98 protein-coding genes, 1 other RNA gene and 5 pseudogenes (1 of these 104 running past the window's edge) are annotated in these 115,343 nt (G+C 62.0%); 31 read left to right on the plus strand and 73 right to left on the minus strand.

Annotation, left to right across the window (positions count from 1 at the left end):
- Window positions 1-154 precede the first annotated feature (154 nt).
- A pseudogene (locus tag KPG66_RS10890) lies at window positions 155-490 on the plus strand (IS21 family transposase); the annotation flags it as partial.
- A 14-nt stretch (window positions 491-504) separates the two neighbouring features.
- Here the strand turns inward: KPG66_RS10890 and KPG66_RS10895 are convergent.
- The 24 genes from KPG66_RS10895 to KPG66_RS11010 form a co-directional block, all read right to left on the minus strand.
- Window positions 505-2,061, minus strand: a complete 1,557-nt coding sequence (locus KPG66_RS10895; RefSeq protein ID WP_237070887.1) for a hypothetical protein — start codon at window positions 2,059-2,061, stop codon at window positions 505-507.
- A 326-nt stretch (window positions 2,062-2,387) separates the two neighbouring features.
- Window positions 2,388-3,314 carry a DUF4255 domain-containing protein gene (locus KPG66_RS10900; RefSeq protein ID WP_237070888.1) on the minus strand — a complete coding sequence of 309 codons (927 nt, stop codon included), beginning with the start codon at window positions 3,312-3,314 and terminating at the stop codon, window positions 2,388-2,390.
- Window positions 3,315-3,368: 54 nt separating this feature from the next.
- On the minus strand, window positions 3,369-5,525 hold the full coding sequence (locus KPG66_RS10905; RefSeq protein ID WP_237070889.1) for an ATP-binding protein: 2,157 nt from the start codon (window positions 5,523-5,525) through the stop codon (window positions 3,369-3,371).
- Window positions 5,522-7,192 (minus strand): contractile injection system tape measure protein, encoded by a 1,671-nt coding sequence (locus tag KPG66_RS10910; RefSeq protein ID WP_237070890.1) that lies wholly within the window; start codon window positions 7,190-7,192, stop codon window positions 5,522-5,524. Before KPG66_RS10910 ends, KPG66_RS10905 begins: the two co-directional genes overlap by 4 nt.
- A gap of 975 nt (window positions 7,193-8,167) precedes the next feature.
- Window positions 8,168-9,838 (minus strand): hypothetical protein, encoded by a 1,671-nt coding sequence (locus tag KPG66_RS10915; protein ID WP_237070891.1) that lies wholly within the window; start codon window positions 9,836-9,838, stop codon window positions 8,168-8,170.
- A 75-nt stretch (window positions 9,839-9,913) separates the two neighbouring features.
- Complete coding sequence (locus tag KPG66_RS10920; RefSeq protein ID WP_237070892.1) at window positions 9,914-10,447, minus strand: hypothetical protein; 534 nt, start codon at window positions 10,445-10,447, stop codon at window positions 9,914-9,916.
- Between the two features lie 58 nt (window positions 10,448-10,505).
- Window positions 10,506-13,592: a hypothetical protein gene (locus KPG66_RS10925; RefSeq protein WP_237070893.1), complete on the minus strand. Its 3,087-nt coding sequence runs from the start codon at window positions 13,590-13,592 to the stop codon at window positions 10,506-10,508.
- An 8-nt stretch (window positions 13,593-13,600) separates the two neighbouring features.
- Window positions 13,601-17,314, minus strand: a complete 3,714-nt coding sequence (locus tag KPG66_RS10930; RefSeq protein WP_237070894.1) for a hypothetical protein — start codon at window positions 17,312-17,314, stop codon at window positions 13,601-13,603.
- Window positions 17,315-17,355: 41 nt separating this feature from the next.
- Window positions 17,356-17,787, minus strand: a complete 432-nt coding sequence (locus tag KPG66_RS10935) for a hypothetical protein (RefSeq protein ID WP_237070895.1) — start codon at window positions 17,785-17,787, stop codon at window positions 17,356-17,358.
- A complete protein-coding gene (locus KPG66_RS10940; RefSeq protein ID WP_237070896.1) occupies window positions 17,787-18,230 on the minus strand; it encodes a GPW/gp25 family protein in 444 nt (147 codons plus the stop codon). Before KPG66_RS10940 ends, KPG66_RS10935 begins: the two co-directional genes overlap by 1 nt.
- Window positions 18,231-18,263: 33 nt before the next feature.
- A complete protein-coding gene (locus KPG66_RS10945) occupies window positions 18,264-20,540 on the minus strand; it encodes a contractile injection system protein, VgrG/Pvc8 family (RefSeq protein WP_237070897.1) in 2,277 nt (758 codons plus the stop codon).
- A gap of 72 nt (window positions 20,541-20,612) precedes the next feature.
- Window positions 20,613-21,281 carry a CIS tube protein gene (locus KPG66_RS10950; RefSeq protein WP_237071016.1) on the minus strand — a complete coding sequence of 223 codons (669 nt, stop codon included), beginning with the start codon at window positions 21,279-21,281 and terminating at the stop codon, window positions 20,613-20,615.
- The gene (locus KPG66_RS10955; protein ID WP_157864435.1) at window positions 21,281-21,448 is read right to left on the minus strand and encodes a DUF5908 family protein; all 168 of its coding nucleotides are present in this window, start codon (window positions 21,446-21,448) and stop codon (window positions 21,281-21,283) included. The genes KPG66_RS10950 and KPG66_RS10955 overlap by 1 nt, the downstream gene beginning before the upstream one ends.
- On the minus strand, window positions 21,445-21,915 hold the full coding sequence (locus KPG66_RS10960) for a phage tail protein (protein ID WP_013436253.1): 471 nt from the start codon (window positions 21,913-21,915) through the stop codon (window positions 21,445-21,447). The genes KPG66_RS10955 and KPG66_RS10960 overlap by 4 nt, the downstream gene beginning before the upstream one ends.
- A complete protein-coding gene (locus KPG66_RS10965) occupies window positions 21,912-23,231 on the minus strand; it encodes a phage tail sheath family protein (RefSeq protein ID WP_237070898.1) in 1,320 nt (439 codons plus the stop codon). Before KPG66_RS10965 ends, KPG66_RS10960 begins: the two co-directional genes overlap by 4 nt.
- Window positions 23,232-23,484: 253 nt before the next feature.
- The gene (locus tag KPG66_RS10970; RefSeq protein WP_013436256.1) at window positions 23,485-25,155 is read right to left on the minus strand and encodes a phage tail sheath family protein; all 1,671 of its coding nucleotides are present in this window, start codon (window positions 25,153-25,155) and stop codon (window positions 23,485-23,487) included.
- 71 nt (window positions 25,156-25,226) lie between these two features.
- The gene (locus KPG66_RS10975) at window positions 25,227-26,480 is read right to left on the minus strand and encodes a phage tail sheath family protein (RefSeq protein WP_013436257.1); all 1,254 of its coding nucleotides are present in this window, start codon (window positions 26,478-26,480) and stop codon (window positions 25,227-25,229) included.
- Window positions 26,481-26,515: 35 nt separating this feature from the next.
- Window positions 26,516-26,965 (minus strand): phage tail protein, encoded by a 450-nt coding sequence (locus KPG66_RS10980; RefSeq protein WP_013436258.1) that lies wholly within the window; start codon window positions 26,963-26,965, stop codon window positions 26,516-26,518.
- A 141-nt stretch (window positions 26,966-27,106) separates the two neighbouring features.
- Window positions 27,107-27,316, minus strand: coding sequence for a hypothetical protein (locus KPG66_RS10985; protein WP_041753840.1), 210 nt, complete (start codon window positions 27,314-27,316; stop codon window positions 27,107-27,109).
- A 218-nt stretch (window positions 27,317-27,534) separates the two neighbouring features.
- Window positions 27,535-27,939, minus strand: a complete 405-nt coding sequence (locus tag KPG66_RS10990; RefSeq protein WP_157864436.1) for a transposase — start codon at window positions 27,937-27,939, stop codon at window positions 27,535-27,537.
- Window positions 27,940-28,484: 545 nt separating this feature from the next.
- Window positions 28,485-29,345 (minus strand): 16S rRNA (adenine(1518)-N(6)/adenine(1519)-N(6))-dimethyltransferase RsmA, encoded by an 861-nt coding sequence (gene rsmA, locus KPG66_RS10995; RefSeq protein ID WP_013436261.1) that lies wholly within the window; start codon window positions 29,343-29,345, stop codon window positions 28,485-28,487.
- Between the two features lie 96 nt (window positions 29,346-29,441).
- Entirely contained in the window at window positions 29,442-30,449 is a 1,008-nt protein-coding gene (gene pdxA / locus KPG66_RS11000) for a 4-hydroxythreonine-4-phosphate dehydrogenase PdxA (protein ID WP_370645089.1), read from the minus strand.
- A gap of 17 nt (window positions 30,450-30,466) precedes the next feature.
- On the minus strand, window positions 30,467-31,825 hold the full coding sequence (locus tag KPG66_RS11005; RefSeq protein WP_041753842.1) for a peptidylprolyl isomerase: 1,359 nt from the start codon (window positions 31,823-31,825) through the stop codon (window positions 30,467-30,469).
- A gap of 70 nt (window positions 31,826-31,895) precedes the next feature.
- On the minus strand, window positions 31,896-34,271 hold the full coding sequence (locus tag KPG66_RS11010) for an LPS-assembly protein LptD (protein ID WP_237071018.1): 2,376 nt from the start codon (window positions 34,269-34,271) through the stop codon (window positions 31,896-31,898).
- Between the two features lie 388 nt (window positions 34,272-34,659).
- Between KPG66_RS11010 and KPG66_RS11015 the strand changes: the two are divergent.
- The 9 genes and pseudogenes from KPG66_RS11015 to ruvB form a co-directional block, all read left to right on the plus strand.
- Window positions 34,660-34,869, plus strand: a pseudogene (locus KPG66_RS11015) (aminoglycoside phosphotransferase); the annotation flags it as partial.
- A 69-nt stretch (window positions 34,870-34,938) separates the two neighbouring features.
- On the plus strand, window positions 34,939-36,429 hold the full coding sequence (locus KPG66_RS11020; RefSeq protein WP_232509294.1) for an aminopeptidase P N-terminal domain-containing protein: 1,491 nt from the start codon (window positions 34,939-34,941) through the stop codon (window positions 36,427-36,429).
- 39 nt (window positions 36,430-36,468) lie between these two features.
- The gene (locus KPG66_RS11025; RefSeq protein ID WP_237070899.1) at window positions 36,469-37,749 is read left to right on the plus strand and encodes a UbiH/UbiF/VisC/COQ6 family ubiquinone biosynthesis hydroxylase; all 1,281 of its coding nucleotides are present in this window, start codon (window positions 36,469-36,471) and stop codon (window positions 37,747-37,749) included.
- Between the two features lie 147 nt (window positions 37,750-37,896).
- Window positions 37,897-38,961, plus strand: a complete 1,065-nt coding sequence (gene dusB, locus KPG66_RS11030) for a tRNA dihydrouridine synthase DusB (RefSeq protein ID WP_041753844.1) — start codon at window positions 37,897-37,899, stop codon at window positions 38,959-38,961.
- Complete coding sequence (locus KPG66_RS11035) at window positions 38,958-39,191, plus strand: Fis family transcriptional regulator (RefSeq protein WP_013436270.1); 234 nt, start codon at window positions 38,958-38,960, stop codon at window positions 39,189-39,191. The genes dusB and KPG66_RS11035 overlap by 4 nt, the downstream gene beginning before the upstream one ends.
- 69 nt (window positions 39,192-39,260) lie before the next feature.
- Window positions 39,261-40,826, plus strand: coding sequence for a bifunctional phosphoribosylaminoimidazolecarboxamide formyltransferase/IMP cyclohydrolase (purH, locus tag KPG66_RS11040; RefSeq protein WP_237070900.1), 1,566 nt, complete (start codon window positions 39,261-39,263; stop codon window positions 40,824-40,826).
- 105 nt (window positions 40,827-40,931) lie between these two features.
- The gene (ruvC, locus tag KPG66_RS11045; protein WP_041754489.1) at window positions 40,932-41,474 is read left to right on the plus strand and encodes a crossover junction endodeoxyribonuclease RuvC; all 543 of its coding nucleotides are present in this window, start codon (window positions 40,932-40,934) and stop codon (window positions 41,472-41,474) included.
- A 62-nt stretch (window positions 41,475-41,536) separates the two neighbouring features.
- Complete coding sequence (gene ruvA, locus KPG66_RS11050; protein ID WP_237070901.1) at window positions 41,537-42,118, plus strand: Holliday junction branch migration protein RuvA; 582 nt, start codon at window positions 41,537-41,539, stop codon at window positions 42,116-42,118.
- Between the two features lie 64 nt (window positions 42,119-42,182).
- Window positions 42,183-43,244: a Holliday junction branch migration DNA helicase RuvB gene (gene ruvB, locus KPG66_RS11055; protein WP_041754490.1), complete on the plus strand. Its 1,062-nt coding sequence runs from the start codon at window positions 42,183-42,185 to the stop codon at window positions 43,242-43,244.
- A 294-nt stretch (window positions 43,245-43,538) separates the two neighbouring features.
- On the opposite strand, the gene dtd is transcribed toward ruvB, so the two are convergent.
- Together dtd and tyrS are read right to left on the minus strand one after the other, a co-directional pair.
- Window positions 43,539-44,000, minus strand: coding sequence for a D-aminoacyl-tRNA deacylase (gene dtd / locus KPG66_RS11065; protein WP_013436276.1), 462 nt, complete (start codon window positions 43,998-44,000; stop codon window positions 43,539-43,541).
- 46 nt (window positions 44,001-44,046) lie between these two features.
- Window positions 44,047-45,291, minus strand: a complete 1,245-nt coding sequence (gene tyrS, locus KPG66_RS11070; RefSeq protein ID WP_041753845.1) for a tyrosine--tRNA ligase — start codon at window positions 45,289-45,291, stop codon at window positions 44,047-44,049.
- Window positions 45,292-45,429: 138 nt separating this feature from the next.
- On the opposite strand from tyrS, the gene KPG66_RS11075 reads away from it, so the two are divergent.
- A complete protein-coding gene (locus tag KPG66_RS11075) occupies window positions 45,430-46,683 on the plus strand; it encodes a M23 family metallopeptidase (protein WP_237071019.1) in 1,254 nt (417 codons plus the stop codon).
- Window positions 46,684-46,719: 36 nt separating this feature from the next.
- Window positions 46,720-47,445, plus strand: a pseudogene (locus KPG66_RS11080) (anhydro-N-acetylmuramic acid kinase); the annotation flags it as partial.
- A gap of 157 nt (window positions 47,446-47,602) precedes the next feature.
- On the opposite strand, the gene erpA reads toward KPG66_RS11080, so the two are convergent.
- The 3 genes from erpA to rplM all read right to left on the minus strand — a co-directional run bounded on the left by erpA (window position 47,603) and on the right by rplM (window position 49,008).
- Window positions 47,603-47,968, minus strand: a complete 366-nt coding sequence (erpA, locus tag KPG66_RS11085) for an iron-sulfur cluster insertion protein ErpA (protein WP_041753846.1) — start codon at window positions 47,966-47,968, stop codon at window positions 47,603-47,605.
- Window positions 47,969-48,174: 206 nt separating this feature from the next.
- On the minus strand, window positions 48,175-48,567 hold the full coding sequence (rpsI, locus tag KPG66_RS11090) for a 30S ribosomal protein S9 (protein WP_013436282.1): 393 nt from the start codon (window positions 48,565-48,567) through the stop codon (window positions 48,175-48,177).
- A 12-nt stretch (window positions 48,568-48,579) separates the two neighbouring features.
- The gene (gene rplM, locus KPG66_RS11095; RefSeq protein WP_013436283.1) at window positions 48,580-49,008 is read right to left on the minus strand and encodes a 50S ribosomal protein L13; all 429 of its coding nucleotides are present in this window, start codon (window positions 49,006-49,008) and stop codon (window positions 48,580-48,582) included.
- 638 nt (window positions 49,009-49,646) lie between these two features.
- Between rplM and KPG66_RS11100 the strand changes: the two genes are divergently transcribed.
- Window positions 49,647-50,069, plus strand: a complete 423-nt coding sequence (locus tag KPG66_RS11100; protein ID WP_013436284.1) for an OsmC family protein — start codon at window positions 49,647-49,649, stop codon at window positions 50,067-50,069.
- 16 nt (window positions 50,070-50,085) lie between these two features.
- On the opposite strand, the gene rnpB is transcribed toward KPG66_RS11100, so the two are convergent.
- The 3 genes from rnpB to pyrC form a co-directional block, all read right to left on the minus strand.
- An RNA gene (gene rnpB, locus KPG66_RS11105) (RNase P RNA component class A) lies at window positions 50,086-50,493 on the minus strand.
- Between the two features lie 14 nt (window positions 50,494-50,507).
- The gene (locus KPG66_RS11110) at window positions 50,508-51,416 is read right to left on the minus strand and encodes a DUF3025 domain-containing protein (protein ID WP_237070902.1); all 909 of its coding nucleotides are present in this window, start codon (window positions 51,414-51,416) and stop codon (window positions 50,508-50,510) included.
- Window positions 51,417-51,423: 7 nt separating this feature from the next.
- The gene (gene pyrC, locus KPG66_RS11115; RefSeq protein WP_237071020.1) at window positions 51,424-52,530 is read right to left on the minus strand and encodes a dihydroorotase; all 1,107 of its coding nucleotides are present in this window, start codon (window positions 52,528-52,530) and stop codon (window positions 51,424-51,426) included.
- A 184-nt stretch (window positions 52,531-52,714) separates the two neighbouring features.
- On the opposite strand from pyrC, the pseudogene KPG66_RS18015 reads away from it, so the two are divergent.
- A pseudogene (locus KPG66_RS18015) lies at window positions 52,715-52,858 on the plus strand (class II glutamine amidotransferase); the annotation flags it as partial.
- A gap of 494 nt (window positions 52,859-53,352) precedes the next feature.
- Here KPG66_RS18015 and KPG66_RS11125 read toward each other — a convergent pair.
- The 6 genes from KPG66_RS11125 to KPG66_RS11150 form a co-directional block, all read right to left on the minus strand.
- Window positions 53,353-54,078 (minus strand): amino acid ABC transporter ATP-binding protein, encoded by a 726-nt coding sequence (locus tag KPG66_RS11125; RefSeq protein ID WP_237070903.1) that lies wholly within the window; start codon window positions 54,076-54,078, stop codon window positions 53,353-53,355.
- Complete coding sequence (gene gltK, locus KPG66_RS11130) at window positions 54,075-54,752, minus strand: glutamate/aspartate ABC transporter permease GltK (protein WP_237070904.1); 678 nt, start codon at window positions 54,750-54,752, stop codon at window positions 54,075-54,077. Before gltK ends, KPG66_RS11125 begins: the two co-directional genes overlap by 4 nt.
- A complete protein-coding gene (locus KPG66_RS11135) occupies window positions 54,752-55,492 on the minus strand; it encodes an amino acid ABC transporter permease (RefSeq protein WP_237070905.1) in 741 nt (246 codons plus the stop codon). Before KPG66_RS11135 ends, gltK begins: the two co-directional genes overlap by 1 nt.
- 93 nt (window positions 55,493-55,585) lie before the next feature.
- The gene (locus tag KPG66_RS11140) at window positions 55,586-56,479 is read right to left on the minus strand and encodes a glutamate/aspartate ABC transporter substrate-binding protein (protein ID WP_237070906.1); all 894 of its coding nucleotides are present in this window, start codon (window positions 56,477-56,479) and stop codon (window positions 55,586-55,588) included.
- Window positions 56,480-56,729: 250 nt separating this feature from the next.
- Window positions 56,730-58,049: a Glu/Leu/Phe/Val family dehydrogenase gene (locus tag KPG66_RS11145; RefSeq protein ID WP_049786485.1), complete on the minus strand. Its 1,320-nt coding sequence runs from the start codon at window positions 58,047-58,049 to the stop codon at window positions 56,730-56,732.
- Between the two features lie 170 nt (window positions 58,050-58,219).
- A complete protein-coding gene (locus tag KPG66_RS11150) occupies window positions 58,220-59,170 on the minus strand; it encodes a LysR family transcriptional regulator (RefSeq protein ID WP_013436293.1) in 951 nt (316 codons plus the stop codon).
- A gap of 532 nt (window positions 59,171-59,702) precedes the next feature.
- On the opposite strand from KPG66_RS11150, the gene KPG66_RS11155 reads away from it, so the two are divergent.
- Window positions 59,703-60,104 carry an acyl-CoA thioesterase gene (locus tag KPG66_RS11155; protein WP_237070907.1) on the plus strand — a complete coding sequence of 134 codons (402 nt, stop codon included), beginning with the start codon at window positions 59,703-59,705 and terminating at the stop codon, window positions 60,102-60,104.
- On the opposite strand, the gene KPG66_RS11160 is transcribed toward KPG66_RS11155, so the two are convergent.
- Both KPG66_RS11160 and KPG66_RS11165 read right to left on the minus strand, forming a co-directional pair.
- A complete protein-coding gene (locus KPG66_RS11160) occupies window positions 60,050-60,376 on the minus strand; it encodes a hypothetical protein (protein WP_237070908.1) in 327 nt (108 codons plus the stop codon). The genes KPG66_RS11155 and KPG66_RS11160 overlap by 55 nt on opposite strands.
- 230 nt (window positions 60,377-60,606) lie before the next feature.
- Entirely contained in the window at window positions 60,607-61,080 is a 474-nt protein-coding gene (locus KPG66_RS11165; RefSeq protein ID WP_041754496.1) for a nitrate reductase associated protein, read from the minus strand.
- Window positions 61,081-61,218: 138 nt separating this feature from the next.
- On the opposite strand from KPG66_RS11165, the gene fdhD reads away from it, so the two are divergent.
- Window positions 61,219-62,214: a formate dehydrogenase accessory sulfurtransferase FdhD gene (gene fdhD / locus KPG66_RS11170; RefSeq protein ID WP_237070909.1), complete on the plus strand. Its 996-nt coding sequence runs from the start codon at window positions 61,219-61,221 to the stop codon at window positions 62,212-62,214.
- A 67-nt stretch (window positions 62,215-62,281) separates the two neighbouring features.
- On the opposite strand, the gene KPG66_RS11175 is transcribed toward fdhD, so the two are convergent.
- The 19 genes and pseudogenes from KPG66_RS11175 to KPG66_RS11265 form a co-directional block, all read right to left on the minus strand.
- Complete coding sequence (locus KPG66_RS11175; RefSeq protein WP_237070910.1) at window positions 62,282-63,046, minus strand: enoyl-CoA hydratase; 765 nt, start codon at window positions 63,044-63,046, stop codon at window positions 62,282-62,284.
- Window positions 63,047-63,205: 159 nt separating this feature from the next.
- Window positions 63,206-64,405 (minus strand): acetyl-CoA C-acyltransferase, encoded by a 1,200-nt coding sequence (locus KPG66_RS11180; protein ID WP_237070911.1) that lies wholly within the window; start codon window positions 64,403-64,405, stop codon window positions 63,206-63,208.
- Window positions 64,406-64,429: 24 nt separating this feature from the next.
- Complete coding sequence (locus KPG66_RS11185; RefSeq protein ID WP_237070912.1) at window positions 64,430-66,865, minus strand: 3-hydroxyacyl-CoA dehydrogenase/enoyl-CoA hydratase family protein; 2,436 nt, start codon at window positions 66,863-66,865, stop codon at window positions 64,430-64,432.
- A gap of 32 nt (window positions 66,866-66,897) precedes the next feature.
- On the minus strand, window positions 66,898-68,685 hold the full coding sequence (locus KPG66_RS11190; RefSeq protein WP_013436303.1) for an acyl-CoA dehydrogenase C-terminal domain-containing protein: 1,788 nt from the start codon (window positions 68,683-68,685) through the stop codon (window positions 66,898-66,900).
- A 54-nt stretch (window positions 68,686-68,739) separates the two neighbouring features.
- Window positions 68,740-69,342: a TetR/AcrR family transcriptional regulator gene (locus tag KPG66_RS11195; protein WP_041754497.1), complete on the minus strand. Its 603-nt coding sequence runs from the start codon at window positions 69,340-69,342 to the stop codon at window positions 68,740-68,742.
- Window positions 69,343-69,713: 371 nt separating this feature from the next.
- Complete coding sequence (locus KPG66_RS11200; RefSeq protein WP_442929430.1) at window positions 69,714-71,054, minus strand: phospholipase D-like domain-containing protein; 1,341 nt, start codon at window positions 71,052-71,054, stop codon at window positions 69,714-69,716.
- A 13-nt stretch (window positions 71,055-71,067) separates the two neighbouring features.
- Entirely contained in the window at window positions 71,068-71,538 is a 471-nt protein-coding gene (gene nudB, locus KPG66_RS11205; protein WP_041753851.1) for a dihydroneopterin triphosphate diphosphatase, read from the minus strand.
- Window positions 71,539-71,562: 24 nt separating this feature from the next.
- Complete coding sequence (gene aspS / locus KPG66_RS11210; protein ID WP_041754498.1) at window positions 71,563-73,365, minus strand: aspartate--tRNA ligase; 1,803 nt, start codon at window positions 73,363-73,365, stop codon at window positions 71,563-71,565.
- 81 nt (window positions 73,366-73,446) lie between these two features.
- Window positions 73,447-74,115 (minus strand): DUF502 domain-containing protein, encoded by a 669-nt coding sequence (locus KPG66_RS11215; RefSeq protein ID WP_237070913.1) that lies wholly within the window; start codon window positions 74,113-74,115, stop codon window positions 73,447-73,449.
- Between the two features lie 10 nt (window positions 74,116-74,125).
- A complete protein-coding gene (locus KPG66_RS11220; protein WP_237070914.1) occupies window positions 74,126-74,491 on the minus strand; it encodes an FmdB family zinc ribbon protein in 366 nt (121 codons plus the stop codon).
- A 61-nt stretch (window positions 74,492-74,552) separates the two neighbouring features.
- A pseudogene (locus KPG66_RS11225) lies at window positions 74,553-74,831 on the minus strand (hypothetical protein); the annotation flags it as partial.
- A 56-nt stretch (window positions 74,832-74,887) separates the two neighbouring features.
- Window positions 74,888-76,465, minus strand: coding sequence for a ubiquinone biosynthesis regulatory protein kinase UbiB (ubiB, locus tag KPG66_RS11230; protein ID WP_013436311.1), 1,578 nt, complete (start codon window positions 76,463-76,465; stop codon window positions 74,888-74,890).
- A gap of 11 nt (window positions 76,466-76,476) precedes the next feature.
- Window positions 76,477-77,241, minus strand: a complete 765-nt coding sequence (locus KPG66_RS11235) for a ubiquinone biosynthesis accessory factor UbiJ (protein WP_237070915.1) — start codon at window positions 77,239-77,241, stop codon at window positions 76,477-76,479.
- 103 nt (window positions 77,242-77,344) lie between these two features.
- The gene (locus KPG66_RS11240) at window positions 77,345-78,325 is read right to left on the minus strand and encodes a Tim44 domain-containing protein (RefSeq protein ID WP_422393343.1); all 981 of its coding nucleotides are present in this window, start codon (window positions 78,323-78,325) and stop codon (window positions 77,345-77,347) included.
- A 94-nt stretch (window positions 78,326-78,419) separates the two neighbouring features.
- Entirely contained in the window at window positions 78,420-79,151 is a 732-nt protein-coding gene (gene ubiE, locus KPG66_RS11245; RefSeq protein ID WP_237070917.1) for a bifunctional demethylmenaquinone methyltransferase/2-methoxy-6-polyprenyl-1,4-benzoquinol methylase UbiE, read from the minus strand.
- A 59-nt stretch (window positions 79,152-79,210) separates the two neighbouring features.
- Entirely contained in the window at window positions 79,211-79,627 is a 417-nt protein-coding gene (locus tag KPG66_RS11250) for a gamma-butyrobetaine hydroxylase-like domain-containing protein (protein ID WP_237070918.1), read from the minus strand.
- Between the two features lie 18 nt (window positions 79,628-79,645).
- The gene (locus KPG66_RS11255; protein WP_237070919.1) at window positions 79,646-80,125 is read right to left on the minus strand and encodes an HIT family protein; all 480 of its coding nucleotides are present in this window, start codon (window positions 80,123-80,125) and stop codon (window positions 79,646-79,648) included.
- A complete protein-coding gene (locus KPG66_RS11260; protein ID WP_237070920.1) occupies window positions 80,122-84,195 on the minus strand; it encodes a DUF3683 domain-containing protein in 4,074 nt (1,357 codons plus the stop codon). The genes KPG66_RS11255 and KPG66_RS11260 overlap by 4 nt, the downstream gene beginning before the upstream one ends.
- 367 nt (window positions 84,196-84,562) lie before the next feature.
- A complete protein-coding gene (locus KPG66_RS11265) occupies window positions 84,563-86,065 on the minus strand; it encodes a beta-1,3-glucanase family protein (protein ID WP_237070921.1) in 1,503 nt (500 codons plus the stop codon).
- 331 nt (window positions 86,066-86,396) lie between these two features.
- Here KPG66_RS11265 and ilvA point away from each other — a divergent pair, with 331 nt between their 5' ends.
- From ilvA to KPG66_RS11280, 3 genes are all read left to right on the plus strand, one after another.
- Window positions 86,397-87,920 (plus strand): threonine ammonia-lyase, biosynthetic, encoded by a 1,524-nt coding sequence (ilvA, locus tag KPG66_RS11270; RefSeq protein WP_237070922.1) that lies wholly within the window; start codon window positions 86,397-86,399, stop codon window positions 87,918-87,920.
- 14 nt (window positions 87,921-87,934) lie between these two features.
- A complete protein-coding gene (queF, locus tag KPG66_RS11275; protein ID WP_041753857.1) occupies window positions 87,935-88,759 on the plus strand; it encodes an NADPH-dependent 7-cyano-7-deazaguanine reductase QueF in 825 nt (274 codons plus the stop codon).
- A 94-nt stretch (window positions 88,760-88,853) separates the two neighbouring features.
- Window positions 88,854-89,399: a YaeQ family protein gene (locus KPG66_RS11280; RefSeq protein ID WP_013436323.1), complete on the plus strand. Its 546-nt coding sequence runs from the start codon at window positions 88,854-88,856 to the stop codon at window positions 89,397-89,399.
- A gap of 100 nt (window positions 89,400-89,499) precedes the next feature.
- On the opposite strand, the gene KPG66_RS11285 is transcribed toward KPG66_RS11280, so the two are convergent.
- From KPG66_RS11285 to KPG66_RS11295, 3 genes are read right to left on the minus strand one after another with little or no spacing between them, the layout of a single operon-like run.
- Complete coding sequence (locus tag KPG66_RS11285; protein ID WP_013436325.1) at window positions 89,500-89,886, minus strand: RidA family protein; 387 nt, start codon at window positions 89,884-89,886, stop codon at window positions 89,500-89,502.
- Window positions 89,887-89,933: 47 nt separating this feature from the next.
- Window positions 89,934-91,412 carry an N-acyl-D-amino-acid deacylase family protein gene (locus KPG66_RS11290; RefSeq protein WP_237070923.1) on the minus strand — a complete coding sequence of 493 codons (1,479 nt, stop codon included), beginning with the start codon at window positions 91,410-91,412 and terminating at the stop codon, window positions 89,934-89,936.
- A 3-nt stretch (window positions 91,413-91,415) separates the two neighbouring features.
- Window positions 91,416-92,300: a MurR/RpiR family transcriptional regulator gene (locus tag KPG66_RS11295; RefSeq protein WP_237070924.1), complete on the minus strand. Its 885-nt coding sequence runs from the start codon at window positions 92,298-92,300 to the stop codon at window positions 91,416-91,418.
- Between the two features lie 136 nt (window positions 92,301-92,436).
- Here KPG66_RS11295 and KPG66_RS11300 point away from each other — a divergent pair, with 136 nt between their 5' ends.
- A complete protein-coding gene (locus tag KPG66_RS11300; protein WP_237070925.1) occupies window positions 92,437-93,720 on the plus strand; it encodes an amino acid deaminase in 1,284 nt (427 codons plus the stop codon).
- Here KPG66_RS11300 and KPG66_RS11305 read toward each other — a convergent pair whose 3' ends face one another.
- Window positions 93,721-94,248 carry a MarR family winged helix-turn-helix transcriptional regulator gene (locus KPG66_RS11305; protein ID WP_237070926.1) on the minus strand — a complete coding sequence of 176 codons (528 nt, stop codon included), beginning with the start codon at window positions 94,246-94,248 and terminating at the stop codon, window positions 93,721-93,723.
- A 3-nt stretch (window positions 94,249-94,251) separates the two neighbouring features.
- Window positions 94,252-95,850 carry an MDR family MFS transporter gene (locus KPG66_RS11310; RefSeq protein ID WP_237070927.1) on the minus strand — a complete coding sequence of 533 codons (1,599 nt, stop codon included), beginning with the start codon at window positions 95,848-95,850 and terminating at the stop codon, window positions 94,252-94,254.
- A 127-nt stretch (window positions 95,851-95,977) separates the two neighbouring features.
- Here KPG66_RS11310 and KPG66_RS11315 point away from each other — a divergent pair, with 127 nt between their 5' ends.
- Window positions 95,978-96,895, plus strand: coding sequence for an EcsC family protein (locus tag KPG66_RS11315; protein WP_237070928.1), 918 nt, complete (start codon window positions 95,978-95,980; stop codon window positions 96,893-96,895).
- A gap of 20 nt (window positions 96,896-96,915) precedes the next feature.
- Here the strand turns inward: KPG66_RS11315 and KPG66_RS11320 are convergent, their stop codons facing one another.
- From KPG66_RS11320 to KPG66_RS11335, 4 genes are all read right to left on the minus strand, one after another.
- Entirely contained in the window at window positions 96,916-97,830 is a 915-nt protein-coding gene (locus KPG66_RS11320; protein ID WP_237070929.1) for an alpha/beta hydrolase, read from the minus strand.
- A gap of 151 nt (window positions 97,831-97,981) precedes the next feature.
- Entirely contained in the window at window positions 97,982-98,392 is a 411-nt protein-coding gene (locus KPG66_RS11325; RefSeq protein ID WP_237070930.1) for a surface-adhesin E family protein, read from the minus strand.
- Between the two features lie 161 nt (window positions 98,393-98,553).
- Window positions 98,554-99,087 (minus strand): single-stranded DNA-binding protein, encoded by a 534-nt coding sequence (locus KPG66_RS11330; protein ID WP_237070931.1) that lies wholly within the window; start codon window positions 99,085-99,087, stop codon window positions 98,554-98,556.
- Window positions 99,088-99,141: 54 nt separating this feature from the next.
- Entirely contained in the window at window positions 99,142-100,317 is a 1,176-nt protein-coding gene (locus KPG66_RS11335; RefSeq protein WP_237071022.1) for an MFS transporter, read from the minus strand.
- On the opposite strand from KPG66_RS11335, the gene KPG66_RS11340 reads away from it, so the two are divergent.
- The 3 genes from KPG66_RS11340 to KPG66_RS11350 are packed head-to-tail and all read left to right on the plus strand — an operon-like array spanning window position 100,244 to window position 104,531.
- Entirely contained in the window at window positions 100,244-100,438 is a 195-nt protein-coding gene (locus KPG66_RS11340; protein WP_232509380.1) for a hypothetical protein, read from the plus strand. The genes KPG66_RS11335 and KPG66_RS11340 overlap by 74 nt on opposite strands.
- 45 nt (window positions 100,439-100,483) lie before the next feature.
- A complete protein-coding gene (gene uvrA, locus KPG66_RS11345) occupies window positions 100,484-103,357 on the plus strand; it encodes an excinuclease ABC subunit UvrA (RefSeq protein WP_237070932.1) in 2,874 nt (957 codons plus the stop codon).
- A 43-nt stretch (window positions 103,358-103,400) separates the two neighbouring features.
- Entirely contained in the window at window positions 103,401-104,531 is a 1,131-nt protein-coding gene (locus KPG66_RS11350) for an AI-2E family transporter (protein ID WP_442929431.1), read from the plus strand.
- A gap of 117 nt (window positions 104,532-104,648) precedes the next feature.
- Here the strand turns inward: KPG66_RS11350 and purU are convergent, their stop codons facing one another.
- The 5 genes from purU to KPG66_RS11375 form a co-directional block, all read right to left on the minus strand.
- Window positions 104,649-105,518, minus strand: a complete 870-nt coding sequence (gene purU / locus KPG66_RS11355) for a formyltetrahydrofolate deformylase (RefSeq protein WP_013436340.1) — start codon at window positions 105,516-105,518, stop codon at window positions 104,649-104,651.
- Window positions 105,519-105,595: 77 nt separating this feature from the next.
- On the minus strand, window positions 105,596-106,504 hold the full coding sequence (locus KPG66_RS11360; RefSeq protein WP_237070933.1) for an NUDIX hydrolase: 909 nt from the start codon (window positions 106,502-106,504) through the stop codon (window positions 105,596-105,598).
- Entirely contained in the window at window positions 106,485-106,697 is a 213-nt protein-coding gene (locus KPG66_RS18020) for a hypothetical protein (protein ID WP_442929432.1), read from the minus strand. The genes KPG66_RS11360 and KPG66_RS18020 overlap by 20 nt, the downstream gene beginning before the upstream one ends.
- Before the next feature lie 33 nt (window positions 106,698-106,730).
- On the minus strand, window positions 106,731-107,297 hold the full coding sequence (locus KPG66_RS11370) for an adenine phosphoribosyltransferase (protein ID WP_237070934.1): 567 nt from the start codon (window positions 107,295-107,297) through the stop codon (window positions 106,731-106,733).
- Between the two features lie 80 nt (window positions 107,298-107,377).
- On the minus strand, window positions 107,378-109,381 hold the full coding sequence (locus KPG66_RS11375; RefSeq protein ID WP_237070935.1) for a monovalent cation:proton antiporter family protein: 2,004 nt from the start codon (window positions 109,379-109,381) through the stop codon (window positions 107,378-107,380).
- A gap of 154 nt (window positions 109,382-109,535) precedes the next feature.
- On the opposite strand from KPG66_RS11375, the gene KPG66_RS11380 reads away from it, so the two are divergent.
- From KPG66_RS11380 to hpf, 7 genes are all read left to right on the plus strand, one after another.
- A complete protein-coding gene (locus KPG66_RS11380) occupies window positions 109,536-110,519 on the plus strand; it encodes a KpsF/GutQ family sugar-phosphate isomerase (RefSeq protein WP_237070936.1) in 984 nt (327 codons plus the stop codon).
- Between the two features lie 7 nt (window positions 110,520-110,526).
- The gene (locus KPG66_RS11385; RefSeq protein WP_013436347.1) at window positions 110,527-111,057 is read left to right on the plus strand and encodes a KdsC family phosphatase; all 531 of its coding nucleotides are present in this window, start codon (window positions 110,527-110,529) and stop codon (window positions 111,055-111,057) included.
- Window positions 111,058-111,060: 3 nt separating this feature from the next.
- Window positions 111,061-111,666: an LPS export ABC transporter periplasmic protein LptC gene (lptC, locus tag KPG66_RS11390; protein WP_237070937.1), complete on the plus strand. Its 606-nt coding sequence runs from the start codon at window positions 111,061-111,063 to the stop codon at window positions 111,664-111,666.
- A gap of 27 nt (window positions 111,667-111,693) precedes the next feature.
- Entirely contained in the window at window positions 111,694-112,392 is a 699-nt protein-coding gene (gene lptA, locus KPG66_RS11395; RefSeq protein WP_422392612.1) for a lipopolysaccharide transport periplasmic protein LptA, read from the plus strand.
- Window positions 112,389-113,168: an LPS export ABC transporter ATP-binding protein gene (gene lptB, locus KPG66_RS11400; RefSeq protein ID WP_013436350.1), complete on the plus strand. Its 780-nt coding sequence runs from the start codon at window positions 112,389-112,391 to the stop codon at window positions 113,166-113,168. The genes lptA and lptB overlap by 4 nt, the downstream gene beginning before the upstream one ends.
- 170 nt (window positions 113,169-113,338) lie before the next feature.
- Entirely contained in the window at window positions 113,339-114,853 is a 1,515-nt protein-coding gene (locus KPG66_RS11405) for an RNA polymerase factor sigma-54 (RefSeq protein ID WP_237070938.1), read from the plus strand.
- A gap of 186 nt (window positions 114,854-115,039) precedes the next feature.
- Window positions 115,040-115,343, plus strand: partial view of a ribosome hibernation-promoting factor, HPF/YfiA family gene (gene hpf, locus KPG66_RS11410; protein ID WP_041753863.1) — the 5' portion only. The gene runs 47 nt beyond the window's last position; only the first 304 of its 351 coding nucleotides appear in the window; the start codon lies at window positions 115,040-115,042; its stop codon lies off the right edge, out of view.

Consider the following 115,343-nt stretch of genomic DNA (forward strand, 5'->3'; position numbering starts at 1 on the left):
CGCAAATGTAATCTGTTCTTCAGTGTATCTGCTCTTCTTCACGACATGACCTTCTGCTTGTCAAGGTTGCATCATGCCGGATTTTTTCTACTTTTGAATGGACCAGTTTTTTGGGTAGCCTCAAGTGGAAATACGTGTGTTGGCCCGCCAAGGAATGGCAATCAGGGAGATTTCGCGGGAACTGAGACTGTCGAGGAACACTGTGCGCAAGTATTTACGTGGCTGTACCGAACAGGAACGCACTGCGCGGTCAGGGCGCGTACAGAAGCTCGCTCCATTCAAAGCCTATTTGCACGATCGAGTTCGAGGGACACATCCCGCGTGGCTGCCGGCGACGGCGCTGCTGATCGAGATTCGCGCAATGGGCTACGACGGCGGACTAACGAGGCTTCGCGCCTATCTGCGATCATTGAAGTTAGTCAAAGCGCCTGAGCCGCTGGTGCGTTTCGAGATCGATCCGGGCCAGCAGATGCAAGTAATACAACTGGTGCCATATGTGTCCGTTTAAGTAAATTTATTCGCATTTTTTAATGCCTCTTTCGCTTCTTCTAATTTTTTATCTAACTGATACATCTCGGATGTACTATGAGGCCGGCCTGCAAGCTCACGCAATTTTTCTATGTTTTTCAAAATCATATTTTCAGATTCCATTAATTTTCGATCCAAATCCTTTGGCATCCATTCGTTTTTCATTAACAAGGACTTCAGCATAGAATTGAATCGATCCTTGATGTCAGGATCAGCAAGCATCTCCTTAGTTTCCATAGATTCCATAGATTCTATCATGTGAAAAAAACTCTTGTATAAAACAAAATCATCCTCGAATTTTTTAGCAGAAGAAAATTTATACCCCTTTTTTTCATTAAAATAAATAGTCATTTGATTTTTTTCATCAAACCAAAACAAGCGCTCCTTATCACCCAAACCCAAATCTTCAAGAAAATCAGATAGGCGAATAAAAATCCCCCCCTCCATTTCATTATGAAACTTTTTGTCACAAGAAAACCCTATTGTTCTTAGCGATCCAGGCACTGCATGCTTTAATAGGCTTTTTAATAACGGCGATTTATCACCATTTTTTGCTTTAGCGTCGACTCCGAACTGATTTATCTCTTTAATATCTACATTCAACATATAGCGACCGCTTTCCTTTTTGTTTCGTGTTTCTTCTATTTCGATTTCACCTAAGTGATCCCGCAAAAATTTCTTGTTGACAAGAAAACTACGAATCAGCGGATTTCCGTCGTCCAAATGATAGTGCATAAACCAACTCAGTGCCCGATGAGGTGTGCCTAATCCGATCCATAGCTTAGAACTTTGGGTAACCCATTCTCCGTTCTGATCAAGGTAGATGTCCTTGTATTTATCGTTTTTGGATGGAGCATAAATAGCCATATAGGCGCGTACGTATCCAGGAGGCGTTCGGTCGTCTTCCAAACCCGCATATGAAATGGAGGCATGTTTTTGTTGATCCCCAACAGCAGCATTCTTGTCCCCGGCAGCTTTCAGCAAGTCAATTTCCTGGAATATCTCTTGACGCCGATGCCAAGCTGGCGAAAGTTTCTTAAAAGTGCCTCCATCTTGATTTAGAGAAGCTTCCAATGCCTCGGCCTTATCTCTAGGAAGTAATCTGCTGTTATCACTCATATTTAACATATAGGCCAATCCTACAGACATCTCTCCATGCTGCATTTGCCGCAAATACTTCGCCACAAGCCCCGAATACTGATTCCATTTCTCTTCGTCGAATTTTGATGCATTACTGTCATCTCTGGCGATTTCCTGCAAGTATGGACGAATCGCCTGCGCCGAGATACCAAGTGAACTTGGCGACCTTATTTTTGTTGGCAAAGGAAATTGATGAGATGATTGTGGAGATATGATGACATGTGCTGGTGTGTTATTCTGCGCAAGCCCCGCTAAACTTAGCTTGACCAAGCCAGGATCGTAACGCACAACATCACTTCTATGATTCGCATTGCCGGAATCGGATGTATCCGTTAGAGATTTTCTTCGGAGGCACTGTTTTCCATTGGCTGGAATTTTAATATTGTACGGCATGATTCATCCTTAAAGTTAAATAAAAATAATTTCACAACTATGTCAGGGTATTCGTATTTTTTACGCAAAGTCTGGCAATTTATTCATAGAATTCCTATTCATCAATGGTTTGATTAAAATTATTCCGACGAGATGGAACGGTAATACAAAGTCTTTCTGGACAGCATTTGCGAATAGTTAGCTCCAAATTTTTCACCAAAAGAAAAAACACCCCTATTATAAAACAATTTAAATTTCATTTTCTTACTCCATTATTGCGGCTTCAAGTTTGACTCCCAGGGAAAACAATCCGTCATGCGGCAAATAGATAGCTTTTGACCAGCTCATCAACTATTAATCGGGGCTTTTACTTCAGTCAGCCCGTTGATGTCAACCGGTACTTGCACGTTAATTTCCTTCCACTTGTCCTGATTCTCTTTAGCTTCAATCACCGTTGTCACCGCCTCATACAGCATCGTATCGAGCAGCCCTACCACCTGCACCTTCGGGCATTCCTCTGACTTCTCATACACACATGTCACCGCCAGGCGCGCGAGCTGCGCGCGTGCGTCCGGCATTTGATCCACGCTCAGCTGCTGCAGGACACGCGCCACCAGCACGCGCTTGAACGGCAGCGATTTGTCATATTGCTCCCACGATTGCGCTACTGGCGGCTCAAGTTGCGCACTGAGCACCGGCACCTGTTGATCGGCTTCGTCGATCTGCAGCGCCACCGGAATCGTCACCTGGAAATTCAGGCACAACCGCGGCCGGTCACCCAACGATTGCCAAAAATTGCCCAGACTCGCTAAATGCTCAGACGGGGCAATCACGCGGGAGAACGATGGCGGCATCGCCTGATCCAGATCCGCATTGAGCAGCGCGTTGAGCACCGCGTTCATCACCCTCATCGACTGGCTTCTCGGCCCGATGTCTGTATTCGACGGTTTTTCCCAATACGTCACCAGATAGCAGCAGCGCACATGGACCACCCGTGGATTCAGCATGTGGTTGTGCGCCTGATATGAACGGGCTCGCCCGTGTCGCAGCTCCAAATCCTCCTGAATGTCGTAGAGAAACACGCACAGCCTCGGGTCATTCGGCAGCTGGTCCTTATCCGGCATGTCAAACCGGAGAATCAACTTACGATCCCCGATCTCCGGCAGATACCTGTTCAGTGCCTTCATGATCTGCTCATTAAGCTTTAACAACGATTCGTCGCAGATCGTGCATTGCGCAATCTTAATCTTATTGCTCTCTTTTCCGTTCGCCATGATTTGCCCTCGTATGTCATCGTCGTTATACGTCCCTTATGGCCGCACATGCCATCATCTCGACAAGCACGGCATGATGCGCCCCGTCTTGCTGAGCTCGCGGCGCACCGCGCGCTCGATATCAGCCTGGTTGACCGCCCGATCTTGCTCGGCTGCGAGCCAGCTCGCGAGCAGCGCGACGTTGCGAATGCCCGCGCCGGTCAATTCCGCCGCCGACGCGAGCTGCGCAAAATCGACCTCTTCGTCTACCGCCACCTGCTGCGGCCAGATCGCGTGCCACATCCGCTCGCGCAGCGCTGCGTCCGGCGTCTCAAAGCGCGTGATGAACGTCAGCCGTCGTGTGAACGCGTCGTCCAAGTGCGCGCGGTGATTCGTCGTAAGCACCACCAGTCCCGGGTACTGCTCCAGGCGTTGCAGCAAATACGACACCTCGATGTTCGCGTGCCGGTCCTGCGCGTCCTTCACTTCGCTGCGCTTGCCAAACAGTGCATCGGCCTCGTCGAACAGCAAGACACCGGTGTCGGCCCCGGCCAGATCAAAAATCCGCGACAGGTTCTTTTCCGTCTCGCCGATATATTTGTTGACTACCGTCGACAGATCCACTCGGATCAGTTCCGCGCCCAATTCGCCGGCGAGCACTTCGGCGGCCATCGACTTGCCGGTGCCGGACTCGCCGTAGAACAGCGCACTGATGCCCGTCGCGTGGCCGATTTTGTACGCGAACCCGCGCGCAAGCACCGTGTCGCGCTGCCGGATTGCGGCGACGATCTCTTGCAGCTGCTCAGCCACGCTGGTGCTGACAATCAAGTCATTGAACGTGCGCCGTGGTGCCACGCGCTGCGCGAGCGAACCAAAATGTTGCTGGCCGCGTACACGCAGCGCTTGATGCAGATCGGCTGGCGTGAGCGGCGCCTGTGCATCACGCAGCGCCCGATAGCCTTGCGCCTCCTGCAGCGTAGGCTTGAGCGCGTCAGGATTGACCCGCGCGTGACGCAGCAACGCTGTCAGGTCCCACCCGTCGCCGGCCGGGCTCAAACTGGCTCGCAATAACCGCGCATCGTCCTTGCGGGTGCGCGGCGGCAGCGTTACACGCACCTGCGGCAGGGTGGCAAACACGTCGCCCGCGTCCTGCCCGGACCATAGCGCCACCACCGGCTGCCCATGTCGCTCCAGTCGCGACGCCAGCGCGTTAAGCAATCGCCCGTGCCGTGCCACGCCATCGGCGAGCTGTTGCAGCACCAGCACGCTGCCGTGCAAGCGCGCTTCGCGCAGCACCGCGAGCAGCACAGGCCACGCCTCGTCCGATTCGTCCGGCAATGCCGCCAGGTTGACGATTAGCGTGGGGCGGTCCGCATCGTGCGCCAGCTGCGCGATGAACGCCAGGCAGCCGTCGGCTTGGTGCAATAGTAATAACGGAGCACGGTTCGGCTCAGTCTCAAAACAGCACGCTGCGATCTGCTGCGCGCATTCAGCCCACGGGCCGTCACGCAGTACGTCACCGGAGCGCGAAGCGGTCCACCACTGCGCCACCTGTGTGAGGGCCATGGGCAGCGATGTCGCATCTGCGCCGCTTAAGTAGCGATAAACGGTCTCATCCACGCGCAAGTACGACGCGTCGTCGCGCGTGCTCGCGCGACCGTTACGCTCCGCCAAGTAGACAAGGCCGTGGTGCACCAAAGCGCCAGCGTCTGTGCCGAGCAGGTGGCGGTGTGCAATACGCTGCACGGGTGTCGCACTAAAGAGCGTCAACGCAAATTCCACACTGGGCCAACTCGCGCCTTCATCTCCTTGCAAATAGGCAATCAGCACACGATAACGCGGCTCGAATAGCGGCAGCACACACAACACCAGTACCTGCGTCTCGAACAAGGTGAGCCCGAATCGCTCTATCACCTCTGCCAGTCGCCCGTGTGCATCCGGCGCATGTAGCGTTGTCCACGGCGTGGCATCGTCGCTGTTCCAATACGGCATGCCGCTTGGTTGCGCGCATGTGGCCTCGAGCAGTTCTTTCGGCTGGAGTAACCCGGCGAGGTTGAGCCGGTCGTCCTCGTGTTGCTGCTGCCAGATAAGCAATTGCTGCAGCACTTTGTCGACGTACTCAAGCCACGGCCCAAGCGCCTCGAATGCCGTGCTAACAGTCGCCTCGGCCGGCTGGTGCCACTCAGTGCCCGGCGCGAGCGCATCGGGCGATCGAGAAGTAAAGATTTTCATGCGAGCCACTCCACTTCAATGGGGCTTGATAGCCACGGTAGTGTTATCTGCGTCAGCGGCCATGGCACCTGGGACAACAGCACATCGGTTGCATCCCGTTCCACTGTTAAGGTGAGATGCTTCATGCCTGCCACCAGCATGCCTGTGCGTTGCAGGAAAAACGCGCGTACATCGGCTGCGCTTAAGCGCCGCAGGCCCGGCAGCACCGCCAGCGTCATGTTCAGCCAGCGGTCAGCCCCTTCCTGTTGCGATCCGTCCAGCACGGGCCAGTCGATCGGCTGCACGTCGTCGGGCAGCGGTGGCAAGCCGCATAGCAGGCGTGGCACCGGCAAGCGCCAGTCGGCCGGCGGCGTCTGCCCCGACGCCAACCAGTCCAGCAACGCGACGGCGCGCCGTACAGCATCCGGCGTCCAGCCATTGTCGGCATCGACCAGCTCAAAGGTTTGGAACAGGCGCGGCAACACCGGCCATAGCAGCACCAAACCTGCGTTCGCCACGATCAGCGGCTCGATTTCAACGCGCGGGTTCGGGCGGCGTTGCGTGAGAACGCGCGCCTGCTCGCCCCGCATCGCGCGCTCTGCGGTCAGCGCGTCACGTTCCCATGGCGCGTGGCGTGCCGAACTGGACACACGCGACACCGATGCCGTGGCGGGCGACGTCGGGCGCACGTCTGGCAGGTCGAGGGCCACCGCCAGTCGTTCACGTAATTCAGCCGTCAGGTGCGTAAGCCAACGCGCTGAATTCGGCTTGCTGAACTGGGCCGTCAGCAACTCACGCAGCATATGCCGCATCGGCTCGGTCAGTGGATAAGCCAACAGTGCATCGAGGCACGCCTCGAGCAAGGGATCCGGACTCAGCGCAGCCGCCGTCGCGTCGTGCGACAGGTGCTGTGCGCTGACCGGCTTCCGAGCCACAATCGGGTGACGCTGTGCCCCTTCAATTGCCGTCGTTGAGGCGACTTGAGAGCCAGATAATGACAAGGGGCGCGACAAAGGAATGCGCGTGGGGGCAATCAACCAAGCGATTAGCGCGCGCAACGCGGTGCCATCACACCCAGCGATTAGCCGGTGTCGGGCGGATGGTTGCAAGCAGCGCTCGGCCAACAAGAGCCTGGCCTTAGACGTGTCATCACGCGAGTGCGCCTGGCTTATTTGTATTAGACGCATCATGCACGCATGCGGACTGGGTACGGGGCCGCCACTTGGCCCGTCAAACGCGCGGTCGGGCGCCCCCCACACGCCCGTGTCCAGATAACGCAGCAGCGCCGCCCAATCGGATGAAACGGTGTCGGTCTTCGTGGCTACGCGCAGCGTGTCCGAGCGCGTCGCGCGCCATGGCGCCGCTTTATCCTCGGACAATACGGCCCATCGTGTCCCTGCGCTCGCATGCGCCTTCAGGTCGGCCCGCAACGCACGCGCCAACTCGACGAGCGTCCGCTCAAGTAGCGCCGGCTCAAATCTTGCCAGCACAATGTCACCCACGTCGATGACCAGCCGGCCCACCCGATACGGCTCGTCGAGACGGCCATCGTCGCATTGCTCGATCACGCGCGCGATGTGCGGACGCAGCGCATCGTGAAATAGCAGGCTACAACGGCGTTGTAGACGCTCCGCATCATTCAATGACGCACGTAGACGAAAGTGTAACCGGTCAATTTGGTTACGCATCGTCGACACCCTGCTGGCCAAGCCGTGAGCGAACAACGCACACGGTCCTGCTACGCCCGACCGCCCCCGAGGTTATCGCGCATCGTGTCCAATCGACCCGCATACGAGGCCACACGGTGCGAACGCGCTCGCTTTTATCTATCCGCTGCCGGCCGCTCATGCCACCGTGCGCGCATGGCATGGCTTGCCGTTGTGCTTGACCAACATACAACCTGCCGAAAAGGAGGACGATATGGAGCGATCCGATCGGATCGCTCGTTTGGTGCGCCGCACGTGCAAGTGGGCGGATGAAGGCAGCTAATCTCGATCGACTTCTCGCCTTCGAAAATGGTTGAATCCAGTTCATCAAAATCCTCTTATTCAAGCAAGCATTGCCACGGCAACTCCTGTTCACTCTACAGTTGAGTACATCCTTCTCAACGCTACGAGCCCTGTACAGCCACAGCTCCCAAAAACCACGGAAACATTTGTCATTCAGCTCCTCTCCTATGGATGCTTTCCGTCTGTTTTGACGGCCTATTCAAGGCGCACATCACTCGATGGCTGTGCACGCTGCGCCGCCACTCCCCATTCACGCCGATATTTGACATTTGCTTTCTATTGGCAAACTAAACTCACCTGGATCAAGAATGTGCTCGCGTGCGGCTTCCCTTCCTATAGGTCGAACAGCACCCGGACAAAATCTTCATTGGCAAAGCCGAAGGCTTTGACTGGTTGGGCTTTCTTTTTACCGCCAATGGCTACGCCGCCGTGGCCCCGCACGCCTTAGCCAACCATGCAATAAAACTCCGCCGACCTTATGGGCAGGCGCGACGCGGTAACCTCGCCAAGGGTCTACGACGTATTGCGAAATATCGAAAACGGTGGGCATTGTGGGTGAAGCCTGCTGACCATATCGACAGGATGGCTCACTTGACTGCCTTGCAGGGCGGCAGGCGGTGGCGACTCGCCTCGCCCGAGCCCTTCTTACTGCCGTTACGGCGCTGATTTATGGCTTGTGAATTTGAATCCCCACGCCTGGTCGTCGATACTCAGAATTAACTCGTACACCGCCGTTGAACCAGCATCCACCACAAGATTCAATGGCGATCCAAAATGCAATGCTACTAAGAACTGCATATTATCTCCGATACGGCGGGCTCTAATAGAGTCCACCGTAAGCCCGCTTATGGCTTCGACTTCGGAGCCAGTGATGCGGCGCAAAGTCTTGACCTGCACACTCTTCGAGGAGAACTTAGACTGGCTCACTGGTATGCAGAATTTTAATTTAATGCCTTTGAGGCTGTTTCCTTGACCGTCGGGCGGTGGTAACACGAATAGCTCTGCAAGTCGATTTGGCGCTGCCTTCCGTTCGATCGGGGGATTTACGCTCACGGTATTGAATTTTAGCTCCACGTCATTCAATGGCAATATGAGGTATTCTAAAACCGTAACGGCGAATCGGGATAACTCCAGCCGATAGTTGCCTGCGCCACCGTTTAGCACGGTGTATATCGTGATTGTTGCCGTCCCCGGGCTCTCGCCCTTAAGCTCGAGCTTGCTGCCTCTCATGGTTGCGGTCACGACTGTCGAGTCCGTCGTGTCACACAACAGCGACAACCCTTCATCTGTGGTTTCGATTGAGTCCAGTACTTTGCCTGTATTGACCAACAACGTCTGCAAATCGATGCTACGCACGGAAGGGAACAAGGTATTTTGAAGTCTGTCTGCTATCTCGACCACGCAGCCTGAGATGCCCTTTGGAGTCGGTTCGTCGTTTCGCCCCTTCGCATAATTCCGGATGCTTGCCTCCATTACTGCACCGCCGAGCTTATTCGCCAGCGCTGCCGCGACGGCCCACGCGCCTGCGGTGTAAGCGCGAGCAAGCAGCTTCCCTATCGCGTCCGCCAAGCTCCTCTCGCTGGTTTTGATGTCGCGCCCGCTCGATCCTTGATCGGTAAGGTAGACACGTCTGATCGCGTCGACGATGGGCTGCAACTGAGCAGCAAGCGCCGTTTGGTCCTGATTATTCTTTGGATACTCGCCGACATCGCCATCGGTGGAAACGAACATTAACCTACATGCTTTTATAACCTCCTCGGCCAATGCTTTTTTCACCCTTTCGATGTGGTCCTCATTCAGCGATAAATTACCCTTTTGCTCTGTAAAATATGTTTCATCATAGTTAATACTAAGTTGTTGATTGCCTGCCACTTTAAGAGTGTTGGTATCGAACTTTACGTTAAGCATCCCTCCATTCGTCGATAAACCCTTGTCCGTGTCCACATGCAACTTGAGCGAGTTGTCCCCAATTGTCACTCCGTTACCCGTTTTCACGCATAGGCCCCCTTCTGTGCTCAGCGCGCTTTCAGCCTTGACCGCGATGGTGACCTTGTTCTCGGCAAGCTGAACACCAATCCCGGGTTTGACCGCGAGACCTTCGGGATTGACCAACAATCCGCTGGAGTCGGGTTTCAGTTTGACGCTTAATTTGCGATTGCTTGGGTTCCAATCCAGCCCATTGCCTGGCTCTGCCGCTCCCTCTTCCTCAGATAAACCGATCGCTTTGCGACCAATGTCCGCCAACTCGATCAAATCATGATAATGCGTTTCATTGGGCGTCGCGCCCGTCACAAACTCCCGTTTTAGCTTGTTCGCGCTCATCATCTTGGCCCTCCAGATCAAATGTTGTCCCAGCGGCTACGCTATGCCCACACCTCGCATCGATACCATGATGGTGTTTTAAAGCAAAAATTTTTCAATGTTCAGCGTGAGATGGCCCTCCTTAACGATTAATCCACCTTCGGGATCCACCTTCACCTTTAAGAAACCTTGTTCGATGACCAATGTTTGGTTGTCGCAGTCCAGTCCGAGTTGGCCGTTGGCAAAAGACTTTACGCCCGGTCCAGTCGCCACTGACAACGCCCCCTTGCGATCGACGAGCCCTGAGTTGTCCTCGACGTGAAGTTTTAACTCGTCGACATTTGTTTCCTTGTTCCGTTCGCACATGATGCCCGCGCCACACCGGACAGATAACGAGCCATTTTCCGTTGTGAGCCCATCACCGCATTGCACCGCTAATCCCTTATTGTCGGCCACCAAGCCGCCATTAGTCTGGCACTTCACTTTTAGACGTCCACTGGACTCCGCCTCTAGGCCATCGCCCGCCGATAGGGCGACGCTCGCAAAATCGATCAATTTTGCAAATTCCTCCTCGCCAGGTACTTTCCATGCGCTAAAATCCTCTACCAGCTCATCCTTTTTTGACCGTGTCATTTTCAATACTCCTATTTTCTATTTCTATACATTATTCCCTTAGCTCAACGTGTGCCGTTTATGAGAGCGGTTTTAGCAGATGTGGATAATTATCTTCCGAATCCCCAACGTAGACCACCTGCTGCTCAAAGCGAGCCTGCCGTAATTTATTTTTTTCTTCCGGACTGATCTTCTCTTTCGGAATATCTTCTTCTATTTTTATTTTAGTTCCACGATCCGCGATTTGCACGAACCCAATTCCAGCGCGTTCATCCGTGGGCCGATCTCCCACACCAAGCAAATTCAAGAGCCCATATGACTGATCGCCGACTGGTCGCCCCCCTTTTTGCCACTGTTGATATTTATACGCAAAACGCCTAAATTGCAGATCACCTAGCCAGTGCAATTGGATATTCAGGTGACTAGGGGCCTCTTGCCGAACTATTTGCTCGACCCACTGATTTAATTCACTTGGATTACCGTGTTGATCCACCCAGCTTCGATTTAATACTACGCTCAACGTAAATGCGAACGTGTCTTCTTTGTAGGGGACGGACCAACCGTAAAGGGCGGACGTAGCAACATCTGGCCATGCTTGTTCGCTCGAGGAGATGTTGTCTAAATCTACTGGGTGGACTTCGAAGCGACCATTTTTTTTTGTAGTAACGTATTGATTACCTGCGCCTATCCATTGGACAGTTACGGTTCCTTGTATCGGATCGCTATCCGTCACCTGAACAACAATATCTTTACAGCTTCCAACTTCTCTCAGCTCACCGGCCGTCGCCACACTTTGCCATCTCGCTTTAGGCCGCAACGCAAATCGGTCCCCCGTCTTGAGACATATCGGAAACGACGGCTGCACCGTCAGCGTTGCGGTGCCGTCCTTAGGAACGTTATTATCGATGTAGCGAAGGTCGTACACCACGCGCTTTAGCCAATCCGGACTGATTCGCCATTGCCATGCGTAGTCAGATTCCTTCAATAAGCGAACGCTACGTTGCAAACGCCGGTGCTGTTCCAAATCAATTTCGATCTGCGCAGATTTACCATCGTCACCAGTTTTTACCTTGTGAATTACGATGCCAGTGATCGGCTCGAGTGTTATTCCATTATGCTTGGCTTGTAGCTCGATCAACTGCCCAACACGCAGTTGCCCGTTTACATCCCCCAAAGAAAGGCTTAACAGATGCTTGTCATTCTGGTCACGCTTGTCTGCGTTGTAATTGACCTCCTTCCAATTCATGTTGACAAGCTTTGAATTGGGGGCAACCGGCAACAGCTCTTGATGCTCGATCAAATAAAAGGGCAGCGAGTCAGGAAACGAGGCGCCGGCTTGTTGCAGCGTTTCATCGAACAGCGCCTCGCCGATACCGAGGCGCGCTGCAATCTTGCGCTGCAATGCCGAGATGTTACTGATGCTTATTGCCGCGCGCTCGTACGACAGCCGCGTCACCTGCCGCAAAAAGCCTTGCTGCACGTGGCAAAATTCTTCCGGTTTAGGTCCTAACAACGTGCGTGACGCACGGCACTCCCCAAAATAGCCCAGCAAATAGTCAATGATCGCCAACTCTTTGTCATTGTCTTGCGACTGTTGTTCGCTCTGCTCTTTCAGCGTGGCGCGCTCGAGAAGAGCACACGCAGATTGTTCATGAGTAAGCGCATCTTGGTCGGCATTTGGCCAATCAGCGGCGCCCCAAACCGCGGCCTTGGGATCTCGGTCATCGAAGGCCAACAGACGCGGCAGCTTTTCCAACTGATCGGCGCTGTTCGCGACCTGTTGCTCGAATGGACGGAGAAACCGCAGCAGTTGTTTTGCTTTGAAATTCTGCTCGAAATGCTCGGCCCCTTGCTGCAAGCCATACACCGGTGGCAACCAGGACCCAGCGCTGCGGTAATACGCAGGATGCCGGTATTGGCCGTATGGTACCCGCCTCGTCTCATCGCGTTTAGCTTGTGCCACCTGCGTCAGTCGCGCTTTGAGGTACTTGTTGACTGCCCCGGATTCCACCGTGATAGTTTGCCCACGCTTGCGCACTATGATTGCGCTGCCAAGCGAAGAGTCCCCCAACAGGCCACTTACCGGATCGACCCACAATTGCACTTGCGCATTGTCGGCAATCTCAAGTGCCTCTTTTGATGCTTGCCCGTTTTGTTTGTCCCAACACACCCGCTTGATGCCACGCACGGTCATCATCGCAACTATCAGCGACGAATACGACACTAAACGCTTCGTAAGCTTGCCTTGATCATCCATCCCACGTGACGGCGGCAAGTCGGCAATCCAGCCATGTTTTAGATGCGGCCCGGCATAGACTGCTTCCGCCGCCTCGCCTTGCGCCAGACGTACCGCAGCTGATTGACGTATCGGCCACGGCAGTAATGCATCATTGGCCTCCCAGATCGCTAACGCAACGACCTGAGCCGTTTGGTCAGCCGATAGGTCGTCTTCTAACTCGATGACGACCTGCGGCTCTTGCTTCGTGGGCGTTAAAAGGTAAATATCGGTGATTTCCCATTCACACAGGTTTCGGTTGTCCTTTAAACAGATTTGCAGGCGCTTCTTCGCGTCATCTTTCACACCAGGATTCAGGGTCGCCCATAGCCGGTACTGCCCGGGGACCCGGTAGCTCTGCTTATTCTTTTTTTCTTCCCCTACAAACTGGAACGTATAGCGATCGGTGTCATAGACGTAAGCGTAGCTTTGCTCTGGTGACACAGTCGCAATCTGCACATCCCTGAACAGAAAAGTCGAAGATTCGTTATCGGTGTCGGTCAGATCCAAAAGGAGACGCCGGTAATCATTGAGGGTCACTGGGCCACAAGTCAACGCGGTTTCCGGACCGAACTCCGATGCAAAGATGCTGCTATCGTTGACAGTGCCGTGATTCAGGCACGTTGCGCTTTTTTTGGGCACCGATTCTGGCGTCAATAAATCGGCCAGCGGTAGCGTGTGCCGATAGCTCACATCCGACACTGCGAAAGTGAGCGCCTGCAGCAGCGTCACGCCGGGATCGGCGTCACCGCGCGCGCTCCAGCGTTTTGCCGCATAGACCGTGAGCGCATCCTGCGCGGTCGACCACAACGTATCAAAGTGAATTGGATCCTGCGCAGTATCACCTGCTGTTGAATCGGCCTCAGTGGCCGGCCTCGTGGTATCAGCCATCGTTAACCTCATTGTTTTGTTGCCGTAGCGGCATCGCGCGCCCCCGAAAGTTCACTGCTCGACGAGCCGTTATCAGACAATGTCACAGCGTGCACGTTGAGCGTCACGAACTGTCCAGCCTGCGCCGAGTGCAACGTCACATCCGGCACATCTTCTAGCTTGACCACTGCGCCAAGTCGATACACACCGCACGCTCGCTCGCCGGCAACCACATCGAATTGGCGGGTCGTTGCGTTTGGATTCGACGTCAAACACTTGGGCGCCGCATAACGCTGCGTATCCAATGTCGATGCAGCCTCCTTAAGTTGCTTGCCTTGCACCTGCAATCCCGTGTCGTTTTGCTGGCTCGGCAGTATCAGCCCCGTATCCAGGTCTACCAGCTCCACCTCGGCCTTCGTGTTAATCGGCTTATCGCGCAGTCCTAATACCTGCGTGGGCACCGTCACCCGAAGCGTCGCCCGTTTCTGTTCGTTACCCACCATCGTCACGTCGCGGTAGTACGACTGCTGGTCGTTTTGCTCTGGCCTCACCCAAGCGATCGTCAAGCCCTCATATTCGAGCGGCACCCATGTGAGCACTGCGACTTGCCCGGGCGAGACAACGAAATCCTCGTTTTTGCCTCCATTCAGACGCACCGCTTTCACCTCTGCGACCTCTGGCACTGAACGCAGCACGTCTCGCACCGCGCCGTGCGTGATCGCGCGGCCGATCGCTTGCACACCGCCATCGTCACCCGAGCTCGCCCACGGCACGAACGCGGCCTGCAGCGCTGCTTGTACACGCGCGTGGCCGACCGTATGACTCAACCCCGGCTGATAGTCAGCCTCCCAGCTCACGCTGACCACCACATAGTCCGGATTCACGCATTTCAGCGTTAACCACGGCGACGTGCGCCCCTTTAACCACGCTTGCATTTGACTTAAGTGCGCCGCACTTAGACCCGGGCGCAGCCGGTCCTCGCTGTCGCTCAGTGCCGGTTCCGGCATAATGGCGATTGTCTGCTGCAACGCGCCTTTTTCATCGCGCGTGGGCGGCAGCACCGCCAACTCCCGAATCTGCGGATACTGCTCATACAGTAAGGTCTGCAGATCCTGATTATTCAAGCCCCGGTCGCGGTGCCGCAGCCGGCGCGCAATGCGCGCGTCAAACTGTGCCTGCGTCTCCGCTGCTTGCCCGCCCGCTGACGGCCACGGCTGCTGAACCGACTGCAGCCCAGCCGGCGCATCCAGCGCTTGCGTCACACTGCCCGGCTTTAACGCTTGCGTAAAAAGCCCGGTTGCCCGTGTTGCTTGCGCCGCGTTCGTCACCCATCCGCTCAGCCACGGCAGCGCCGGTACCCATGGCTGCTTCCGATCGCGCGCCGGCAGCGTCTGGACGCTTGCCCTCAGCCACATTCGACCTGCCGGCAAGCTCGTTGATGTGCTGCTCGCATCGCTTGGCCAGTCCAACGACCACTGACCGCTCATGCTCAACCCATCGGTGCCGTCGGCCACCGGTAGTCGCTGCCAGCGCTCGCCCGGCGCTAAGTATTGCCACTGCAGCGCGAGCGCGCCTGGGCTGTGTAGTTGCCAGTGCAGCGTCAGCCATTGGCCCGCCTCGATGCCTTTTATCCCCAGATACAGTTGCGCACCTGCGAACAGTGCGCGCTCGTCAGTCGGCGCATACCCAAACGGCGTAATCACTTGCTGCGTCACTTCAGTATCGACGGCGTCATAGTCAACCTGCAGCCCTGACCATTGCGGCACATACGGCGCACGCCATTGGGCCTTGGGCACCATCACTGGCATCGGTGTACGAATGGTTTCGGTGTGGTTTTCCATCGCCGGCATCGGAACCTTACCCGACTCGCCCGGTACGTCAACGGCCACCAGCTTCGGGACTTTCTGTCCTTCGACATCCTGTAAGCAAGGGACCTGCGTCGTGATCGCGTGCTGCGTCTCGAGCACAATCGTTTGCGCCGGTGTCCGCAGGTGCGCGTCATATTCTGCGTGCAGAAACGATTGTTGCAATTCGATCCGCACCCGCCACGGCCAGGCGGCCGGATCGTCGTTGTCGGGGACAAGCGTGTGTGCCGCCACGAGTGGCAAGTTGGCAGCGTCCAGCGCAATCGTCCAAGGCTTGGGTTCTGGTGCCTCGCCTCCGCCAAATAGCGGCAATGCTTCGCCCCGCAACTGCACCTCACCTTGCTGGCATCGTGCAATCGACGCTTGCACAGTAAAGAACGCGTTGCTGGCCGGCTTGTGCGGATAACCTTCGTCCGCCGCAATCTGATTGACCACCTGGGGCCCATTTGTCACGCGCTGCGCGAGACTGCCGCTTGGGTGTGTCGCCAACTGATCCAACGTTTTACCGTTCTTTAAATCGACATGCAGGTTCGCGTCCAACTTAAGCCAGTTTGACGTACTTTGCGTCGAATCCGGCCCATACCAGTCATTCAATGACATTTGCGGCAACCCAACCCATGTCGGCTTGACTGTGATGTGCGTCAATTTCGATCCCAACCGCCACCATTCTGGGGAAATCAAATTGACTGCTCGCCCCTTGTCAGCCCGCTCGCCAAACGGCAAGCCGCCGTTCGAAAGCGCCGTGCCATCGTCCGTCGCACACTGCACGTTGACCGCGCCCTTCACTGACACGGCTAAGCACGTCACCTCTGGCACCGACTTACCTGACTCGCTCGTCAGCCGCAGCAGTGGCGTTGCCGACTGCAAACCGTCTAGATCCGACGCTGGCGTGGGCGCACCCGCCTGAGGCCCTAAACTAAAGGTCTTTTTCTTCTGTTCGTTTTCTGTGCTCTGCTGGCTCACATCGCACTGAAGCTCGACCCACGTCTGCCCAATACTAAGCTCAGCCTTGATCGCCGAGCGCGGCGCCTCTTTGAAGGTCACCGTCCACGAGCGCTGCCCGCCCGCCACCGCCAACACGGGCGAACCCACTACCCGGCCGCTCATTACTGCTTGGTCTGCCTCCAGCTGTGTAGCTTTTCCCGTCTTCACCGACGCCGCCTCAAACAAGCGCACGCCCGCGCTGGGCCACACGATGCTAGCTTCCTCGTCATATACGACGCGCGCCCGACGCCCCGTGCGCACCAGCGGGTCACGCACCACCCACCGCATATCCGTGAGGCGCGCCGCATTCACCGTCATCGGTTGCTCGAGCGCATACTGCACCGCGTTGCCCGCGCTATCGTGTCCTGCATCGAGCCGCAACCCTGCAGGCAGCACCAATTCCCGCACCCCGTCGGCCAACGTAAAATGCACGGTTACTCGATCCACTTGCGCCGCCCGCGGCTTAAGCGCCAGCATCTGCCGGTAATACAGCGCGCGGTACTGCGCCGGCAGTGCATTAAGCAGCGCCCGCGGCGTCTCCAGCAATCCCATCAACGCGAGCAAAAACGCGCGCTCGGCCGGCAGGCGTTGGTCTGCCTGCTGTGGTGACTCGTACAGTTCGGTCAGGCGCTGCCGTTCAACTGACCACGCCCTATCCGCCATCAGACAGTTTGGGGTATCGCTTTCCCAAGTGGCACACCACGCACCCGCCTTATGCCCCAACAGCACTTGCGCCCACGTGCCAATGACCTTTTTTTGCGCGTCTTTATCTTGTGCGTCTTGGAACGGCAGCCGCTGGCAATACGCACGAAAGGCATCCAATCGCGCACCGATCGATCGATCGTCTAGCACGAACGATGTTGCGTCATTATTTGCGCGCTGCTCTGTCGCCATCATTGCTGTCCTTGAATGCATCGTTCCATTTCTTCGGTGCGTCAACCCGCCTTCACGTTGACCTGCGTGACCACAAACCGCCCTTTACCCGGCGTGGGCACGCCCACCGTCGGATCCGGCGTGTTCGGTGGTGCCGGCATCATCGCGGGTGCCGTCGGAATAAACATCGCTTGACATTGCCCCCCCTTAATCAGCACCGGTGCGCCACTGAACACCTGCTTACCGATTTGATCGGGCGCAGCCATTACCAGCTGAATGAGGCCCACGCCTGGCACCGTAAAGTTGCCCGACACATACGGCACACCCGGCACCACCACTTTTGCCAAATCGCTGATCACGCATCCGGGCTTGCCCTTCACCATGAACCGTCCGGTGCCGGCCAGCACCGCTTGGGCCGACGCCATAAGCGTCCGGTTACCAAAATTGGGTTCAAACATCACCACATCACCGGTGGCCACCATCAGCTCGCCCATTAAAAGCCTCCACCCGTGCCGTCTTGCAGGTCCAACGCACCAGAGACGCGCCGCGTCTGCGCCTGTCCCGCCAACCGGTACGTCACCTCGATCCCTAACCATCCCGGTTGGTGCGCATCCTGTTGCATATCGATTTCCACAACTTCGGCGCGCGGCTCCTCCCGCGCTACGCTCTCCAAAATGCGGCGCCGCAAACCCGCCAGCACGCCTTCGGACAGGCTCCCAAACACCGCCGCCTGCAAGTCGCAGCCGTATGTACTACGCATGATCCGTTCGCCCGGTTGGGTTTGAAACAACACTTTTAAACTCTGCTCCACGTTATGCGCACCGGCCGACATCGTCACCCCACCCGACTCCGCATCATCAGGATCTGGCAACGTAAAAGTTGGCGGAAACGCCCAGCCCTGACCGTACACATCCGATTCGGTATCCTCAATTCTCATCAAAGACTCCTATTTGCCGACGTCGCGCCGGCACTAGCCCAGGTTCACCATCGCGCCCTTCACGTTCGTGATCCCGCTGCCGCCCACGTTCGTCGTTGCCTGGCCTTCTACGCTCACCTGTGCGCCCATCACGCTCGTCTGCGCTTGGCCATTGATTGCCACCTTAGCCCCCGCCACGCTCACCTCAGCGTCACCCTTGACGTCAACCTTGATGCCCTTGATCTGAACACCCTCATTGCCACTGAGCTTTGTCGTCATCGTGCCATCAACCGCCACTTCATTGGCCGACACGCTCGCTTTGTCCGGTGTCATCGTCATCCGGCTGCGCTCACTTGACCACGCCACCCCTTGCTTGCCTTGCCCCGATAACTTCATCTGCGCATCCAACTTCACATGCTTTTCGCTTGACACGATCACGCCCGCCTTGCCCTCTAGTGTCACTTGCTCGGTCGCGTTCACCTTAAGGTTTTTCTTTGTCGTGAACGACACATCCCCCACCTCAACTTCCAGCGTCACCTGTCCCTGCTTGGCGGCAAACGCCAGCCCCTTCTCTTCGCTCATCACGAACTGTTGCTCCGGTGTCGTATCTTGCCCCACCATCCACTGCAGCGCGTGCTGCTCCCGATCGAGACTGAACTCCAGCCGCTTGCCTTCGCGCCGTAGCACAATCGCCTTCTTCTCATTTTTCGCGCTCGGCGCGAACGGCGCCACTTGCTTTGGGTTATGCAGCGACGCCACAATCACCGGGTCCTGTCCCACGAACCCTAGGACCACCTCGTCCTCGACTTCTGGGTAAAACGTCACCCCGCTTTGGGTGCTCGCATACGTATGCCCCATGCGCGCCCACAGCACAGTCGGTCCCAACATCGGCACCATCACCGGCACCCGGTTCCATGTCGCCGGTTTCGCATCCGCTTGGTGCTTGGCCACCTTGCCGATCACCAATTCTGCCGGCGCTGGTAGCGACGGCGCCACCGCCGCCGCCTCGTCCAGACCGATTCCTACGATCGTCTTGCCCACTCGCAGCGTCGAGTCGATCTCGTATTCGAGCTGCGTCACGATCGCGCGCCCGTCCAATGCGGAGCCAAATCCCGCTAACTCCAATGTATCGCCCAACTCGATCGCCTGACAGCCCGCCACCGCCCAGTGCCCGCGCACGGCCTGCGCATGCTGTTGCGTGAGCCAACCATCGGTTGCACTTTGTTGAATCGCCGGTTCCCATTGCCCAGTCAGCGACGCCAACCATCGCGTGTCTTTCAGGGGCTTGATCCGAGTCGGCGCCAATCCCCCTGCGCCTAGACGGGCCGTTTTCGCCGTCTTCTCCACGACCGCCTGCGCACTCAAGTCCCAGCTCTTCGTGTGCACCTGCTGCGGTTGCGTCAGTCCCGAATACGCCCACTGGGCGTCAAGCAGACTCATTCCTGGGTGCTGCGCGGTGGCCCCGATCCGGTGCATCTTGCCGCCCAACGTGGGCGCGTGAACCTTGACGCCCCCATCGGCCTGCGGCCACAACCACGCGCCGTGTTGGCCTGCCACCGCTCGCACGAATGTCCAGTCCGAGCAATTCCATTGCATCCGTTGCACGGGCTCGGCGGCCGGTATCGTCACCTGCGCTTTGACGCCATGCTCGCTCAGTACCTGCCGTAACACGCTCGCATCCGTGCCCTGCTTCAGAATCCGGCTGTCCTGCCGTGCCTTCAACCCCTGCAACCGGTGCTTGAGCCGCACCTTCAGGCGCCGGCCCGTGCTACCAACCTGGACCTGCACCGTCGCCACCACGCCGGCAAACAGCAGCAGCTTGCCCACCTTCATGCTTAAGCTCTGGCCAATTGCACCTTGTTCAAGCAGACGCGTGAGCACCGAGTAGTCATCATGCGGCGCTTGCGGCATCGTTAACAGCACCGTTGCCGTCGGAATTTCGTTGACCGCGCGACGCACTTCAATGCGCTCTACCCATACGTGCTTCGGATCTAGCGGTTGACCATTTAAGCGAATCTCGAATTCGGCCGGCGCTTCACCCGCCCCTTCTCTGTTGGGCGCGTGCGCGCGGCCCGCGGTACCCCGCAGCGCCAAGCCGGCTCCCAATAGCGCCGCGCTCGACTGCGCGGCCTGACTGATCGTGTCCGCCCATGGGCTCACTACGTGGGTCACTGCGGCTTGCGCGTCCGCCGCCACGTCCGCGACCGCTGCGCTCGCTTGATCCACCACACGATCCACGGCCGACACCGCCTGGTCGGCCGCCTCGCTCACGCTCGCTTCGGCCTGGTGTACCGCCTGTTTGATGCGCGCCTTAAATGATCCAAATCCCATCATTGTGCTCCCGCAACGGTTTTATCCCGCCCCGTCCGCGCAGTCCGCTTCCGCCGCTCGTTGCCACCCGACTCACTTAATCGCGAGCCATCGGCCTGGCTTCAATTCACTCAGATTGGATAGCCCGTTGGTCCGTGCCACTGCCAAATAATCGGCCTTGCCCGCCGCGCCGCCTGACTGCTCGAGCAGATTGGGCAGCGGCGTCTTAGCGTCCGCGTTCACCAGCTGGCGTGACACCGGCTGCCCCGCCCGCAGCTTGGCCATGTCGTCGCTGGTCTCGCCTTTGAGCGTCAAGGTCGCGCTCGCCCGCAGCGGCGCTGCGTTGCGATCGAACAGCGTGTAGCTCACCGATAGCTGCTGCAGCCGTCCAGCAAAAAAACCATGCCCATGCCAGCTCATCTTGCCCCATGTCACACGCAGAAACGGCGCTTCGCCTTTCGGCCCGACGGTAAAGCACAGTGCGCGCAACTGGCTCAACTGCGCATCCACTGGCTTGCCGCCACTGGGGCCGCGCGCATCCAAAATCAGCTCCAAGCTCAATGTCGGCGGCTCGACCTGCCGATACCAACTCACGTCATGATGCTGATTGATCCCGCTCGACGTCTGGTACGACGCCGCATAGTCCAAGCTAATCGTCTGCGGGTTGTACATCGCCGTGAGCGTGCCGATTTTCTTTTGCCCATTGGCCCCCTGATATGCCTCTAGCGTCAACTTCGTCAGGCCTCGCTCGAGCAGCCCCATCACAGTTGCTCCCGTTGTTCGTTCAGCAGCTCCAGCGCCCGACGCGCCACTTGCTCCACCCACTCCTGCTCGCTAAGCATCGGCAGCGTCGTCGTCGGGTGGCATGGCGCGGGCGATTCACTGACCACCCGTGCTTCAATCACCAACTCCCGAATCTCAATGGTCATCCCCGTACTCCCGCCCAATGCATTTGCCGGTACGCCAACTCCAGCGTATCAATCAGCACTTCATTTTTTGACGCATCCAATTCTCCAGTCGTCCACGACACCGGCAGAGCATCGGTGAGCGTCCAGCTGCACACCGGCCGGTAATCGCCGTTGAGCAACAAAATCACCACGCTCACGTACGTGCTCGCCGCGTTACTCAATACATGATTGAACAGCATTGTCATCGGCGTGACCGACATCACGCCGCGCTGCAGCACCAATGTGCCGTGCTGTACCTGATCGGGCAGCTGCACCGTGCCCAGGTTGTCCCCACCTTCGCGCAAACCCGTCACCGCCAGCGTACGTCCCAATCCCGAAATCTGCGCAAAATGCATATCCAACGGACTGGGCACCCGTTTGATAAAAAACGTCGCCTTGAACCGGTGCGCCAGGCTGGGCGCAGTCATGCGTGCCGCGATCGTCTTCATGCCAAGGGCCCTCCCACTGTCTCGGTCCCCGCCGCCGTCGTGTCGCCCAACTTCAGCACCAACTTGATTTCAATGCGCTCGGCCGCATGCAGCACCGCCACGGCCACTCTTATCATCAAGCGGCCTGCGTTGATGTCCGCCTGCGTCAGGGTCTCATTCAGGCCTACTTGTACCGAATACGCTGATGTCTCATTTGCACCCGCCAAGCCTCCATCCAGCCATACCTGCCGTAGCCAAGCGCTGCATAGCCCGCGCAATTGAAACCAGGTCACCTCGTGGTTCGGCTCGAACACCGCAAACCGACACCTCTCACGCAAGTTGGCTTCAATCCACGTCACCAGTCGTCTGACCTGTACATACCGAAAGGGCGAATTGACTTCACCAGCCAGCGTGCGGCAGCCCCACACGCGTGTGCCCCGCCCCGAAAAACTACGAATTAGGTTGATCGACGCGCGGGACACGTCGAACCATCCGCTCGCTTGCGTCTCTAGATACTGTGGTTGAAGCACATGTGACAGCGCCTCATTGGCCGGCGCCTTCCACACCCCGACCTCGCGGTCCACGCGTGCGATCACGCCCAATACTGCCCCACACGGGGGCACGATCCGGTATCCGTCATACGGTCTGGACGCCGGCTCTTCCAGCTCTGCCTTATTGTCCGGTCGGTAATCGGTCACCAAATGTGGGCCATACAGCGCTGCGTGCTGGCCCAGTTCACCCAGTGGCTGTTTTTTCCGCAGTGCGTCAATGCAGTGCTTTGCGACCTTTGGTTGACTGGGTGCATCCAGTACAAAAAATAGATCTGACCGGCTCGCATGCACTGCCCTGAGCAGCGAGCGCCACGCCTCAATCAGCGCGTCGGCCACTTGATCATTGATGGTTTGATCGTCGTGAAGAAAGGAGGTTAACGCTTCAATGCATGGAACTAGTTGCGGCACCGCGACCAGCGTAATCGACGGCTCACTCAATATCGGCGTCAAGTCACTTTGAAGCCGATCATTCCACCAGGCTTGCAACGTTTGAAAGGAAGCCATGTCGGTCAACTTCGGAACCGCCCAACTCAGCACAAAGGCGCGCTCCCCACCATTATCGAAGTATTGCTTGAGCGTGTCTTGCAGTACGCCGACCGGCACTTTCGATACCGTCGAAGCATCGCATGGTTTCAACACAGCTTGCCCATCTTCTTGCCACCAGCCGATAAACACCGGCACCGCACTGTACTGGACCTCCTCGTCGGCCCCCGCCGATTCGATCGTCGACGTCAACTTCACGCCCGGCTCCGGCCACGCTGTTTCGGTTGTTTCCTTCACATTCATAGTGCCCATTTTTGCTATGCGATCCTGTTATCATCGGGCGCCGCTGGCCGCTCGCTTTCACGACAAATCAACGCCACACTATCTTTTCCAGTCCTGATCTACGCAATCAGCTATTCCATTCAACATCCATCACGCCCCTGAGTGCGGCAGTGCGTGGCTTTCGTTGACCGATCCAGCACGGCGTACGCTCCGTTCAGGATCCGACTTCAGCCAAGGCTCGTGCGCCCCTTTAAAGCTGCTTGCCTATAAGCAATTAGCTCGGCACCATGTCTTGCGTGAGCTGCAGCACGATAAACTCCGCCGGCCGCACCGCCGCCAGCCCCGCCTTGATAATCATGCGACCATTGTCAATATCGTCCTGTGTCATCGTCACTCCCAGTCCGATTTGCACAAAATACGCTTGCGCGGGCGTCTCGCCCTGCAGTGCGCCCTTGCGCCACAGCGCAAATAAGTAATGATCCAACGCGCTGCGCACCGCCTCCCAGGTCGGCGCGTTGTTGGGCTCAAACACCATCGTGCGCAACGTCGCGTGCGCATCGCGTTCAACCGTATTAAATAGGCGTCGCACCGAGATGTAGCGCCACGCCGTCTTGCTCGGCTCCGCCATCGTGCACGCGCCCCACACCATCACCCCTTGACCACGGAACGTGCGAATTGCATTGACCTTTTTATCGACCAATTTCTCATTTATCGCGTCGTCGAGGCGAATGGGCTGAGAAACACCGCCCTTCGGGATGGAGATCAACTCTGTCACGCCCACCAACGCCACGTTCGCCGGCGCCTTCCACACACCGCGTTCGCGATCCACCCGCGCAATAACCCCTGCCATCGCTGCACTTGCGCGCACGATCACAGGCCCAGCTATCTGCTGTTGCGCGGCGGCATGGCACGTGTTGTAAGTGGTTTGCCAATATTTGGCTTTTTCATTAGACTTTTCCGCCGCCTCTTTAAATTTCTTCCCTTCTTTCTGAAAAAAATCAATCTTGTTCTGCAAAGTCGTTAGGGTTAGTTTGTTTAAATCATTGTCTGACAAACCCGCTTCGGTCATCGTGTTTTTCTGAACGTCCGTAAAATCGTCTATCTTTTTTTCAGCAGCTAAATTTTTAGCAGAAAGCTCTTTTTTAATTTTTTTTAAAGTCTCGGCGTTTGTCTTGGCCGCTTGCCCCGCCTTCTCCTCTCGTTTAGCTTCGCTCTCCCACAATGCAATCGCGCGCTTGAGCATCGCTAGGGTCAGGTTTTCCAGTTTATAGTCCGGCATGCTCACCTTGGTCAGATCTTCCTGTTCTTCCGTGATCCCGGTCACCGTCACGCCAACATCCGACACCTCACGAACATAGCCGGTAGCCAGCGCCGGGAAATACGTGGCCACCTGCGTCGGCTGCGTTACCTGCGGCACTATGAAATCTTTATTCTGGACATCCGTTGCCTGCGCATCCACCAGCAAGAACGTACCGCGATTGCCACCCGACGTCGCGCTGGCACCTAACAGCGTACCCAATTTCTGGTACACCTCGACGTCTTTTTCCGTGCGCTCGCACCACACGAGCAACGTGATGTCCGGACATTGCTCTATCGCTTCGGCCATAGTGTTCAGCTGCGTTTCATCTTGCCCTGATAGATGCAGCACGTAACACGGCCCGCCCCCATTTTCGAAATACAGCCGCACACTGTACGAGCCTAGATGAGGCATTTTATTCTTCACTTCGTTATTCGAAACATCTATTGTGAGCGTATCTGACGCACCAAATCGCTTTGTGAATGCCAGCCAGCTCTGTACAGGAACGCATCCTTTCAAGGGCGTTCCATCGATCGAATTAAAGTGGCCAATGAATACGGGCACCGCCGTCTCGCCCGACTGAATACTCAGCGCCCGCGCGTTTCTTTCTTCCACATAGACGCCTGGTACCGCATACGTTACACTCATAAGTTATCCTTACCTCAATAAGGGCATGTAGCATCGCTTGACGGCACTCGACCTGATTCGCTTACCGAGCGTTAGGCCGACACCACGTCCTGCGTCAACTGCAGCACGATAAACTCCGCCGGCCGCACCGCCGCGAGTCCCACCTTGATAATCATCCGACCGTTGTCAATATCGTCTTGCACCATCGTCACCCCCAGCCCAATCTGCACAAAATACGCCTGTGCGGGAGTGCTGCCTTGCAGTGCGCCTTGCTTCCATAGCCCGTGCAGATAGTTGTCCACCGCCCCGCGCACCCGCTCCCACGTCGGCGCGCTGTTCGGCTCAAATAGCGCCGGGCTCATCGCCGTTTTAACATCCTTCTCCACCGCGTTGAACAATCGCCGCACTGGCACGTACCGCCACGTCGTCTGATTCGACTGCAGCGTGCGTGCCCCCCAAATCAGGGGGCCGGTGCCGTGGAACGCACGGATCACATTGATCGATTTGCCGCCCGAGTCCGGTACGTTGGCTTTCGCGTTCACCGCATCCGAGACTTTAAATACCGGCTGTGCGCCGATAATCTCGACGTTCGCCGGCGCCTTCCATACCCCGCGCTCGCGATCCACACGCGCATAGACACCCGCGACCGCTCCGCTCGGCGGAAAACGAGTGGCATTTTCGACGCCGTCCACCGTCAACCACGGGTAGTACACCGCAGCATAAGGCGTGTCCGGATAATGCTCTGCCTGTTTGGCTACATCATCGGGGTCACTGGTACCCTTCGTGTTCAGTTCACTGTTCGGGCCATCAAAAATTGCGAAACACATCTTGCCCACGCCGCATAACGCCGCCACCGCTTCCTTGAAATTGCCCTGATTCGCGCCCGCCTGCACCAGCAGCGTCACGTCGTCCAGCGCCGGCACCAACGCAGTGAGATTACCGACCGGCGCGAGATAGCAATGCCCACCGCCGTTCAAAAAGTACAGTTTTAGCGACTGGTAAAGCGCATTAATCGCAAGAGCATTATCGAACTCCTTACCCGCCGTTTCACCGGCTGCTTTTTCCTCAGTTTCGCTTTTTCTTTCCAACTTGGTAATCGCATCTTTTACCTTCTCTTGCCGCTTTAGGTTCAGCGCCGCAGTGACCGCGAGCCACGAATCGAACTGCGTCACTTTCGCGCCATCGATCGCCCCCTCCCATGCCGCTAACTGGCCCGCGTCAAACGCAAACACCGGCACCGCCGTCTGCCCGGTCTGAATCGACAGCGCCAGCCCGAACGGCTCCTCCACATATACCCCAGGTACCTTGTAATCGGCCATCATTCCCTCTTTGCATTCGTTGCTCATTCATCGGCTCAACCGCTTGACGTCGTGCGGAGGGCTCAATGGAAATTTACCGTCACACGGTCCGCCGCCAGACTCAACTCTTCGAACGCCACCTCATTGCTCGTCGCCTCCAGGCTCGGCGCGGTAAGTTTGGTCGGAAACGCATTACTCACGTTCCATGTGACTAACAGCTCCTTGCCCGACTCATCGGTCAAGCTAATCGAAATGTCTTTTTTATCCACTCGATTCAGTGAAATGGAACTCATCCAGTCATACAACTGGCTGTGCTTGGGCATTACCCCGCGCTTGAGCGTAAGCGTGACCGATTGCGCTTGTCCCGGCATCTGGTACAGGCCACCGAGCCCATCCTTATACTCGATTTTCTCCACCGACTGCTCGAGCCCCGACACGCTACTAAAAGCCATCTGCTCATTGCCCACCGTGACCGTAAAGCGATAGGTCGGGATCGGATAAGTTGCCGCCATTGTCTTCGAATCCAGTGCCATATTTTGCTCTCCTACTTAAAATAGTTTTATCGGTTTGCTTTGTTACACTCCACTTCGGGCACGTTGCCAAGCACAAAGCGCCCTCACCCATTAAGCGGCGCGAGTCAGCACTAGAGCCACCGCGCATTTTACGAGCTTAGTTCAGCGCATCACGCGCCGCGTGATCTGCTCGGTTTGCACAGCGCATTGGCAGCACAGCCGCGCGTACTTGCGCTCAAGCTCGTGCAGCTGCTCATGCAACTGCGCGTTGTCCTGCTCAAGCTTGTGCAGCGTCACCAGCGGATCGTGCGTGGGCCAGCGCGCTGACGTGCACCCGTCCAACCATGCCATTAGCTTGTTCAACGTTTTCATCGGGGGCTTGCTCCGCTTAGGCTCGCTCAATCGTTCCCTCATGCACGCCCCGTCACCGGCGACCGGCCCGCGGCACCGTTTATCCGCTAATCGCCTACGGCCCAAAAGCGTGCATCGCCGTTGGATCAAGCTTAGACGATGCGCCGCTGTTCGTTTAATACAACCTATTTTGAGAAAATCCGCCGCACCCGTGACGGGTGCACGCGGCGCAGGCGCGCTTAACCGGAGCGACGAAAAGGGCTTGCTTGATAGTGGTACAGCGCACGCGACAGCCCCACCAGCCGGCACACTCGCGCCAAGCTCACGTTAAAACGCCGTCTTAGATAAACCACCAGCTCACGCCTCTTATGAGTGGACAATCCCTGTGCGCCCAGTGCTGCCTGCAGTAACTGGCTGTCTGTTTCCAGGTACCTGACGCGCTTGCGCAGCCGTGCATTCTCGCGCATCAGCATTTCAAGGCGCGCGAGCGTGCCTACATCCAACCCTGCATATGCTTTTTGTATCCGATACAGCGTTGCCGCACTGATGGACCACTGACGACACACCTGAGATAGCGTTTCACCGGCCTGCCGTGCTTGCAACGCAGCAATCATCTCGACTGCACTAAGTTTTCGGCTTCTCATGTCATTACTCCTATTGTTGAAATAAACATGAGAAAGCAAACCACCGCGCTCTTTCAACCATTGCCCTCAATGGTTCTGTTTTTGTCGAAAAGCTTAAGCACGGCACGATCAAATTAATCTGTACTAGATTAAATGACAGCGTTGAATTATGAGCGATGGAGTATCCGATCCTCGCTAGTGAATTGGAACGGGTGGAAATGAGCCTTCGGCCCTGCCATTTAACTGACCTGGTGATGAAATAGTGGGATGATGCGCGATGACACCGTGCAGTGCGTTTAACGCCACGTGAGCAACGGTGTGCGTGTGGTGAATAATGGTTTAGTTAGTTAGGTTACTGACGTTTTATATTAATGTTATTCGGTCAATATCACAGCAATTTAAACGATCAAACTGCAATACAGTCACATTTAAAAATTTATAAAAAAATAAGCCGTGCGTCAGGTATCGCGGTGACCGCGTTTGCCTTCTTCACCATCATGGCCGATCAACAGCGGGCATTGCACCCGCCAACGCATCATACCGCACGAAGCAAGCAGGCAAGCGTGTCAACGCGTCGATTGAGGATCCGACACACCGGCCGCGCCCACGCTACCCATCGAGCCTGCACCGGCATCAACCTGCTGTGCCAACGCGACGTACTCAAGCACCGGCACATCCTCGGCACGACGCGCGAGATCAAAGCCGAGCGCGTCGAAATCGACTCGGCCCCGATAGGCCGCCAGCGTGTTACGCAACATCTTGCGACGCTGCGAAAACGCGGCCGTTACGACTTCGCCAAGACGGACGATATCGACCGGCGGCACGTCGCCGGCGGCGCGTGGAATCATCCGCACCACCGCCGAAGTCACCTTCGGCGCCGGCTCGAACGACTCAGGCGGCACCTCGATCAGTTTGTCGATTGCATACCGATACTGCAGCATCACAGTCAGACGGCTGTAGTCCTTGCTACCCGGCTCGGCAACCATCCGCTCGACCACCTCGTCCTGCAGCATGAAATGCTGGTCAATCACCTCATCGGCAAACGACGCGAGGTGGAACAACAGCGGACTCGAAATGTTATACGGCAGGTTCCCGACCACACGGAGCGATGCGCCAATATGCGCCGGATCAGCCAGCGACGCGAAGTCGAACGCCAGCGCGTCGCCTGCATGCAGCACGAGCCGGCTGCCAAAACGCTGCTGCAGCCGCGCGATCAGGTCGCGATCGAGTTCAACCGCGTGCAATGTTTGCACGCGCTCGAGCAGCGGCGCGGTCAATGCGCCCAGACCCGGGCCGATCTCCACGAGTCGGTCTGCGGGTTGCGGGCGGATCGCCTCCACGATTGCGTCGATCACACCCGTGTCGACAAGGAAATTTTGGCCAAAGCGCTTGCGCGCGAAGTGGCCTTGATGCTGACGGTGACTCATGAAGCAACTCGTTTCGAATCAGATGCAGGGCGACGGCCAGCACGTGTGCCCGGCGCGCCGCCGCGTTCAGCAGGCTTGAGCAGACAATGCGCAGCGCTAGCTGCCTGCCGCCGCGTGACGCCGATGGCGGGCCATCGACACAGCGGCATCGATCGCCGCGATCAAACTGCCGCAATCCGCGCGGCCGGTGCCTGCCAGGTCAAGCGCCGTGCCATGATCGACCGAGGTGCGCACGATCGGCAGTCCCAGCGTGACATTAATGCCCTCACCGAACGTGGCGAATTTGAGCACCGGCAAGCCCTGGTCATGGTACATCGCCAACACGCAATCGGCATCGCGCAGATAGCGCGGCTGGAACAGCGTATCGGCCGGATACGGCCCGCGTGCATCGATGCCGGATGCACGCGCGCGCTGCAATGCCGGTGCGATCACGTCAATTTCCTCGCGGCCCAGGTAACCGTTCTCGCCCGCATGCGGATTGAGACCCGTGACGAGGATACGCGGCGACGCGATGCCAAAACACGCGCGTAAGTCGCGATCGACGATTGCCAGCGTGTCAACCAGCCCGTCGATGCTCAACGCGTCGGGCACGGCGCGAAGCGCCAGATGCGTGGTGGCAAGGGCCACACGCAGCGGCCGCTCGCCGGTGCCGGACAGCATCATCACGACACGCGGCGCACCGGTGCGCTCAGCCAGATATTCGGTATGGCCGGTGAACGGCACGCCGGCGTCGTTGATCGTGCTTTTTTGCAGCGGCGCGGTGACGATGGCATCGAACGTGCCGTTCAGTGCGCCGTCAATCGCCGCATCCAACAACGCGAGCACATAGCGGCCGTTTGCCGCGTCCAGCACGCCGGCCACGCTCGGCACGCCAAGCGGCACATCGCGCAGCACAACAGCGGCACCCGCCGCGCTCGACCACACGGCAAGATCCACGCCCGCCTGCTTGGCGCGCTCGACCAGCAGCCGGCGATCGCCGAGCACCGTGAAGTGCACGTCCCCGCGCCAGCGCCCGGCCTCGCGCGCCAGCGCCTGCGCGGTCAACTCCGGACCGACGCCGGCCGGCTCGCCGGTGGTGATCGCAATGCGAACGGGTGTCGTCACGTTCCGCTCCGCGGGGCTCAGGCCGGTCCGTCCAACTTATACTGCACATACGCACTGTCACGCAGCTGCCGCAGCCAGTCTGCATAGGCCTGCTCGGCTTTGCGCTGGCCAATCGCCTGCCGCGCGATCTCCTGTTGCTGCGCAACGGACCCTTGTGCTTCACGGCGGCCCATCACCTGGATCAGGTGATAACCGTACTCGGTCCGGATCGGCTGACTGATTTCGCCATCTTTCAGGTTGTTCATCGCACGCTCGAATTCCGGCACGGTCTCACCCGGGCTGATCCATCCCAGGTCGCCTCCCTGCGATGCGGAACCGTCTTGCGAGTAGGTGTGCGCGAAATTCGCGAAGTCGCCACCCGCCTCGATTTGCTCGCGCAACTCGACCAGTTTCTGCCGTGCTGCCGGCTCCGGCTGCCCTTCGCCGATCCGGATCAGGATGTGTCGCGCATGCGTCTGCACGAGTCTCGGCGCTTCGCTGCCCATGCCGCTGGACACCCGACGATCGACAAGTCGCACGATCTCAAAGCCTTCCGGCGTGCGCAGCACCTCTGGATTGACCTGCCCCGGACGCAACTGCGAGGCCGCCTGCGTCATCGCTTCGGGCAGCGCCGACGTCGAACGGAATCCGAGGTCGCCACCCTTGGACGCATCAGGCGCCTGCGAGTTGTCTTTTGCGAGCCGCGCGAAGTTCTCGCTCGCCAGTGCGCGCTTGAGCAGTTCCGATGCCTTTTGCCGCGCGGCCTCAATCTCGGTCTGTGGCGCGTTCAGCGCGGCCTTGATCAGGATATGCTCAAAGCGCAGGTCCTGCTGCACACGCTGCATCGGCCCGCGCTGGCTGGCGATATAGTTGGCCACTTCCGCATCCGACACGGTGATCCGGCTATCCACTTCCTTCTCGCGCAGCTTCGAGAGCAGCAGCTCATTGCGCGCATCGGCGCTGAACACCGACCAGGGCACGCCCTCGGCCTCTAGCCGTGCGCGGTACATGTCGAGCGACATGTTGTTCGCCTGCGCGAGCCGAGCCAGCGTGTGTTGCAGCGTCGCGTCGTCGACCACGATGCCGTCTTCCTTGGCCCGCTGCAGCTGGATGCGCTCGAGGACCATCTGATTGAGCACCTGCAATTGCAGCTGGTCCGGCGACGGCAACGGCGCGCCCTGCTGCTGCAGGCGGCGCGTAATCAGCCCCATGCGCAAGTCAAGTTCGCGGCGCGTAATCACGTCGTTGTTCACGACCGCGACGATGCGGTCCACCTCCTGTCCGGCCTGATGCGACAGCAACGCTTGCGCGTGCGCACCGTTGAGCGGCGCCAGCGCGCCGAGCGCGGATAGCGCAAGCACGCACTGCAACAGTGCCGAGCGTATCGTCTTCATCATTCCCACAATTACTCCGTTCAAGTAAAAACCGGCGCGGGCCGGACACCGTCCGCCACCGACCGACATTGTCTCATTGATAGTGGGTGAACCGGGCCTGCGGTGCAGGCAGTGGCGGCACCGGCTGGTAACCCGGCACGCTCGTGCGGAATTGCGGCCCCAACCCATTGTCGATCGTCGCAAAGCCCTTGAGTTGCAGTTGCGCGAGCACCCGTGTCCCGGTGGACGGCTGGTTCGAACTGTTGACGCCGTTTGCGTATTTCTGAAACCCGATGCCGAACGACCAGCAGCGCGCATCGTACTCGAAGCCCGCCAACGCGTCGACCAGGCGATGCCGGACAAGGTCGTAATTCACCCGGCCCACGCCGTACAGGCGCCGCGCAAGTGGCCACTGTGCGGAGATCACCCACTGGTTAATCGGCTCGTAGGATAGCGTCGTGTTCGAGCGCGTATACCGGTACGCCGCGTTCAGCACGCGACGCTCGGCCGGGCTCCACGAAAATCCGAGGTTGGTGCGCACCAGCTGATTGTTGTTCTGGTTGTATTGGAACGCCTGCTCGGTTGCAAAACTGTCGCCGAGCTTGAACGATGAACCGATGATCACGTCCGAGTGCGCGGCCTGCGACACCGGTTGCGATGGCGTGAACGTCACGCGCTGGTTGCGGAAATAATACTGCTGTGCGATCACGAAGCGCGCCCGCTCGTCGCCGGACGCCGCGTCGATGAAGCGTGACGTGAGCGCCGCGGTCAGCCGGTTTGCATCGGCAACGCGGTCATTGCCGACGAAACTGCTCGCCGTGAAGATCTCGGCCAGGCCGAAGTCCGCCTCGGCAGTATCAAACAATGGCGCGAACTGCTGGTTCCGGTACGGCGTATACACATAGTACAGGCGTGGTTCCAGCGTCTGGATGTAGTCCTGGCCGAACAGGCGGATGCTGCGGTCAAACACCAGGCCGGAGTCCAGGCTCAGCGTCGGCACGCTGACGTTGAAACGCTTGGGCTGGCCGGCGGGTGCGTCCGCACCGATCGTAGACAGGTCGTACGACGCGACATGCCACTGCACCTTCGGCGTAAAGAAGTAGCCGGGGCGCAGGATCGGATAGGCGACGTACGGGTTGAACACGAAGCGCGCGCCCTCGGTCGCATCGGCCGTGGTAATCGAAAAGCGGGTCGTGTCCACCTCGGCGCCAAAGTCCAGGCCGCCAACGTTATAACGGCTGTATTTCACGTTCAACTGTGGCTCGCGGCCATATGGCGCCGTCGAGGGAGGCAGCGTCTGCCAATGCTGCTCGCGCAGCAGTGCGGCCCACGGGCCACTGTTGTAAGTCAAGCCGACTTCCTGCTGGTACAGCATCTGCGTGCCCAGCAGGAACGCGTTGCCCGACGCAAGATCCTCCGGATAGGTCTTGTCCGAGACTCGGTTGTAGTAGATATACCCGCCGAAGCCGTTGCCCAAGTTCTGGCTGTGGTTGAAGAACACCGCATAGCGCTTGCTGTGTGTGGTGCGGTCATACGGCAGGTACTCGACGGTGAGGCTGCCCGAGTACGTCGGCGACAGGTAGCGAAAACTGGGTGCAATCAGCACGCCGCGCCGCGACATGATCCGAGGCGTGAGCGTCAGATCGTAGTTCGGCGCGAGATTGAAATAATACGGCAGCGACATCTCGAAGCCGGTGGTCGAGCTCATCGTAACGGTCGGCGGCAGCAAGCCGCTCTGACGCCCGCCGGAGAGTGGAAACGACAGCCACGGGCTAGCGAAGATCGGCACACCTTGGAAGAACACCACGCCATTGCGCGCCACACCCAGGTTCGCGTCGGTATCCATATCGAGCCGCGTGGCCCGCACATACCACGCCGGATCGCTGTCGCACGGGCATCCGGTGTAGGTGCCGCGGTGCACGACCGAGCGCGCATCGTCGATCATGTCGATCCGCTCGGCGGCACCGGAGCCGCCGGTTAGGTTGAAGTGGTACTTTGGCCGCGTGATGTAGCCCTCGGACGCGCCGACCTTCAAGTGCGCGTCCGGCCCCGCAAACGCATTGCCGTTGTGGACGATATGCACATTGCCGAATGCATCGGCCAGGTCGGTGTCCACGTCGTAGTGGATCGAATCGGCCTTGATTACGGACGTGTAGCGGCGCAACTCGGCACTGCCCTCGAGCGACGCGTCACGATCCGCCGTGCCACTGGCCACCTCGCTCAGCCCGAACACCGCCGGCGGCGCGCCCGATGGCAGCGCATGCTCCTCGAGCTGCGGCGCGACGCGCAGTCCCCACGGCGCATCCAGCCGGGTCGGCTGCGCGGCCGCACCGGTCAGTTGCGCGTGCGAAAGCGCCGGCAGGAATCCCGGTACCGCAAGCAAGGCGGCGACGACGTGCGTCAGGCAAGGCACGCGTCGCGAATTGGGCGCGGGTGACAAATTCGTTCGATCGAGCTGTGTTGGCGGCATGAATGCAGTGGACGAAGCGACGCCGCCCGGCATGAGCGGCCGCCCGGGCAACATCGCGGCGGAGCTGCCCGCCCCGGCCTCGGGGCCCGCGCCGCGCGCCAGTGCCGGTCGCATCAAAAAAGTCGTGGGGTATTATATGGCAAGACGTTTTCGTATCCCCGCAACTTTCATGACGCAGACCTGCGCAAGCCCCTCGTTCGCCGTTGCCGATCCCCGGCTGGACTTGCTGCGCAACTGGCTCGGCTCGCTGACCGCGGCACTGGGGCTCGCGCCCGCCACGCTAACGCCTGCCTCCTCGGACGCGGGCTTTCGCCGCTATTTCCGGGTGGCTGCTAGCCCGGCCGGCGAACGCGGCACGTTGATCGCGATGGACGCGCCACCGCTACAAGAATGGATGGGTTTGCAACGGCACATCAAGATCATTGGGCTGTTCGCCCGTCTCCACTATCGGGACGGCAAGCCGCGCTACCTAACTGACGTGCCGCGCTTTATCGGCTATGCGCGCAAGGTGGCCCGGCGCTACCGGGAATTGACGCCGTTCGCCGTACTGCTGGACGAGATCGAAGGGCGCGCGGTGCAAGTCGGTTACACGTTCTGAGCGAAACACTGGACGCGCTGGACCGTGCGCTATGCGCGGCCCGCACGTAGCCGGCGCTACAATCGCGCCATGGATACCCCAGAGACGAGCCCGATCGCGCAGCACGACATGCCGACCCATACGCGCTCCCCTACCCCTGCCGACGGCCCACCTCTTAAGGCGGACGACGCACTGCCCGGGCCGCCCGCCGGCCCGGCGCTGTATCGCGCCCGCCGTGAGCGAGTGATCGGTGCACTGCGCGCCCATGGCGGCGGCGTAGCGATCGTGCGGACCGCACCGATCGCGATCCGCAACCGCGACACCGAGTATCCGTATCGGCATGACAGCGCATTCTTCTACCTGAGCGGGTTCACCGAACCGCACGCCTGGCTGGTCATCCGTGCCGACGCAACGCAGTCGCTCACGACGCTGTTCTGCTTGCCGCGCGATATCGAGCGCGAAACTTGGGACGGGGTGCGGTACGGACCGCAACGCGCGCAGCAGGCATTCGGTGTGGACGCCGCCTACTCGGTCGATGAACTCGACGCCCGAATGCCGGCGCTGCTGGCCAATGCGCACACGCTGCATTACGCACGCGACAATTCGTCGGGGTTGGACGAGGCCGTGCAGCGATGGCTAGAGGCGAGCAAGCGCGGCGGCGACCGCACTTCGCCGGCGCATCAAGTCAATCTGTCGATCCTGCTCGATGAGATGCGTCTGATCAAGGACGCGCACGAGCTGGCCACAATGCGCCGGGCCGCCTCGATCTCGGCGCGCGCGCACCTGCAAGCCATGCGGGCGTGCAAACCGGGCGTGCGCGAATACGAACTTGACGCGCAACTGCTCTACGCTTTCCGCCGCCACGGTGCGCAGGCGCCAGCATACGGCTCGATCGTCGCGGCGGGCGCCAACGCTTGCGTGCTCCACTACCCCGCCGGCAACGCGCTCGTGCGGGACGGCGACCTGGTCCTAATCGACGCGGGCTGTGAGTTGGACGGCTACGCGTCCGATATCACCCGCACCTTTCCAGCCAACGGTCGCTTCACGGCGGCGCAGCGTGATCTGTACGACGTCGTGCTAGCGGCACAACAGGCGGCGATCGACGCGACACGCGCCGGCGTGCCGTTCGACGTGCCGCACGAGGCGGCGGTACGTGTGCTGGCGCAGGGCATGCTCGACTTGAAGCTGCTCGACGCGGCCGTGCATGGCACGCTCGACGATGTGATCGCCAGCCGCGCCTATACGCGCTTCTACATGCACCGCACCGGTCACTGGATCGGCATGGACGTGCACGACTGCGGTGACTATCGCGAGCCGGATCCCGGCCCGGCGCGGGACGCAGCCGAGCGCGACGTGCAACGTCCGTGGCGCCGCTTGCGCGCAAACATGACACTGACCATCGAACCCGGGCTATACGTGCGCGCCGCGCCGGATGTGCCGCGCGCATACTGGAACACCGGAATCCGCATCGAGGATGACGCAATCGTCACAGCCCACGGCTGCGAGCTGATGACCCGCGAGGTGCCGGTACGCGCCGACGATATCGAAGCCTGGATGCGCGATGCGCCGGCGCGCGCGTGACGCGCGGCCGCGCGACAGAATTTCACAGACCTTTGCACTATGACCGAATCGAATCCCGCCAGACCCGCGCACGATGCGGCACCCGATGCGCGCGCCGACGCGGCGCGATACGACTATGACGTAGCCATCGTCGGCGCCGGGCCAGCTGGACTCGCGCTCGCCGGCTGGCTCGCACGCCGCGGCGGCACCCGTGCATTGCGTGTTGCGTTGATCGACGCACGCGAACCAGATGCATCGCTGGACGACCCGCGTGCGCTCGCCTTGTCGCACGGCAGCCGCATGCTGCTCGAGCCGCTTGGCTGGCCGCTCGACGCGACACCGATCGAGCGCATCCATGTGTCGCAGCGCGGTTACCTCGGTCGCGCCGTGATCGAGCGCGACGAGCACGGCGTGCCGGCGCTCGGCTACGTGGTGCGCTATGGCGCGCTGGTGCATGCGCTCGCCACGGCGGTGCGTGACACCGGCTGCGACTGGATCAGCTCGAGCGTGGCTCGCGCGCCGCGGCAGGACGAACACGGCGTCTGGCTGCCGATCGAGCCGGTCGGCGCACCCTCTGTTCCCGACGGCGACGCGAGCGCCGCGGCACCGCAACGCGTCGTGCACGCGCGCCTGGTCGTCAACGCGGAGGGCGGGGTGTACCACGAAGCCGCGTCGCCGCGACTGGCCGCCGGCCAGCACGCCCAGCGCGACTATCGCCAGACGGCGCTGGTGGCCGTGGTCAGCGTGAGTGCGCCACAACCGCGCGTTGCATGGGAGCGCTTCACGCGCGAAGGGCCCCTTGCGCTGCTGCCGCTCGGCGGCCCACGGCAGGCGGACTATGCGCTGGTCTGGTGCTGCGACCCGGCCCAGGCCGCGCGGCGCATGGCGCTGTCCGACGCACAGTGGCTAGCCGAGTTGCAATGGGCGTTCGGCGATAGGATGGGCCGCTTCGAGCAGGTTGGCGCGCGCGCAGCCTTCCCCCTTGGGCTCCATGCGCTGACCGCGTTAACCGATCGCCGCATTGCATCGATCGGCAACGCGGCGCAAACGTTGCATCCGGTCGCCGGACAAGGGCTAAACCTAGGCCTGCGCGACGCGCACGCGCTGCTCGACGCACTCGCGCACCACGGGCCCGAGCCAGCCGCGCTGCGTGCCTTCGCCGCACGCCGGGCGCTGGACCGGCGCGTAACCATCGCCGCGACCGACGTGCTGGCACGCGCCTTCACCATCGACTTCGCGCCGCTAGCGGCGCTGCGCGGCCTGGCACTCGGCGCGCTGGACCTGATACCCCCGGTCAAGACAGCGCTCGCGCGGCAGATGATGTTCGGGCAACGGCGCTAAGCGAGGCCAAGCCGATGACGGCAGTGGCGCTCATTGAACTTTCATGGCGCTCGGGGCTTGCCGCCGGTTAACGCTAAAATACGCCTCTTTCCAACGTCTTTCGGATCGCGCCGCGCCCGGCCGGGTGGCGGCGCGTCGCCCTTTCCGATGCCTGTAATCGGCAAACATGTACTGCGCAACAATCTGTTCGTCGCCCCGATGGCCGGCGTGACGGACCGTCCATTTCGCCAGTTGTGCAAGCGAATGGGGGCCTCTTACGCGGTGTCGGAGATGGTCGCGTCCAACGCGCAGCTGTGGAAAAGCGAAAAGACGATGCGCCGTGCCAATCACGACGGCGAGGTCGAGCCGATCGCCGTGCAGATTGCCGGCGCCGACCCGGCGATGCTAGCGCAGGCCGCGCAATACAACGTCGCGCATGGCGCACAGATCATCGACATCAACATGGGCTGCCCGGCCAAGAAGGTCTGCAACGTCGCGGCAGGCTCCGCGCTACTGCAGAACGAGGCACTGGTGGCACGCATTCTCGAGGCAGTCGTGCGTGCGGTCAGCACCGGGCCGGATGCCGTTCCCGTCACACTGAAGATCCGCACCGGCTGGGATCGTGAACACCGCAATGCGCTAACAATCGCGCGGCTCGCCGAGCAGGCCGGCATCTCGATGCTCACCGTGCACGGGCGCACACGCGCGGACTTGTATCATGGTCAGGCCGAGTACGACACGATCGCCGCGGTCAAGGCATCGGTGCACATTCCGGTAGTCGCCAACGGCGATATCACGACGCCGCACAAGGCGCGAGAAGTGCTGTCGATCACCGGCGCGGACGCGATCATGATCGGCCGCGCGGCGCAAGGCCGGCCCTGGCTGTTTCGCGAAATTGGGCACTTCCTGGCCACTGGTGAGGTACTGCCACCGCCACGGATCGACGAAATCCAACAGTGGATGAACGAGCACCTGCAAGATCATTACGCATTTTATGGCGAATTTACTGGTGTGCGCACCGCACGCAAGCACATCGGCTGGTACACTCGCGGCCTTTCCGGCGCCAACGCATTCCGGCATCGAATGAACACGCTGGATTCCACCCGGGAACAACTGGCGGCGGTCAACGCGTTCTTCGACGCCCAAAAGGCGCGATCGGAGCGCCTCGTCTACGTCGACGATGAATCCGGCAAGCACGACACGCCCCCCGACACCGACCGATTAGCAGCATGAGCAAGCACAACATCGAACAATGCGTCCGCGACAGTCTCGGCATGTATTTCCGCGATCTGGACGGATCCCGCCCACACGACGTCTATGAAATGGTGATGTCCTGCGTCGAGAAACCGATGCTGGAAATCGTCCTTGAGCAGGCGCGGGGCAACCAGTCTCTGGCAGCCGAATATCTCGGCATCAACCGCAACACGCTGCGCAAGAAACTGCAGGAGCATGGCCTACTGTAGCGCAGCGCCCGTGCCTGGCGCACATTTGTCATTCGCGCGCAAGCGCAGCTTCGGGTTCTTTTTTTCATCATGATCAAGCAAGCGCTCATTTCCGTTTCCGACAAGGCAGGCATTGTCGATTTCGCCAAAAGCCTGCATGAACTCGGCGTCACCCTGCTGTCCACGGGCGGCACGGCCAAGCTGCTCGCCGACGCGGGCCTGCCGGTCACCGAGGTGGCCGACTACACCGGCTTTGCGGAAATGCTCGACGGCCGCGTAAAGACGCTGCACCCGAAGGTCCATGGCGGCATTCTCGCGCGGCGCGACGTGCCCGCACACATGGCTGCACTCGAGCAGCATGGGATCCCGACGATCGACATGCTCATCGTCAATCTGTATCCGTTTGCGCAAACCGTCGCGAAGGAGAAATGCCCGCTCGACGAGGCCATTGAGAACATTGACATCGGCGGCCCAACGATGTTGCGCTCGGCGGCGAAGAACCACCGCGACGTGACGGTGGTCGTCGATCCGGCCGACTATGCGGCGGTGCTCGACGAAATGCGCGCGAACGGCAACACGGTCAGTTACGCAACCAACTTCCGGCTCGCGACCAAGGTGTTCGCGCACACCGCGCAATACGACGGCGCGATTACGAACTATCTGACCAGCCTCGGCGAGGACTTGCAGCACGCGACACGCAGCGCGTACCCGGCCACACTGAATCTGGCCTTCACTAAGGTGCAGGACCTGCGCTACGGTGAGAACCCGCACCAGAGCGCAGCGTTCTATCGCGACCTGCAATCTGCCGAAGGCTCGCTGGCCAACTACCGCCAACTGCAGGGCAAGGCGCTGTCGTACAACAATATCGCCGATGCTGACGCGGCATGGGAATGCGTGAAGACATTCGACGCGCCGGCATGCGTGATTATCAAGCATGCGAACCCGTGCGGTGTGGCCGTGGCGGCGACGCCGGCCGACGCGTACGCCAAGGCGTTGCAGACCGATCCGACGTCCGCATTCGGCGGCATCATCGCGTTCAATCGCGAAGTCGACGAAGCGGCTGCGCAAGCGGTCGCCAAGCAGTTCGTCGAAGTGCTACTCGCGCCGTCGTTGACCGACGCGGCGCGACAGGTCTTCGCCGCGAAGCAGAATGTGCGCGTGCTACAGGTGCCGCTGGGCAACGCAGCTAACACGTACGATCTAAAGCGCGTCGGCGGCGGCTTGCTGGTGCAGTCACCGGATACGAAGAACGTGCAGCCGCACGAGTTGCGCGTGGTCACGAAACGGCATCCGACGCCTAAGGAAATGGACGACCTGTTGTTCGCCTGGCGCGTCGCCAAATTCGTCAAGTCCAATGCGATCGTGTTTTGCGCGAACGGCATGACGCTAGGTGTCGGCGCGGGGCAGATGAGCCGTGTCGATTCGGCTCGCATCGCCGGCATCAAGGCGCAAAACGCAAAGCTGTCGTTGACCGGCTCGGCGGTCGCCTCTGACGCATTCTTCCCGTTCCGCGACGGACTCGACGTGGTCGTCGCGGCCGGTGCGACCTGCGTGATCCAACCCGGCGGCTCAATGCGCGACGACGAGGTGATCGCAGCCGCCGACGAGCACAATGTCGCGATGATCGTCACCGGCACGCGGCATTTCCGTCACTGACGCCGTGAGCGCTTCCATTTCGCCGCCGGTGCGGCCGATCGTCTCGACGCGGACGGTGCAGTGCACGGGCGCGTCGGGACAACACCAGTCGGTTATAGTGGCGCGATGAGAATACTTGGCATCGACCCGGGCTTGCGTGTCACCGGCTTTGGCGTCATCGACAAGCACGGACACGCGCTCACCTACGTGGCCAGTGGCGTGATCCGTACCGCGAACGCCGATCTGCCGAGCCGCCTGGGCACGATCTTCGACGGCGTGGCGACGCTGATCCGCGAGCATAGCCCGGATCAGGCCGCGATCGAGAAAGTATTCGTCAACGTCAATCCGCAATCGACGCTGCTGCTGGGGCAAGCGCGCGGCGCGGCGATTTGTGCACTCGTATCGGGCCGCGTATCGGTGGCCGAATACACCGCGTTGCAACTCAAGCAAGCGGTGGTCGGCTACGGGCGCGCGACCAAGGACCAGATGCAGCAGATGGTGGTCCGACTACTGAATTTGAGCGGCTTGCCCGGCACCGACGCCGCCGACGCGCTCGGCATGGCGATCTGCCACGCAAACAGCGGCACGGCGATCAACACGCTCGGCACGCTCGCGCCGGCATTGGCAAAGAAAGGTTATCGCGTGCGACGTGGCCGGCTGATCGGCTGACCCAGCACAGTATCCACGTCGCGATACGCTACACTCGCGCATCCACCCTACATTGATTCGCCATGATCGGTCGCATTGCGGGCACCCTGCTCGAGAAAAACCCGCCACATCTGCTGGTCGACTGCAACGGCGTCGGCTACGAGGTCGACGTGCCGATGAGCACGTTCTACAACCTTCCAGGCACTGGCGACAAAATCACGTTGCTGACTCAGCTGATCGTGCGCGAGGACGCGCACCTGCTGTATGGTTTTCTCACGCAGCAGGAGCGGCAAACGTTTCGCGAACTGCTGAAGATCAGCGGCATCGGCGCGCGTATGGCGCTCGCGGTGCTCTCCGGGATGAGCGTGAGCGATCTTGCGCAGACAGTGACACAGCAGGATGCCGCCCGCCTGACGCGGGTGCCGGGCATCGGCAAGAAAACCGCCGAGCGACTGTTGCTCGAGTTGAAAGGCAAACTGGGCGCCGACATCGGCGCGGCCGCCTCGGCCGCGTCATCGTCCGACCATGCGCCGGACATCCTGCACGCCCTGCTCTCGCTTGGCTATTCCGAGAAGGAAGCGCTTGCCGCGATCAAAAACGTACCGGCCGGCACCGGTGTGTCGGACGGCATCAAGCTCGCTTTAAAGGCATTGTCGAAGGCATAAGCTTCACGCGACGCAGCACGGCGTGGCAACTGGCATGTTGGCGGCATCGCGGTACAATCAGTAAATGATCGAAACGGACAAACTCGGCTCGGAGCGCGTCATTGCAGCGACCCCCGCCTCGCCCAACGAGGAGGTGTTCGAGCGGGCGCTACGCCCGCGGCTGCTGGACGAATATGTCGGGCAGGAAAAGGTTCGCGGGCAGCTCGAAATCTTTATTGAAGCGGCAAAGCGCCGCTCGGAAGCGCTCGACCACGTGCTACTGTTTGGCCCCCCGGGGCTGGGCAAGACCACGCTCGCGCACATCGTCGCGCGGGAAATGGGCGTCAACCTGCGCCAGACGTCCGGACCGGTGCTCGAACGGGCCGGCGACCTGGCTGCACTGCTGACCAATCTCGAAGCGAACGACGTGCTGTTCATCGACGAGATCCACCGGTTGTCGCCAGTCGTCGAGGAAATCCTGTATCCGGCGCTCGAAGACTACCAGATCGACATCATGATCGGCGAGGGACCGGCCGCGCGCAGCGTCAAGCTGGACCTGCACCCGTTCACGCTGGTGGGGGCCACGACCCGCGCCGGCATGCTGACCAACCCGTTACGGGACCGCTTTGGCATCGTCGCCCGGCTCGAATTCTATACCGCGGGCGAATTGGCGCGGATCGTCGAGCGTTCGGCCCACCTGCTCGGCGCGCAGATCGAATCCGAAGGCGCGCTGGAGATCGCACGGCGTTCGCGCGGCACGCCACGGATCGCGAACCGGCTGCTGCGTCGCGTGCGAGACTATGCCGAGGTCAAGTCCGACGGCCGCATCACGGCGACGACGGCCGATGCGGCGCTGGCGATGCTTGATGTTGACCCAGTCGGCTTCGATTTAATGGATCGCAAGCTGCTAGAAGCGATCCTGCACAAGTTCGATGGTGGCCCGGTGGGCCTGGATAACCTGGCCGCCGCGATCGGCGAGGAGCGCGACACAATCGAGGACGTCATCGAGCCTTATCTGATCCAGCAGGGCTATCTACAACGCACGCCGCGCGGACGCGTCGCGACGCTGCTCGCCTATCGCCACTTCGGCCTTGCGGCGCCGGATGCGGGACCGATTCGCGACCTGTGGAACACCAGCGGCGAATAGCCGATCTGCCGGTGCGCCTCTGCGGGCTGGCCGACGACGTACTGAACCGACTGCGCCGGCGCGTGGCGGCCGGCGTCACTTAGCTCACGAGCGGCAAAGGCCCCGCGTTCGACTATCCGTGGCCGCCGGGCGATCCGGGGCTGTTCGGCATTCGGGACTGTCCGACCCACACACAGTGTGCTGAACAGTCAATGCATGCCGACACTTCGCGGCGCTGATGATCGGCAGCATTAGCGCATTGTTGCTACAGCCATGGCATCCGCTAGCGCTCGCCGGCGTGTTCAATTACTTTAGTCATACGGCCGGCACACGCAGCCAGAAAGTCACCGGACCATCGTTGATCAGCGATACCTGCATCGCGGCGCCGAATTCACCGGTCTGGACGATGGGATGCTGCTGCCGCGCACGGGCGACGAAATAGTCGTACAACCGCCTGCCTTCGTCCGGTGGTGCAGCGGGGGTGAAGCTGGGGCGCAAACCGCTATGCGTATCAGCTGCCAGCGTAAACTGCGACACGATCAACAGACCGCCCGCGCCGCCGGCCCCGTCGATGTTGCGCACGGACAGGTTCATCCGGCCCTGTGTATCGCTGAATACGCGATAACCAAGCAGCTTGTTGAGCAGTTTGTCCGCCGTGGCCTCGCAGTCGCCGCGTTCCGCGCAGACCAGCGCGAGCAGCCCGGGGCCGATCGCGCCAATCACCTGCGCATCGACTTGCACGCTGGCGCGCGCGACTCGCTGGATCAATGCGATCAATGCAAGTCCTCGCTATGGTTCGGCTGTCGTCGGGTGGCCCGCTGCACTAAGCGCGCAGTGTCACGCGCGCAAAGCGCCGCTTGCCGACCTGCACGACATACACGCCTGCGTCGAGCTTCAACCCCTTGTCGGTGATCGTCGTGCCGTCGATCTTCACGCCGGACTGTTCGATGTTGCGCCATGCCTCGCTGGTGGACGGCACCAGGCCAGCTTGCTTGAGCAATTGCCCGATCGGCAGCGGCGCGCCACTCAACGCAATCTCCGGAATATCGTCAGGCACCCCACCCCTCGCACGATGATTGAAATCCTCCAGCGCGCGCTGTGCATCGGCCTGCGAATGAAAACGAGCAACGATTTCCTGCGCGAGCAGCACCTTCAACTCGCGCGGGTTGCGGCCAGCCTGCACCTGCCGCTTGAAGTCTGCAATCTCCTCGAGGCTGCGAAACGAGAGCAACTCAAAGTAACGCCACATCAGCGTGTCCGAGATGCTCATCAGCTTGCCGAACATGTCGGACGGCTTCTCGCTGATGCCGACATAGTTGTTCTTGGACTTGGACATCTTATCGACGCCATCCAGCCCTTCGAGCAGCGGCATTGTCAGAATGCACTGCGGCTCCTGGCCATACTGCTTCTGCAACTCACGGCCCACCAACAGATTGAACTTCTGATCGGTGCCACCCAACTCGAGATCCGATTGCAGCGCCACCGAGTCATACCCCTGCATCAGAGGATACAGGAACTCATGGATCGATATTGGCACGCCGCCCTGGAACCGTTTGGTGAAGTCGTCGCGCTCGAGCATCCGCGCCACGGTGTAGCGCGACGCAAGCTTGATCATGCCGTCAGCGCCCAGCGGCATTGACCATTCGCTGTTGTAGCGGATCTCGGTCTTTTCACGATCGAGCACCAGTGCGGCCTGCTCGAAATAAGTCTTTGCATTGGCCTCGATTTGCTCGCGGGTGAGTGGCGGGCGTGTCTGGTTGCGTCCGGACGGATCGCCGATCAACGACGTAAAGTCGCCGATCAGGAAAATAACGGTATGGCCCAGGTCCTGCAACTGGCGCATCTTGTTGAGCACCACGGTGTGTCCAATGTGGATGTCCGGCGCGGTCGGGTCGAGCCCGAGCTTGATGCGCAATGGCTTGCCGGTTTGCGCGCTCCTTGCCAATTTCTGCGCAAACTCGTCCTCGATCAGCAACTCGTCGCAGCCACGACGTGCTATCGCCAGTGCGGCACGGACTTCATCGGTAATGGGCAGGGACGGCACGGCAACACTGGACTCGGTACTCATCAGGCGGGAACTTTTCACGAAACTGTCATCGAATCACGAGCGGCCCGGCAGTGCTCGTCACGCGCCGCACCTCGCAACCCTACCTCGAATAACCCTCAAGGCCGTCGCTTTTCTCGTGCAAGAACTGGATTTTACGTGATGTGGTACTGCTTCCGGCAGGTTTTTGCACTCGCGCGCAGCAGCACCGTATCGCTGCGTCACTTTATCGTGCGGCGCCATCAAGCGATCATTCACCCGATCGCCGCCGCGTCCGTGAACCTGAGCGTGATGATCGCACGCACGATCCCGTACGCTCCCGCCGTGGTATCCGCGCTCGCGATACCGGCACATTCGGCATACACGTCGGCGCGCTCAGCGGCCACGCAAGCCCAGGTCAACAGCAGCATGCTGCGCGCCATCAGTTGGCGCAGCACGGCGCTGGGCCCGTATGGCGATTACGTGGCCGCCGCGCTGACCGCTTCTGCGCCCTCAGCCAGCACCGGTACCGAAACATCCGCCGCGGGACATCCGTTCCAAGCGGCCGGCGCGCTATCAGGTGCCAGCCCACTCCGGCTGGATGAGCCAAACCGTGCTGCCGCCCCATCCGAGCGCGTGTTCTCGGGCGCGCTCGACAGCCGGTTCGCCAGCGCAATGCGGCAGGCAGGCGTATTGGGCAGTTCGATCGACGCAGCGCTCGATGCGCTGCCGGCCATGCGCGCGTTGGTCAGCCCGTTGCGCGGACAGCGCTACCGCGTGCTGCTAGGCGCAGCGCAGGGCGAGTCATCCCGCACTCGACGCATCCTCGTCCTCGAGGTCCATGCCGTCGGCACCGCGCCCGTTCGCGCCATCTGGTACCGTGCGCCGGGCAAGCACGGCGGTGGCTTCTATGCCACCAACGGGCACTCGCTGCAGCGCGGGCTCGATCCGCGTCCCGTTGCCAGCGCCCGACTGTCGTCGCGCTTCGGCGAGCGCGTGCATCCGATTTCCGGACGCCGTGCGTTTCACAACGGTGTAGATTGGGCCGCGCCACGCGGCACGCCGGTGCGGGCAAGCGGGGCTGGAACTGTCACATTCTCGGGGTGGCGGCACGGGTATGGCAAGACGATCGTGGTACGCCATGCTCGGCACTATGAGACCGTGTATGCCCACCTGTCGCGAACCGCGCCGAAACTAAGAACCGGTGCGAAAATCGCGCGCGGCGACGTGATCGGTTACGTCGGCAGCACCGGCTGGGCGACCGGCCCGCACCTGCACTACGAGGTGCGGCACCAGGGCCGCCATGTGAATCCGCTTGCGGCATCGGTCAGTCAGCCCGCGCCATTGCGTGGCGCCACGCTACACGCGTTTGAGCAATACGCGGCGAATCTATCGATCGACGGCGACGTCCTGCCGCCGCGCGTCGCATCAAAATAACGGCAATGCGGCCACGGCATGCCGCGTCGATCATGCTTCCGCGCGCGCGACGTGGCGGCGGGCGGCCATGGCGCCCCGCTCGCGCCGGCGTTTCATGCGGCGATGTTCGCGCACGAGCACGAGACCCGCGTAGTGTGCAATCTCGGTGGCATCAGCAACATGACGATTCTGGATCCGCGCGGACCGGTCCGCGGCTTCGACTGCGGCCCGGCGAACGCGTTGCTTGATTACTGGGCACAACGCCATTTGGGCACACCGTTCGACGAGAATGGCCGATTCGCCGCCCGCGGACAGGTCAACGATGGGTTGTTGCGCGCGTTACTCGACGAGCCATTTTTCAGCGCGCCGCCCCCGAAAAGCACCGGTCGGGACTTGTTCAACGCGTCATGGCTGCAACGCCGGCTCTCGCCGTTTGCCGACGTGACGCCGCACGACGTGCAAGCGACGCTGATCGCGTTGACGGCTCAAAGCGTCGCGCATGACATCGAGCATTATGCAGGCGGCTGCCAGGCCGTCTACGTATGCGGTGGTGGCGCACGCAATGCCGTCCTGCTAGCGGCGTTGCAAACCGCGCTGCAGCGCGCTGGCGCGGCACACGCTCGCGTCGAAACCACGGATGTCCTCGGCATTGCCCCACATCAAGTCGAGGCGCTGGCATTCGCGTGGCTAGCGATGCGCCATGTCGCACGCCTGCCTGGCAACCTGCCCACCGTCACCGGTGCCGCTGGCGGCCGCGTGCTCGGCGCGTTGTATCCGCGCTAAGCCGTGCCGTTCGCGCACGGCCCGCGGCGGCATGCGTCAGCGGCGTGGTATGCAAACGACAATGGGGGCTGATCCGCCCCCCGTAGTGAGCCGACTCGTGATGGGCCGGCCAACTGATTCCCGTAAGCGTACGGCTTACCTTTTGGTAAGCGTACGCTTACACTGAGAACGACGAGCCGCAGCCGCAGGTGGTGGTCGCATTCGGATTCTTGATCACGAATTGCGCGCCGTTCAAATCGTCCTTGTAGTCGATTTCCGCGCCCAGCAGGTACTGATAACTCATCGAGTCGATCAACAGCCGGACGCCGTTCTTGTCCATCACGGTGTCGTCCTCGTTGACTTCTTCGTCGAACGTAAAGCCGTATTGAAATCCCGAACAGCCGCCGCCTTGCACGAACACGCGCAGCTTCAGTTCCGGGTTGCCTTCTTCATCGATCAGCTGTTTGACCTTGTCGGCGGCTGCGTCCGTGAAGACGAGCGGGGCCGGCATCTCGGTCACAGCGGTGTCGGTCAAAGCGTTCATCGAGTTCTCCAAAAATGCCTTCAACGCTATTCTAGGACTGTTCTGAACATCGTGCCGAAGGCCCTGAAACCAACAGGGACTTGCCCCTGCAAAAGTGCGCCCATGCTGGGCGCACCAAGAAAAAACCGCGGATCGGCTGATCCGCGGTTTTTTGCACGATGCCAGCGCCTGCAGGTGAACCTGCCTGCCGCTCCATCGCGGCGCGCTTAACGCTTGGAGAACTGCTTGCGACGGCGTGCCTTGTGCAAACCTACCTTCTTACGCTCGACTTCACGCGCATCGCGCGTCACGAAGCCAGCGCTCGACAACGTCGGCTTCAGCGTCGCATCGTAGTCGATCAACGCACGGGTGATACCGTGACGCACAGCGCCAGCCTGGCCGGTTTCGCCGCCACCGACCACGTTGACCTTGATGTCAAACGTGTTCGCATGGTTCACCAGATCCAGCGGCTGACGCACAATCATCAGCGATGTCTCGCGCGAAAAGTAGTCGGCGATGGGCTTGCCATTGACGACGATGTCGCCCTTGCCAGCCTTGATAAACACGCGAGCCACTGCACTCTTGCGGCGGCCGGTACCGTAGTTCCAATTTCCGATCATCTGACTGGCTCCTTAGATCTCGAGCGCCTTCGGTTGTTGCGCGGTGTGCGGGTGCGTCGCGTCCGCGTAGACCTTCAGCTTCTTGATCATCGCGTAGCCGAGCGGGCCCTTCGGCAGCATGCCCTTGACGGCCTTCTCAAGTGCACGGCCCGGGAAACGCTCCTGCATCTTGCCAAAAGTCGTTTCATAGATGCCGCCCGGATAGCCCGAGTGACGGTAGTACTTCTTATCGGTCGTCTTGTTGCCGGTGACCTTCAACTTGCCAGCATTGACGACGATGATGAAATCGCCGGTATCGACGTGCGGCGTGAACTCCGGCTTGTGCTTGCCGCGAAGGCGGCGTGCCACTTCGCTGGCGACACGGCCGAGGACCTTGTCCGTCGCGTCAATCACGTACCATTCGCGCTTCACCTCGTGGGCTTTGGCGGAAAACGTCTTCATGATCGATCCAAATGAGATGCTCTGCCCTTCTGTGGTCCTGCTTGTGGATGCGCGTCATGGCGCGGTGCAGGCTCTCCCTGATTCTTCTTCCGCGGGCATTTTCGGAAAAGCTCTGAATTATAAAGGGTTTTCAGACCGGGCGCTACTGCGGCGCTACCCGGGCCCTAACCCAGCCCTAGCACAGTCCACATCATGGCGAAAAAAAACCCGAACCAATGTTCGGGTCCAATCCACCAAAGGAGGAGGGTGGAGGAGACAAGTGGGGGTCGAGCAAGTGTGCGTCGACCAATAGAGAACATTATAAGGATTACGCTGATAAGCCGCAATAAAAACTACATGACGAAACGCACTACCATCATACGAAATGGCACAATAACACCACAAAGAGCCATATCTTCCTTTTCTATCAACCAGTTAATAACCTCTCGCTCACACTGCGCTCGCCCACACTGCGGCCCAACCAGTGAGCGCTCCACCTCACGACGCCGAATAACCATGACGATTTCGCCGCCGTGCGCAGCCAGCCCGATCCGCTGCGGCGAGATCCCGTTGTTTTGTGCCGGCCGATGCGACGCTCACGCGACAGCGCTCATGCGCATTCGTTACAATGTACGCAAACTCAGCTCTAAAAACGCGCGATGGAATGCAAGGTCAGCTGGTTAGGCAAAGACGGAATGGCTTTCATGGCCGAGACAGGCAGTGGCCACATGGTAGCGATGGATGGCGCACCGGAAGGCGGTGGCCGCAACCTCGCCCCGCGACCAATGGAAATGGTGCTGCTGGGCACCGGGGGCTGCACAGCGTACGACGTCGTGATGATTTTGAAGAAAAGTCGCCAGGACATTGTCGACTGCAACGTCACGCTGAAGGCCGAGCGGGCAAGCCAGGACCCGAAGGTATTCACGAAAATCCACTTCCATTTTACGGTAAGCGGCCGGAACTTGAACCCGGCGACCGTGGAGCGCGCGATCAACCTGTCACACGACAAGTATTGCTCCGCCTCGATCATGTTGGCCAAGAGCGCCGAACTTACGCATTCGTTCGAGATCGTCGACGCGTAGCGCGCCTCGCGAAAGGAGACAAAGCAGGCCGGTAAGCCGGATTCTGTGCGTGCGCCAGTTGCCCGGCGCGCGTGACAGCCATTCCTCTAGGCGCGCCATTGCTGACGCGCTCAAGCTTCCTACCCGCAGGTCAGGACGGGGCCCGTCCTTGCGCCTTGCTGCCGACGCGCGCCTGCCTATTTGGAATTGCTCCGGGTGGAGGTTACCGTGCCGGACTGCGTCGCCGCAGCCGCGGTGCGCTCTTACCGCACCGTTTCACCCTTACCTGATCCCGGCTTGCGCCGGGCCATCGGCGGTTTGCTTTCTGTTGCCCTGTTCCGCGTGTCGCCACGGATGGCCGTTAGCCATCACCCTGCCCTATGGAGTCCGGACTTTCCTCGCCCCCCGCGCGATGCGCGGCAGCCGCGGCTGTCTGGCCTACTTTGTGTAGCGCCCATTTTAGCATGGGTGGCGCGGCCCGCGCCGACCTACGCGGAACACCGACGTATCCGCGTAGAACCGCGGATCGGCGTTGGCCGCCCACCAGCCCGGCACGCCAAGCACAGGCAACGGCGAAAACCGCGCGATCGTCAGCGTCTCGCCCTTTTGGGCTCGCTCGCACGGCGCCTGCCGCAGCAGGCCATCGCTGACGTGGCCATCGCCGAGTGCCGTGGCAACACGGGCATCCACGTCGGCCTGGCGCTGCGCCGCGGGCGCATCGAACCAGTCCGGCTCGACTTGGCAGACCCATGCGTGCGCGGTGCATGCGCGATACGGCGTGAGCAGCTTCTCTAGCAGCGCATGGCCGTACACGTACACGGCACAACATGCAGGCCACGCGTGGCGATGGTCGATAAACAGACGGCGCCAGTCAAAAGCGCGCAGCGCTTCGGCTAGCGAACCATCGGAAGTCACAAAGATCGCGCCGTTTTCGTCAAAGTGGGCCAGTGCATCGCGTACCGGCCCCCTGCCGTTGCTCGCCACAGGCGCCCCTGCCTGCCGCCGCGCCTCGGCCATGCCGCAGGCGATCGTGGCAAGCTTGATCCGCGGGAAGGCAAACCAACTCGCCGCGTTAAAGAAATCGTGCAGATTGTCGCGCGTGGGCACGCAACCTGTCGCGGCAATGTGCGCTTCGTAACGCGTGCCGGGTGGCAACACATGTTGCGCCACGAAGGTGAGCGGTAGGTCAGCGCCGATGCACAGCGACGCCGCTTGGGCATCCTGCGTCATCGTGCTGAGCCACGCGCCGACCCCATGAGTCTCGAGCACCCGTTGCCAGCGCATCCCATGGGCCCGGAACGGCTCGAACCACGGTCGCGACCAGTCGATTCGCGCCACGGCCTCGCGCAGCGGTGGCATGGCCGCCATGCGCGCGTCAGCGCAGCTTCCAGCCGAGCGCTTCGCCGGCCTTGAGCGGCACCACGCTGATGCCGCCTGCGTCGATGGCCTCGGGCAACGTCCAACTCGCGCGCTCGAGCGTCACCGTATCGGTGGCGCGCGGCAATCCATAGAAGTCGGCACCATGAAAGCTCGCAAAGCCTTCTAGTCGGTCCAGGGCACCGGCCTCGTCAAAGGCCTGCGCGTACAGCTCCAGCGCATGCAGCGCCGTGTAGCAACCGGCGCAGCCACACGCGTGCTCCTTTAGGCCCTTCGGGTGCGGCGCGCTGTCGGTGCCGAGGAAAAAGCGCGGATGACCCGAGGTAGCCGCCTCAACGAGTGCTACGCGGTGCGCCTCCCGCTTGAGCACCGGCAAGCAGTAATAATGCGGACGGATGCCGCCGACCAGCATCGCGTTGCGGTTCAGCAGCAAGTGGTGAGCGGTGATCGTGGCACCCAGCGTGCCCGGCGCCGCATCCGCGTCGCGCACATACTGCGCCGCGTCGCGCGTCGTGATGTGCTCGAATACCACCTTGAGCGCAGGGAAATCGCGCCGCAACGGCTCGAGCACCCGGTCGATGAACACCTTTTCGCGATCGAACACATCGATTGACGGATCCGTCACCTCGCCGTGGACCAGCAGCGGCAGACCGGTCTGCTGCAACGCCTCCAGCGTAGCCGTGCAGTGGCGCAGATCCGTGACACCGGCGTCCGAATGGGTCGTTGCGCCGGCCGGATACAGCTTCACGCCGTGCACAAAGCCACTTTCGCGGGCCCGCCGGACTTCATCCGGCGGCGTATTGTCGGTCAGGTACAGCGTCATCAGCGGCTCGAACGCGGCGCCCGGGCCCTGCACGGGACGTGCGGCAAGAATACGCTGCCGATAAGCGCCGGCCTGAGCGGTCGTGGTGACTGGCGGCTTCAGATTCGGCATGATGATCGCGCGGCCGAACTGCCGGGCGGTGTGCGGCAGCACCGCTTCGAGCATCGCGCCGTCACGCACGTGCAAGTGCCAATCATCAGGGCGGGCGAGCGTCAGCGTGGCGTTGCCTGACGCGCCGGCGCCAACGCCGGCTACGGTGGAATGGGACTGGGACAGGTTCATGTCGATCGGCAGTTGAGCATGCGCGTCGTGCATGCGAAGGCTCGCCTGAGGTCACGCGTGGATGCGAAGCGACGACTCACACGTCGCTGCTTCGGCTCGGGCGACCCCGGACTCGGTGATATTCTTCAAAAACATCATTGTAGCGGGCGCTAAGCACGCTCGCGCAGCATCACGTTTTCGTATCATGTGCCAACTGCTTGGAATGAATTGCGCGGCGCCCACGGACGTGACCTTTTCGTTCACGGGCTTTGCGGCGCGTGGCGGCGTCACCGACCATCATGCCGATGGCTTCGGCATCGCGTTCTTCGAAGACAAGGCCTGCCGGTTGGCACGACGGACAGCGAACTCGCGTTTTACGCGATTATGCAGCGTCAACGTGCCGGTGCCTGCCGACGTGGCGGCCAAGGCGCGAGCGCCACTGTGCAAGGCCACCGTGGCGTCCGTGTTAAACACCGCAGAGGACGGCGAGTTCACCATCGAGTCCGCGGACGACGTCGCAGCAGTGCAAGCGTAACGTTGCCCGTTCCGCGCCCGCTGCCGGCAGCCCCCTTTGAACCGAATTGACTGATTCGGTATGGCATTACCCGTTTCGCGCTTTGCGATGCCGCGCACCACCTGCAAGATACCCTTCATCGGATAGCAACGGCGCCGGTACTATCGCGCGGACCGAGCCGGCTTTGCGTCTATGCTTTCCATGTCCGCCACGACCAACTGAAGACGCCACGCCCAAGCGGACCCCATACGTGGCGAAACGGTAGCGTGCAACCCGCCGGCGACAGCGGGCCGCTTCCCGGACGAGCGATACCACCGGGGACGCTACGGTCAATGCAGGATCTTAGCCAGGAAATCCTTCGCACGATCCGATTTCGGATTCGCGAAGAAGTCTTCCTTGTGATCATCCTCAACAATCGCTCCCCGGTCCATGAAGATGACCCGATGCGCGACCTTCTTTGCAAAGCCCATTTCGTGCGTCACGCACATCATCGTCATGCCTTCCTGCGCTAGCTCGACCATCACGTCCAGCACTTCATTGATCATCTCCGGATCGAGCGCTGAGGTCGGCTCGTCGAACAACATCGCGATCGGGTCCATTGACAAAGCGCGCGCAATCGCCACGCGCTGCTGCTGACCACCGGACAACTGCCCAGGATACTTATCGGCGTGCGCCTTCAGGCCGACACGATCGAGCAACTTCAGTCCCTTGGCATTCGCCTCGTCCTTTGTGCGCCCGAGCACCTTGATTTGTGCAAGCGTCAGATTCTCGGTGATCGACAGATGCGGGAACAGCTCGAAATGCTGGAACACCATCCCGACTTTCGCACGCAGCTTCGACAAGTTTGTCTTAGGATCACCGATCGATTGCCCATTGATTGTGATCTCACCTTTCTGAAAAGGCTCCAGTCCGTTGACCGTTTTGATCAGCGTCGACTTACCCGAGCCCGACGGGCCGCACACGACCACCACCTCGCCTTTCTTGACCTCGGTCGAGCAATCCGTCAACACCTGGAAGGACCCGTACCACTTTGAAACATTTTTGATCGAAATCATCTTGCGACCTTTTTTTGAAGACCCTTGACGAGGCTTGACGCCACCACGCAAACCACGAAATATACGGCGCCCGCGAACAGCACCATCTCGACGATCGTACCGTCCCGGTCACCGACGTTCGCCGTAGTCTGGAAGAAATCCGCGACGCTGATCACATAAACCAGCGACGTGTCCTGAAACAGCACGATGGCCTGCGTCAGCAACAGTGGTACCATCGCGCGCAGCGCCTGCGGTAGCACAATCAGCCGCATGCCCTGGCCGTAGGTCATGCCAAGCGCGGAGGCAGCGCTGAGCTGTCCGCGCGGCACGGCCTGGATGCCGGCCCGGATAATCTCCGAGTAATACGCGGCCTCGAACAACGAGAACGCGACCATCGCCGACACGAGCCGGATATCAACATCGGGCGACACGTCCAGCAACCGCTGCAGCAGTTGGGGCACCAACAAGAAGAACCACAACAGCACCATCACCAGCGGAATCGAGCGAAACAGGGTCACATAGCCGCGCGCGAACCATTCGAGTGGCTTGAACCCCGACAGCCGCATGAGCGCGAGCAGCGTGCCCCACACGATACCCACGACGATCGCCAACACAGTGATCTGCAAAGTGATCACCGCGCCGGTCCACAGCGTCGGCAGCGCGTCCGGGATGCCTGACCAGTTGAACTGATGCATCATTTGCCTCCGATGTAGCCCGGCAGCCGGGTCTTTTTCTCGACCCAGCGCATGAAGCCCATCACGACCAGGTTGATCAACACGTAAGCGAGCGTCACCGCAATAAACGACTCATAGGCCTGCGCAGTGTAGTCGACCAATTGCCGTGCTTGCGCCGACAGATCCAGCAGGCCGATGGTCGATGCCACGGCGGAGTTCTTGAAAATATTGAGAAACTCGGAGGTCAACGGCGGCACGATGATCCGGAACGCAACTGGCAGCATCACATGGCGATAGGTCTGCGGCAACGTGAAGCCCAGCGCCAAGCCCGCGGCGCGCTGCCCACGCGGCAGCGCATGGATGCCCGAGCGCACCTGCTCGCAGACGCGAGCCGCCGTGAACAGCCCCAGACACAGGATCGATGCCGAGAAGAATTGCGCATTTGGCGGCAGCTGCTTGAACCACGTGCCGATCGATGGCGGCAAAATCTCCGGCAGCACGAAGTACCAGATAAAGAACTGTACGATCAGCGGAATGTTGCGGAACACCGCGACGTAGACCGTGCCAATGCCGGACAGCCATTTGTTCGGCACGGTGCGCAGCACGCCCATCAGCGCGCCGACGAACAGCGCGATCACCCATGCGCATAACGACACCGCAACCGTATTCCACAGCCCCGAGATCAACCAGCCTAGATAGGTCGTCGGCTCGCCGGTCGAAACCGGAGTCATGAAAATGCCCCAATTCCAGTGATAACCCATGACTCAACTCCAAAAAGAAACGGAAGGCGCGCCTGGAGGCAGCATCCCTTCCGTTTCAGTCACGCTTGTCAGTGAACAATGCGATCGAGCAGATCAGTCCATCGCCTTGTCGTTCGGGTTCTTGAACAGCGTCTTCATGTCGTCGGACAGCGGGAAGTTCAAGTTCAACCCCTTCGGCGGGATCGGGGACTCAAACCACTTCTTGTAGATCTGCGCCGCCTCACCCGATGTCTCAACCTTCGCGATCGCCGCATCGACGACCTTCTTGAACGCCGGATCACCCTTGCGCATCATGCAGCCGTACGCTTCGTGCGATTGCGGGGTGCCGACGATCACGAAGTCGCCCGGATGGCTCGACTTCGCGCGTTCGCCGGCGAGCAGCGCATCATCCATCATGAACGCGGCGGCACGGCCGGTCGACAGCGTCAAGAATGACTCGCCATGGTCCTTCGCGCTAATGATGTTCATGCCCATGTTATGGTCCTGATTCAGCTTGCGCAGCAACCGTTCGGACGTCGTACCGGCCGTGGTCACGACCGTCTTGCCCTTCAGATCGGCGAAGTCCTTGATGCCCGAATCCTTCTTGGTCATCAGCCGCGTGCCCACCACGAAAATCGTGTTCGAGAACGCTGCCTGCTTCTGCCGATCCAGGTTGTTGGTGGTCGAGCCGCACTCGATGTCGATCGTACCGTTCTGTACGAGCGGGATGCGGTTTTGCGATGTGATCGGAATCAGCTTGACCTTCAGACCAGGCATCTTCAATTCATGCTTGACCGCCTCGACGATCTTCAGCGCAAGCTCCTGCGAATAACCCACGACGTTCTGCTTCTCGTCATAGTACGAGAACGGAATCGAAGACTCGCGGTGCCCCATCGCAATGACGCCCGAATCCTTGATTTTCTTCAGCGTCTCCATCTCCTGCGCCTGCACGGCCCCGGTCAGGGCGGCCAGGGCAGCCAATGTGAATGCGGCTTTTTTGATGTTCATCCACGATCTCCTTCGCGAAAAGTCGTGTCAGTTTAGCAAAGTCATCGTTATGAAAGTAATGAGTTGAAGTACTAATCTACGAGCTTTTGCGTTCGTTGTTCCGCGCATCGCTTCGCGTCGGCTCGCGTATAGGTCGCCACTGCGTCGCCGATGATCGCGCCGCGTCCAGCCCATGCGAAGACAGACCGCGGGCTCGCGCCACGCGGTCTGTCTGGATTGCAGCAACAGGACTCAGAGACTCAGCAATGGATCACGGATACAGGCCGCGCATCTCGCGCGCCATCAGAATGCGCTTGCACGCGATGATATAGGCTGCGGTGCGCACGGACACGTCATTTTCCTGCGCGACCTGCCAAACGCTGGCAAACGCTTCGCGCATCACGCGCTCCAGCCGGTGGTTGATCTCATCCTCGGTCCAGAAGAAGCTGGAGAAGTCCTGCACCCATTCGAAGTAGGACACCGTGACGCCGCCGGCATTGGCAACCACATCGGGGATCACCAGCACGTTGTTTTCGCGCAGGATATCGTCGGCGAGCGGCGTGGTTGGACCATTCGCTCCCTCGACCACGATCTTCGTGCGGATCCGCGATGCGTTCTTCTCGTTGATCTGGCCTTCGAGCGCAGCAGGGATCAGGATGTCGCTCTCGATACCCCAAAAGTCATCGTCGCCGAGCGGCTCTGCGCCCGCAAAGCCGGCTACGCCGCCTTGCGCCGCAACATGCTCGAGCAACGCATGCGCGTCGATGCCGGACGGCTTGTAGATCGTGCCGGTGTGGTCCTGGACCGCAACCACTTTCGCGCCCGCCTCGACGAACAGCTTCGCGGCGATCCCCCCGACGTTGCCGAATCCCTGCACCGCGACGCGCGCCGCTTCGATATCCAATCCGATGCGCCGTGCCGCCTCGCAACCGACGGTAAACACTCCGCGCCCGGTCGCTTCACGCCGGCCCAGCGATCCCCCCAGCGAGATCGGCTTGCCCGTCACCACGCCCGTCGCAGTTTGGCCGACGTTCATCGAGTATGTGTCCATCATCCACGCCATCACCTGCTCATTGGTGTTGACGTCGGGCGCCGGAATGTCGGTGTTCGGCCCGATGATAATGCCGATTTCGCTCGTATACCGGCGCGTGACCCGCTCCAGTTCGCCGCGCGAGAGCTTGCGCGGGTCGACACGGATGCCGCCCTTCGCGCCGCCATACGGCACGTTGACCGCCGCATTCTTGATCGACATCCACGCGGACAGCGCCATCACCTCGGACAGCGTCACGTCCTGGTGATACCGCACGCCGCCCTTGCCGGGCCCGCGCGACGTGTTGTGCTGAACCCGGTAGCCTTCAAAATGCGCGATCGTGCCATCGTCCATCTCGATTGGCACATCGACGACCAAGATGCGCTTGGGGCGCTTGAGCGTCTCAATCCAGCGTGAAAGCGAGCCCAGGTGCGGCGCAACACGATCGATTTGCTGCAAGTAGGAGCCCCACGGACCCAGCGAATCGGCATGTAAATAAGAAGGCAAAGCGTGCTTGGCAGGCGTCGGTGAATCGTTCGAAACAGTTTGCTGCGCGGACATGAATAGGTCCTCTTCGGTCAAGATGGGCGCCATTGTGAGAAAGCGGCAAGACTAAATCCAATGCCGAATTATCATGATCTATGCGTTTCTTGCATAACGTGCGGCGGCGCACGCAGCACACCAGAAAACTCGCCATGGCGTCGCTGTCTTCGGATCGGCCTCGCCGTTGGCTACGCATCGGCAGCCAGCTCGGCCGCCAGGCGCCACACCGTGTCCACCAACTCGCCGCGCGCCTCGTCGCTGTGCGACGCTAGCTTGTCGCGATACAATCGGATCTCCATCGCAAGCGTAAATCGATCAGCAGTCGCGCCCCGCATCGGACGGTCGAGCCGCACGAGGCGCTCAGCCGCCACCGCGTCCTCCACCGCGCTATGCGGCAGGAACGCGACGCCGTGGCCAGCCAGCGTCATCGCCTTGAGCCCCTCGGCCATGTCAGTCTCGTACACTTTGTCCAGGTACAGCGGGACTGACGCAGTGCCAATGATTGTCTCCGTCAATCGTCCTAAATACGCATTCGGCGTATACGATAGATAGGGAACCGGTGCTTCCTTCGTGCCTGGCAGCGTGAAACACGCGCGGCCGCTGCGCGTCGTCGCGGCGAACGGGCTGATCGGCTCGATTCCCAGCACGAGCATGTCGTAGCGCGCGGGATCCAGCGCAACGGGATGACTTGGGTGATGATAGCCCATCACCAGGTCGCAGCCACCCTCCACCAACGACAGCACCGCGTCATGCACGTTCAGCGCACGCAGCCGCGCATGGACCCGCCCGGTATGCTTCTCGATACTGTCCAGCCAGCGCGGAAAGAAGGTCAACGACAGCGTGTGCGGTACGGCGAACTCGATCGTCGCAGCTGGCGCTCGCCCGTGGCCGCGCAACACGGTGCGGGCTTCGTGAAACTGGGACAGCATCGTCAGCGCCTGCTCGTAGAACACTTGTCCGGCTTGCGTGAGCCGCGTCGGGTACACCGAGCGGTCGATCAGCTCGGTGCCAAGCCAGGCTTCCAGCGCCTGGATGCGCCGCGAAAACGCGGGCTGCGTCACATGCCGCAGTTCGGCTGAGCGGCTGAAGCTTCGCGTCTCGGCCAGCGACACGAAGTCTTCCAGCCATTTCAGTTCCATGCAACGACTCCGTTAGCCATCCTCGCGCCGCGATGCGCCCACGCGTCGGGCCGCGCGGCATCGCGCTGCGCCACACCGGAAGACGGCCACGGCACAGCGCGCAGCCTCCATTGTAGCGTTCAGCGCCCGTCACAACGCCAGCGACCACGCACCAACCGGCGACGGACCGCACGGCGCCGGTGCAGCGGCGCTGCGATAAGGCGCACCGACCGGCACACGCTAGTGGCGCTGGCCGGCCTGGCCCTATTCTTCTGGGCCAAGGGCAGCGGCATCAAGTCAAGCAGCACAGGTCGCGCAGTGAGCAGCTTCGCAATCACACGGGTGGGACTCATCGCGCTGGTGCAACGGTGCATACCCGCATGCTCGGACGGGGGCGGCCGGCGGCGACGGCTCAGCAACGGCATGGCGGGTGGATTGTCAGTAAAATAATAGACTTTTATTCTCGCAGAAGGCCACACGATGCGCCGGCCTGGCATCGACACCTCCAACTGACCGACTCGCCGGTCGGCTCACCGATACGCAGGAACCGCTCATGCCTCCTTTCCTGACTGAATTGCCTCATGACAAACCAGTGGCGTTGCGCGTCGTGCCGCAGCCTCGCGATGCCAACGTGCATGGCGACGTGTTCGGCGGCTGGATCATGGCTCAGGTTGACATCGCCGGTGCGATCCCGGCCTCGCGGCGCGCGAACGGCCGCGTCGTCACGGTCGCGGTCAATTCGTTTGTCTTCAAGCAGCCGGTGTTCGTCGGCGACCTGCTCAGCTTCTATACAGACATCATCCGCACCGGTCGCACGTCGATCACCGTCGACGTGTCGGTCTATGCGCAACGCATGGGCCTGGTCGGCGAAACCGTTAAGGTTACCGAAGCGACGCTGACCTATGTCGCGACCGATTCGCAGCGCCGTCCGCGTGAACTGCCGCCACTCGGCTGATGCCCACCGCTCGGCTGCTGCCCGACACTCGCGAGCAGCACGGCGACCTCGTTGCCCAGAATCGGACGCGAGAACAAAAAGCCTTGCATCTTGTCGCACGAGCGGGCTTTCAGGAAATCGACATCGATCGCGTGGTATGACTCGGCACGCTCGCGCCAGGGCGGTTCCGCGTCGCGCTTGCCGATCATCGGCGCCGGGTACGCCAGACCGGCGTCCCGCGCGAATGCCTTGTTGCAGCCAAAGTAGCGCGAGACCCGGTCTTTCCAGAACACGCGCTGCGGATGGAATATTGTCAGGCCTGCTTGAAGGGTCTTGTCAGGCCTACTTAAACGGTCCCATTCAGATCCGCGTTAACTGACATTGCCGGTTTTGCGCCGGCATACTCGATTTGCCCCGACCGGCATTGGCTGGTTTGCGCCGACCCGCGTTGCTTGCGCCTGCGCCAGCCGGCATTGCCCCAGTTTGCGTTAAACGACATTGCCCAGACGTGCGCAATGGCTTCTCAGATTAGGCCGAACGACTTCATCGCAGGAATGAAATCGTGGTTTGCCACCGGCTTTCGCGACAGCTTGGCCAGCACATACCGGTGAAACGGCGGCAGCGTGGCCCAGCGGGCGACACTGACCGGGGCCACCCCGGCCAGTGAGCATTGCTTAAGCAACGCGTCGGGCACCGCATCGGTACGCTGCCATGCGGGCGACATGTCCGGCGCCGGCATGGGTGACTCGCCGCTGAGATGGGTCCGCAGCATCTCGGCAAGCGCCTGGTCGAAGCGGCGCTCGATCTGCGGATCGTCGTCCAGCGGAAAGCGCGCCAATAGCTCACGATCCGCGTGGGGCAACGCCTGCCATTGCGTCAGCGAGATGCGCACGCCAAAGCGATCCAGATTGTAGCGGACCGCCAGCGGGATGTACGTGAGGTTTTCACAAGATGAAACCTCGAAGTCGAGCAATAGCGGAGTATCGAGCAACGGCATGGTCGTGAGCATCCGAAAAAAGCGGTGAGTGGCACGGAATATCGGCAACGACATCGGTAGGTCGCCCGCGGATGCACCGCATGCAGCCGGCATCGCGTGTTTCAGGTATTGTAGGACGATTGAATCTTTATCCCTTCATTGCTCCTTATGCCTCTGCCTACCGAGCCGCGCGCTACCCACCCGCGCGGCACAGACGCCGGCGCCAATGCCAATACCACCAGCAATACCGCTGCTGGCACTGCCGATATTACCGGCACCAGCACCGCCAGTACCAACACCGATACAGGCTCGAGCCCCCGCACCGGGGTCGACATCGACAACGATACCGGAAAATCCGGCTTGCTGGAGCGACCCATACTGCGCACGATAGCCGGCGGGCGGCGGGTAGAGCACGATGTTGTCGCCGACGAAGTACCGGTGGCGCTGGTATTTAACGGGATCTCGCACGCTGTAATGATGTGCACGCCGCGGGACCTGGACCTGCTCGCGGTCGGCTTTGCGTTGACCGAGGGGATCGTATCGTCAGGCAGCGAAATCCATGACATTGAGGTGCTGATGCACGACGAGGGCTACGCGCAGGTGCAGCTCACGCTGGTGCAGCACGCGTTCGCGTCGCTGAAAGACAGGCGCCGCGCCCTGGCCGGACGGACCGGTTGCGGCGTGTGCGGCATCGAAAGCGTGCAATTGCTCGACCTGGAGCCGGAGCACATTGAGCATACTGGTTTCCTGCAGCGTCTGGCCGCGGATGCGCTTGCGCGCGCGGTGCGGGAATTGCCGGCGCACCAGCCGCTGATGCAGGCGTGCGGCGGCGTGCACGCGGCCGCATGGTGCGATGCCCGCGGTACGATCCGCTATGCGTTCGAGGACGTCGGCAGGCACAATGCGCTGGACAAGCTGATCGGACAACTCGTGCTCGCCCGCGAGGACATGCGCGACGGCTTTGTGTTCCTGTCGAGCCGAGCCAGCTATGAACTGGTGCGCAAATGCGCGCGCGTGAGCGTGCCGATGGTGGCGACGATCTCCGCGCCGACCGCGCTCGCCGTGTCGATCGCGGCCAAAGCCGGCATCCGGCTAGTCAGTTTTTGTCGCGAATCCGGCTACGTCGAGTACAGCGCGCCGGCACTGCCCCGCTAGATGAGCGCGGCCGGCGGCGAGCCGTGGCGGCGCCGTGCGATATTGCAGCCGTCGTCCAGCGTAGCAGTCACTCGAACGGCGTGAAGTCCGGCTTGCGCTTTTGCAGGAACGCGCTCATCGCTTCGCGCGCCTGCGGTGAGCGCAGCATCCGGCCGAATTGCTCCGCCTCCTCGGCAATGCGTTGCGCGACCTGCGCCTGCGTATCCTGCTTGAGCAGCATCTTGGTCACGCGCAGCGACGACGCGGGCAGCGCCACGAGCTTCGCCGCCTGCGCCAGCGCGAATTCGTGCAACTGCGCGAGCGGCAGCACCCGGCTCACGATGCCGATCGCTTGAGCCTCATGCGCATCGAATGGCTCGCCGAGCAGCAGCGTCTGCGCAGCGCGCTGGTAGCCAGCCAGCCGCGGCAGCAACAGGCTCGCGGCCGCCTCGGGACACAACCCGAGTTGTGTGAACGGCAGCGAGAAGCGCGCGTCGTCGGCCGCATAGACCAGGTCGCAATGCAGCAGCAGCGTCGTGCCGATGCCGACCGCCGGGCCCGACACCGCGGCAACGATCGGCTTGGCCGCCGTGCTGATCTGCTGTAGGAATTGGAACACCGGAGCATCCGGCCCAGACGGCGGCCGCTGCATGAAGTCCTCTAGGTCATTGCCTGCGCAAAACACCCCGTCATGGCCGCGAATCAGAATCGCGCGCACCAACGCATCGTCGCGAGCCTGCGCGAGCGCGTCGGCCATTGACTGGTACATCGCGGCAGTCATCGCATTTTTCTTGTCCGGTCGGTTCAACTGGAGGGTCAGCACGCCGCGCGCACGTTCAATGACGATATCCATCGTCCGATGTCTCCTCGGTTGACCGATCGCACACGGCACGCGGGTAGGGCGACCCGGCACGAACCGTCGCACAAGCGGCGAATAAAAAACGGCTCGCCAAGCACTGCCCGCGAGCCGTCCACGCGCCGCGCCAATTATGCATCCCGACGCATCGGCGCGTTATACCCGTTCGAGGATACCGGCGGCACCCATGCCGGTCCCGACGCACATCGTCACCATGCCGTACTTTTGCTTGTGCCGACGCAGCCCATGCACGAGCGTGGCGGCGCGGATCGCCCCCGTGGCGCCCAGCGGGTGGCCCAACGCGATCGCGCCGCCCAGCGGGTTCACCTTGGTCTGGTCAAGCCCCAGTTCCCCGATCACCGCCAACGCCTGCGCGGCAAACGCCTCGTTCAATTCGATCCAGTCGATGTCCTGCAGCGCCAGGCCGGCGGCCTTCAGTGCGGCCGGAATGGCTTCCTTCGGACCGATACCCATGATCTCCGGCGGCACGCCGCGCACCGCAAAACTCACGAAGCGCGCCAGCGGTGTGAGGTTGAATTGCTTGAGGATCTTCTCCGACACCACGACCAGCGCACCGGCACCATCCGAGGTCTGCGAGCTGTTGCCGGCCGTCACCGTGCCCTTGTTCGCGAACACGGTTTTGAGCTTGCCGAGCCCTTCCAGCGTCGTGTCGGCACGGGGCCCTTCGTCCAGCGCGATCTCACGCGCGTTCACGATGATCTGGCCACTCGCCAGATCTGGCATGCGGTCCGTCACCGTGTACGGCGCGATCTCGTCGGCAAATTCGCCCGCCTGCTGAGCGGCCAACGCCTTTTGGTGCGAGCGCAGCGAGAACTCGTCCTGCGCCTCGCGCGACACTTCCCAGCGCTGAGCCACGCGCTCGGCGGTCAGCCCCATCCCATAGGCAATGCCGATATGCTCGTCGGCATCGAAGATATGCGGCGACAACGAAGGCTTGTTGCCCAGCATCGGCACCATGCTCATCGACTCGCAGCCGCCGGCGAGCATCACATCCGCTTCGCCGACACGGATGCGATCAGCCGCCATCGCCAGCGCGGTCAAGCCGGACGCGCAAAAGCGGTTCACCGTAACGCCGCCAACGCTGGGCGGCAAGCCGGCCAACAGCGCGCCAATACGCGCGACGTTCAGGCCCTGCTCCGCCTCCGGGATCGCACAGCCGACGATGGCATCCTCGATCAGCTTCGTATCGAGTGCCGGCACCTGCGCGAGGGCCGAGCGGATCGCGTGAGTCAGCAACTCATCAGGGCGCGTATTGCGCAAAGCACCGCGCGGCGCCTTGCCGATCGGCGTGCGGCTGGCCGCGACGATGTAGGCATCTTGCACTTGTTTGCTCATCTCAAGACTCCTTGTCGGGCCGCGTTAGTTGCGCACCGGCTTGCCGGTCTGCAGCATGCCCATAATCCGTTCCTGCGTCTTCTGCGTGCCGAGCAGCGCAACGAACGCACGGCGCTCGAGCGCGAGCAGCCACGCCTCATCAACGGTACTGCCCGCTTCGACGTCCCCACCGCAGATCGTCTCGGCGATGCGGCAGGCGATCAGGAAATCGTGTTCGCTGATAAAGCGCCCGTCGCGCATGTTAACCAGCGACGCCTTGATGGTTGAAATTGCCGAACGTCCCGCCACCGGGATCGCGTTGGCCGGCAGCGGCGGCCGATAGCCGGCCGCTGCCAGCGCGCGTGCTTCGTGCTTTGCGGTGTCGAGCAATTCGTGCACGTTAAAGACAATCGTGTCTGACGGCTTCAAATAACCGAGCATGCGCGCCTCGTGCGCGGACGACGACACTTTCGCCATCGCCGCCGCCTCGAAGGGCTTTTGCAAGAACTGCAGCAGATTGCCCGTCGCCCCTGCGTCGGCCGCGGCCTGAGCCGCGCGCAGCGCCGCCTCCTTAAGCCCGCCGCCGGCCGGCACCAGTCCCACGCCGACTTCGACCAGCCCGATATAGGTCTCCACGTGGGCGACGCGCTTGGCACTATGCAGCAGCAGTTCACAGCCGCCCCCCAGCGCAATGCCCGACGCGGCCGATACCACCGGCACGTTCGCGTACTTCACGCGCAGCATGCCCTGCTGAAATTTTTGCACGAATGGCTCGATGCCCTTGGCGCCGCCCATCATGAACGCGGGCATCGCTTCCTCGAGATTCGCGCCCGCGGAGAACGGGCCGCCCGGCGCACCGAGCTTCAGCGACGTCGGCTGCCAGATCACCAGCGCCTTGTATTGCTGTTCAGCAACGTCGATCGCCTGCGTGATTCCATCGATCACGCCCGGCCCGATCGTATTCATCTTCGACTTAAACGACAGAATCAGCACATCGTCCTCGCCGGCCCGCTCGTCGACCCATGCGCGCACCGCGTCAGTCTCGAACACCGTCTTGCCATACGTGCGCGGATCGTTGCTGGCCTCGCCAACCAGCGGTGCGCGGAACACCTGCTTGCGATAGACTGGCAGCGTGCTGCGCGGCACGAACGTGCGCCGCGCTGGCGACCACGAGCCCTGTGCGGTATGCACGCCGCCTTGCTCCCCAACTGGGCCCTCCAGCACCCATGCCGGTAGCGCCACGTCGGCCAATGCCTTGCCGGCGCGGATGTCTTCCTTGACCCATTCGGCAACCTGCTTCCAGCCGGCGGCCTGCCACCCTTCGAACGGCCCCTCAGTCCAGCCAAAGCCCCAGCGGATCGCCAGGTCGACGTCACGCGCGTTATCGGCGATCGATTCGAGGTGCACAGCAATGTAGTGGTACACATCACGGAAGATCGACCACAGGAATTGCGCCTGTGGATGCGTGGACTCGCGCAACAGCTTCAACCGCTCGGCGGGCGCACGCTTCAGGAGGCGGGCGACGAGCTCGTCGGCCTTGGCGCCACTGTCCACGTACTCGCCGATCTTCGCGTCCAGCACCTTGATGGCCTTGCCTTCCTTCTTGTAGAACCCCGCACCGCTCTTTTGCCCGAGCGCGCCCTTAGCCACCAGCGCGGCGAGCACCGGCGGCGTCTGGTAGATCGGGAAGAACGGATCGTCGGCCAGGTTGTCCTGCATCGTCTTGATGACGTGCGCCATCGTATCCAGGCCAACCACGTCGGCGGTACGGAACGTGGCCGACTTTGCGCGGCCTAGCCGTGAGCCGGTCAGGTCGTCGACCTCGTCAAAACGCAAGCCGAACTTGGCTGCCTCGGCGATCACTGCGAGGATCGAGAAGATGCCGACGCGGTTTGCAATGAAGTTCGGTGTGTCCTTGGCGCGCACCACGCCCTTGCCGACCACGCTGGTGAGCACGGTCTCGAGTTGATCGAGTATCTCCGGGCGCGTATGCTCGGTCGGAATCAGCTCGACCAGATGCATGTAGCGCGGTGGATTGAAAAAGTGCACGCCGCAAAAACGCGCTTTCAGGTCATCGGAGAAGCCTTCCGAGAGCCGAGTAATCGACAGTCCCGACGTATTGGTCGCGAAGATCGCCTTCTCGCCGATATACGGGGACACCTTCTTGTACAGATCGTGCTTCCAGTCCATGCGCTCGGCGATCGCCTCGATTACCAAGTCGCACTCGCGCAGCTTGTCTAAGTCGTCCTCGTAGTTGGCGACGACGATATGCGCGGCATCGCCCTTCACGCCGAGCGGCGCCGGCGACAGCTTTTTTAGGTGCTCGATCGCGTTGAGCGCGATGCCGCTCTTGGGTCCCTCCTTCGCGGGCAGGTCAAACAGCAGCACCGGCACCTTCGCGTTGATTAGGTGCGCCGCGATCTGCGCGCCCATCACGCCGGCGCCCAGCACCGCCACCTTGCGAATGATCAGATTGCTCACGTGTCTCTCCAATTAGAGCCAGCTCCCATCCATTAAAACAGCGCTTCGTCGATCTCGGTCAGCGGCTTGGCTCCGGCACGCGCGGCGCGGATCGTGAAGGCCGTCTCGGGTAACAGCTTCGCAAAGTAGAACCGCGCGGTCGCGAGCTTGGACCGGTAGAATGGGTCGCCGCTACCTTGCTTGTCCAGCGCCAGACGGGCCATGCGCGCCCAAAAGTACGAGAACACTAAATGCCCGACCGTGCGCAGGTACGGTACCGCCGCGGCGCCAACTTCGTCCGGGCTCTGCATCGCCTTCATGCCGATTTCCATCGTCAGCTTCTGTACCTTTTCGCCGATGTCCGCCAGCGGATTGACGAACTCCTGCATGTCGGGGTTGATGCCCTCGGCCTGGACAAAATCCTGCACGAGCTTGCCAAACTTCTTCAGCTTCGCGCCCATGTCGCCGAGCACCTTGCGCCCCAGCAGGTCCAGCGACTGAATCGTGTTAGTGCCTTCGTAAATCATGTTGATGCGCGCATCACGCACATATTGCTCGATGCCCCACTCAGCGATATAGCCATGGCCGCCCAACACCTGCATGGCGTTGTTGGTCGCCTCGAACGCGTTGTCGGTCAGGAACGCCTTGATGACCGGTGTGAGCAACGCAACCAGGTCGGCCGCATCCCGGCGCACCGCCTCGTCCTCGTGCGACAGTTCCTTGTCGATCTGCAGAGCCGCCCAGTACGTGAACGCGCGCCCCGCCTCGACGTAGGCCTTCTGCGTCAACAACATGCGTCGCACATCCGGGTGCACGATGATCGGGTCGGCCGCCTTGTCCGGCGCCTTAGGACCGCTAAGCGAGCGCATCTGCAGCCGCTGCCTCGCGTAGGCGAGCGAGTTCTGGTACGCGACTTCGGTCAGCCCCAGGCCTTGCATGCCCACGCCGAGCCGCGCCGCATTCATCATCACGAACATCGCATTCAAGCCCTTGTTCGGCTCGCCGACCAGCCAGCCCCTGGCATCATCCAGATTGATTACGCACGTCGCATTGCCATGGATGCCCATCTTGTGCTCGATCGAGCCACACTTGACGCCGTTGCGCTGCCCAGGCTCGCCGTTGTCGTCCGGGATGAACTTGGGCACGATGAACAATGAAATGCCCTTGGTCCCCGCCGGCGCGTCCGGCAACCGCGCGAGCACCAGGTGGACGATGTTGTCGGCGAGGTCGTGCTCGCCGCTCGAAATAAAGATCTTCGTGCCGGTAATCGAGTACGAGCCGTCGCCGTTGGGCTCGGCCCGCGTGCGCAAGATCCCAAGGTCGGTGCCGCAATGCGGCTCGGTCAAGCACATCGTGCCGGTCCACTGACCGGATACCAGCTTCGGTAGATACCGCTGTTGAAGCTCCGGCGTGCCGTGCGCGTGCAGGCATTCGTACGCGCCGTGCGACAGGCCAGGATACATGGTCCATGCCTGGTTCGCCGAATTGAGCATCTCGTACAGCGCGTTGTTCACGAACGCGGGCAAGCCCTGGCCGCCATAGGCCGGATCGCAGCCCAACGCCGGCCAGCCGGCCTCGATATACTGCTGGTACGCTTGCTTGAAGCCCTCGGGCGTGGTCACCACGCCGTCGCCGACATACGTACAACCCTGCTGGTCGCCAACCTGGTTCAACGGAAACAGGACCTCGGAGCAGAACTTGCCCGCCTCCTGCAGCACCGCATTGATCGTATCGGCATCCAGATCCGCGTGCTTAGGCAGTTGCTTCAGTTCGGCTTCGACGTTCAGCAATTCGTGCAAGACGAATTGCATGTCGCGCAACGGTGCAGCGTACTGTCCCATGACTCTCTCCGTTTTGAGTAAGGCACCGGCGATGCGCGGGATGATCTGCCCGCGTCAGCGACCAGCGTCGCTTTGATACGACACAAAAACTTTGTCGAGCACCCGCCACGCAACCTCGACCGCATCCGGCAAGCGCAGGAAACGCGCATCGTGGTGCAGCCCGAGCGTCACGCTGTACAACTCGAACAGCATCAGCCGCGGGTCGGTATCCGTACGCAGATGCCCTTCATCCTTGGCTTGCAAGATGGCACGGATCAGCGTGCCGCGCCAGGTACTGACGCTGCGCGCGAGCTCCTCGCGCACGGCGCTGGCGGCTCGATCATCGTACTCGACGGCACCACTGATATAGATGCAACCGGTGGTAACCTCCTGAATCCGCTTCTCCATCCATCGGCCAACCAGCGCCTTGAGGCGCGGCAATCCGCGCGGCTCCCGAATCGCCGGGAAGAACACTTCCTGTTCGAAGCGCTGGTGGTATTCTCGGATCACCTCGACTTGCAAATCCTCGCGCGAACCGAAGTGCGCGAACACACCACTTTTGCTCATCTGCATGCGCTCGGCCAGCAGACCGATTGTCAACCCCTCAAGCCCGTCCCGGCTCGCCAGGTCCAACGCAGCATCCAAGATCGCCGCACGGGTTTGTTCGCCTTTTCGCATCGCCATTTTTTTACCGTTCATTCATTGCCCCGCAAAATAGAACGGCCGTACTATTATTGTGGGGGACCGCCCGCGGAAACAAGCTTTTTATTAGAAACGAGTTTCTAACAAGCACGACCGTGCTGTACAGCTGATGACCGGTCATCCACGTGATGATGTGATTCGATGTCCGTGCTCCGGTCCCGCGCGTTTGGGGTGCTGCGTGGCGCACCGTCGAACCCGCATGTGCGCCATTTCAAGTGATTTTGCGAACCGGATCAAGAACAGCCCATCTTGCGGCACAATAACGACAGACCATGCTCGTATCCGGCCATGCCGCCGGCTCAGCCGTTTAGCATTGATCGATGCCGGCTTTTACTTGGATTGCATCATCAATCGTAGCTGCCGATGGTGAGCAGCTTCATTGCGAGCCAATATCCGTTATACGCGATCCAGTTCGCCACCCGCACCAGCCACGGCCGCGATGCGTAACGCTGCGGGTCGATGGCGCGCGATTGCTCCACAGCCTCAAGAATGGCAGCGCGTATGCCGGCCACCTCGGGATGCCGGAACAACACTAGGTTTGCTTCATGGTTGAGCACCAGCGACAGCGCATCGAGGTTGGATGATCCGATCGTGCCCCAAACGCCATCGACCACCGCGACCTTGCCATGCAGCATCGTCCGGTCATATTCGGCAATCCGGATACCCACGCGCAGCAACGACTGATAGAGAAACGGCACCGCGTAGTCCAGCGCGACAAATTCGTTGCGTCCGATCACCAGTGACACCCGCACGCCACGGCGTGCTGCGCGGACCAACTCGCGGCGCATCCGGCGGCTGGGCACGAAGTACGGGTTAGCCACCAGGATCTCGTCACGCGCCTGCCGAATCGCCAGCCGATAGGCACGCTCGATCGCACGCCGATTATTGACGTTATCGCGCGCGACGAACGCGACCTGCGGTACGTCCGCCGGCGTGCCGAGCGCCCCGAGCGCACGGCGGCGTGCCCGGGCGGTACGCGGCGTGGCGTCGCCGGGATGAGCGCGGCCAGCAACGGTTGAGCGGCGGGCCGCCGCGGCATCGGTTGCTGGGGCGCTGCCCGGCCCGTGCGCGTGCGCCGGACGTTCGTCCGGCACCGCCGGCGGCGGTGGAATCCGAGCTTGCTGGATACGTCGCCATTGCAGGTCGAACGCCTCGACCAGATCCACGACGGCGGGACCGATCACCTCGGCCGAATAGTCCCATCGGGCAAACGGCAACGGGTGGCCCGCCTCCAGCCGGTCGTCTACGACGTTGTGTCCGCCGCAAAAACCATAGCGCCGATCGACGGCAGCCAGCTTGCGATGGGTGCGGGACAATCCGAAGCGGACACTGAAGACGCCCGGATTATAGATACGGTGCTCGATGCCGGCATCGTGCCATGCATGTAGCAATTCACTGCGCGGGGTGCCGATGCCGTCGGTAATCACCCGCACGCGCACGCCCCTCGCGGCGGCACGCGCCAGCGCCGCGCTGACGCGCGCGCCGCAGGGATCGTTGCAGAAAATATACGTCTCGAGCGCGACTTCGTGTTCGGCCGCGTCAATCCGCTCGATTAACGCATCGAACAACGCGGTGCCAGATTTAAAGATCCGCACGTCATTGCCGGCGGTAAAGCGCAACCGAGGCTTACGACGGCCACCCAGCATCGTCTGTCGAAGCTGAACCAGACGCCCGATGGTGGCCACCATTGCCGCGCTCCGCTCAACTGGCAGCGAGTCGCCCCGGCAACTGCAGGATCGCGTCGCGATTGGATGCCGAAAAACAACGCGCTGCGGCGTCCCGATAGGGCAGCCACGCATACGCGACGTGTTCGCGCGGTGCCAGCGTGATATCGATGGATTGCGGCACGCAGAGACTAAACCAGTGCTCGATATTGTGCTTTACGCCGGGCGCATAGCGATGGCGCCATTGTGGATAGATTTCGTACTCGATCGCCTGGCGCCAATCGAGCAGCGCGTCGGCCGGCACCTGCGCCGTGCCGACCGTGATGCCGGTCTCCTCGAACACTTCGCGTGCCGCGGTCCGCGCCAGCGGCTCGTCGGGCGTGTCCTTCGAGCCGGTCACCGATTGCCAGAAACCAGGGCGATCGGCGCGTTCGATGACCAGCACGTCCAGCGTGGCGGTATGAATCACCACCAGCACCGACTCCGGGATCTTGAACGGCCGGGACATCGGCAACTTGCGCCGCGCGCCGAACTACGCGTTCGCCGGCTCGGCGTTGCGCAGCCGGATATGCAAGTCGCGCAATTGACGCTCATCCACCTCGCTCGGCGCTTGCGTGAGCAGGCACTGCGCACGCTGGGTCTTCGGGAACGCGATCACGTCGCGAATCGAATCCGCACCGGCCATCATCGTGACGATCCGGTCCAGGCCGAATGCAATGCCACCGTGCGGCGGCGCGCCGTATTGCAATGCGTCGAGCAAGAAGCCAAATTTCGCACGCGCTTCCTCTGGACCGATCTTCAACGCGCGGAACACCTTGCTTTGCACGTCTTCACGATGGATCCGCACCGAACCGCCGCCAATTTCCCAGCCGTTGAGCACCATGTCGTACGCTTTGGCAAGGCAACGACCCGGATCGACTTCCAAATATTCGAGGTGTTCGTCCTTAGGGCTGGTGAACGGGTGATGCGCAGCCACCCAGCGATTGTCCTCGTCATCGTACTCGAACATCGGGAAATCGATGACCCACAGCGGCTTCCAACCCTGCTCGACCAGTCCGGCATCGCGGCCGAACGCCGAGTGGCCGATTTTCAGCCGCAGCGCGCCGAGGCTGTCGTTGACCACCTTGGCGCGGTCCGCGCCGAAGAAAAGGATGTCGCCGTCCTGCGCGCCGGTGCGCTCAAGGATCGCCGCAATGCACGCATCATGCAGGTTCTTCACGATCGGGCTTTGCAAGCCATCGCGCCCCTTGGCCACCTCATTGACCTTGATCCACGCGAGACCCTTTGCACCATAGATGCGCACGAAGTCCGTATAGCCGTCGATATCGCCACGCGTCAACTCCGCCCCGTTGGGCACGCGCAGTGCGGCCACGCGGCCGTCCTTCGTGTTCGCCGGCGTGCTGAACACCTTGAAATCGACGTCCTTCATCACGTCGGTCAACTCGGTGAATTCTAGCTTCACGCGCAGGTCCGGCTTGTCCGAGCCGAAGCGGCGCATTGCTTCCGCATGCTGCATGACCGGGAATGGATCGGCGAGCTCGACATCGATCGTCGTCTTGAACACATGGCGAATCATCGCCTCGAACAGGTCGCGGATCTCCTGCTCGTTCAGGAACGACGTCTCGCAGTCGATCTGCGTGAACTCCGGCTGCCGGTCCGCGCGCAGGTCCTCGTCGCGGAAGCACTTTGTGATTTGATAATACCGGTCGAAGTTGGCCACCATCAGCAGCTGCTTAAACAGCTGCGGCGACTGCGGCAACGCAAAGAACATCCCTGCGTTCACGCGCGATGGCACCAGATAGTCGCGTGCGCCTTCCGGCGTGCTCTTCGTGAGCATCGGCGTCTCGATATCGATAAACCCCTGCTCGTCCAAGTACTTGCGCGACTCCATCGCGACACGGTAACGTAGACGCAGGTTGTGCTGCATCTGCGGCCGGCGCAGGTCCAGCACGCGATGCGTCAGACGCGTGGTCTCCGACAGGTTTTCGTCGTCCAGTTGGAACGGCGGCGTCACCGATACGTTGAGTACCGTCAGCTCGTGGCACAACACTTCGATCTGGCCACTGGTCAGGTTCGCGTTGAGGGTGCCTTCCGGGCGCGCCCGCACGATGCCGACCACACGCACACAAAACTCATGCCGCACCCCTTCGGCGGTCTTGAACATGTCCGGCCGGTCTGGGTCGCACACCACTTGCACCAATCCCTCGCAGTCGCGCAAGTCGATGAAGATGACACCGCCATGGTCGCGGCGCCGATGCACCCAGCCGCAAAGCGACACCGATTGGCCCAGCAGTTTTTCAGTCACCCGACCACAATATTCAGATCTCATCGACATGATGTTCGTCTTTCGTTCGTAAAGATGGGCGTCGGCGGCGCGACCGGCCTCATGCCGGCGCACGGGCGGCGCCCGCAATAATCAGAGCAGCGGCTCGATGGGGCGGCGCGGCGGCGCGACGTCCGGCACCGGCGAGGCGACCGGGGCCACTACGCCCATTGACACGATGTACTTCAGCGCGGCGTCCACCGTCATGTCCAGCTCCACCACCTCGTTTCTCGGCACCATGAGGAAGAAGCCCGACGTGGGATTCGGCGTGGTTGGCACATAGACGCTGACATGATCGCCATCCAAGTGGTTGGCGACGTCGCCGCCTGGGATTCCGGTCAGAAAACCAATCGTGTACGAGCCCTTGCGCGGATATTCGATCAGCAACGCCTTGCGAAACGCATTGCCGCTGGACGACAACAGCGTGTCAGATACCTGCTTGACACTCGTGTACAACGGGCCCACGACGGGAATATGGGCCAGTAGCTTTTCCCACCAGTTGACAAGCGTCTGCCCGATCAAGTTCTGAGTCAAGAGGCCGACCACGAAAACGAACGCAAGCGTCAGCACCGCACCCAGGCCGGGCAGGCGGAAGCCGAACAGGCGCTCCGGCTGCCACGCCTCGGGCAGCAACAGCAGCGTCTGGTCCATCGTGCCAATGATCAGCCCTAGCACCCACAGGGTAATCGCCAGCGGCACAAGCACCAGCAGCCCAGTCAGGAATACGTTCTTCAGCTTCTTCTTGGTCGTCTTGATTTTCATGGATCGATGCTCAGGCAGACGTGCCCGCGTTGGACGACGGCGCCGCGCTGCCTGTCACAGCCGGCGCGGTGGACGCACCGGACGTGGATGCACCAGCGCTGGCCGCGCCGTCCGCGCTGCCCGTCTCCTTCGCGACAGGCGCCGCCTTCGCGTCGCCTTCCCTGCCCCCGGACTTATTATGGCCGCCCGGGTTACCACCACGGAAATCGGTCACGTACCAGCCGGAGCCCTTCAACTGGAACCCCGCCGCGGTGACCTGCTTGCGCAACGTCTCGCGGCCGCACTTGGGACACTGGCTCAGCGGTGCATCGCTGAGTTTTTGCAACACGTCTTTCTCAAAGCCGCAGGACTCGCAACGATATGCATAGATCGGCATCGCCCCATCACCCCTAAAGAATCTCGCAAAGCCTTGAATTATAGCCGGAAATAATTATGTCTTACGCACGCCGACGCCAACTCATCCAGCGCTCATGCTGGCCGAACACCGGTAGCGAATCGCTGAACGGGCGCTCGTCCACCCATTCAAACGACGGGCTCAGTAGCTTGAGCAGCACGTCGCGTTCGATGCCAAACGGCGGGCCCTTCGGCGTCGCACCGACAAAGAAAAACTCGGCAAGCAACGCACCCGGCGGCACCAGCGCCGTTATCCGGGCAGCATACCCGGGCCAGCATCGCGGCGGCATCGAGCACAGGAACGCGCGTTCGTACACCCATTGCGCCATCGCGGCACGCGCCGCCGCTCGATGAGTTCATTGGGACCTCCGATATACGACTAGATACCGCCTACGGACGCCAGCCAGAAGTGGGCCAGCAACGTGCCGGCGCCGACCGCCACCCCGAATACCAGCAGCCCTTGCAGCAAACGGTTGGTCCGTCGCTGCTCGGCTAGTATCCGCCGCATCAGATCCTCGGTCGCACGCGGCGGCTGATCATGATGTCGGGACAGCAAATGATGGACCAGGCGCGGTATCTGCGGCAGCGTCTTGCTCCACTGCGGCGATTCGATCTTTAGCCGTTCGACCCAACCGCGCCAGCCAATCTGGTCGTTCATCCAGCGCTCGAGATACGGCTTGGCCGTCTTCCACAGATCGAGTTCCGGATCAAGCGCGCGACCCAGGCCCTCGACGTTGAGCATCGTCTTTTGCAGCAGCACCAATTGCGGCTGGATCTCGACGTTGAAGCGCCGCGATGTCGAAAACAGTCGCATCAGCACCTGGCCGAGCGAAATGTCCTTCAGCGCGCGGTCGAAGTACGGCTCGCACACCGCGCGGATCGCGCTCTCCAGCTCCTCGACCCGCGTGTGCGGCGGCACCCATCCGGATTCCAGGTGCAACGTCGCGACCCGGTGGTAGTCGCGTTTGAAAAACGCAAGGAAATTCTGCGCCAGATAGTTCTTGTCGAAATCCGACAACGCGCCGATGATCCCGAAATCCAGCGCGATATAGCGACCGAAATGGTCCGGGTCCAAGCTCACTTGGATGTTGCCGGGGTGCATGTCCGCATGGAAGAACCCGTCGCGAAACACCTGGGTAAAGAAGATCTCCACGCCTTGCCGCGCAAGCTTCGGGATGTCAACGCCGGCCGAGCGCAGCGTGTCCACCTGGCTGATCGGCACGCCGATCATCCGCTCCATCACGATCACCGTCGACGTGCAATACTCCCAGTACATCTCCGGCACCAGCAGCAGGTCCAGTCCGGCAAAGTTGCGGCGCAGCTGGCTCGCGTTCGCCGCCTCGCGCATCAGATCCAACTCGTCGTGCAGGTACTTGTCGAACTCCGCCACCACCTCGCGGGGCCGCAGCCGCTTGCCGTCGGCCCACAGCCGCTCGGTCCAGCGCGCGATGTCGCGCAACAGCGCGAGATCGGAGTCGATCACCGGCAGCATGCCTGGACGCAGCACCTTGATCGCCACGGGCTTGCCGGCGTGCGCGCCGCTCCTCAAGCGCGCGAAGTGCACCTGCGCGATCGAAGCGCTGGCCACCGGCACCCGTTCGAACTCGTCGAACAGCACATCAACCGGCTTGCCCAGCGACTTCTCGATCAACGCGATCGCCACCGCAGAATCGAATGGCGGGACCTGGTCCTGCAGCTTCGCCAGCTCGGTCGCAATATCCACCGGCAACAGGTCGCGCCGGGTGGACAGGACCTGGCCAAACTTCACGAAGATCGGCCCGAGGCTTTCCAGCGCCAGGCGCAACCGCTGCGCGCGCGGAATCCGGTTCGGACGGCCGAACGTCATCACGCGCACCAGCAGCTTCACGCGCCAGTCGGCAATGTGTCCTAGCATCACTTCGTCGAGCCCGAAGCGATAGACCGTAAATAGTATTTTGAAAAAGCGCAGGATTCGCATGGGCGGCCGGATCAGTGCAGGTCGTCGGCCGAACGGGAGCGTGCCCCCGTGGATAACGCGGCGGCGCCCGGGCGCGTCGCGACGCTGCGCTCGGCGCGCTCGATGCGCTTCTCAACCCGGGCCAGCGTGTCGCGCGCGCGCGCAAGCTCATCGCCGAATTGCTCAAACCGTGCGCGGCGCACCAGTTGCGGATCCTCGTCCAGCAGGTATTCGGTCAGCGAACCGACCCAACCCCGCCCAGCGCGGCGCGCGTAGGCCGAGACGGCTCGCGCCACCGACGCCATGCGGTGCGCGGGCACATCACCGACCAGACGCGCGAGGTCCTCCTCGGCATCCCAGCGCAAATGCTCCGCGAGCTTCGCGATCGTCGCCGCAAATTCCGCGTCACCCTCGATCCGCACGTGCTTCAGGATCGCCGCCTGTCCACCTGCAGCGAGCACGGACAATGCCGACGGCGGCACCGTGATCGTCACGTCGACCGGCGGGGGCATGGGCGCGTGCGGTGCCGACGCGTCGTCCCGCGCCGCGTGCAGCACCTCGGCCCGCACGTTGCGCGACCCGCCGGGCGCGGCCGGTGCCGGCGCAGCGGCGCCGGCGAGCGGTCGCTGTAGCACGGCGACCGTGCCATCGCCCTGCACGGCCCACTCAAGCACGAGCGGAGGCAACATCAGCCTTGCGGTTTTCCCCGCGTACGGGAGCAGGCGCTCGCGCGCCCACGCTTCGCGGATCAATAAATGGTTGACGAGGGCAACGAAGGACTTGGCGGCAATGGTCATCGGAGCAGAAAGAAAGCCCGCGCAAGCGGCGCTCGCGCGGGCTGTTATTGTAACGTCCGTTGCGGCGCTTGCTTGCGCCGCCCGATTCCGCGTAGCCGGATCGTCAGGACAGTTGCTGGATGCCGGCTAGCACCCAGCCTTCGCCGCTGCGCGCGTTGCGGCTCAAGTTCCACATTTCGGCGAACGGCTCGGCCGCAGCACCCTGAGTCTCGCGCAGCAGACCATGGAAGCGCACTGACGCCACGTACTCGTTGCCGCCACGATCCTCGACGCCGACCAGATCGGCATTCAGCTGCACCACGTCGGTGCGGTTTTCACCGTGGCGCGAATCGAAATCCAGCTTAATCTCGGCAAACATTTCGGGTGTCGTGAACTCACGGATATCGTCGAGATTGCCGGCGTCCCAGGCCGCCTGCAGCCGCACAAACGCCACCTTTGCCTGGCGAATGAATGCGTCGGCGTCGAAGCCGGCTGGCACTGCGGGGACGTCAAGCACACTAGGATCCGCGGCAACGCGGGCCTGGCCATCGGGCGCGACCCCCGCCTGGCCCATGCCGCCCGTTGCAGGCAACTGTGACGGTGCAGCCGCTGATGCGTCATATTGCCGCAGTGACGCGCCGGAAGGCGACTCGAAGCCACCGTGCGCATAAGCGGTCGCAGGCCGCGCGTTGCGATTCGCGAACTTACGGAACAACCACAGACCGACGAGCGCAACCAGAGCAATCAGGATCACGTTGCTCAGTACACTGGCCAACGCGCCGCCGAGCCCAAAATGCGACAACAACGCCGCCAGCCCAAAGCCGGCGGCCAAGCCCGCGAGTGGCCCCATCCAATTACGCTTGGGCTGGGCCGCCGCGGACGGCGGGGTTTGCCCGCGGGCCGCCTGCGCGCCCTGTGCACCCTGCGACGGCTTGCCCTGCAGCGGCGCGTTCGGCTGCGCGGGCGGCGTCGCCTGCCGCGTGATCTGCGACTGCTTGCCAAATGAGCGGCCGCCGCCCATGCGCTTTGCGTCGACATCGAATGCGCTGAGCGAGCCAACGGCCAACAGGCCGGCTGCCGCAATCGCGCCGAACCGACGGCTTATGCGCGCGCTGAGTCGCGTTGCGCCGGTAGGGGGCAAATGGGGGGAATGACTGGAAAAACGTGACTGAGCCGACATCTGATCTCCTGAACGGTCGCTAGTATTTGGTGGCGGCATGCAGTGCCACGACGCCACCTGACAGATTGTAATATTTGACGGCGTCTAGTCCAGCTTGTTCCATCATTGTTTTCAGCGTGTCCTGATCCGGGTGTAGCCGAATCGACTCGGCCAGGTACCGATAGCTGTCGGGATCGCGCGCCACTTTCTCGCCAAGCCACGGCAGCACCTTGAATGAATACACATCGTAGAGTTTCTTCAGCGGTTGCCACACTTTGGAGAACTCCAGCACCAATAGCCGGCCGCCAGGCTTGAGCACGCGGCGCATCTCGGCGAGCGCGACCTCCTTGTGGGTCATGTTGCGCAGCCCGAACGCGACACTCACCACGTCAAAGTAATGGTCGGGAAACGGAATTTTTTCCGCATCGCACAATAGCGTCGGCGTGATAATGCCCTGATCGAGCAAGCGGTCGCGCCCCACGCGCAACATCGACTCGTTGATGTCGGTATGCCATACCTGCCCGGACGGTCCGGCCTGCCGGACAAACGCTTGGGCCAGGTCGCCCGTGCCGCCCGCCAAATCCAGCACGCGATAGCCGGGACGCACCGCGGCCTGGGCGATGGTGAAGGCTTTCCACATGCGGTGCAGTCCGCCCGACATCAGGTCATTCATCACGTCGTAGCGGGAGGCCACAGAATGGAATACTCCGGCGACCTTATGCGCCTTCTCGCTCTCATCGACGGTCTGATAACCGAAATGGGTCTTCGTCATGGCGGCGGTTCCTTGCGTGAAAGAGCGCGGCATGCGCCGCGGTAATGCGTGTATAGATATCAATGGCGGTGGCTGTTGCGCGCGCGCGACGCTTCACCCATCGGCGCGTCGCGGTCCACGCCGGCGGCCGCCAGCTTGTCGAGATAGGCTTGCCAGTATTCGGCCTGCCGGGTCGCAAGATCGTACAGCAGATCCCACGAATAGATGCCGGAATTGTGCCCATCGGAGAACGTCGGCTGCAACGCATAGTGGCCGACTGGCTCGATTGACACGATCGTCACGTCGCGCTTGCCGGTCTGCAGCGTTTCCTGGCCCGGGCCGTGCCCGCGCACCTCGGCCGACGGGGACCACACCCGCAGGTACTCGAAAGGCAGCCTGTAGCATGCACCGTCCGCATAGCGCAGTTCTAGCACGCGCGATGCCGCATGCACGACGATGCCGGTCGGCACCGGCGTATCGGGAGATAAACCTGCCATCGACGACTCCGTTTCGGTTCAGCCTAATTCGCGCTGCAACGCGTCACGCACTGCGGCGCCGACGCCAGCCGCCGCCGCAACGCGTGCGGCATGCTGCCGCGCGCACGGCTCGCGGCGCCGGGCAGCCCACACGGGTGCCGGAAAGTGAGGATCGTCGGCAAAGCGCGGGATCACGTGCCAGTGCTGATGAGCGACCATGTTGCCCAAGCTCGCAATATTGATCTTGTCCGGATTCAACGTCGCGCGCAATGCGCGCTCGAGCGCGGCCAGCGCACGCATCAGGTGCGCGCGCTCGCCATCCGACAGCTCGCTGAACTCGGTGACGTGCGCGTTCCACACAAGCCGGCAAAATCCCGGATAGTCCGGCTCGTCGCGTGCCTCGATCACCCGCAGCCACGCGTCGCGCCACCATACGGCGCCCTCCTGCTGCGCACAGAACACACACGACGCCACGTCGCGCGCCGCGGCGACGGCCGACGCAGGCGTACCGGCGTTCATACGAGCACCCGTTCAATGCCGCCGCTGTTTGCCCGTTGCACGTAGTCGGCCATCCAGTTCTCGCCGAGCATATGGCGGGCCATCTCCACGACGATGTAGTCCGCTTCGATGCCGGCGTCTTCGTTATAGCGCGACAATCCCTGTAGGCACGACGGGCAGCTGGTCAGGATCTTCACGTCGCCGTCGAACGCGGCGCGCGGCGCGTGCGCACCGCCGCCCGTCACGAGTCCGGCGGGCACATCGGCTGGCGCGCCGGCGCCGGGTGGGGCTGCCGCAATCGGAATATCGCGCAATTTGGCCGCCCCCTTGCGGATTTCCTCCTCCTTGCGAAAGCGCACTTGCGTGGACACGTCCGGACGCGTGACCGCGAGCGTGCCCGATTCGCCGCAGCAGCGATCGTTCTTCTCAATCCGGTAGCCCTGCTTCTGGCTGCCGACCAGCTCGTTGACCAGCTTCACCGGGTCCACGGTCTTGATCGGCGTATGGCACGGGTCATGATACATGTAGCGCACGCCGGACACGCCATCCAGCTTAAGGCCCTTTTCCAACAGGAACTCATGGATATCAATGATGCGGCAGCCGGGGAATATCTTGCCGAATTCATAGCCGGCGAGCTGGTCGTAGCAGGTCCCGCACGAGACGACGACCGTCTTGATATCCAGGTAGTTCAACGTGTTCGCGACCCGGTGGAACAGCACGCGATTGTCCGTGACAATCTTCTCGGCCTTATCGTACTGCCCAGCACCGCGTTGCGGGTAGCCGCAGCACAGGTATCCTGGCGGCAGCACGGTCTGCACGCCCGCCTCCCACAGCATCGCCTGCGTGGCCAACCCGACCTGCGAGAACAAACGTTCCGAGCCGCAACCGGGGAAGTAGAACACCGCCTCCGTGTCCACTGTCGTGGTCTTCGGATTGCGGATGATCGGCACCACCTTATTGTCCTCGATGTCGAGCAACGCGCGCGCCGTCTTCTTCGGCAGATTACCCGGCATCTTCTTGTTCACGAAGTGGATCACCTGTTCGACCGCCGTGGGGCGACCGGTGGTCGCCGGCGGGCGCTGCGTTTGCTTGCGTCCGAGCGCCTTGAGTACGTCGCTGGCCACGCGCTGCGCCTTGTAGCCGATGTCCATCATCACCACGCGCGCGGCGCGGATCGTCTGCGGATGGGTCGCGTTCAGGAAGAACATGCCCGCAGCCTGCCCGGGATTGAATTGCTTCTTGCCCATCTTGCGCAGCAGGTTGCGCATGTTCATCGTCACATCGCCGAAGTCGATCTTGACCGGGCACGGCGTCACGCACTTATGACATACGGTGCAGTGGTCCGCCACGTCATTGAACTCGTCCCAATGCTTGATCGACACGCCGCGCCGCGTCTGCTCCTCATACAGGAACGCCTCGACCAGCAGCGAGGTCGCCAAGATCTTGTTGCGCGGGCTATACAGCAGGTTCGCGCGCGGCACGTGCGTCGCACACACCGGCTTGCATTTGCCGCAGCGCAAGCAATCCTTGACCGAATCGGCGATCGCGCCGATATCGGACTGCTGCATGATCAGCGACTCATAGCCCATTAGCCCGAAACTCGGCGTATACGCATTGCGCAGATCCGCGCCTTCCAGCAGCTTGCCCTTGTTGAAGCGGCCCTGCGGGTCGATCTTCTGCTTATACGCGCGAAATTCAGCGATTTCCGCGTCGGTCAGAAACTCCAGCTTCGTAATGCCGATGCCGTGCTCGCCAGAGATCACGCCGTCCAGTGATCGGGCCAGCGCCATAATCCGCGCCACTGCCGTGTGCGCGTCCTGCAGCATCTCGTAGTTGTCCGAGTTCACCGGGATATTCGTATGCACGTTGCCATCGCCGGCATGCATGTGCAATGCGACGAACACGCGGCCGCGCAGCACCCGCTTGTGTACTGCCTGCGCCTCGTCCAGGATCGGCTTGAACGCCCCACCGTTGAAGATCTGCCGCAGTTCGGCGCGGATCTCCCGCTTCCACGAGATCCGAATCGTGCGGTCCTGCGCGAGATCGAACACACTCGCGTCGGGCTGCACATCGAGCCGGTGCGCGAATTTCTCGGCCAACGCCTCGCAGCCCAGCTCGAGCAGCCGCTGGCGCGCCTGTGCGAGCGGCGCGTCGAGATTGTCGCGCACATACTGCCAACGGGCGCGGACTTGGCGCAGCAACGCCAGCGCCTGCGCGACACGGTCCTCCAGCCACTCCGCGCTGGGAATCTCGTTCGCGTCATCGCTCTTGCCCAGCGGCAGATTGCCCGCGGCGAAGAACGCCTCGAGCGCATCCACCAGTTGCAGCTTGTTCTTCAGCGATAGCTCGATGTTGATCCGCTCGATGCCGTCGGTGTACTCGCCCATCCGGTCCAGCGGAATCACGACGTCTTCGTTGATTTTGAACGCGTTGGTATGCTTGGCAATCGCCGCCGTGCGCGACCGGTCCAGCCAAAAGCGCTTGCGCGCCTCGGCCGAGACCGCGACAAACCCCTCGCCGCTCTTGCCGTTGGCCATGCGCACGACTTCCGATGCCGCCTCGGCGACCCGGTCCGCATCGTCACCGACGATGTCGCCGATCAACACCATTTTCGGCAATGTGTTGCGCTTGGATTTGGTCGCGTAGCCGACGGCGCGCAGATAGCGCTCGTCCAAGTGCTCCAGCCCAGCCAGGATTGCGCCGCCCGCCTTCGCGGTCGCGAACAAGTGCGCCTTGATCTCGACGATGCTCGGGATCGCGTCGCGCGCCTGGCCGAAGAACTCTAGGCAGACGGTGCGCGTATGAGCCGGCATCTTGTGCAGCACCCAACGCGCCGACGTGATCAGTCCATCGCAGCCTTCTTTCTGCACGCCGGGCAGACCCGCGAGGAACTTGTCGGTCACATCCTTGCCCAGCCCCGCCTTGCGAAAGCGCCGGCCCTCGATGGTCAGCGTCTCGCTGCGCAACAATTTTTTGCCGGGCGCTGCGCTGCCGTCATACCAGCGCAGCTCGAAAGTGGCGCTCGGTACGTCGTGGATCTTGCCCAGGTTATGGCCGACGCGCGTGACCTCGAGCCAGTTGCCATCCGGGTCGACCATCCGCCACCACGCGAGATTGTCCAGCGCAGTCCCCCACAGCACGGCCTTCTTGCCGCCGGCGTTCATCGCGATGTTACCGCCGATGCACGATGCGTCGAGTGAAGTCGGATCCACGGCAAACACATACCCGGCCTGCTCGGCGGCCTGCGTGACGCGCCGCGTCACGACGCCGGCCCCAGAGAAGATCGTCGCGACCTTGCCTGACACACCCGGCAGTTCGGTCAGCTCGACCGGGCCAAGTTGCTCGAGCTTCTCGGTATTGATGACGGCGGAAAACGGTGTCAGCGGCACCGCTCCGCCGGTATAACCTGTGCCGCCGCCGCGCGGGATCACCGTCAGACCCAACTCGAAGCAAGCTTTCACCAAGCCAGCGATTTCCGCTTCGGTGTCCGGCGTCAGCACGACGAACGGATACTCGACGCGCCAATCGGTCGCATCGGTCACGTGCGACACGCGCGAGAGCCCGTCGAAGCGGATGTTGTCCTTTTCGGTCCAGCGCCGCAGCTCGCGCTTCGCACGGCGTCGCAGCGCGGCAATCTGCTCGAACTGCGTCGCGAACGCGTCCACCGCGCCGCGCGCGGCCGTGACCAGCGAGCCAACGCGGGCCGCGCGTCCATGGCCCGCGTCGTCGCCGTGCTCACGCAGATCGGCATGCCGGCGCTTGTCGATCTCGTTGAGCCGATGGTTCAGCGCGTCGATGAGCATCGCGCGGCGCTTCGGGTTGTCCAACAGATCGTCCTGCAAGTACGGATTACGGTGCACGACCCAAATGTCGCCGAGTACTTCGTACAGCATCCGTGCCGAACGTCCGGTGCGCCGCTCGGCACGCAACTCGTCCAGCATGGGCCACGCATCGTCGCCAAGCAGGCGGATGACGATCTCACGGTCGGAAAACGACGTGTAGTTGTAGGGAATCTCGCGCAAGCGCGACTCGGTATCCAGCGCGACGGCGGCAGCCGCGCCATGAGGATCGAAGGCTTGAGGTGCGTTCATGTTCTGCAATTCAGTTGGCCGGTGCGTCCAGGCTGTCGCGGCACTGAAGCGCCGACGGCGCGGTGACGCGCTGTTGTCTGCAAGGTCTGGGGGGTGGGAAGCCTGACGAGCGCCTGTTCTGTCGCCACGAGCTCTTGTGGACCAGCATGGATGGCGCGAGGCTTCGCCGGTGTCACCGGCAGCGGCACGATCGCGAGCTACGCGCGAGCTGCTCGATGGCCGACGGCGCAGGCCAGTGGCAGCGCGGCTCAACGGTCGAAAAAGCGGTTCGGGTCTGCCAATGCATCGTTCGATCCTGATTCCAGACCCGGATTGTACTGCAACCGCAGGCGGCGCGTTGTCAGTGCGCGCGGCCGCACCGGATGCCTCACATCTGGCCGAATTGCACGATCAACTCGGGACGACCACCAAAATATACGGCCGGATCGGCCGCGTACACGTCGTCGTAGGAGAACGCGTACGCGCGTGCATCGATGCCGAACGCGTGCAGCAACTTCGCGTACCAGAAGATCGGCATGCGCGGCGTAGCCACGCCATTGCCCGCGCCGTTGTAGAACCGTGCCGGATCGATCCATGACACGCAACCATCGTCCAAGTGCATGACGCCGCGACAGATCGACATCGCAATGGCGATTGCCGCTGGATCGCTGGCCCAATGCGCGCCGTCGCCGGTCTGCGCGCCGGCGTTGCCAGCCAGCAGGAATCCCCAGTCGATCGGGCCAACGGACGAATCCGTATTATGAAACAGCGACGGATCGCCACTGGCCGGGGAATAGTCAGGCTGCCCCCAGCGCGCGCTGGGCCGCGGCAGCGTCGGAACGCGGTACGGCACCGTGTACGCCGCATCGGTGAACAGTGACAGCGTCATGCCGTCGGGCTCGACGCGGCCGTAGAACACCTGCCTGTCGGCCAGATCCTTGCCGTAGAAAGAAAAGCGACGATTCGGCCGCCAGCACAACTCGTTCACGTAACGATCCCAGAAGTGCGTGAAGCGCTGCGCCGCGGCCAGCCGCGCGGCATCGTCCCTCCCCCAGTCGGCGAACCTGGCCTGCTTGGGCGACAGTATCCGCGTGAGCCGGCCATCGCTCGCGCTCACCCGCAGCGCCTTGAAGATGCTCGGGTTGCCGAACGGCTCCGCCGCGTCGAGCATCGGTATCGAATCGAACGCGGCGATCATATCGGCGCGCCGGTGTGGATAACCCACCACGCGCCGTGTCCCAGTGTTCGCGTCGATGGCCGAGATCGTGAAGGGCACAGACCAAAAATCGTCATTGGTCAGGTGGAAGTTCGGGTGATCGGCGGTATGCAACTCGAACTTGTCGTACAGCACCGGATTGTCCGCGCCATTGGATGGCCCGTCCGCGCCGAATGACGGCATCGCGTCGAATCCGCGTCCGAACGCGAAATACACGCGGCCGCTGGCTAGTGGTGGGATGGTCAGCGTCAGTGGCTGGCCGCCGTCGCGCCGCAATGCCGCCACGCTGAATGTCATCGTCGCGCTGTCGAGCCGGAAATCGGCTGCGTTTCCCGTCGGATGAAACGTGCCGTGCACCGGGTCAACATAACCGAACACGTCTGGCGCCCATGGCGCGCGGCCCAGCACGGCAACGAATATTTCATCGGGCCGAAACGAAAAATGGTCGGGAAACACCAGCAGCACCGTGGTCATCGACGCGGGGCCCGTGGCGTGCGACGCGTCCTTGATCGACACCGGCAAGCGGGCACTGCCGCCGCTGCCCGAGCCACCAAAGCGCGTATTGCCACCGACCAACGCGGTCGTGGCGACACCCACGCCAACTGACGCGGCCAGCGCGCCGAGCCTCATGACAGAACGGCGCTTGCGATCGACGCGGCCGGCCGGGCTACCCATCCGAGTGCTGGTTTTCCGACGCTGTCCTCTGAAGGAAAAAAACATTCGACCCCGTGATATTGGTGCATTCCGGGCGGCCGAGCCGCCGGATGCGGCCCACCGCGCCACCTGCATCTTGTAGTGCATTCGGGCCGCGCCACGCTAGCCCATTGCGGCTGTGCGCTCGACATTGTCCGATCGAGTAACGGCGCATTGGCGCGAAGCCACGCAACGGCGCTCTAACCGGCCGTTGCGACACTCAATGCACACCGGCGCACAAAAGCAACGCCGGATAGCGCTATGATTGACTCTTTTCCCGCCAATTTCAATCCACGCCACTTGCAGAACTGCCATGCCCTCGCCCGATTACCTGAAGAAAATCCTGACCGCCCGCGTCTACGACGTGGCACGGGAAACTGAACTCGAACACGCACGCAATCTGTCGGCTCGAATTCAGAATGCGATTTATCTGAAGCGCGAGGACAACCAGCCCGTCTTCTCGTTTAAGTTGCGCGGCGCATACAACAGGATGGCGCAATTGCCGCGCGATGCCTTAGCGCGCGGCGTGGTGACCGCGTCGGCCGGCAACCATGCACAAGGGGTCGCCTATTCGGCGGCCCGGCTCGGCTGCAAGGCGGTCATCGCGATGCCGGTCACAGCGCCGCAGGTCAAGATTGATGCGGTGCGCGCACACGGTGGCCCGACGGTGCAGGTCGTGCTGCACGGCGAATCGTATTCCGATACCTACACGCATGCGCTTCAGATCCAGCAGCAGCACGGGCTGACGTTTATCCATCCATTCGACGATCCAGACGTGATCGCCGGCCAGGGCACCGTCGCAATGGAAATCCTGCGCCAGCACCAGGGTCCGATCGACGCGATCTTCGTGCCGATCGGCGGCGGTGGCCTAATCGCCGGCGTCGCGGCATACGTCAAGGCGCTTCGCCCGGAGATCAAGATCATCGGTGTACAAACCGACGATTCATGCGCGATGGCACGCTCGATCGCAAAAGGCGAGCGTGTTACGCTCAGCGAAGTCGGCCTGTTCAGCGACGGCACGGCAGTCAAGCTCGTGGGCGAAGAGACGTTTCGGCTCGTGCAGCAATACGTCGACGATTTCGTGACCGTGGACACTGACGCGCTGTGCGCGGCGATCAAGGACGTTTTCCAGGACACGCGCAGCGTGTTGGAGCCGGCCGGCGCGCTAGCCGTGGCCGGCGCCAAGGCCTATGCTGAACGCGAAAAGCTGGAGGGCCGCACGTTTGTCGCGATCACCTCGGGCGCGAACATGAACTTCGACCGGATGCGTTTCGTTGCGGAACGCGCCGAGGTGGGCGAGGCACGCGAAGCGGTGTTCGCGGCGACAATCCCCGAGGAGCGCGGCAGCTTCAGGCGCTTCTGCGAGTTGATCGGCGCGCGCAACGTCACCGAGTTCAACTATCGGGTCGCCGACGCTGAACAGGCGCACATTTTCGTCGGCGTGCAGATCCAGCGTCGCGACGAGTCGCAGCTGATTGCCCAGACCTTCGAGAAACATGGCTTTGCCATCGTCAACCTGACCAACGACGAGTTGTCCAAGCAGCACGTGCGGTACATGGTCGGCGGCCACTCACCGCTGGCCCGCGATGAGCGCCTATACCGGTTTGCGTTCCCAGAACGCCCGGGCGCGCTGATGAAGTTCCTGTCGTCGATGGCGCCCGACTGGAATATCAGCCTGTTTCATTACCGCAATGGCGGCGCCGACTACAGCTCGATCCTGGTAGGCTTGCAAGTGCCGATGAACGAAGAGGCCCAGTTCCAGCAGTTCCTGGCGGCGCTGGGGTATGCGCATTGGGACGAAACGGCCAACCCGGCGTATCAATTATTCCTCGCTTAAGTCCAAGCCGCAACATGACACCCGACCAATCCCTTTTGGGCAAACCGGTAAGCTATGCCCAGCAGTATGATCCGACGCTGCTGTTTCCGATCGAGCGCCGGCAAGGCCGCGACGCGATCGGCGTGCCGGCGGTGCTGCCGTTCTTTGGCACCGATATCTGGAACGCGTACGAGCTGTCCTGGCTCAACGAGCGCGGCAAGCCGCAGATCGCGCTGGCCACGTTCCACGTGCCGGCGGAATCGCCCAACATTATCGAATCCAAATCGTTCAAGTTGTACCTGGGGTCGTTTGCGCAGACGCGTATTGCGTCGATTGACACGTTGCGCGAGACAATCCACCGCGACGTCTGCGCATGCGCGGGCGCGAACGTGTCGGTACGGCTCACGCCGCCGGCCGAGTTCGCGACGCTGGCGCTGGACGAGCTTGCAGGAACGTCGCTGGACCGGTTGGACTTAGACACGGATAGCTATACGCCCGACCCGTCACTGCTGAGCGCGGACACTCACCAAGCGCCGGTCGATGAAACGGTGTTTTCGAATCTGCTCAAGTCCAATTGCCCGGTGACCGGGCAGCCGGATTGGGGCAGCATCCAGATCCGGTACGTCGGCCCGCCAATCGACCACGCCGGCCTGTTGCGCTACATCGTGTCGTACCGCAACCACACCGGGTTTCACGAGCAGTGCGTGGAGCGCATCTTCATCGACATTCAACGCGTGTGCAAGCCGATCAAGCTGGCGGTCTACGCACGCTATACGCGACGCGGCGGGCTGGACATCAACCCGTTACGCACCAATTTCAACCTGCCATTGCCGGACAACGCGCGAACCGCGCGCCAATAAGCCGTGCGGCCGTGCCCCCATCATGCATCGCATGCACGCTCACGCAGGCCGTGCAGGTCACGGCGCGACGCCGGCAACGAATACTCTTTAACCGATGGCGCTGAAATCAACAATCTACAAGGCCGAACTGCAGATCGCCGACATGGACCGTCATTACTATGCGGACCATTCGCTGACGCTGGCCCGGCATCCGTCCGAAACCGATGAACGGATGATGGTGCGCCTGCTGGCGTTCGCGCTGTATGCACACGAACGGCTCGAGTTCTGCAAGGGGCTGTCCGATACCGACGAGCCGGACCTGTGGCAAAAGGACTTGACTGGCGCAGTGCAGCGATGGATCGAAGTCGGCCAGCCGGACGAGCGGCGCATCGCGAAAGCGAGCGCGCGAGCAGACGACGTGGTCGTGCTGGCATACGCTGGACGCACGTCCCGGATCTGGTGGGACGCGATCCAGGGCAAGGTCGCGCGACTGCGCAATGTCACCGTATTGAGCCTTGCTGAGGGCGTCGCACCGGCACTCGCGACGCTGGCCGAGCGCACAATGCGGCTGCAATGCACGCTCCAGGACGGCGACGTATGGCTGGGCAGCGCTGTCCATCAGCCGGTACAAGCCGAGATGGTGCGCTGGCTGCCCGTCTAAGACACGCAGTCTGCAGCAAGCGGCGCTGAGCCGGGCCGCGTCGCATCGTTGCGCGCGTCGGATACCGGGTCCCGTGGCGAAGCCTTGCCGGCGCCTGGGGTCACCGGTCGGGCGTCTTGTACGCGACGCAGTCGATCTCGACCCGACAGTCGATCACCATGCTCGAGACGACGCATGCGCGCGCTGGCGGATGCTCGCCGAAATACTCGCGAAACACCTTGTTGAACGATGCGAAGTCGCGCGGATCGTCCAGCCATACGCCGCAACGCACGACGTGTTCGGTGCCATAGCCGGCCTCCTGCAAAATCGCGAGCAGGTTCTGGATCGCCTTGTGCGATTGCTCGACGATGCCGCCGTTGATGACCTCCCCGTTGTCCATCGGGGTCTGGCCGGACACATAGAGCCAACCGTCCGCCTCGACGGCCCGGGCAAACGGCATGCGCTGGCCGCCGGTTCCCTGGCCGCCTTCAATTCCGTATCGTTTCATTGCAATTGCTCCTCAATGGCTGCGGATTAATGGGATGCGCGCGGCAATCAATACGGCTCGGCGTCGTAGCCAGCGGGCTGGCCGCGCACGACAAAGCCCCCAGCGCGTGCACCGCTCGGCGTGCCGTCGCGATACGCGAGCACGCCATTGACCCACACGGCATCGATGCCTTGCGCCGGCCGACGTGGATCGTCAAAGCTCGCGACATCGCGCACGGTCTCTGGGTCGAAGAGCACGAGATCGGCGTGATAGCCAACGCGGATCTCGCCGCGCCGATCCAGCCCGAAGCGCCGCGCAGACAGGCTCGTCATCTTGCGGATCGCTTCCTCGAGCGGCAGCAGTCGCTCGTGCCGGACATAATGGCCAAGCACCCGTGCAAACGCGCCCCACAACCGCGGATGCGGCAGCGGATCATTTGGCAGGCCGTCCGAGCCGACCATCGTCGCGGGATGCGACAGGATTCGCCGCACGTCCTCATCGCTCATGTTGTGGTACACAGCACCGGCCGGTTGCAGGCGCCGCGCCGCCTGCGCATCGGACACGCCCCACTGCGCGGCGATTTGCCTGAGCAGCTTGCCGGCCGCCTCCGGGTGCGGCGCCGACCAGGTGATCGTGATGTCGATGTCGCCACTTGCCTGCTTCACGTCCAGCGTAGATGAGCTACGACTATACGGATAGCAGTCGCAGCCAACCGGCTGGCACGCGCGGGCGCGGCTTAGCGACGCGAGCACCTCGGTACTGCGTCCCCAGTTCGACGGTCCCGCACACTTTAGGTGCGAAATGACGACCGGCACGCGTGCGTGCCGGCCGATCCGGTACGCCTCGTCCATCGCGTCCAGGATCGCGTCGAATTCGGTGCGCATGTGTGTCGTGTACACGGCGCGCGCGGCCGCCAGCGGCTCGGCCAGCGCCATCACCTCGTCGGTCGGTGCGCACACCGCCGAGCCATAGGCCAGCCCCGTGCTTAGGCCAAGCGCGCCTGCCGTGAGCGCCTCGCTCAGTTGTACACGCATCGCGTCGATTTCGTCGCGCGTGGCGGCGCGGTCGAGACGATCCATCTGATTGTTGCGCAACGCAGTATGACCAACGAGCGCAGCGACATTGACAGCAGGCCGAGCCGCATTCACCGCGTCCACATAGTCGGCAAAGCGCGGATAGACAAACGCATCGCGCTTGCCCAACAGGTTCATCGGATCGGGTGGCTCCCCGCGCAACACCACCGGCGATGCGCTGATTCCGCAGTTGCCCACGATGACCGTCGTGATACCCTGCGACAGCTTGGGCAGCATTTGCGGCGCCTCGATCACATGCGTATCGTCATGCGTATGCACATCGATGAAACCCGGCGCGAGCGCATGACCGCCGGCGTCGACCACCTCCTCGGCCCGCCAATGGGTCAGGCTGCCGATCGCGACAATGCGCCCGTCGCGCAACGCGACGTCGCGCGGCAGCGGCGCAGCGCCTGTGCCGTCATATAGCTGTGCGCCGATGATCAACGTATCGGCCGCTTCGGGACGCGAGTGCATGGTTCAGTCTCCCAGAGGTTGCCGCTCGCTACCGCCGCGATACATGTCGAGCGCATACTTAGTACGCCGTAATAGGTCGCGGCTCACGTCGCTTTGCCGCACGGCCAGCTCGGTGACGAGCACGTCCAAAGCCATCATCATCGCGTAGCGCGACGCCGACGGCTTGTAGATGAACTCGGTTTCTTGCGCAATCAGCGGTATCACCGTCTGAGCAATGCTGGCCAGCGGCGATGCGGGCGCGGTGATCGCCACCACGCTGGCGCCATACTCGCGCGCGATCTGGCAGCTGGCGACGATCTCGGGCAATTGCCCCGTCGCCGATAGGGCCACCACCGCCGTATCGGCCGACAGCGTGCTGGCCACCATCCGCTGCAACGCTGCGTCCTGGTAGGTGGCGACAGGCCGCCCTAGCCGCACCAGCCTGAAGCGCAACTCGTCGGCGAGCGCAGTGGAGCCGCCGCCCATACCGAACACATAGATCATCCGCGCCGCCAGCAACACATCGACCGCCTGTGTCACCGGCGCGGCATCCAGCAACTGGACATTGGCCACCAATGTGGCGCAAATCTCGTCAAGAATACGCGCCGCGAGCGAGCCGTGCGCGCCACCGCGCATCTCGCGCAAGAAGCGCTCGCCCACGGCACCGGCCGAAGCCAGCCGCCACTTCAACTCGCGAACGTCGCGGCAACCGACAGCCTTCGCAAAGCGCGTCACCGTCGCGATGCTGACGCCGGCGCGCCGGGCCAGTTCGCCGATGCTGGCCCGCGTCGAGCCGCACAGGTCATCCAGAATCAGGGCCGCGACCTTGCGCTCGGCCTCGCGCAACGCGGGCAGGCGCTGGGCGATCCGCGCAACGACGTCGAACACCGGCGGCTCAGTCTGGCGCATCGCGATGGCTTGTTACTAATTAACATGTCACGCTCATCGTACTTTTTGTACACTACCCAGGTCAACCCCAGTATTTTGGGTTTATCGTTGCCAGCACCCCGATCGTGATAACGCCACCCACGGAGCCCGTATCCCGATGAAAGTTACAAATTATCTGCAAGCGACGATTGACCCGTTGTCCAAGGGATTGGGCGTGCTGCCAAGCGCGAGTGTGCCGCTGCGCGACGCGGCGCGACTGGCGTGGAACCTGTTGGCCGAAGACGTCAGCCTGCCGGCGGCGGTGCTGTACCGTGAACGCGTCCGGCATAACCTCGCTTGGATGCAGCAATTCGTCGATCAATACCAGGTGAAACTCGCGCCGCACGGCAAGACGACGATGGCACCACAGTTGTTCCGCATGCAGTTGGACGGCGGTGCGTGGGGTATCACGCTGGCCACCGCCCATCAGACGCGCGCCGCCTATCATGGCGGCGTCGCCCGGGTACTGATGGCCAACCAGTTGGTGGGCAAGCGCAACATGGCGATCATTGCCGAGTTGCTGACCGATCCGGACTTCGAGTTCTACTGCCTGGTCGACTCGGCCGAGAGCGTCGACCAACTCGGCGCGTTTTTCCAGCATGCGCACCGTCCGCTGAACGTGCTGATAGAGCTTGGCGTGGCGGGCGGACGCACTGGCGTGCGCGACGCCGCACAGCGCGAGGCGGTGCTTGCCGCATTGGCAAGGTGGCCCACAAGCCTGGCGTTGGCGGGCATCGAGCTCTACGAAGGCGTGCTGTCCAATGAATCATCCGTGCGCACGCTGTTGCGCGAAGCAGTCACGCTCGTGCGCGAACTGCTGACGCAGCGTCGCTTCGCGCGCATGCCGGCCTTGCTCTCCGGCGCCGGATCTGCATGGTACGACGTGGTCGCCGACGAGTTCTCCCACGCGGGCGACGCAGCGCACGTCGAAGTGATACTGCGTCCCGGTTGCTATTTGACGCACGACGCAGGCCTTTACAAAAAAGCGCAAGCGCAGATCCTCGCGCGCAACCCGATTGCCCGGCGCATGGGCGAGGGGTTGCTGCCAGCGCTGCAACTATGGGCGTATGTGCAATCGGTGCCCGAGGCGGACCGCGCGATCGTCGCGCTCGGCAAGCGCGACGCGGCGTTCGACGCCGGCCTGCCGGTGCCGGCACGCCACTACCGACCGGCTGACGGCACGCGCCCGCCGCGCGAGGTAAGCGCCGAGGACGGCTGGGAAGTCACCGGGATGATGGACCAGCATACCTATCTGCGGATTAAGCTCGGGTCGGACATCCGCGTCGGCGACATGATCGGGTTCGATATTTCGCATCCATGCCTGACATTCGACAAGTGGCGCAACCTGCTGATGGTCGATGACGCGTATAATGTGGTCGAGGTCATCGAGACGTTTTTCTAATCATTCGATGGCAGGCATGTCGCCGCGCTCGGCCGGGACTGGCGGCTCGCCATGCGTCACGCAACGCTCGATGTCCTTGAGTGCTTCCTCGAGCGCATGCAGCGCATCGTCGGACAACGCCCCGAGCGCACTTGCAAGAAACGCGTTGCGGCGCGGCAGCCCGTGCTCGACAGCCTGACGCCCCGCGTCCGTCAGCACGACATTGGTCAACCGGTTGTCCCGCTCGTCCGTACTGCGAGCGATCCACCCGAGGCTTTCGAGTTGCTTCAACTGCCGGGTCAACGCGCCCGGGTCGATGCTGAGCCGTTCCACGAGCCGCTTTTGCGACAGGCTCGGTCCGCCGTGCGGCGCATCGTCGCGGCTTGCCGCCCTTGTGCCCTGCTCGACAAGCCGTGCGTGGTCGTAGAGTGCGAGTAGGATCCGCCAGCGGGGCAACGGCAAACCGACACGCGATTCGAACGCGGTCATGAATGCACGGTAGGTCCGGCCAAATTGTTGAAATATCGCGATTCGCTCTTGCAGTTTCACGGCCTACTCCGTCATTGTCGGCTCATGCTTGGCGGAGTGCGCCAGTTGGATGGGCGGCACGCGCCGGGCGTACCACACCGCCCATACCGCAACAAGCGCGGCAAGCGCGATGCCCAGATGGATCGCCCCCACCAATGCCTCACGCGCGCCCTCCAAGAGCGCGGCACCATCGTGCCCGGCCGCACCGACCTGCTGGATCAGCTGCTGCTGGGCTTGCCGGTTAAGCAGCACTTGTGGATCGCCGAACGCGTCGAGCCAAGCGCCGGCATGGTTGCGTGCCAGCGTATCGCGCACTGCGTTCACATACCAATGGGACACCAATGTTCCGGTCACTGCGGTGCCGAGCATGCCGCCGATCATGCGCAATGACTGCAGCAACGCCGTGGCAATCCCCAGATGCTCGCGACCGACGCTTTGCTGCACGAATACCGTCAGGTTCGGCGTCACGAAGCCCAGCCCGAGTCCGCCGAGCGCCATGAATACCATTAGCAACGCCTGCGGCATCGCCCGCGTGGACACCGCCACGCTCACGCATGACAACGCGAGCAGCGCAAAGCCAACGTGCAGCAGCGCATTGGGATGACGGATCCGCGTCACGATGCGCCCGTTTAGGATGCTGCCCAGCGTGATGCAGACCACCAGCGGCGTGACGACGAGGCCCGCATCGCGGGGCGACAGGCCGAAACCGCCCTGGAGCAGCAACGGTACATAGAACAGCAGCGAGAACATCGAGAAGCCCACCAACAGCGACAACGTAAAGAGCACGGACAAGCTTCGATGCCCGAACATGTCGATGGGCAGCATCGGCTGCGCTACGTGCCGCTCCCACTTCCATAGTCCCACCGCGCACAGCGCGCTGACCACGAGCAGCGCGCCAGTGCCGCACGTCAATCCGTGCTTGGGCAACAACTCGACGAATAGTTGCAGGCCGCATAACGAGGCCGCGATCAACACCGCGCCAAACCAATCCAGCCGCATCCGACCCTGGTGCTGCGCCAGCCGTAAATGCGGCAAACAACGCCAGACAAAGCACAGCGACAATAATCCGATTGGCAAATTCACGTAGAACACCGCGCGCCATCCGCAATACTGCGTTAGGAATCCGCCGAGCGACGGGCCGACCGCATTCGCGATGCCGAACGCCGAACTCAACATCACTTGCCAGCGCAGCCGGACGTGCGCATCGGGGAACAAATCCGGAATACAGGCGAACGCCGTGCCAACTAGCATGCCACCGCCCACCCCTTGCAAGGCGCGCGCGAGCACGAGAAACAGCATGTCGTGCGCGAGCCCGCACAGCACCGAGGCCGCCGTGAACAGAATGATGGATGCAATGACGAACGGCTTGCGGCCGTAGTAGTCACCCAGCCGCCCGAAAATCGGCACGGTAATCACCGACGCCAACAAGTACACAGTCGCGACCCACGCGTACAGGTCAAAGCCTTTGAGGTCTGCCACGATGGTGGGCAGCGCGGTGCCCACCACGGTCTGGTCGAACGCGACAAGCATCGTCACAAACGAGAGGCCCAGCATCGCAAGCAGCGATTCGCGAAACGGCAGTACCTGCCCGCTCGAATGTTGAGCGGAAGAGTCAAATGGCATCTTTGCGTATACAATAATTGCCTTATCAATTGATTGAAATTATAGCAAGGAAAGCCGCTCTAACAAATTCGCACGGATGGCCACGGCCGTCGTCGAATCGTCTTTTTGTGTTCCGGAGTTCAATGCAATGTCACATGCGCTCACTGCCCCATCGAATGCGACCATGCAGGATGCCGACCTGAAGGCGTTGCACAGCGCCAGGCAACTGTTAGAGCGCCCCGGCCTAGCGATCAAGCTGACCAGCTTGCTCGGCGCGCCGTTCGAGGCATTGCTGTCGCGCCTGCCGGCCGGCGCCAACGATAAAGTGTTCGATGCGACTCATATCGCACTGCGCCGCTGCCTGCGCGCCGCGCTGCACAGCCTGGGCCACGGCGACAGCGCGTTGTCGTTGTCCACCGACTACACTCCGGCGATGGCTGATGCGGGGGCACGACCCGCCACGCTTGAGGCGATTGCGGCCCCGCGGCCGCGCAACTGGCTGCATAAGGTCGCGGTGGCAACCACGGGTGCGGCCGGCGGCGCATTCGGGCTCGTCGCACTGCCGATCGAGCTACCCGTCACGACGACCTTGATGTTCCGCTCAATCTGCGACATCGCTCGGAGCGAGGGCGAGGATCTGTCCACACTCGACGTGCAACTCGAATGCTTGTCGGTGCTTGCCATGGGCCACACCGCAATTGGGCCAGGCCGCGCGGAGATGGGCTACTTCTTCGTGCGAGGCGCACTCGCGCAAGCGGTATCGAAGGCCTCCTCCGACGTCGCGGCCAAAGGCTTCGTGCATGGCATGGCTGCCCAGGCGTCCACTGCATTGGCCCGGTTGATCAATACCGTCGCCGCGCGCTTTTCGGTTCAGGTCGGCGAGCAAGTCGCCGCCAAATCCGTGCCGGCGCTCGGCGCGGTACTTGGCGCGCTGGTCAACGCGGCATTCATCGAGCATTTCCAGAACATGGCCCACGCGCACTTCACGGTACGCCGGCTGGAGCGACGCTATGGCGAGCCGACGGTGCGGGCCGCGTATGATGCAATTGCGCGGCATGCGCCATGATGGAAACCACGCGCATCGCGTCACACCACAACGCGCGTTATGAACTGTGCCGCCTCCCGCAGCGCGCGTCGCGCCTCCGGAAGAAACGGCGCATAGATCTGCCATACGTGCGGCATATCCGGCCATATCCGGAACTGCGTCGACACGCCGACCTTGCACGCATTGTGCGCGACGCGCACCGAGTCATCGAGCAGCACCTCGGTGCTACCCACCTGGATGAACAGCGGCGGCAATCCATGCAAATCCGCGTAGACCGGCGAGGCCAGCGGATGGACCGGCGACGCGTCGCCCAGGTATAGCTTCGCCGCGCGACTGATCACCGGCCCGGCAAACATTGGGTCCTGTCCATGATTGGAGGCGATCGACGCGCCAGATGCGGCCAGATCGGTCCACGGCGAGAACAGCACGGCCCCGGCTGGCAGCGGCTCACCCGCATCGCGCAGCGCAACCAGCGTGGCCAATGCGAGGCCGCCCCCCGCTGAATCGCCGGCGATCACGATAGAACTAGGCGCGTGCCACGCAAGCAACGCGCGGTAAGCTGCAAGCGCGTCGTGCAGCGCGGCCGGAAACGGATGTTCGGGGGCAAGCCGGTAGTCCAGCGCGAACAACGCGGCCCGTGCCCGCGCCGCCAACGCGAACGTGATCGTGCGATGCGTGCGCGGCGAACAGAAGTAGTAGCCGCCGCCATGCAGATAGAGCACCATCGGGCGCCCGCGGTCCGGCACCGGCGGCTCAGGCTCTAGCCATTCGCCGGCGAGCGGCGCACACCCACTGCCATAGCGCTCGCGCAGCCGGAATCCGGCCGGCACCCTGGGCGTCCACAGACGCTTGTCGAGCTGCGCGCGCACGCGGCTCACGCTGATATCCGGCAGTTCGGTATACGGCCGGAAATACCGGCGCAGTCCCCACGACACGACGACGCGTTGCCAACTCACCGCAGCCTCCCGTTACATGCGGGCCTCATCATAACGGCGTTGCAGCGCCAGCGCGTGGGCAACCGGCTCTAGCGCGCTCCCGCTCATGCCCGCACTACACGGACACGCAGGCCGCGCGCTCATACTAATGGAAATCGCCCCGTCTGGCTCGTTAGCAAAACCTCGCGTGGATCTTGTCCATCACGGTGCCCGGCCCGATATCGAGCCAGACATTGCTTGTCGGCTTGTAGACGCCGGCGGGCGATCCGTCGGCACTCTCGTAGCAGGATTCGACCAGTCGCCATTGCTTGGCTTGGCAGTTCATCTGATAGCGACTGATCGATACCGCCACCGCGGCGATCGCGCCCGGCGGCTGCGCCGCGTCCCGCCACGTGGTCCGTGTCGAATAGGCGAGGTAGCCATCCGGATCCTTGTGTGCGCTGTCGGCGTCCAATTCATATGACAGGTCGCGCGCGCTCGACAGGGTCATCCACTGGACCGCTTGCGCCGGGCTGCCCGCTATCCCAATGCCCATTCCAATCCCCGCGCCGCACGCAAGTGCGAACCTCCAGACCCCACGCATTGTTGTTCTCCACAATGACTGCAGCCAGCCGGCCTGGGCCGACACGATATGATCCACCGTATGTAGCGAATCATCAACGGGTGTTATGCTGGATAAGAAAAAAGCGAAGTCAAATCAATGACTTCGCTTAAGCTGATTACAAAATCAAAAAGAGATCTATCCTAGAACGGAATATCATCGTCCATCTCGTCGAACCCACCGCCGGCAGGCGCGCTGGGCCGGCTTGCACCGCCGCCCGCACCCTGGCGTGCGCCACCCGACGCGCGCCCGCCACCGGCGCCGCCGCCTTCGCCCCGCGAATACCCACCCGATGCGCCGCCGCCGAAGTCATCGCCACCGCTGCCACCACCACCTGAGCCGCCACGGCCGCCCAGCAACTGCATGCTATCCGCGACGATTTCGGTCGAGTAACGGTCCTGGCCGCTCTGATCCTGCCATTTGCGGGTACGGATACGCCCTTCGACGTACACCGGCGAGCCCTTCTTCAAGTATTCGGCGGCGATCTCCGCCAAGCGGCCGAAGAACACCACGCGGTGCCACTCGGTCAGTTCCTTGAATTCGCCCGATGCCTTGTCTTTGTATCGGTCCGTCGTTGCCAGACGAATGTTGGTCACCGCATCGCCGCTTGGCAGGTAGCGCGTTTCCGGGTCGGCGCCGAGATTGCCGACAAGAATCACTTTGTTGACGGATGCCATATGCCTTTCTCCAGTTTGATTCGATACGCGTTACATGAGGCGTCGGATGCGCGGTCAATGCGCGCCGCGGCTGCCCGCTGGCGACGGCACCCTCATCGGGGCCGCGATTATAAGCCAAGCGAACACCAGCACGGAACAGGCCAGGAATACCGACGCATCACCATGCAGCTTGAGCAGCCAGCCGCCCATCACGCCACCCAGCGCGAGCCCAAGCGCCTGCGTCGTGTTATAGACGCCCATCGCGGCGCCCTTGCGCGTGCCCGGCGCGAGCTTCGATACCATCGACGGCTGCGACGCTTCCAGCACGTTGAACCCGGTAAAGTAAACGAGCAGGATGGCGGCTACCGCCATCATCGCATGGCCGACCTGGGACAGCGCAAGCTGGCCGATCAGAATAGCAACGATGCCCGAGAGCATCACGGCCTTCATCTGGCCCCGCTTCTCGGCCGCAATAATCGCCGGCACCATCAGCACGAACGCCAGTGCCATGACCGGCAGATAAACCTTCCAGTGCGACGCGACCGGCAGCCCGGCGCCGACCAGGATCCGCGGCACGACGACGAACAGCGCGGTCTGCGTCGCGTGTAGCGCGAACACGCCGAAGTTCATCCGCAGCAGTTCGCGGTGATGCAGCACCTCAGCGAACGGCGCCTTGACGTGCACCGGCGGTGACGCCGGATCGGGCACGATCCACAGCACCACTGCGATTGCTAACATCGATAGTACGCCGATCGCCGCGAATAGCCCACTCATGCCGATCACCGCATACAGCACCGGCGCGCCGACAATGGCCACCGCAAACGAGACGCCAATGCTGCCGCCGACCATCGCCATCGCCTTCGTGCGATGATGCTCGCGGGTCAGGTCGGCGATCAGCGCGAGCACGGCCGACGAAATCGCACCCGCGCCTTGCAGCGCGCGGCCGACGATGATCCAGTGGATCGTGTCCGCGAGCGCGGCCACTGCGGCCCCGAGCGCGAAGATCACTAACCCGGCAACGATCACCGGCTTGCGCCCGATGCGGTCGGATAACCATCCGTAGAAAATATACAACGCTGCCTGCGTCACGCCGTAGACGCCCAGCGCGATACCGACGAGCACCGTGTCGTCGCCGCCCGGAATCGTGTGGGCATAGACGGAGAACACCGGCATGATCATGAACAAACCGAGCATGCGCAACGCGAAAACCGACGCAAGTGAGACGGTCGCGCGCAACTCCGGCGCGCTCATTCGGGAAGAAGAAGCGGACGACGTGGACATCGAGGTGAATTCCCGTCCATGCATGCACCCTGACCGGGTGTCAGACCTGCCCGTTGGGCGCTGGTACGGCGGTGAGGAAAAGTCGTTATAGTAGCAGGTTTGGCAGCAACGCCAGCGAAGCCGGCACCATCGCTCAATGGAAGAGATCCGCATCCGTGGGGCCCGCACCCACAACCTGAAAAACGTCAACCTTGATCTGCCGCGTCACAAGCTGATCGTGGTCACGGGGTTGTCGGGTTCCGGCAAGTCGTCGCTCGCCTTTGACACGCTGTACGCGGAGGGGCAACGACGTTATGTCGAGAGCCTGTCCGCGTATGCGCGACAGTTCCTGCAGTTGATGGAGAAGCCGGATGTCGACCTGATCGAGGGTCTGTCGCCGGCCATCTCGATCGAGCAGAAGGCGACGTCGCACAACCCGCGCTCCACGGTCGGCACCGTCACCGAAATCCACGATTACCTGCGACTATTGTACGCACGGGTGGGCACGCCGTACTGCCCGGATCACAGCATCGCACTGCAGGCACAAAGCGTGTCACAGATGGTCGACGCCGCGCTGGCCCTGCCCGAGGACACGAAGCTGATGATTCTCGCACCGGTCGTGGTCAACCGTAAGGGCGAGCACGCTGAGCTATTCGAGCAGATGCAGGCGCAGGGCTTCATCCGCTTCCGAGTGCGCTCCGGTGGCGGCACCGCGCACGAAGGCGCCGCGCAAATCCATGACGTCGACGCGCTGCCTAAGCTGAAAAAGAACGACAAACATACGATCGACGTCGTCGTGGACCGGCTCAAGGTGCGCCCAGACACGAAGCAACGGCTCGCGGAGTCGTTTGAGACCGCGCTGCGGCTCGCCGACGACCGTGCGATCGCGCTGGAGATGGACAGCCACACCGAGCATCTGTTTAGCTCGAAGTTCGCGTGCCCGGTCTGCTCCTACTCACTGCAGGAACTCGAGCCACGGCTGTTCTCATTCAACAATCCAATGGGCGCATGCCCGGAATGCGACGGCCTGGGGCAAATCACCTTCTTCGACCCGAAGCGAGTGGTCGCACATCCGTCGCTGTCGCTGGCCGCCGGCGCAGTGAAGGGCTGGGACCGGCGCAACCAGTTCTATTTCCAAATGCTGCAAAGCCTGGCGGCATTCTACGAGTTCGACATCGAAACAGCATTCGAGGACCTGCCCGAGGCGGTGCGCCAGTCCGTACTGTACGGTTCCGGCGAACAGCTCATCCCATTCTCGTACATGAATGAGCGCGGTCGCGCGTCGGTACGCGAGCATCCGTTCGAAGGCATCATCCGCAATTTGGAGCGCCGCTATCGGGAAACCGATTCGGCGGCGGTGCGCGAGGAACTGGCCAAGTATCAGAACAACCAGGCGTGCCCCGCATGCGAGGGCACCCGGCTGCGGCGTGAGGCACGCCATGTGAAGATCGGCCCCGACGGCAACGCGCGGGCGATCTTCGAGGTGAGCGGCTGGCCGCTGCGCGACGCGCTAGGTTACTTCCAGACGCTGAAGCTGGACGGTGCCAAGCGCGAAATCGCTGACAAAGTGGTCAAGGAAATCATCGCACGCCTGATGTTCCTGAACAACGTCGGGCTCGATTATCTGTCGCTGGAGCGCAGCGCGGACACGCTGTCCGGCGGCGAGGCGCAGCGCATCCGCCTCGCGTCGCAGATTGGCTCAGGCCTGACCGGCGTGATGTATGTGCTCGACGAGCCGTCGATCGGGCTGCATCAGCGCGACAACGACCGGTTGATCGGGACATTGAAGCACCTGCGCGATCTAGGCAACTCCGTCATCGTCGTGGAGCATGACGAGGACATGATCCGGATGGCCGATTATGTGGTGGACATGGGCCCGGGCGCCGGCGAGCACGGCGGCATGGTGGTCGCACGCGGCACGCCGCAGCAAATCGAGAACGACGCCGCCTCGGTTACCGGCCAGTATCTTTGTGGCGCGCGGCGGATCGCGGTACCACAGCAGCGGCGCGCACCGGACGAGCGCCGACTGCGGATTGTGCAGGCCTGCGGCAACAACCTGAAGCATGTGACGCTGGACCTGCCGATAGGCCTGCTCACCTGCGTGACCGGTGTATCGGGCTCGGGCAAGTCCACGCTAATCAATGACACGCTGTACCATGCGGTCGCGCACCATTTGTACGGCTCGGCGGCCGAGCCCGCCCCGCACGAGGCCATCGACGGACTGGAGCATTTTGACAAGGTAATCAACGTCGATCAGTCGCCGATCGGCCGTACGCCGCGCTCGAACCCGGCCACCTACACCGGCCTGTTCACGCCGATCCGGGAGTTGTTCGCCGGCGTGCCGGCGGCCAAGGAGCGCGGCTATGATCCGGGACGATTTTCGTTCAACGTCAAGGGTGGGCGCTGCGAGTCGTGCCAGGGAGACGGCGTGCTGAAAGTGGAGATGCACTTTTTACCCGATGTCTACGTGCCATGCGACGTGTGCCACGGCAAGCGATACAACCGGGAGACGCTCGAAATCCAGTACAAAGGCTGCAGCATCAGCGAAGTGCTCGACATGACAGTCGAACACGCGTATGAGTTCTTCCGCGCGGTGCCGGTGGTGGCGCGCAAGCTCAAAACGCTGCTCGACGTGGGGCTCGGCTACATCCGGCTGGGCCAGTCCGCGACCACATTGTCCGGCGGCGAAGCACAACGAATCAAGCTTTCGCTGGAACTGAGCAAGCGCGACACGGGTCGCACGCTTTATATCCTGGATGAGCCGACGACGGGCTTGCACTTCCACGATATCGCGCTGCTGCTGGAAGTCATTCACCGATTACGCGATCATGGCAATACGGTTGTCATCATCGAGCATAATCTTGACGTGATCAAGACGGCGGATTGGGTCATCGACCTCGGACCGGAGGGGGGCGCCGGCGGTGGTCAAATCATCGCGCAGGGCACGCCGGAACACGTGGCACAATCAAAGGCAAGCTTTACCGGCAAGTACCTGGCGCCCCTGCTCGGCGCACGCCAGACGCGGGCCTAACGCATGCGCCAACGCCCGTGCGGACAAATAGTAGTAACGAGGATTGGGGATGGCAACAGAATATGAAGCGGCGCGCCCGAGCGATGGCGACGACGGATGCGGCTCGGCGCAGGGGCCACGTCCGGTGCAGCCGCTTTCGGCGCGCAACGTGACTCCACCGGGCCCTGCGTCGTTGTCCCGGCTCGCGCCGGTGGATATCGCCAGCTACCTATTCATGATCGCCGCGATGGTGCTAGTCATCGAGCTGAAACTGCTCGGCGCGCTGCTGGCGGGGCTACTCGTTTATCAGGTCGTGCACCAAATCTCGCCGCGCCTGGAGCGTCATCTGTCCAGCCAGCGCGCGCGGTGGTTCGCGGTCGTGTTCGTCGCCTGCGCGGTGGTCGCCGTCTTCACCGGCATCTCGTTGGGCATCGCACAGCATCTAGAAAAGCACGTCACCAGCATGCAAGCGCTGTTCGAGCAGGTGATGCGGTTCTTTGATCAGGAGCGTGCGCGGCTTCCGGCTTGGGCGTTGACGTATCTGCCGAGCAACGCCGCCGAGATTGAATCGAAGATTACTGTCTTGCTGCACTCGCACGCGACGCAGCTGCAGGAGGGCGGCAAGACGGCGATGCGCGGCATCACGCACGTGCTGCTCGGCATGATTCTCGGCGCGATCGTGGCCGTCGGCGCGCAGCATCACGCAACTCGCGCGCCGCTGTCCGCAGCGCTGGTTACGCGGGTGTCGCGCTTCGCCGACGCGTTTCGGCGGATCGTGTTCGCGCAGATCAAGATTTCAGCGGTCAATGCGTTCTTCACTGGCCTCTACCTGCTTGTCGCACTGCCGCTGTTCCATTCGCGGCTACCGCTGTCCAAGACGCTGGTGATCTTCACGTTTGTGGTTGGCCTGTTGCCGGTGGTCGGCAACCTAATCTCGAACACCGTGATCGTGCTAATCTCGCTGGCTTCCGGGATCGGCGTCGCGATTTCGTCACTCGCGTTTCTGGTGGTAATCCACAAGCTCGAGTACTTCCTGAACGCGCGTATCGTCGGCGGCGAGATTGAGGCCAAGGCGTGGGAACTATTGATCGCGATGCTGGTGATGGAAGCGGCGTTTGGGTTGCTTGGCGTCATCGCGGCGCCCATCTTCTATGCCTACATCAAGCGTGAGTTGGTGCTCTCCAAGCTGATTTGAGCGCGCGGGCGGCGCACGCCGCTGCACCCAGCCCGCTCGCGGTGCACGACGCATTGGCCAGCGCCCGTGCTTCGTCAGCACCGATGTGCTGAGCGTGTCCGTGGGCGTTGCACTGAGTCAGCGAAATACCACGGTCTTCGTGTCGTTGAGCACGATGCGGTGCTCGACGTGCCACTTCACCGCCCGCGCAAGGGTCACGCATTCGACGTCCCGACCCACGGCCGTCAGTTCGTCGGGCGTCATGCTATGGTCGACGCGTTCGACTTCCTGCTCGATGATCGGACCTTCATCCAAATCCGTGGTCACGTAGTGCGCGGTGGCGCCGATCAGCTTCACACCGCGGTCAAACGCCTGGTAGTACGGTTTCGCCCCCTTAAAGCTGGGCAAAAACGAATGATGGATATTGATGGCCCGGCCGGCCAGCTTCTCGCACAGCTCGCCCGACAGAATTTGCATGTAACGCGCCAGCACGACAAGGTCCACGCCGTGGTGCTCGACCAACTCCAGGACGCGGGCTTCCTGTGCCGCCTTGGCCTGCGGCGTGCCGTCGGCCAGCGGTAGATAGTGGAATGGGATGTTGTAGCTCGCCGCGAGTTGGTAGAAGTCCTGGTGGTTCGACACGATCGCCGGGATCTCGATCGCAAGCTGACCGGTGCGGTAACGGAACAACAAGTCGTTCAGACAATGACCGATCTTGGACACCATGATCATCACGCGCGACTTGGCGTTCGCATCGTGCAATTCCCAGCGCATGCCGAATTGCTCGGCCAGCGTCGCAAAACTGGCGCGCAGCGCGTGTAGGCCGGGATCGCCGCCCACCTGCTGGAAGTGCACACGCATGAAGAACTCGCCGGTGCGACTGTCGCCGAACTGTGCGGAATCTAGAATATTGCTGCCTCGCTCGAACAGGAATCCGGACACCGCATGCACGATGCCCGGCCGGTCGGCGCAGGCGAGTTTGAGAATGAAGCTGTGTTCGGTGGCCATGCCATCACCCCTTGTTTAATTCGTCACCGGGTAATACGGTTGGACAGGTCTGCCGGTGTCAGCCGACGCAGCGGCACTCAATCGCCGGGCGCCTGCAGCAGTACGTCGAAAGCGCCGCATTCGGCGGAATCGAGCCAGCCGCGGCGCAACAGGCAATCGAGCGTCGCCAGGCTCGCATCGACGGTCATCCGGCCAGCGCGAACCACGTCGAGCAATTGCATGCGCGATACCAGCCGGTGCTCGGCGACTTCCCCGTCGGTATTGCGCGGCGCGAAATCATCGGGCAGCAGCAGATCGTAGACGAACAGTTGCTCGGCCTGCGTGCCCTCGTCGATTTCCTGCAAAACGTGAATCGTGCGCCCCGCGCTGGCCGTGCGCACGAGCAACGCATCGACGCCGGATTCTTCGTACGCTTCCTTCACCAGCGTGTCGAACACCGGCAGCCCCCAGCCGATTCCGCCGCCAACCAGGCTGTCGAGCATGCCGGGATCGGTCGGCTTCGTGTCGCTGCGGCGCGCGATCCAGAAATACGGCTCATCGTCCGCGCCGCGCGGCGCAACCGGCGAGGCGGCTTTGCCGAGGCGCAGCGGCGGCACCTCGCGGTCGGGGCCCTCCACCACGCCGTTCAGATGGACGGCGTATGTCGTCGTGCCAAAGAAGCGCGACGCCGCGCGTTCAATGAATGCGAGCGGCGGATCGTCAAATGCATTGCGGATTGCATAGGTCTCGTTGCGCCATGCGCGAATCAAGCCGTGCGCGGCCAGCGCACCAATGACTGAGCCCAGTGCGGCGCTACGCGCCTGGACGGTATCGAATGCATCGGCCAGCATGACGCAGCGCTCGCTGATAATGAACACGTCCGGCCAGTGCGTGAGCCAACGCACGTCGCCCGCGCGGATCCAGCCGACCGGCTGCTCGCCGATCACGAATCGCAGATGCTGGTCGCGCCGGAAACGGCGCGCGGCGTCAATGCAGCCCCAAGTCATCGCCGATGCCCTTTGCGCGTAAAACCGACGATTCTACCGCGTCTTCCACTGCGCAACGCGGCAACCCGGGCGCCAGCGCAATGAAGGCGGCGCGCCCCTGCAACACGTTCCGCGAGAGCACTGACAGGTGGTCCAGGCCCGGCGCGACGGTGATTGCCACAGACGTGGCGACGAGCAGCGGCAATTCACGCATCGCCTCGCTCCAGCCAATGATGGCCGCAGCGGCTCAAAACGTGCACACGGTATAGAGCGGCGCCCCGGCATTGCGCAGCAGCGTTGAGCCTCCCAGCCCGGGCAGATCGATGATCGCTGCACACTCGACGACGCCTGCGCCGAGCCGCTCCAGCAGCGCGCGCCCGGCCATCATCGTGCCGCCCGTGGCGATCAAGTCGTCGATGAGCACGATGCGCTCACCCGGGCGGCATGCATCCGCGTGGACTTCGACCGTCGCCTCCCCATACTCGAGCGAGTAGGACGCTGACACAGTCGTGAACGGCAGTTTACCTTTCTTGCGGATCGGAATGAAACCCACGTTCAGCTCGTAAGCGAGGATCGGTCCGATGATGAATCCCCGCGCATCAAGCCCTGCGATGTAGTCTAGCCGCTGGTCGATATAGCGCTGCACGAACAGGTCGACCAGCACTCGCAGGCATTTCGCGTCCTGCAGCAGCGGCGTGATATCGCGAAATTGCACGCCAGGCCGCGGCCAGTCGGGCACAGTACGGATATGCTGGCGGATATAGGCGGCAGGGTCAGTCAGCACCGCCGGTGGCGGCGCAGCGCGCTCTTGCATGGTGGTCTCCCTTGCGGATCGGGCGCCGGGTGTTAAGCCCGCGCCGGGTTTATTCGGATGTCATTCGGCTGCGTGCCGCGCTAGGCCGGCTGCGTCGCCGCACCACGCCGCGCGCGCAGCAGCCGCTCCTCGGCCAGCGCGAGCGCGTCGGGCAAGCCGCGCAGCACGACGATGTCACGCGCGCGCAGTTTCGTGTCGCGATCGGGCTCGACACCTCGTATACCATGCCGGCGGATCGCGGTAACCTCGATGCCCATTTCGAACAACCCAAGCTCGTCCAGGCTCTGGCCAACCGCATCGGCACTTTCGTCGATCGACACCGATTGTAGCCTCACCTGCTCGATGCCGTCCTCATCCCGGTCGTCCGCGCCGTGGAAATAGCCGCGCAACAGGCTGTAGCGCTTGTCGCGCAATTGCTCGACGCGCCGCAACACGCGGCGCATCGGCACGCCGACCAGCACCAGCGTATGCGATGCGAGCATCAAACTGCCTTCCACGATCTCTGGGATCACCTCGGTCGCCCCCGCGGCCAGCAACCTGTCCAGGTCGGCGTCGTCCACCGTGCGCACGATCACCGGCAGGGTTGGCTCCAGCTCATGTATGTTATGCAACACCTTCAACGCCGAAGGCGTATTCGCATAGGTGATGGCGAGCGCCGCCGCTCGATGGATACCGGCGGCCAGCAGCGATTCCCAGCGCCCCGCGTCGCCGAACACGACCTGCTCGCCGGCCGTCGCCGCGGCGCTCACGCGGTCCGGATCCAAATCCAGCGCGACATACGACAGGCCCTCATGCTCGAGCATCCGCGCCAGGTTCTGCCCGCTGCGCCCGTAGCCGCAAATGATCACGTGCCCTTGCTGCTTGATGCTTTGCGTCACGATGCGCGTCATCTGCAGTGACTGCATTATCCATTCAGTCGAGGACAGGCGCAGCACGATCCGGTCCATCGCATTGATGACGAACGGCGCCGCCAGCATCGACAGCAACATCGCCGCCAGGATCATTTGCATCAGCTCGTCCGAAACCAGGCGTTGCTCACGGATCAGGTTCAGCAGCACGAAACCGAACTCGCCGGCCTGCGCGAGCGCAAGTCCAGTGCGCATCGCCACGCCGGGCATCGCGCCGAACAGGCGAGCTAGGCCGGTGACCAGCGCCGCCTTAAGCAGCAACGGACCGACCAAGAACAACAGCACCATCAGCGGGTGCTGCCATAGCACCCGCGGGTCGAACAACATGCCGGTAGTGATGAAAAACAAGCCCAGCAGCACGTCGCGAAACGGCTTAATGTCCTCCTCGACCTGATGCCGATAGGGCGTCTCGGAAATCAGCATGCCGGCAATAAACGCGCCGAGCGCCTGCGACAACCCAAACGTCTCAGTGATGAACGCAGCGCCCAGCGTCATCAACAACACATTCAGCATGAACAGTTCCTGCGAACGTCGCCGGACCACCACGTTGAACCAGCGAGTCATGAACCGCTGGCCGACAAGCAACAAGATCGTCAGCACCACGGCGGTCTTGATCGCAGCCCATCCGAGCGCGATCGCCAATCCCTTCGGATCGGCCCCGAGCGCGCCGATTACGAGTAGCAGCGGCACCACGGCCAGGTCCTGGAACAATAGGATGCCGAAGATGTTGCGCCCGTGCGCAGACTCGAGCTCGAGCCGTTCAGCGAGCAGCTTGCTGACGATCGCAGTCGAGGACATCGCCAGTGTGCCGCCGAACGCGACGCTCGCCTGCCAACTTATGTGCAGCCAGGCGCGCGTGGCCAGGCCGGCGAGCACGGCCAACGCGATTGTGGCCAATACCTGCGACAGGCCCAGCCCGAACACGATCGTGCGCATCGAGCGCAGCTTGGCGATCGAAAACTCCAGCCCGATCGAGAACATCAGGAACACTACGCCGAATTCGGCTAGGTACTGTACCCGCTCCGAATCGCTCACCATGCCCAGCGCATGGGGGCCAACGAGCATGCCCACGCTCAAGTAGCCGAGCATGGGCGGCAGGTTCAGCATGCGAAAGATCACGACCCCGGCCACCGCGGCCAGCAATAGAAAAAGCGTGAGTTGGAGCGGCGATGTCATGCGGGCCCTTGCGTCGGTCCTTTCAGTGGTCGGCATCGACGTAAGCAAAGCCGGGCGGTAGCGACCGGCGCACACACAGCAGCGCCCTCAACGCTTCGGGAGCCACGCCGCCGGGTGCGCCGCGAGCTAAATGCGCGTTTGCTATACTCCGCGCATGATAGCGAAAATCAATGGCGCCCGGGCATTGCAGCTGGCGCAGCATGTGCTCGACATCGAGGCAGAGGCCATCCGGGGCCTAAGTACGCGCCTGAACGGCGAGTTTGTCGTCGCGGTGGAAATGTTGCTGGCCTGCAAGGGGCGCGTGGTGGTCTCCGGCATCGGCAAGTCAGGCCATATTGCGCGCAAGCTGGCGGCCACGCTGGCGAGCACCGGCACACCCGCGTTCTTCGTCCATCCGGCTGAGGCGAGCCACGGCGACCTGGGCATGGTCACTGCCGACGACGTGTTCATCGGTTTGTCCAACTCCGGCGAATCGGAGGAGTTGATTGAGATCCTGCCGCTCATCAAGCGGCTCGGCGCAAAATTGATTGCGGTGACTGGCCGGCCGGAATCGAGCCTGGCCAAGCTGGCCGACGTGCACTTAAATGCGCGCGTGGAGAAGGAGGCATGCCCGCTGAACCTCGCGCCCACGGCCAGCACCACAGCCGCGCTCGCGCTTGGCGACGCACTGGCGGTGGCGGTGCTCGACGCGCGCGGCTTTTCCGCCGACGATTTTGCGCGCTCGCATCCGGGCGGCACATTGGGCCGGCGCCTGCTGACCTATGTGCGCGATGTGATGCGCACCGGCGACGAGGTGCCGCGCGTGACGCTGTGCGCGACGGTGCGGGACGCGTTGTTCGAGATCACCGCAAAACGGCTAGGCATGACTGCGATCGTGGACGGGAATTCGCGCGTGGAAGGCATCTTCACCGATGGTGATTTGCGCCGCGTGCTAGAGCATAAGGGTGACATCCTGGGCCTGCCGATCACCGACGTGATGACACACAAACCGCGCACGATCAGTGCCGGACAGCTAGCGGTCGAGGCCGTGGAACTGATGGAGCGATTCCGCATCAACCAGATGCTGGTCGTGGGCGCCGATGGCATGCTGATCGGCGCGCTGAACACACACGACCTTTTCTCTGCCAAAGTCATTTGATCCGACCATGGCCCTAACCGCAATCGAACGCGCCGCGCGCGTCAAGCTGATGATCTTTGACGTGGATGGCGTGCTAACCGACGGCACGTTGTACTTCACGCCGGACGGCGACGCAATGAAGGGCTTCAACTCGATGGACGGCCATGGGTTGAAGCTGCTCGAGCAGGCCGGCGTCGCGACCGCGATCATCACCGGGCGCCAGTCGAAGATCGTCGAATTGCGCGCGCGCGAGATCCGCGTGTCATATCTGTACCAGGGGATCAGCGACAAGCTCGTCGCGTTCGGCAAGTTGCTAGATGCCGCCGGCGTCACCGCCAACGAATGCGGGTACATGGGCGACGACTGGCCCGATCTGGCGGTCATGCTGCGCGTCGGTTTTGCCGCCGCGCCGGCGGGCGCGCACCCCGAGGTACGCAGTCGCGCGCACTGGATCGCCACCGCCCACGGCGGTCACGGCGCCGCTCGCGAAGTCATCGATACACTGCTGCGCGCGCAGGGCCGGTATGACGGTCTGCTCGCGGCGGCGTGCGCAGGCTGAGCGATGCGCGAGATGCACGTGTCCGCCTGGTTGCCGCTCGTGATCATGGCGGTGCTCGCCGCCGGTACGTACTGGCTGCTGCAAAATACGCTACCGCGCCCGTCGCAGGGGGTATCGGCGGACAAGGCGCATACGCCGGACTATTTCGCCGACCACTTCTCGATTTCAATGCTGGACGAAAGTGGCGTGACGCAGTACCGGATCGCGGCTGCGTCGATGGTCCACTACGAGGACGATGCGGCGACGCATGCGACGCTGCCGGCAATCCGCGCGTTCGCGCCGGGCCAGCCGGTCGTCACTGCCACCGGCAAGCGCGCTGTCATTAATGCGGACGGCTCGATCGTGGACCTGTACGACGACGCGCGCATCGTGCGCGACGCAGGTCCGACCGATCCGCGGATGCAAGCCGACTCCGAGCACTTCCGCGTGCTGACCCACGACGACATCATCGAAACTGAAAAGCCGGTTAAACTACTGCGCGGCCTGTCCCAGATGACGGCCAATGGCATGATCTACAACAACGTGACCCGGGAAATGCGTCTGCTCGGCCAGGTACGCGGCATGATTGCCGCGTCCGACACGGCGGCGGGCGGACCGTTCGGTCAATGACGGGCACCTCTTTCTCGCACGACGCGCATGAACCCAATGTATGACCGCCCCGTGCCTGCGCGCACGCTGCATCCGAAGCGCTGCGCCGGGGCAAGCGGCGCCCGCACAGCGGGCGGGCGGATCGTGTCGACGCTGGCCGTCGCGCTTGCGCTGTCGCTGCCCGTCGCGCACGCCGAGCGCGCGGATCGCGACAAGCCGCTCAACATCGAAGCGGACAACATGACGTACGACGACCTCAAGCAGCTGACGGTCTTCACCGGCCACGTCGTCGCGACCAAAGGCACGATCCTGATCCGTGCAGACCGCGTAGAGGTCAAGCAAGATCCGCAAGGCTACCAGCACGCCACCGGCACCAGCAACGGCAACACGCCATCGTATTTCCGGCAGAAGCGCGACGGCATGAACGAATACATCGAAGGCAACGCGGTGCGCATCGACTACGACGGCAAGCAGGATCTGACGACGTTGACCACGCGCGCCGTCGTGCGGCGCCTGCAGGGGTTGTCCAAGCTCGTCGATGAAGTGCGCGGCAGTGTGATCACCTACGATGGCCAGAAGGACTTTTACACCGCGCAGTCGGGCAAGGATGTCGCGGGACCGGGCAATCCGAGCGGACGCGTGCGCGCGATGCTCACGCCCAGCACGGGAGGCGGCGCGCTGCCCCAACCGGCCAGCGACGTGACGCTGTCCCCCTCCACGACGCGGCAAGAAACGTCGCAGCCATGAACGCATCGGCTCTCTCCGTGTCCGCCCCGGCTGCGGCCAGCACGCTGTCGGTGCGCAATTTGCGCAAGCGTTACGGCGCGCGCACCGTCGTCAAGGACGTGTCGCTCGACGTGAAAAGCGGCGAAGTGGTTGGGCTGCTCGGACCGAACGGTGCCGGCAAGACGACCTCGTTCTACATGATCGTCGGACTGGTGCCGCTCGATGCCGGCGAGATTATGCTCGACGACACGTCGATTAGCCTGCTGCCGATCCACAAGCGCGCCCGGATGGGGTTGTCCTATCTGCCGCAGGAGGCGTCGGTATTCCGCAAGCTGTCCGTCAACGAGAACATCCGCGCGGTGCTGGAGCTGCAACTGGACGAGCGCGGCAAACCGCTGTCCAAGCAAGCGGTATCGGCGCGTGCCGACGCGTTGCTCGAGGAGCTGCAGATCGCGCACTTGCGCGACAATCCGGCGATGTCGCTGTCCGGCGGCGAGCGGCGCCGTGTCGAAATCGCGCGCGCGCTCGCCACCCGCCCCAGCTTTATCCTACTGGACGAGCCGTTTGCCGGCGTGGACCCGATCGCCGTGCTGGAAATCCAGAAGATTGTGCGCTTTTTGAAGGAGCGCGGCATCGGCGTGTTGATCACGGATCATAACGTGCGCGAGACACTCGGCATCTGCGACCACGCGTACATCATTAGCGATGGCAGCGTGCTCGCGGCCGGCGCGCCCAAGGAAATCATCGCGAACGAGAGCGTGCGCCGCGTGTACCTGGGCGAACATTTTCGTATGTAATGCCTTCACTGGGGCGGCTTCCGCCTCAGTCAGCATCGAGCTGGCGACGACGACGCGCCAGCGCTTGGCTCGCGCGCGCCGACTCGTTCCCCCATGCACAAAACGGGCCAACGTGTTTCCTCAAGGTTCCGCCGACGTGGCAAACTGTCTACAATGAAAAATAATTTGCCATGAAAGCAAGCCTCCAACTCCGTCTATCACAGCATCTGGCGCTGACTCCGCAATTGCAGCAGTCGATCCGGCTACTGCAGCTGTCGACGCTCGAATTGCAGCAGGAGGTCGCCACGGCGATCGCACAGAATCCCTTGCTGGAGAACGAGAACGACTGGATCGCGAGCCCGTTGCGGGTCGCCGCGGACGGCTCACTGGTGCCGTCGCAAAGCAGCGCGCTGCCCACCGGCATGGCCGAGGCGCCAGCACCGGTGCCCAGCGGCGTGAACGGCGAGCGCGCGCAAAGCGCGGAGCCGGCCGCCGTCGACGAATACGACGGCATGAGCAGCGACAGCGGCACCGACACGGCGTCGTGGAACCTAGACGACTATGTGCGCCCCGGTGGCACCTCCGACGACGACGACATGCCGCCGCTGCAGCTGCACGAATCCACGGTCAGCCTGCGCGAGCATTTGAGCACGCAGTTGCGCCTGACCCAGGCTAGCCCGCGCGACCGCGCGCTGGTCACGTTTTTGATCGAGTCGCTGGACGACGATGGCTACCTGAGCGCAAGTTGCGACGAAATCCTCGCCGATTTGCCGGCCGAGCTTGAGGTAGACGCCGATGAGCTGAACGCGGCGCTCGCGCTGCTGCACAGCTTCGATCCGGCAGGAGTCGGGGCGCGCTCAGCGTCCGAATGCCTGAAGCTGCAATTGTTGCGGCTGGAGCCGAGCGCCACGCGCACGCTGGCGCTGGAAATCGTGTCGAACTATCTAGAGTTGCTGGCGGCGCGCGACTTCACGCGTCTGCGCAAGCACCTGAAGGCCAGCGACGACGCGCTGCGCGACGCGCACGCACTGATCCGCTCGCTCGAGCCGTTCCCCGGCGCCGCGTACGGCAAGGCCGAGGCCGACTACGTGGTGCCGGACATCATCGTGAAGAAAACCTCGCAGGGATGGCAGGCGGAATTGAATCCCGAAGTCGTGCCGCGGCTGCGGGTCAACCACTTATACGCGAACATCCTGCGCAGCAACCGAGGCGACCCGAGCAGCGGTTCGTTGCGCCAGCAACTGCAGGAAGCGCGCTGGTTGATCAAGAACATCCAGCAACGTTTCGACACGATTTTGCGCGTCGCACAAGCGATCGTCGAGCGTCAGCGCAGTTTTTTTGCGCATGGCGAGATCGCGATGCGCCCCTTGGTTTTACGAGAAATTGCTGATACGCTGGGCTTGCATGAGTCGACCGTATCGCGGGTCACGACTGGGAAGTACATGTTGACGCCCTTTGGGACGCTCGAGTTCAAGTACTTCTTTGGCTCGCATGTATCAACTGACACGGGGGGCGCGGCGTCATCGACCGCTATCCGCGCGCTTATCAAGCAACTGATAGGAGCCGAAGACCCAAAATCACCTCTTTCAGATAGCCGGATCGCTGAACTGCTGGCCGAACAAGGCTTCGTGGTCGCACGTCGAACTGTGGCGAAATATCGCGAAGCGCTGAAGATTCCAGCTGTTAGCATGCGTAAGTCGTTATAGCCTACTGTATGTTGCGGTGGGCGTTTACCGGCCGCGGCGCTTAGATAAGATATGGTCAGGAGCCGGCCGATATCGGCCCGCCACGCCTTTTCGTCAAGACGGGGTGCACGCCACAAGCGGGACGAGACTCGAGCGGCGCCGGATCATGCCTTTGCGCCAGCGGCTATTGAGCACGGAGAGGCAGCTATGAACCTGAAGATCAGTGGACACCACCTGGAAGTCACGCCCGCCCTACGCGAATATGTGGTCGCGAAGCTCGAACGAGTACTCAGGCATTTTGACCAGGTGATCGATGGCACTGTGCTACTGGCCGTGGACAATCACAAGGAAAAGGAAAAACGGCAAAGGGTGGAGGTCAACCTGCACCTGAAGGGCAAGGACATCTTTGTCGAGAGCGCGAATGGCGATCTGTACGCGGCGATCGACATGCTGATCGACAAACTCGACCGTCAGGTACTGCGGTACAAGGACCGGCTGCAAGGTCACCAGC

Origin of the sequence: Mycetohabitans sp. B2 (assembly GCF_021733735.1) — a bacterium.
Lineage (GTDB): Bacteria > Pseudomonadota > Gammaproteobacteria > Burkholderiales > Burkholderiaceae > Mycetohabitans > Mycetohabitans rhizoxinica.

Bases quoted from the DNA above. Each gene is read 5' to 3' on its own strand.
- KPG66_RS10895 (WP_237070887.1), bottom strand. From the start codon at position 2,061: ATGCCGTACAATATTAAAATTCCAGCCAATGGAAAACAGTGCCTCCGA.
- KPG66_RS10900 (WP_237070888.1), bottom strand. From the start codon at position 3,314: ATGGCGAACGGAAAAGAGAGCAATAAGATTAAGATTGCGCAATGCACG.
- KPG66_RS10905 (WP_237070889.1), bottom strand. From the start codon at position 5,525: ATGAAAATCTTTACTTCTCGATCGCCCGATGCGCTCGCGCCGGGCACT.
- KPG66_RS10910 (WP_237070890.1), bottom strand. From the start codon at position 7,192: ATGCGTAACCAAATTGACCGGTTACACTTTCGTCTACGTGCGTCATTG.
- KPG66_RS10915 (WP_237070891.1), bottom strand. From the start codon at position 9,838: ATGATGAGCGCGAACAAGCTAAAACGGGAGTTTGTGACGGGCGCGACG.
- KPG66_RS10920 (WP_237070892.1), bottom strand. From the start codon at position 10,447: ATGACACGGTCAAAAAAGGATGAGCTGGTAGAGGATTTTAGCGCATGG.
- KPG66_RS10925 (WP_237070893.1), bottom strand. From the start codon at position 13,592: ATGGCTGATACCACGAGGCCGGCCACTGAGGCCGATTCAACAGCAGGT.
- KPG66_RS10930 (WP_237070894.1), bottom strand. From the start codon at position 17,314: ATGGCGACAGAGCAGCGCGCAAATAATGACGCAACATCGTTCGTGCTA.
- KPG66_RS10935 (WP_237070895.1), bottom strand. From the start codon at position 17,787: ATGGGCGAGCTGATGGTGGCCACCGGTGATGTGGTGATGTTTGAACCC.
- KPG66_RS10940 (WP_237070896.1), bottom strand. From the start codon at position 18,230: ATGAGAATTGAGGATACCGAATCGGATGTGTACGGTCAGGGCTGGGCG.
- KPG66_RS10945 (WP_237070897.1), bottom strand. From the start codon at position 20,540: ATGGGATTTGGATCATTTAAGGCGCGCATCAAACAGGCGGTACACCAG.
- KPG66_RS10950 (WP_237071016.1), bottom strand. From the start codon at position 21,281: ATGGGGCTGCTCGAGCGAGGCCTGACGAAGTTGACGCTAGAGGCATAT.
- KPG66_RS10955 (WP_157864435.1), bottom strand. From the start codon at position 21,448: ATGACCATTGAGATTCGGGAGTTGGTGATTGAAGCACGGGTGGTCAGT.
- KPG66_RS10960 (WP_013436253.1), bottom strand. From the start codon at position 21,915: ATGAAGACGATCGCGGCACGCATGACTGCGCCCAGCCTGGCGCACCGG.
- KPG66_RS10965 (WP_237070898.1), bottom strand. From the start codon at position 23,231: ATGAATGTGAAGGAAACAACCGAAACAGCGTGGCCGGAGCCGGGCGTG.
- KPG66_RS10970 (WP_013436256.1), bottom strand. From the start codon at position 25,155: ATGAGTGTAACGTATGCGGTACCAGGCGTCTATGTGGAAGAAAGAAAC.
- KPG66_RS10975 (WP_013436257.1), bottom strand. From the start codon at position 26,480: ATGAGCAACGAATGCAAAGAGGGAATGATGGCCGATTACAAGGTACCT.
- KPG66_RS10980 (WP_013436258.1), bottom strand. From the start codon at position 26,965: ATGGCACTGGATTCGAAGACAATGGCGGCAACTTATCCGATCCCGACC.
- KPG66_RS10985 (WP_041753840.1), bottom strand. From the start codon at position 27,316: ATGAAAACGTTGAACAAGCTAATGGCATGGTTGGACGGGTGCACGTCA.
- KPG66_RS10990 (WP_157864436.1), bottom strand. From the start codon at position 27,939: ATGAGAAGCCGAAAACTTAGTGCAGTCGAGATGATTGCTGCGTTGCAA.
- rsmA (WP_013436261.1), bottom strand. From the start codon at position 29,345: ATGAGTCACCGTCAGCATCAAGGCCACTTCGCGCGCAAGCGCTTTGGC.
- KPG66_RS11005 (WP_041753842.1), bottom strand. From the start codon at position 31,825: ATGATGAAGACGATACGCTCGGCACTGTTGCAGTGCGTGCTTGCGCTA.
- KPG66_RS11010 (WP_237071018.1), bottom strand. From the start codon at position 34,271: ATGCCGCCAACACAGCTCGATCGAACGAATTTGTCACCCGCGCCCAAT.
- KPG66_RS11020 (WP_232509294.1), top strand. From the start codon at position 34,939: ATGGATACCCCAGAGACGAGCCCGATCGCGCAGCACGACATGCCGACC.
- KPG66_RS11025 (WP_237070899.1), top strand. From the start codon at position 36,469: ATGACCGAATCGAATCCCGCCAGACCCGCGCACGATGCGGCACCCGAT.
- dusB (WP_041753844.1), top strand. From the start codon at position 37,897: ATGCCTGTAATCGGCAAACATGTACTGCGCAACAATCTGTTCGTCGCC.
- KPG66_RS11035 (WP_013436270.1), top strand. From the start codon at position 38,958: ATGAGCAAGCACAACATCGAACAATGCGTCCGCGACAGTCTCGGCATG.
- purH (WP_237070900.1), top strand. From the start codon at position 39,261: ATGATCAAGCAAGCGCTCATTTCCGTTTCCGACAAGGCAGGCATTGTC.
- ruvC (WP_041754489.1), top strand. From the start codon at position 40,932: ATGAGAATACTTGGCATCGACCCGGGCTTGCGTGTCACCGGCTTTGGC.
- ruvA (WP_237070901.1), top strand. From the start codon at position 41,537: ATGATCGGTCGCATTGCGGGCACCCTGCTCGAGAAAAACCCGCCACAT.
- ruvB (WP_041754490.1), top strand. From the start codon at position 42,183: ATGATCGAAACGGACAAACTCGGCTCGGAGCGCGTCATTGCAGCGACC.
- tyrS (WP_041753845.1), bottom strand. From the start codon at position 45,291: ATGAGTACCGAGTCCAGTGTTGCCGTGCCGTCCCTGCCCATTACCGAT.
- KPG66_RS11075 (WP_237071019.1), top strand. From the start codon at position 45,430: ATGTGGTACTGCTTCCGGCAGGTTTTTGCACTCGCGCGCAGCAGCACC.
- erpA (WP_041753846.1), bottom strand. From the start codon at position 47,968: ATGAACGCTTTGACCGACACCGCTGTGACCGAGATGCCGGCCCCGCTC.
- rpsI (WP_013436282.1), bottom strand. From the start codon at position 48,567: ATGATCGGAAATTGGAACTACGGTACCGGCCGCCGCAAGAGTGCAGTG.
- rplM (WP_013436283.1), bottom strand. From the start codon at position 49,008: ATGAAGACGTTTTCCGCCAAAGCCCACGAGGTGAAGCGCGAATGGTAC.
- KPG66_RS11100 (WP_013436284.1), top strand. From the start codon at position 49,647: ATGGAATGCAAGGTCAGCTGGTTAGGCAAAGACGGAATGGCTTTCATG.
- KPG66_RS11110 (WP_237070902.1), bottom strand. From the start codon at position 51,416: ATGGCGGCCATGCCACCGCTGCGCGAGGCCGTGGCGCGAATCGACTGG.
- pyrC (WP_237071020.1), bottom strand. From the start codon at position 52,530: ATGAACCTGTCCCAGTCCCATTCCACCGTAGCCGGCGTTGGCGCCGGC.
- KPG66_RS11125 (WP_237070903.1), bottom strand. From the start codon at position 54,078: ATGATTTCGATCAAAAATGTTTCAAAGTGGTACGGGTCCTTCCAGGTG.
- gltK (WP_237070904.1), bottom strand. From the start codon at position 54,752: ATGCATCAGTTCAACTGGTCAGGCATCCCGGACGCGCTGCCGACGCTG.
- KPG66_RS11135 (WP_237070905.1), bottom strand. From the start codon at position 55,492: ATGGGTTATCACTGGAATTGGGGCATTTTCATGACTCCGGTTTCGACC.
- KPG66_RS11140 (WP_237070906.1), bottom strand. From the start codon at position 56,479: ATGAACATCAAAAAAGCCGCATTCACATTGGCTGCCCTGGCCGCCCTG.
- KPG66_RS11145 (WP_049786485.1), bottom strand. From the start codon at position 58,049: ATGTCCGCGCAGCAAACTGTTTCGAACGATTCACCGACGCCTGCCAAG.
- KPG66_RS11150 (WP_013436293.1), bottom strand. From the start codon at position 59,170: ATGGAACTGAAATGGCTGGAAGACTTCGTGTCGCTGGCCGAGACGCGA.
- KPG66_RS11155 (WP_237070907.1), top strand. From the start codon at position 59,703: ATGCCTCCTTTCCTGACTGAATTGCCTCATGACAAACCAGTGGCGTTG.
- KPG66_RS11165 (WP_041754496.1), bottom strand. From the start codon at position 61,080: ATGCCGTTGCTCGATACTCCGCTATTGCTCGACTTCGAGGTTTCATCT.
- KPG66_RS11175 (WP_237070910.1), bottom strand. From the start codon at position 63,046: ATGGATATCGTCATTGAACGTGCGCGCGGCGTGCTGACCCTCCAGTTG.
- KPG66_RS11180 (WP_237070911.1), bottom strand. From the start codon at position 64,405: ATGAGCAAACAAGTGCAAGATGCCTACATCGTCGCGGCCAGCCGCACG.
- KPG66_RS11190 (WP_013436303.1), bottom strand. From the start codon at position 68,685: ATGGGACAGTACGCTGCACCGTTGCGCGACATGCAATTCGTCTTGCAC.
- KPG66_RS11195 (WP_041754497.1), bottom strand. From the start codon at position 69,342: ATGCGAAAAGGCGAACAAACCCGTGCGGCGATCTTGGATGCTGCGTTG.
- KPG66_RS11200 (WP_442929430.1), bottom strand. From the start codon at position 71,054: ATGGTGGCCACCATCGGGCGTCTGGTTCAGCTTCGACAGACGATGCTG.
- nudB (WP_041753851.1), bottom strand. From the start codon at position 71,538: ATGTCCCGGCCGTTCAAGATCCCGGAGTCGGTGCTGGTGGTGATTCAT.
- aspS (WP_041754498.1), bottom strand. From the start codon at position 73,365: ATGTCGATGAGATCTGAATATTGTGGTCGGGTGACTGAAAAACTGCTG.
- KPG66_RS11215 (WP_237070913.1), bottom strand. From the start codon at position 74,115: ATGAAAATCAAGACGACCAAGAAGAAGCTGAAGAACGTATTCCTGACT.
- KPG66_RS11220 (WP_237070914.1), bottom strand. From the start codon at position 74,491: ATGCCGATCTATGCATATCGTTGCGAGTCCTGCGGCTTTGAGAAAGAC.
- ubiB (WP_013436311.1), bottom strand. From the start codon at position 76,465: ATGCGAATCCTGCGCTTTTTCAAAATACTATTTACGGTCTATCGCTTC.
- KPG66_RS11235 (WP_237070915.1), bottom strand. From the start codon at position 77,241: ATGACCATTGCCGCCAAGTCCTTCGTTGCCCTCGTCAACCATTTATTG.
- ubiE (WP_237070917.1), bottom strand. From the start codon at position 79,151: ATGACGAAGACCCATTTCGGTTATCAGACCGTCGATGAGAGCGAGAAG.
- KPG66_RS11250 (WP_237070918.1), bottom strand. From the start codon at position 79,627: ATGGCAGGTTTATCTCCCGATACGCCGGTGCCGACCGGCATCGTCGTG.
- KPG66_RS11255 (WP_237070919.1), bottom strand. From the start codon at position 80,125: ATGAACGCCGGTACGCCTGCGTCGGCCGTCGCCGCGGCGCGCGACGTG.
- KPG66_RS11260 (WP_237070920.1), bottom strand. From the start codon at position 84,195: ATGAACGCACCTCAAGCCTTCGATCCTCATGGCGCGGCTGCCGCCGTC.
- KPG66_RS11265 (WP_237070921.1), bottom strand. From the start codon at position 86,065: ATGGGTAGCCCGGCCGGCCGCGTCGATCGCAAGCGCCGTTCTGTCATG.
- ilvA (WP_237070922.1), top strand. From the start codon at position 86,397: ATGCCCTCGCCCGATTACCTGAAGAAAATCCTGACCGCCCGCGTCTAC.
- queF (WP_041753857.1), top strand. From the start codon at position 87,935: ATGACACCCGACCAATCCCTTTTGGGCAAACCGGTAAGCTATGCCCAG.
- KPG66_RS11280 (WP_013436323.1), top strand. From the start codon at position 88,854: ATGGCGCTGAAATCAACAATCTACAAGGCCGAACTGCAGATCGCCGAC.
- KPG66_RS11285 (WP_013436325.1), bottom strand. From the start codon at position 89,886: ATGAAACGATACGGAATTGAAGGCGGCCAGGGAACCGGCGGCCAGCGC.
- KPG66_RS11290 (WP_237070923.1), bottom strand. From the start codon at position 91,412: ATGCACTCGCGTCCCGAAGCGGCCGATACGTTGATCATCGGCGCACAG.
- KPG66_RS11295 (WP_237070924.1), bottom strand. From the start codon at position 92,300: ATGCGCCAGACTGAGCCGCCGGTGTTCGACGTCGTTGCGCGGATCGCC.
- KPG66_RS11300 (WP_237070925.1), top strand. From the start codon at position 92,437: ATGAAAGTTACAAATTATCTGCAAGCGACGATTGACCCGTTGTCCAAG.
- KPG66_RS11310 (WP_237070927.1), bottom strand. From the start codon at position 95,850: ATGCCATTTGACTCTTCCGCTCAACATTCGAGCGGGCAGGTACTGCCG.
- KPG66_RS11315 (WP_237070928.1), top strand. From the start codon at position 95,978: ATGTCACATGCGCTCACTGCCCCATCGAATGCGACCATGCAGGATGCC.
- KPG66_RS11325 (WP_237070930.1), bottom strand. From the start codon at position 98,392: ATGCGTGGGGTCTGGAGGTTCGCACTTGCGTGCGGCGCGGGGATTGGA.
- KPG66_RS11330 (WP_237070931.1), bottom strand. From the start codon at position 99,087: ATGGCATCCGTCAACAAAGTGATTCTTGTCGGCAATCTCGGCGCCGAC.
- KPG66_RS11340 (WP_232509380.1), top strand. From the start codon at position 100,244: ATGAACAAACCGAGCATGCGCAACGCGAAAACCGACGCAAGTGAGACG.
- KPG66_RS11335 (WP_237071022.1), bottom strand. From the start codon at position 100,317: ATGAGCGCGCCGGAGTTGCGCGCGACCGTCTCACTTGCGTCGGTTTTC.
- uvrA (WP_237070932.1), top strand. From the start codon at position 100,484: ATGGAAGAGATCCGCATCCGTGGGGCCCGCACCCACAACCTGAAAAAC.
- purU (WP_013436340.1), bottom strand. From the start codon at position 105,518: ATGGCCACCGAACACAGCTTCATTCTCAAACTCGCCTGCGCCGACCGG.
- KPG66_RS11360 (WP_237070933.1), bottom strand. From the start codon at position 106,504: ATGACTTGGGGCTGCATTGACGCCGCGCGCCGTTTCCGGCGCGACCAG.
- KPG66_RS18020 (WP_442929432.1), bottom strand. From the start codon at position 106,697: ATGCGTGAATTGCCGCTGCTCGTCGCCACGTCTGTGGCAATCACCGTC.
- KPG66_RS11370 (WP_237070934.1), bottom strand. From the start codon at position 107,297: ATGCAAGAGCGCGCTGCGCCGCCACCGGCGGTGCTGACTGACCCTGCC.
- KPG66_RS11375 (WP_237070935.1), bottom strand. From the start codon at position 109,381: ATGACATCGCCGCTCCAACTCACGCTTTTTCTATTGCTGGCCGCGGTG.
- KPG66_RS11380 (WP_237070936.1), top strand. From the start codon at position 109,536: ATGATAGCGAAAATCAATGGCGCCCGGGCATTGCAGCTGGCGCAGCAT.
- KPG66_RS11385 (WP_013436347.1), top strand. From the start codon at position 110,527: ATGGCCCTAACCGCAATCGAACGCGCCGCGCGCGTCAAGCTGATGATC.
- lptC (WP_237070937.1), top strand. From the start codon at position 111,061: ATGCGCGAGATGCACGTGTCCGCCTGGTTGCCGCTCGTGATCATGGCG.
- lptA (WP_422392612.1), top strand. From the start codon at position 111,694: ATGAACCCAATGTATGACCGCCCCGTGCCTGCGCGCACGCTGCATCCG.
- lptB (WP_013436350.1), top strand. From the start codon at position 112,389: ATGAACGCATCGGCTCTCTCCGTGTCCGCCCCGGCTGCGGCCAGCACG.
- KPG66_RS11405 (WP_237070938.1), top strand. From the start codon at position 113,339: ATGAAAGCAAGCCTCCAACTCCGTCTATCACAGCATCTGGCGCTGACT.